The sequence below is a fragment of the Micromonospora sp. CNB394 genome, assembly GCF_000374985.1.
Lineage (GTDB): Bacteria > Actinomycetota > Actinomycetes > Mycobacteriales > Micromonosporaceae > Micromonospora > Micromonospora marina.
Genome location: NZ_KB895843.1, coordinates 1 through 115,343, shown reverse-complemented (window position 1 = coordinate 115,343; position 115,343 = coordinate 1). Strand labels below are relative to the sequence as shown.

Here is a 115,343-nt window from a genome sequence, read left to right as displayed (position 1 = left end):
GTCCACACCGGTGCGCTGCCCAGCCGTACCTCGGTCACGGTGAGCGGGACGCACGGGGTCGGCACCGAGGTCGACACCGAGTCGTCCGGGCCGGGCGACCCGGTCGGTGCCGGGTCCGGTGCGGCCGGGCGTCCGTCGCACGGCGGCGGATCGCCCTGGTCGAGTCGGGCGTACGCGTCGGCGGCGCTGACCAGCGGCACCCGCAGCGTGCCGTCGGGGAACCGGATCGTGCCGTCGGGCGGCACGTCTGCCGGCATCGGGATCTGGTCCCGGTACCAGCCGGCGCCGAACGCGGTCTTCGTCTCCGCGGTGAAGCCCGGGTCGCCGGTGAGCACAGTGGCGTCCTGGAGCGGCACGTACCCGTCGTGCCAGCCCGGTCCGGGCCGCCAGCCCGCCGCGACTTCCTCGGCCCGCTCGGTGAACACGGGCCGCTGGTCCGGGCCGGCAGGCGGTGTGCCCCCCGGGCCGGCACCGGGCGTGGCGCAGGCGGAGAGGGCCAGCAGGGGGATCCCGAGCAGGGCGAGCACGCGACGCATACGGCATTGGACGCGTACCCGTCCCGGCTGGTTCCCGGGCTCAGTCCTCGCCGCCGAGGTCGGTCTGATACGCCTCCCAGACCAGGTCGGCACCGTGACGCCGGTGCCGGTCGAGCGCCCGCAGCAGGTCGCGGGTGCGCGCCCGCACCTCGGCGGCGGACACCCCTGGCAGGCGCACGGCGTGCTGGAGCGCTGCGAGCGCCGCGCTGATCTCGGCGTGCTCGCCGACGAGCAGACGTACGCCCCGGTCCAGCCGGGGCGCGGCGCGCACCAGGTCGGCGTAGTGCCCACCCGCGCCCTCGGTGACGCGGACGTGTTCGGTGAAGCCCCGCCGGACGGGGTCCAGGTCGGTGAGAAGTCGCTGCCGCCAGCGCGGCCCGGCGGCGGCCAGCGCCCGCCCGAGGGCGCGCAGATCACCGGGGGCGCTCGGGAGCACGGCGGCCGGCTGCTGGAGAGGACTGGTGGCCATGGGACACCTCCCGCTGCTGGGTGCGAACCCGTATGGCGATGGTGGACCCGGTTCGAGGGCCTGTCCAGCGGTCGGCGCCGCCTCATCTGTCCCGTCCGTGTCAGCGGCCCCACGAGATGACACGGACCCCGGAGACGACTGTGCGCCCCGGTCCGGGTGGACCGGGGCGCACAGGCCGTGTCGTGGAGGTGCCGGGAATCGAACCCGGGTCCTTCGCCGGTTTGTCAGGGCTTCTCCGAGCGCAGCTCGCTATGCCTCTACTCGGCCCCACCGCTCACGCGAGCAAGTTGGTGTGACGGGCCCAGTCGCTGATTGATCTCGCCGCACGGACCCCGCGACCGGGTCCGGTTGGCCAGCCTTCTAGCTGATGCCGGCAAACTGGGTCGAAGGCACTCCCAGGCCGACAGACTTGCTACTCGCCTCAGGCGGCGAGAGCGAAGTCAGCGCGATTGTTCTTGGCGCTTATTGGTTTCCGACGACCGATTCTCGAGACGACGTCGGCTTCCTCGGCTCGCTTCCCCTGTCGCTGCGTACGAAGTCGAAACCAGTCACCCCCTCGTGGCGCTGCCCCTGTCGGCAGCACACCAAGCCTAACGCCTGGCGCAACCGGATTCATCCCGAGGCCCGCCCGACGCGGGCCACCGGACGAACCGGACGTATCACTCAGCCATGCCCTTGCCGCGCCGGCCCACCGCCCGGGCGATCTCCCGGTCGGCGTCCCGCTTGGCCAGGTCCTGGCGCTTGTCGTACGACTTCTTGCCCCGGGCCAGGCCGATCTCCACCTTGGCCCAGCCGTCGGAGAAGTAGACCTGCAGCGGCACCAGCGTCAGGCCGCTCTCCTTGAGCTTGCCCAGCAGCCGGTCGATCTCCAGCCGGTTGAGCAGCAGCTTGCGGGTGCGCCGGGGCTCGTGGTTGGTCCAGGTGCCCTGGGCGTACTCCGGGATGTGCATGGCGTGCAGGTAGATCTCGCCGTCGCGCTCCTGGGCGAACGCGTCCACGAGCGACGCCCGCCCGGCCCGCAGCGACTTGACCTCGGTGCCGGTGAGCGCCATACCCGCCTCGTACGTGTCGAGGATGGCGTAGTCGTGGCGCGCCTTCTTGTTGGAGGCGACCACCTTGCGACCTTTTTCCCGTGGCATCGGCGCCACCCCCTTCCTGATCGACTCGCCGGCCACCGACCGGCGAGCGGAGATCATGCTACCGGAACCACAAGGACCCTCCCGCGCCGTTTGTTCCGGCGCGGGAGGGCCCTCGGTGAGCCGTAGGAGGTGACTAGACCCGCAGGTAGAAGCGGAGCGTGACCCAGGCGGTGACCGCGCTGACCACGCCACCGACGGCGGCCATCAGCGGGAAGGTCAGGAAGATGTCGGTCCAGGAGATCGGGGTGATCAGACCCTCCAGGGCAGCCATCGAACTGCCGGCCGCGAGCACCTTCACCGCGACCAACGCGAGCAGGCCCAGGATGGAGCCGAACAGACCGGCCACCACCGCCTCCAGCACGAACGGCGCCTGGATGAACCAGTTCGACGCGCCGACGAGCTTCATGACCGCCACCTCACGCCGCTTGCTGTACGCGGCGACCTGGATGGTGTTCGCGACGAGCAGCAGGGCGGCGACGGCCATCACGATCGCGATCGCGAGTGCGCCGTTCTGGAAGCCGCTGAGCACCCCGAAGACCTTGTCGAGCAGCTTGCTCTGGTCGACGATCGTGTCGATGCCCTCGGTGGCCTTGTACTTGTCGTAGATGGCCTTGTACTGCTCCGGGTCGTTCAGCTTGACCCGGTACGACTCGGGAAGCTGGTCCGGCTTGACGGCGCTGACCAGGTCCGGGGCGTCGGCGTACATCTGCTGGAAGCGCTCGTACGCCTGCTCCTTGTTGACGTACGTCGAGTCCCTGACCAGCGGGTCCTGCTCGAGCTGCTGGCCCAGCGCGTCGACCTGCTCCTCGGTGGCATCGGTCTTGAGGAAGATCGAGACCTCGACGTTCTCGTAGTAGAGGTCCTTCATGTCGCCGACCTTCTGGTAGAGAAGGCCGCTGCCGCCCAGCATGAACAGCGACACCGCCATTGTGATGATCATGGCGATGGTCATGGTGACGTTGCGCCACAGCCCGACCAGTACTTCGGACAGGACGTACTTCATCCGCATCGGGATATTCCTCCGGCTCTCCGGCGTGAGGTTTCGTCGTCAGGGTCTACGGAACGTCGTCCGGCTCAGCCGTAGACGCCGCGGGCCTGGTCGCGCACGATGCGGCCGCTCTCGATCTCGATGACCCGGCGCCGCATCTGGTTCACGATGTTGGAGTCGTGCGTGACCATCACGACGGTCGTACCGGTGCGGTTGATCCGGTCCAGCAGGCGCATGATCTCGATCGAGGTGTCCGGGTCCAGGTTTCCGGTCGGCTCGTCGGCCAGCAGAATCAGCGGCCGGTTGACGAACGCCCGGGCCACCGCGACACGCTGCTGCTCACCACCGGAGAGCTCGTGCGGGTAGCGGTGCTCCTTGCCGCCGAGACCGACCAGCTCCAGCACCTCCGGCACGACCCGGCGGGCGACCGCCTTCGTCTTGCCGATCACCTCAAGTGCGAACGCCACGTTCTCGTACGCGGTGCGGTTCGGCAGCAACCGGAAGTCCTGGAAGACGCAGCCGATGGAACGCCGGAAGTGGGGCCGCTTCCAGGAACGCATCGAGGTGACGTCCTTGCCGTTGACGACGACCCGGCCCTTGTTGGGCGTGACCTCGTGCAGCAGCAACTTGATGATGGTGGACTTGCCGGAGCCGGATGGACCGATGAAGAAGACGAACTCGCCCTTCTCGATCGAGACGGACACGTTGTCGAGCGAAGGCCGGGACGCCTTCGGGTACGTCTTCGTCACTTGCTCAAGCTGAATCACGGGTCGGTAGTCTACGCGGTGTAACTGCTGAGCCAAGCCCCACGCCCCGCCCAAGCGGTGCGCGTCATCGATTTACCCGGTCAACACGAGATCGATGACGCGTTGCGTCCGGCCGTGATCACGCACCGTCAGCGGTGAGCTGCTGCTGCTGCTTCCGCCAGCGGATTCCCGCCTCGATGAAGCTGTCCAGTTCGCCGTCGAAGACCGAGGACGGATTGCCCGTCTCCTGTTCGGTACGCAGATCCTTCACCATCTGATACGGGTGCAGGACGTACGAGCGCATCTGGTCGCCCCACGAGCCGGCGGCGTCGGTCTTCAGGCCCGCCATCTTGGCCTGCTCCTCCTGCCGCTTACGCTCCAGCAGCCGGGCCTGGAGCACCCGCAGCGCGGACGCCTTGTTCTGCAGCTGGGACTTCTCGTTCTGGCAGGTCACCACGATGCCGGTGGGGATGTGGGTGATCCGGACCGCCGAGTCGGTCGTGTTGACGCTCTGCCCGCCCGGGCCGGAGGACCGGTAGACGTCGATCCGCATCTCGTTCTCGGGGATGTCGATGTGGTCGGTCTGCTCCACCACCGGCAGCACCTCGACGCCGGCGAAGCTGGTCTGCCGGCGGCCCTGGTTGTCGAACGGGCTGATCCGCACCAGCCGGTGCGTGCCGGACTCCACGCTGAGCGTGCCGTAGGCGTAGGGCACCTTCACCGTGAAGGTGGCCGACTTCAGGCCCGCCTCCTCGGCGTACGAGGTCTCGTAGACCTCGGTCGGGTAGCCGTGCCGCTCGGCCCAGCGCAGGTACATCCGCAGCAGCATCTCGGCGAAGTCGGCGGCGTCGACGCCACCGGCGCCGGCCCGGATCGCGACGAGTGCCTCCCGCGAGTCGTACTCGCCGGAGAGCAGCGTGCGGACCTCCATCTCCTGGATGGCCTTGGTCAGCCCGGTGATCTCGGTCTCGACCTCGGTCAGCGCGCCCGGGTCGTCCTCGGCCTGGGCCAGCTCCAGCAGCACGCCGGCGTCGTCGAGCCGGGAGCGCAGGTCACCGAGCTTGGTGATCTCGCCGTTGACGTACGACAGCTGCGACGTCACCTGCTGCGCCTTGGCCTGGTCGTCCCAGAGGTCGGGCGCGGAGGCCTCCTGCTCCAGCCGGGCCTTCTGCTCGCGCAGCTTGTCGAGGTCGAGCACAGCCTCGATGTTGCGCAGCGTGGCGTCGAGGTCCTTGAGCTGTTCGGCGTAATCGGCAGCGGTCACGACAGACAAGACTACCGGCGCGTGCGAGGAGTGAGCTTGCGAGCCCCGCAGTCACGCGCGAAAAGACTGCTGCCTGGGTCCGTCAACCTGTTGCAGGTGGTCAGCCGACGGGCGCGGTCTTGAGCCAGGACAGCGCCGCCTTGTGGTAGGCGACGGCGAACTCCAGCGCGCTGGCGTCGTAGCTGTCGCCCTCCTTCTTGGCGTTCTTGACCTGCTCCCGCACCGCCGCCAGCGCCTCGGTGTGGTACTCGTTCGCCGAGGCGTACAGGTTCTTGAGCTGGCTCGCCGAGTGCAGGTTGCCGAACGCGATCCGTAGCGCTATCGGGTTACGGATGGTGTCCTTGCCGGGATTCTCCGCCAGCCAGCGGGAGAATGTCCGTTTCCCGGCCGCCGTCAGCGCGTACGGCTGGCTCATCCGCGGCCCGGGCTTGCCGAGTCGCACCAGACCCTTCTCGGCCAGGACCGGCAGCTCCCGGTAGACCTGACTGCGGGTCATCGACCAGTACGGCGCCAGCCGGCGCTCGGCGGCGGCCATCAACTGGCCGCCAGTCATCGGGCCGTCGTGCAGCAGGCCGAGCAGAGCTGCTGCCGTCGGGTTGACTCCGGAATCCGCCATGCCCTCTAAGCTGCCACTTTGTCGGCTCTGGCGTCCAGGATTTGCTCATTTCGGCACCCGATGACCGGTCCGATGTGCACTGTCGGGTGAGGAAGAGGGCCCGCCCCGGCCGGGACGGGCCCTCGTGGAGCGCTCAACCCATGTGCGGGTAGGTGTGATCGGTCGGCGGGACGAAGGTCTCCTTGATCGTCCGCGGCGACATCCAGCGGACCAGGTTGTGCCAGGAGCCCGCCTTGTCGTTGGTGCCGCTGGCCCGGGCGCCGCCGAACGGCTGCTGCCCGACCACCGCGCCGGTCGGCTTGTCGTTGATGTAGAAGTTGCCGGCGGCGTACCGCATCTTCTCCGCCACCTGGTCGACCACCCGGCGGTCGGTCGCGAAGATCGACCCGGTCAGCGCGTACGGCGCGATCGACTCGGCCTGGGCGACCACCTCGTCGAAGCGGGCGTCGTCGAAGACGTGCACGCCGAGGATCGGCCCGAAGTACTCGGTGGTGAACGTCTCGTGCGCGGCGTCGGAGCACTCGAACAGCGTCGGCCGGACGAAGTAGCCGACCGAGTCGTCGGCGGTGCCGCCGGCCAGGATCCGGCAGGAGTCGTCGCCCTTGATCAGCTCCAGCGCGGCGGTGTGCCGGCCGAACGCCTTGTCGTCGATCACCGCGCCGCCGAAGTTGCCGAAGTCGGTCACGTCGCCGTAGGTCAGCGAGTCCGCGGTGGCGGCGAGCCGGTCGCGCAGCCCACCCTCCCAGATCGACCGCGGGACGTACGCCCGGGAGGCGGCCGAGCACTTCTGGCCCTGGTACTCGTAGGCGCCCCGGATCAGCGCGGTGTGCAGCGCGTCCACGTCGGCGCTGGAGTGGGCGACCACGAAGTCCTTGCCGCCGGTCTCGCCGACCAGGCGGGGGTAACCCCGGTAGCGGGCGATGTTGTCGCCGACGGTCTTCCACAGGTGCTGGAACACCTTGGTCGAGCCGGTGAAGTGGATGCCGGCCAGGTCCGGGTCGGCCAGCACCACCTCGGAGACCTCCTCGCCGCGGCCGGTGACCATGTTGATCACACCGGGCGGCAGGCCGGCGGCCTCGAACAGGCGCATGGTGAAGTGCGCCGCGAACTGCTGCGTCGGGGACGGCTTCCAGACCACCGTGTTGCCGAGCAGGGCCGGCGCCGACGGGAGGTTGCCGGCGATCGCGGTGAAGTTGAACGGGGTGATCGCGTAGACGAACCCCTCCAGCGGCCGGTGGTCGAGGCGGTTCCAGACCCCGGGCGAGGACAGCGGCTGCTCGGCCAGGAGCCGCCGGGCGAAGTGCACGTTGAACCGGAGGAAGTCGATCAGCTCGCACGCCGAGTCGATCTCGGCCTGGACGGCGGTCTTGGACTGGCCGAGCATGGTGGCCGCGTTGAGCGTGTCCCGCCAGGGGCCGGCGAGCAGGTCGGCGGCGCGCAGGAAGATCGCGGCCCGCTCCTCGAACGGCAGCGCCCGCCACATCGGGGCGGCATCAGTGGCGGCCCGGACCGCGGCGCGGGCGTCGTCGTGGGTGGCGTGCCCCGTCACGCCGAGGACGTGCGCGTGCTTGTGCGGCTGCACCGCGTCGATCGACGCGCCGCCGGCCATCCGGCGCTCACCGGCGATCGTCATCGGCAGCTCGATCCGCTCGGCGGCCAGTTCGGCCAGCCGCCGCTGGAGCCGTTCCCGGTCGGCGCTGCCGGGCTGGTAGGTGCGTACCGGCTCGTTGAGCGGCTCGGGTACGGAGAACACGGCGTCCATCACAGGCTCCTGGCGATCTCGGCGGCGACGGCGAAACCGGACCCGCGGGCGCCGGCCGGGCGGCCGGACGCCGGACGCCGCGGGGTGCAGCGGCGGCGGGACCTGGCCCGATTCTGTCACGACAACCCCGCTCCGGAAGCGCCTCCCTGGCACACCGGACGGCCAGGCCAACTCCGGACCATCGGCCCAACCGACCCGATTCCGACGAAACATCGGACCACGACTCCGTTTCTCGTCGATTCGTCGGAGCGCCGGTGGACCGGCGCGCCGGGTGTCGGCCATTGATCCACTTCATCCCGGGGAGGTGGCGGTGTCCGAACTCTCGGGATGCCACCACATCGGCGAACCGCAGTCGATCAAGGCGCAGACGGCACACGGCCCGCCCGAGGAGCGGCAGCGCGCCGCGTACGCTGGATGAGCGGTGACCTGCCCGGCCCGGCGCGGGGAGATCCGGCGACCGTCGAAGGGAAGACGATGAGCAACCAGCCCGGCAGCTCCACGGCCGCGGAGACGGACCAGCCCGAGGCCGTCGAGCCGACCACGGGCGAGCCCACGGCTGCCGAGGCGCCGGCCGGATCCGACCACGGGCCGTCCGGCGAGGCGGGCACGGACGACGCGGCAGCCGGGCACGAGGCAGTCGCCGACGAGGTCGTGGCCACCGGCGGGCGGCCGGAGTTCGCGCCGGGCGCGCTCGCGCTCGGCCTGCTCTCGATCGGCTGGCTGGCCGCCATGCTCTGGTCCACCCACGAGGCGATCCATTCGACGGCGGCCGGCGTCACCGCGATCAGCCTCTCCGCCTACGCGCTGCCCGGCGTCATCACCGCGGCGCTGGTCACCGGCGCCACTGTCGCCCTGCTCGCGACCAACCGGCTGGGCCGCGCCACGCTGCGCTTCCTGGCCGCCGTCGGCACCGGCCTGCTGGTCGGGCTCGTCACCGCGGTGGCGATCAACCTGACGTACGCGGACAACGCCACCACGAACACGATCGCCGGCACCGCGGCGGCGGCCGCGATCATCGGCGGGGCGATGGCCGGCGCGCGCCAGGCCCGGGTTGTCGGGGCGATCACGCTCGCGACGCTCACCGCGCAGATCTTCGTGGTGCTGTTCAGCCGCGCCCGGGATCCGCTGTCCGAGCTGTTCGGCGCCGGGGAGACCCAGCAGTCGGTGCTCGACGCCGCCAAGTGGGTATCGCGTACCGAGTCGCTGCTCGCCGGCCTGCTCGCCGGCCTGGCCGCGTACCTCTATCTGACCTGGTCACGGCGTCGGGCGGAGCGCCGCGACGGCGCGGCGTCGCCGCTGCGCTGGCCGGCGTACCTGGTGGCCGGGGCGGGCGCGGGCCTGCTCCTGCTGCTCACCGAAGTGATCATCCGGATCGGCGGACGCGGTCTGCTCGACCTGGCCGCCGCGCTCAGCGAGGCCGACGAGGTGGCGCAGACCGCGCTGGGCACCTCACGGGTGGACAACGGGATCTGGGTGCTCTTCGTGGGCGCGCTGACCACGCTCATCGTCTTCGGGCGCACGCTGGGCCCGCGCCCGGTGGACGACGACGAGGACGAGCCGGCGGCCTGAGCCGCCGTCAGCCGGCTTCGCGCAGCAGTAGGTCCAGCTCGGTCACGTCGTACCACTCCAGTTCGTGGTCCTCGGCGCCGTCGACTGTGAACTGGGCGTCCGGGTCGCCCGCCTGGGCCTCCGCCACCACGTCGACGGCGGCTGCCACGTCCTCGACCGCGTCCGCGCCGTCCACGTGCAGCGCGGCGACCGACTTCACCGGCACCGGCCCGGCCGGCCGGACCACGCTCGATCCCAGCTCGCCGCCGACCCGGCCGACCGCACGGGCCGGCAGGTCGGCCGAGACCACCACCCGTCGCCGGGGCGCGGCGGGGTCGTGCCGGAGCAGGAGCAGCGCGTCCTGGGCGGCCCGGGTGAAGGCCACGTACTCCAGTTCCTCCTCGTCGCCCTCGGCGTACCACTCGCGCAGCTCGGGGGTCACGGCGTGCGCCGCCTCGGCTCCCAGCCCCTCCTCGCGCAGCCGGGCGAGCATGGGAACGGTCGCCGGCAGGTACACCCGGACAAGCTCGTCGGTCACGGGTCACTCCCACACTCAGGCCGATCGTCGGCGGTCGCCGACTCCGGGCGCCGATCATGCCGTACGCCGAGACCGTCATACACCCGGCACCCGCCCGGGTGAAGCCTCCCGCCGGTGTGTCTCCCTAACGGGCGCGCGGCGATGTCAGCAGTTGATGGCAAACTGAAGCAAACGAAGCCAACGCCGGGAGTCACACCGTGGAGTCGAGGTTCCTGCTGCTGTCCGACGTCGCCGCCGAGCTGAACGTCTCGGACTCGCAGGTCTACCACATGGTCCGCAGCGGCGAGCTGCCCGCGATCAAGATCGGTGGCCGGGGTCAGTGGCGGGTCGAACGCGCCCGGCTGGAGGAATACATCGAACGCAAGTACGCCGAGACCGCCGAGTGGGTACGCGGCAACCCGCTCGGCGAGCGCGACGAGGAGTGACCGCCCGGGGACCGTGAGCCATTGACGACGGTCGTGGACATCCGGAAAGATGAGGGGCTGTCGGAGGCAAACGAAGGCAAACGCAAGGATTAGAGATGGTCGACACCCGCCGTCCCCGCGCACCCCGCCCGCCGGTCCGTCTCCGGCCCGCCCCGCCGCTCGACCCGCCGTGCACCGACGAGGAGCCACTCTGGAGTCCCGTCGGGCAGCTCACGCTCGACCTGGCCGACCCGCGCCGCCGTACCGCCGCGCGCCCCGCCGACCGGGCCCCGGACCCGGTGCCCGCCTGGCCACGCTGGTCCGGCCCGCAGGCGTCGGCCCTCGCCTCCGCCACACCCGAGGGAGCGCGGGCGGCGCACCGGTTCGTGCGCACCTTCCTGGAGATCGTCAACGGCTTCCGCCCGCCCGGTCAGCTCCGGCCGCTCTGCCTGCCCGAGTCGGCCGGCCCGGTGGCGGCCGAGCTGACCCGCGCGGCCCGCCGGGTGACGCCGGTCCGCCGCCGAACCGCCCGGCCGGCGCTCCTGCTGCGGCGCCTGCGGGTGTGCGAGCCGCGCCCGGGGGCGGTCGAGGCCACCGCCGTGTTCGCCGGCGCCGCAGGCGCGAGCTGGGCGGTGGCGGTACGCCTGGAACGCCGCCGGGGCACCTGGCTGTGTCTCGTCCTCGACGTCCTCTGAACCCGGCCATCGCCCCCCACTCCCGGCGAGATCCTGGTCCGAAACGGCCCGCGTAGAGGCCCATGCCTACCAAGATCTTCACCGCTCCCACCAGCGGAACGCCGATCTCGCTCGACGGGAGGCTCACGCCGGAACAACCAGCCGGACGGGGACGGGCCCCGGCCGTGTGGCCGGGGCCCGTCGGGGCGCTCGCTCGGGGTCAGTTGCCGCCGTTGGGCGAGCCGTGGCAGCGCTTGTACTTGCGGCCCGAGCCACACGGGCAGGGCGCGTTACGGGACGGCCCCTCACCCCCGTCGACCTGGCCCGGCGCGGCCCGCCGGGCGGTGCTGGCGGCGACCGCCTGGCCGCTCGCGCCGGCCGGCGCACGGCGCGGCGTGGAGGCGGCCGGGCGCTCCGAGGACTGCTGCCCGATGCCGAGCGCTGGCGCCTGCTGCTCGGGCCGCTCGATCACCGGAGCGCCCCGACCGGCCTCGCCGTCCACGGCGGGCGCGGAGTATTGCAGACCCTGCTGCTGCGGCGCGCGGTTGAGACCCTTGGCCCGGATCTCCACCGGCTTGTCCAGCAGCTGCACCTCCTCGGCCTCCGGCTCCGCCTCCTCGACCTGCACGTCCAGGTTGTAGAGGAAGCCGACCGTCTCCTCCTTGATGCCGTCCATCATGGAGGCGAACATGTCGAAGCCCTCGCGCTGGTACTCGATGACCGGGTCGCGCTGGGCGTACGCCCGCAGGCTGATGCCCTCCTGGAGGTAGTCCATCTCGTAGAGGTGCTCACGCCACTTACGGTCGATCACCTGGAGCAGGACCATGCGCTCGAGCTGGCGCACCGCCTCCTCGCCGAGGTTCTCCTCACGCCTGTCGTACGCGGCGTGCGCGTCCTCCTTCAGGCGGGCGAGCAGGAAGTCCTGGTCGATACCGGAGCGGGAGCCGACCTCCTCCTCCAGCTCCTCGACTGTGACGCCGACCGGGTAGAGCTGCTTCAGGCTCGACCAGAGCTGGTCGAGGTCCCAGTCCTCGGCGTAGCCGTCGCTCGTCGCGCCGACCACGTACGCGGTCACCACGTCGTCGATCATGTTGCGGACCTGGTCGGACAGGTCCTCGCCGTTGAGCACCCGGAGACGCTCGGCGTAGATCACCTGGCGCTGCTTGTTCAGCACCTCGTCGTACTTGAGGACGTTCTTGCGGATCTCGGCGTTCTGGCCCTCGATCTGGGCCTGGGCGCTCCTGATCTGGCGGGTGACCATCTTCGACTCGATGGGCACGTCCTCCGGGATGTTGAAGCGGTCCATCACCGCCTCGACCGCGCCGGCCCGGAAGCGCTTCATCAGCTCGTCCTGCAGCGACAGGTAGAAGCGGGACTCGCCCGGGTCACCCTGCCGGCCGGCGCGACCGCGCAGCTGGTTGTCGATCCGGCGGGACTCGTGCCGCTCGGTGCCCAGCACGTAGAGCCCTCCGGCGGCGGCCACCTCCTCCGCCTCGACGTCGCACGCCTGCTTCCAGGTCGGCAGGATCTCCTCCAGCGCCTTGGCGTACTCCTCCGGCTGCTCGACCGGGTCGAGCCCGCGCTGGCGCAGCTCGTTCGCGGCGAGGAACTCGGGGTTGCCGCCGAGCAGGATGTCCGTGCCGCGGCCCGCCATGTTGGTCGCGACGGTGACCGCGCCCTTGCGCCCGGCCTGCGCGACGATCTCCGCCTCCTTGGCGTGGAACTTCGCGTTCAGCACCGAGTGCGGGATGCCCCGGCGGCGCAGCATGTGCGACAGGATCTCGGAGTTCTCCACCGAGACGGTGCCGACCAGCACCGGCTGGCCCTGCTCGTGCCGCTCGGCGATGTCCTCGACGACGGCGTTGAACTTGGCCTTCTCGGTCTTGTAGATGACGTCGGGCCGGTCGAGCCGGACCATCGGCCGGTGCGTCGGGATGGTCACGACGCCGACCTTGTAGACCTTGTTGAACTCGCCCGCCTCGGTCTGGGCGGTACCGGTCATGCCGGAGAGCTTCTCGTAGAGGCGGAAGTAGTTCTGGAGGGTGATGGTGGCCAGGGTCTGGTTCTCCTGCTTGATCTCCACCCCCTCCTTGGCCTCGATCGCCTGGTGCATGCCCTCGTTGTAGCGGCGGCCGTGCAGGATGCGGCCGGTGAACTCGTCGACGATCAGGACCTCACCGTCGTTGACGATGTAGTCCTTGTCGCGCTTGTACAGCTCCTTGGCCTTGATCGCGTTGTTCAGGTAGCCGACCAGCGGGGTGTTCACCGACTCGTAGAGGTTGTCGATGCCCAGGCGGTCCTCCACCTTGGCCACACCGCGTTCGGTGATCGCGATGGTGCGCTTGGCGTAGTCGACCTCGTAGTCGCCCTCGCCGTCGGTGCCGGGCTGGAGCCGGGCCACCACTGTGGCGAACTCCTGGTACCACCGGGCGGAGTGCTCGGCCGGACCGGAGATGATCAGCGGGGTACGCGCCTCGTCGATCAGGATCGAGTCGACCTCGTCGACCACGGCGAAGAAGTGGCCGCGCTGGACCAGCTCGTCCTTCGACCAGGCCATGTTGTCGCGCAGGTAGTCGAAGCCGAACTCGTTGTTGGTGCCGTACGTGACGTCGCACTCGTAGGCCGCGCGGTGCTCGGTGGCGGGCCGGTTCGGCAGCACCACGCCGACGCGCAGGCCGAGGAACTCGTGGACGCGGCCCATCCAGGCGGCGTCGCGCTCGGCCAGGTAGTCGTTCACCGTGATCACGTGCACGCCCTTACCGGCGAGCGCGTTCAGGTAGACCGGCATGACCGAGGTGAGCGTCTTGCCCTCACCGGTCTTCATCTCGGCGATGTTGCCGAAGTGCAGCGCCGCGCCACCCATCACCTGGACGTCGTAGGGGCGCTGGCCGAGCACCCGCGAGGCGGCCTCGCGGCACACCGCGAACGCCTCGGGCAGCAGGTCGTCGAGGGTCTCGCCATCCGCGAGCCGCTCCTTGAACTGGACGGTCATGCCGCTCAGCTCGTCGTCGCTGAGGTCGACGTAGTCGTCCTCGATCGAGTTGACGGCGGCAGCGATGGCCTTCAGCCGACGCACCATGCGGCCCTCGCCGGCGCGAAGGAACTTTTCCAGAATCGACACGGATCAACGCTCCCCTAGACGGTCTCGAACCATCGTAGGCGCTCCGGGGCGACGATGGTCACTGGTGGCGGCGGTCCGGGCTCCGGAACCCGACATAACGCCGCGACCGTGCGTCACCGGCCGCCAGCCGGGTTACGCCGTGCGCGAACGATCCGGCACGATGGCTCGAATGGAGCCTGTCGAGATCATCGAGGACGGCCTGCTGCTGCGCCCGTGGCGCGCGGAGGACGCCGACGCGGTGCACCGCGCCTGCCAGGATCCGGACATCCAGCGCTGGACCACCGTACCTCGCCCGTACCTGCCGGAGCACGCGACCGGGTTCGTCACCACGATCAGCGCCACCGGCTGGGCCGGTGGCACCGCAGCGCACTTCGCGGTCTGCGACGCCGGCACCGGTGAGCTGCTCGCCTCGGTCGGCCTGGTCTCGGTCGACCGCGCGCGGGACTCGGCCGAGGTGGGCTACTGGACCGCGCCGTGGGCCCGGGGCCGGGGCGTCGCGGTCCGCGCCACCCGCGCCCTCGCCCGCTGGGCGTTCGACACGCTCGAACTGCTCCGGCTCACCTGGCAGGCCGAGATCGGCAACCACGCCTCCCGGCTGGTCGCGCTGCGGGCCGGCTTCCGGATCGACGGTGAGCTGCGGCTGGCCCACCCCAGCCCCGGCGGCCGGCCCGAGGGCTGGATCGGCTCGCTGCTCCCCGGCGAGGTCGCCGCCGCCGGCGACCCGGTCCCCTACGGCCCGGGCACGCTCCAGGCCCGCCGGGCGGCGGTCTTCGGCCGGCCGCAGCCGGTCCTGTTCGCCACCGCCGGGGACACCGAACTGCGGCTGCGCGCGCTGGAGGAACGCGACCTGGCCGCGGTGACCCGCACCTGCCAGGACGAGCAGACGATCCGCTGGACCACGGTGCCGCACCCGTACCGGCCGGAGCACGCCGAGGGCTTCCTGCGCGACCTGGTGCGCCCGGCCTGGGCGCGGGGCACCGCCGCGACGTTCGCCGTGGCCGACCCGGACGACCGCTACGTAGCCTCGGTCGACCTGCGTCTGCTGCCCGGCGACCCGCTGGTGGCCGACGTGGGCTACCTGACCGCGCCGCACGCCCGCGGCCGGGGTTACCTGCCGGCCGCGCTCGCCGCGGTCTGTGCCTGGGGCTTCACCACGCTCGGCCTGGCCCGGATCGAGTGGCGGGCGAACGTGGGCAACACCGCCTCGCGGCGGGCCGCCGAGAAGGCCGGCTTCACCGTCGAGGGCACGCTGCGCGGCGGCGTCCAGCACCGCGGCCAGCGGCAGGACGTGTGGATCGGCGGCCTGCTGCCGGGTGCCCTGGCGTGACCCCGGAGACGATCGAGGGGTACGGCGTACGGCTGCGGCCGTGCCACCTCGCGGACGTGCCCGAGATGGTGGCCGGGTGTGCCGACCCGGAGACCCGCCGGTTCATGCCCCTGCTGCCCGACCTGTACGACTCCGACGCCGCCCGGTGGTGGATCACCGAGGGCGCGCCCGCGGCGTGGGCAGCGGGCGGAGCCGCGTACACGATCGCCGACCCGGCGACCGACCTGCTGCTCGGCAGCATCGGGCTGACCCGGCTCAGCGCGGAGCGGGCCACGTACGAGATCGGTTACTGGGTCGGACCGGCGGCGCGCGGCCGGGGCGTGGCGAGCGCCGCCACCCGGCTGCTGACCGAGCGGGCGATCGCCGCCGGAGCGGCCCGGCTGGAGTTGCTCACCCGGACGGAGAACGTGGCGAGCCAGCGCATCGCGCTCGCCTGCGGTTACCGGCACGAGGGCGTACGCCGGGCGGCGGGCGCGGACGGCGACGGCGTACGCCAGGATCTGATCGCCTGGGTGCGGCTGGCCGACGACCCGCCCGGGCCGATCGCCCGCCTGCTGCCGGACCTGCCGGACGGCCGGCTGACCGACGGCGTGGTGATGCTGCGCCCGGTGGAGCCGGCGGACACGGACGTGCTGTACCGGCTGCACTCGCTGCCGGAGGTGGTGGCGAACCGGGTGCCGGCGGTGGTGCCGCAGCGGACGGCGCTCGCGCGCCGCTGCCGGCTGGCGGCGAGCCGCTGGCTCGCCGGCGAGGCCGCCGACCTGGCGATCCTCGACGCGGCCACCGGCGCTGTCGTGGGCGGCTGCGCGCTGTTCTACGACGAGCCGGCCACCGGGCAGGCGATGATCGGCTACAGCCTGCTGCCCGAGGCGCGCGGGCGCGGGCTGGCGGCCCGGACGGTCCGGCTGGTCACCGGGTGGGCGTTCGGAATCGGGGTGGCGCGGGTATGGGCCGGCACCCGGCCGGACAACGTCGCCTCGCAGCGGGTGCTGGAACGCGCCGGCTTCCGGCGGGAGGGGCTGTTGCGGGGCCGGCTGCCCGGCCCGGACGGCGCCCGTGTCGACTCCGTGGTCTACGGCCGGCTGGCCACCGACGAGAGCTGAGGACGGGCCCCACGCGAGGGCCCGTCCTCACCGGTCAAGGGGTCACGCGTCGAGCTGGATGATCCCGTAGTCGTACGCGTGCCGCCGGTAGACCACGCTCGGGCGGCCGGACTCCTTGTCCTGGAACAGGTAGAAGTCGTGACCGACCAGTTCCATCTGGAACAGCGCGTCGTCGACGGTCATCGGTTCGGCGGGGTGGACCTTCGCGCGGGCGATGTGCCACGGCTGGTCGTCGGGTTCGCCGTAGCCGCTCTCGTCGGGGCGTTCGGCGACCGCTGTGGCGGTGCCGTGGCCGTCGAGCGCCGCCAGTCCGGGCCCGTCGAGGTCGGCCACCGGCAGGCCGGCGGTCGCGGCGGCCACGGAGATCGGCGCGTGCCGTCCACGGTGTACCCGGCGACGGTCCGCCGCGCGGCGGAACCGCGTGTCCAGCTTGGCGATGGCGGCGTCGAGCGCGCTGTAGAAGTCGTTCGTGCAGGCCTCGGCCCGGATGACCGGGCCGCGCGTCACGCACGTGATCTCCACCCGCTGGCAGGTGTCCGCCTGGCGTGGATTGCGCTCGTGGAACAACTCGACGTCCACGCGAATGAGCTTCTGGTCGTAGCGTTCGATCTTCGCGAGCTTCTCGGCTACGTGCACCCGGTAATGGTCCGGCACTTCGACGTTACGGCCCTTGACCACGATGTCCACGTGACCTCCCTTGTTCGGACGGTCGTTCGGTCCGGATCATCCGGCCGACGCACCCGGGAGGGCCCCGCTCGGCGTCGACCGGTGTTGTTCGGCTACGCCTCCTTCCAGTGCCGGGGGAAGGTTTGAAACCTCACTACCCCCGACACCGAAACGCTAACTCCTGTACGGCCACCCGTCACCCCCGGTTGCCGAAGGCGGTCGCGAAATTTAACAGCTCATACACCAAGGGGTGAAACGGATACACGAAGCGTCACCGACGGTGCCGCTTTTGCGTTGCGGCGAGCACCGCCGCGGCCTTTGGCGTCATTCCCGCGCGGTGCAACATCCGGCTCACCGCCGCCAGGGTCGCGCCGGTGGTGACGATGTCGTCGAGCAGCACGACCCGCTCCCCCGGCCGGTGGCCGGTCGGCGGGCGGCGCAACCGGAACGCCTCCCCGGCCGCCGCCGCCCGCCCGGCGCTGTCCAGCGCCACCGAGTCGGGCCGGGGCAGCGCCCGCAGCGGGCGCAGCACGCGTACCGGCCAGCCGGCCGCGCGCAACCGGGCCGCCGCCGGCCGGACCAGCCGGTCCAGGTGGTCGCCGTACCGGGCCCGGGCCGCGGCAGCGGTGTCGGGCACCGCCACGAGCGCCACCGGGCCGGGCGGCCCCGCCGCCACCGCGACCACCTCGGCGAGCAGCGCGCCCAACGGCCGGGCCAGCCCGTGCCGGCCCCGTTCCTTGTACGCCAGCAGCCCTTCGCGCAGCGCGCCGCCGTACGGACCGAGCGCGACACAGGGCGGCAGGCCGGGCGGAGCCGGATCGGGCCGGGCGGGTGCGGGACGCAGCGACTCCAGTTCCCGCACGCAGCCGGGGCAGAAGCCCTGCCGCAGCCGTACCGCCCCCGCGCCACAGCCCGCGCACCCGGCGGGCAGCACCAGGTCGGTCAGGTCCGACCAGAGCCCGCCCAGGTCCCGCACGGGCAGCTCAGTAGAGGAAGAACGGTGCGGTCGGATTGGTCGCCCGGCTGCCCTGCGGGACGTCGAGCACCTGCTCCCGCTTGACGTAGTCGAACGGGTTGTTCCGCCAGGCCGCGCCGTCCGTCTCGAACATGAACGAGAACGCGGCCAGGCCACGGTCACCGCCGCCCGGATACCCGGCGAGCTGGGTCACCGGGGCACCGATCTCCACCGCCAGCGCGGTCTCCCAGGCACCGTCGACGGTGAGCTGGTGGATCGCCGAACGCCGGTCCGCCTCGTTGCCGGCCAGCGCCAGCTCGTTCTCCGCCACCCAGTCCACCACAGTCACGCCGGTGAGCAGCGTGGTCAACCGGCGGGGCTGCCCGAGGCTGACCACGCCACCGTCGACGCTCACCGCGGCGACGAAGACCGCGCCGCCGGACGCCAGCGCGATCCGGTGGCCGTCGAGGGAACCGGCCACGGCGGTCACCGGCCCGGGAACGGACAGCGGGATCTCGCTCATCCGGCCCGCGCCGTCGAACCGGTAGAGCCGGCCGTCGGCGGCCACCACACCGGCCGGGCGGGCCTCGTCCAGTGACCGCAGCCAGGTGGGACGGCTCATCGCCCGGAACGTCCGGTCGCCGGGGCTGAGCATCGCGACCGGCTCCGGACCGATGCCCACCTTGAGCCGCCTGCGATTGTCCGACCCGGTCACCACGAGCGCGGCGAGCACCTGGTCGTCGGCGCGCGCGAGCGACGCGGAGACCACGTTGCGGTTCTCCGCCGGTGGCAGCGGCACGGCGGCCCGCGACTCGTTGCCGAACGCCAGGGGACGGACGGCGCCGTCGTAGACGGCGAACCGCACCGGATCCCCGCCGCGTGGATAGGCGGCGGTGGAGACGCGCTCGCGCCGCAGGTCGACGGTGAGCCGCTTCTGGTTCTGGATCTTCAGGTCGACCTGGCCCTCCAGGTCCGACAGGGACCACGCCAGCTGGGTGCCGAGCCGGGTCAGCCGCTGCTCGTTGGCGCCCGGCATGTTGAGGTTGATCTCCCAGTGGCCGTCCGCGCCGGTCGCGTTGTTGATCAGCTGGGTGCCGTCGGGCAGCCCGGTCACCCCGGGGGCCAGCCAGTCCGACGGGCGGTCGGCCAGCCACTTCATCACCTCGGTGATCCGGCGCTCGGTCGGCGCCGACGAGGGCAGATAACGCTGGTCCGGCACCAGCCGGGTCAGGTCGGTGTTCCAGAAGTAGACGGTGCGCGGCCGGAAATACTCGCGCACCGCCGAGTCGCTGGCCAGCAGCACGTTCGGCAGCTCGGTGATCAACAGGCCGGTGCCGGTCGGCTCGGCCCGGCGCAGCTCGAAGACGTACTGCGTCTCGCTCGCCACCGGCGGTCCGAGCGTGCCGTCGGCCCGCAGCACACCCACCTGCTGCACCTTGAGCGTCACCGTGCTGGTGCCCTGGTTGTTGGGCGGCGTGCTCTCCGGCTTCTCCCGCAACCGCACCACCGTCAGCTCGATCTCGCTGGTCTGCGGCTTGCCCGGAAGCAGGTCGCGGGCCTCCGCGGCGAGGAACTTCCGGGCCCGGTCGTACGCCTGGTCGCGTTCCCCGGCCGCGGCGGCCCGCAGGTAGTTCTCGATGAACGGCACCGGCTCGCTGCTGTCGTCCGGCTCGGGCGGCCGGGCCGGACTGCCGTTGAGCGCCCCGGACTCGGCGGCCGGCACCGAGCCGTCCACCTGCACGTCGGTCTCCGCCGGGATGCCGCATCCGGCGAGCACGCCCGGCAGCAGCACGCCGGTCAGCAGCACGGCCAGGACGCGGCGGTTCACGGCCGGGCCTCCGCGTGCTCGGCACTGCCGGCACTGTCGGCCGGGGCGGCGGTCAGCGCCGCGACGCCACCGGCGGGACCGATGGCGGGCAGCCCGCCGTTGCGGGGGCCGCCGAACGGCACCGTGGCGTCGGCCGGCACCAGCCGCAGCGGAGAGGTGGTGAGCCGGTCCCCGGCCCGGGCCGGCAGGGTGAGCCGGAACTGGGCGCCCTGGCCCGGCGCGCCCCACGCCTCCAACCAGCCGCCGTGCAGGCGGGCGTCCTCCAGGCTGATCGACAGGCCCAGCCCGGTGCCACCGGTCTGCCGCGCGCGCGACGGGTCGGCCCGCCAGAAGCGGTTGAACACCAGCTTCTCCTCCCCCGGCTTGAGGCCGACGCCGTGGTCCCGCACGGTGATCGCCACCGCGCTCTGGTCCTGGCCCAGGGTGATCCGTACCGGCTTGGCCTCGCCGTGCTCGACCGCGTTGCCGACCAGGTTGCGCAGCACCCGCTCGACGCGGCGCGGGTCGACCTCGGCGATCACCGGAGTGGCCGGCACGTCCAGCTCGATGGTCACCCCCACCCGCTCCGCCAGCCCGGCCAGCCGCTCGGTCACCCGGTGCACCACCGGCACCAGGTCGGTCGGCTCGCTGTCCAGCACCGCGAAGCCGGCGTCGAACCGGCTGATCTCCAGCAGGTCGGTGAGCAGCTCCTCGAACCGGTCCAGCTCGGCCTGGAGCAGCTCGGCACTCCTGGCCACCGCGGGATCGAACTCGTCGCGCTCGGCGAAAATGAGGTCCGCGGCCATCCGTACCGTGGTCAGCGGTGTCCGCAGCTCGTGCGAGACGTCGGAGGTGAACCGGCGTTGCAGCCGGGACATCTCCTCCAGCCGGAGGATCTGCCGTTGCAGGTTCGTCGCCATCTGGTTGAACGAGGCGGCCAGCAGGGCCAGGTCGTCCTCGCCGGAGACCACCATGCGCTGGTCGAGCAGGCCGGCGGAGAGCCGCTGCGCGGTGCGCGCGGCCACCCGTACCGGCGTCACCACCAGGCGGGTGACCAGTGCGGCCAGCAGGCCGAGCAGCAGCACCAGCGCGACGCCGGTGGCGACCACCGTGGCCCGGGCGTCGGCCGCCGTCGCGTCCTGCCGGGCCAGGGGTACGAGGTAGTAGAGCTCGACCTGCCCGAACTTGGTGGGCACCGGGGAACCGTAGACCAGGTATTTCGTCCGTTCGCCGCCGAGCGAGCCGGTGCGGATCTGGTGCGCGACCTTGCCGGAGGCGACGGCGGCCCGCAGCTCGTCGCCGATCACCGCGCCCACCGGCACGTCGGGCGTGGTACGCGGCTCGATGAACTCGGCGAAGTTGTCGGCGGTGATCGCCACCACCACGCCGCTGGTCTGGGTGGGGTCTCCGCCGGCCAGGTAGTTCACAGTGCCGTCGATGGTGTTCTGGAGCTGCGCCTCCTGCGGCTGGCTGTAGAGGTTGAACTGCTTGGCCGCGTACTCGCTGCCGTTGCTCAGGCGCAGCCGCACGTCGGTCTCGGCGTTCTCCAGCAGGATGCTCGTGATCTTGTCAGCGATCAGGTATGCGAAACCGCCCACCAGCAGGCTCGACGCCACCAGCGTGATGGTGACCACACGGACCTGGAGTGACCGCCGCCACGCCTGGTGCACCGCGGCCACCAGCCGGGCGATCCGGCCGGTCAGGGCGAGCCAGAGCGCCCGCACGGCGTGGAGCCGGCGGGGCGCGGCGGTCGGCGGGTCGGGCAGCGGGGTGGTCACCACAGTGCTGACCAGGCTATCCGGTCCCCGCCTTGTAGCCCACGCCCCGCACGGTGAGGATGATTTCGGGTCGCTCCGGATCCGGCTCGATCTTGGCGCGCAGCCGCTGCACGTGCACGTTGACCAGGCGGGTGTCCGCCGCGTGGCGGTAGCCCCAGACCTGCTCCAGCAGCACCTCGCGGGTGAAGACCTGACGCGGCTTGCGGGCGAGCGCGACCAGCAGGTCGAACTCCAGCGGCGTCAGCTTCACCTCCTCGCCGTCGCGGCTGACCGTGTGGGCCGGCACGTCGATGGTGATCTGGTTGCCGGGCGGGCCGATGGTCAGCATCTCCGGCGCCACGTCCTCACCCCGGCGCAGCCGGGCCCGCATCCGGGCCACCAGCTCCTTGGGCTTGAACGGCTTGACCACGTAGTCGTCGGCGCCGGACTCCAGCCCGAGCACCACGTCGACGGTGTCGCTCTTGGCGGTCAGCATCACGATCGGCACGCCTGACTCGCCCCGGATGGCGCGGGCCACGTCGATGCCGCTCATGCCCGGCAGCATCAGGTCGAGCAGGACGATGTCGGGTCGGTTGTCGCGGAACGCGGCCAGCGCCCGTTCGCCGTCCGCGACGAAGGACGGCACGAAGCCCTCGCTGCGCAGCACGATGCCGAGCATCTCGGCGAGGGCGGGGTCGTCGTCGACCACGAGTACCCGGGCTCTCATGGGGTTTATCGTTCCATCCCCGTTCGTCTGGAGTGTTCGGCGTCTCCACGGCACCGTAGCGCCGAGCGGCCCCGTGCACCACAGCAGTCGGCGTGGCCGCCCAGCGTGGCGCGCCGGGACGGGTCCACCGGATGCGGACCCGCCGTGCAACCATGATCCCCCGGGCGCCGCCCCGCCCGCCACCTCCGCTCGCCCCGCCCAGGAGTACGCGTGCCCGACGCCGGCCCGACCGCGGTGCTGCCGCGCCGTCCGCTGACCGTCGGCGAGCTGCTCGACGCGGCCGTGCTGCTGCTGCGCGACCAGGCTCGGGTGCTCGTCCCGCTCGCCCTGCTGCTGGCCCTCGCCGAGCAGGCGGTGCTCCACCCGCTGCGCACGCTCGCCGGGGCCGGGCCGCTGGCCTGGTGGCCGGCGGAGTTCGGCGACACCCTGCCCGAGTACTGGCTGCTGCTGGCCGCCGGCGCGGGCACCGAGGCCGCGATCATCGCGCTGCTCGGCGCCCCGGCCGCGCGCGGTGCCGGAGCGGCGCTGCTGGGGCGCCGCCCCGCACCGTCGGAGCTGCTGCGCGGCGCCCGGCTCGGCGTGGCACTGCCGGCTGCCGTGCTGGTCGGGCTGACCGTCACCGCCGCCGGGCTGACCGGGCCGGGCTGGTTCCCGGCGTACGCGCTGCTCGGCCTGGTGGTCCCGGTGCTCGTGCTGGACGGGGTGCCCGCGCACCTGGCGCCCGGGCGGGCGGTACGCCTGGCCGGCCGGCTCAGCGCGCGGGCCGCCGCGATCCGCCTGCTGGGCTACCTGGGCTGGTGGCTGATCCGGCTCGGCATCGGGCTGGGTGCCTACCACGGCCTCACCATGCTGGGCCTGTTCGACGTCTCCGCCTGGGCGCTGCCGGTGACGACCGTCGCGTTCACCGCGGTGAACGCGCTGGCGTACCCGGCGCTCGCCTGCCTGGACGCGGTGCTGCACCTGGAGGCCCGGATCCGCACCGAAGGGCTGGACATCCGGCTCTCCCGCGCGCCGGCCGGTGTGCCCGAGCCGGCCCTGCTGGCGGCGCACCGGTGAGCCGGTGGTGGACCGAGACGGTCGCGGCCCTCGGTGACGTGGTGCCGCTGCCGCTGGCCGCGCTGATCCTGCTGGCGGTCGCGCTGCTGGTGGCACTGGGCTGGTATTTCTTCCCCGCCTGGATACCCCGCCGGTTGCCCCGGCTCGGTCTTCCCCGGTGGCGGCGCCCCCGGCTGCCCCGGTTCCGGCTGCCCCGGCTCCGGCGGCGTGCCCGTCGGCCGCGCACCGATCCGCCGCCCGTGCGCCTGCCCGCGCCCCGGCTACCGGAACCGGCGGCGGCCGGGCTCGGGCCGGCCGACCGGCTGGCGGCCGAGGGCCGGTACGCCGAGGCGGTCCGGGAACGGCTGCGCGACATGGTCCGGCTCCTGGTCGTCCGGCACGTCGTGGAGCCCCGCCCCGGGCTCACCGTCGTCGAGCTGACCGAGGCGGCGGCCCGCACCCGGCCGCAGGTCCGGCCGACGCTGCACGCGGCCGGGGCGATCTTCTCCGACCTCTGGTACGCGCAGCGCCCCGCGACCGCCGAGCACGACCGGCGGATGCGTGAACTCGCCACCGACCTGAGTCGCGAGCTGACCGGGGAGGAGCCGCGGTGACCGCCACCGTCGTACCGGAGACCGCGACGTCGGCCACGTCGGCGCCGCGCCGGCGACGGTACCGGCTGCTCGTCCCGCTCGGGCTTGCCGTGCTGCTGCTCGTGACCACGTTCGTGCTGCGCGCGGTCGACCGGCCCGACGCGGACGAGCCCGGGTTCCTGTCCCCGGTCGCCACCGACGACGACGGCGCGAGCCGGCTCGCCGACGCCCTGCGGACGCAGGGCGTCCCGCTGCGCCGGGAGACGGCGTTCGAGGCGGCGCTGCGTACCGCCCGGGCGGAGCCGAGCACGCTGTTCGTGCCCGCGCCCGCTCTGGTGCACCCGGACCTGCTCGACGACCTCACCACCCTGCCGCCGGGAAGCCGGTTGGTACTGGTCGAGCCGTCCCGGCGGGTGCTCGCCGAACTGGATGCCCCGGTCGAACCGGCCGGCGGACGCTGGGCCGCCCGCGCGGTGCCCCCTGACGCCGGCGGCACGCCGTGCCGGCTGCCCGAGGCGGTCCGGGCCGGCCCGGCCGCGATCGACCTCCAGCGGTACGCCGGACCGGCCGAGGTGGACAGCTGCTACGGCGGCGCGCTGCTGCGCGTCCCCGGCCGGGTCGAGGTGGTGCTGGCCGGCGCCAGCGACCCGTTCCGCAACGACCGGATCGGCGAGTGGGGCAACGAGGCGCTCGCGACCGGCCTGCTCGGCGGCGAGCGCCCGCTGGTCTGGCTCGACCTGCCCGAGCCGGCGCCGGCCCCGACCGGGCCGAGCTGGTCCCCGGAACCGGTCACCGGAGAACCCGCCCCGGCCGGGAGCGGCAGGGCGGATCGGCCCGACCCGCCCGAGGCCGCCGACCCGCCGCGGGAGAACCCGCTCTGGGGTGCCTTCCCGCAGTGGTTCTGGGCCCTTCTGGTGCAGCTCGCCCTGGCCGGCCTGCTCGTGGTGCTGTGGCGGGCGCGCCGGCTCGGGCCGCCGGTGTCGGAGCCGCTGCCGGTGACCGTCCGGTCGGCCGAGACGGTGCGCGGCCGGGCGCGGCTCTACCGCCGGGCGGGCGCCCGGGACACCGTGGCCGGGACGCTGCGCGCCGCCGCGCTGGACCGGCTGACGACCCGGCTCAACCTGCCCCCTGACACGCCCGACGACGAGGTGGCCGCCCGGGTCGCCGAGCGCGCCGGCACCGACCCGGACCGGGTGGCCGACCTGCTCTACGGCCCCGCCCCGGAGAAGGACCGCGAGCTGCTGGAGCTGGCCCGCGAACTGGACGCCCTGACCCGTACCCTGGCCCCGCATCCGAGCGAAGGAGACCTCCGGTGACCGGACCCGTCACGACCACCGCCCCGTCCGGCGCCCGCGCCGCCCTGCACCGGCTGCGCGCCGAGGTGGCAAAGGCCGTCGTCGGGCAGGACGCCGTGGTCACCGGCCTGGTGATCGCGTTGCTCTGCCGGGGGCACGTGCTGCTGGAGGGCGTACCGGGGGTGGCCAAGACGCTGCTGGTCCGGACGCTTGCCGCCGCGCTCGACCTGGACGCCAAGCGGGTGCAGTTCACCCCCGACCTGATGCCCGGCGACGTCACCGGCTCGCTGATCTTCGACCAGCGCACCGCCGCGTTCACCTTCCGGGAGGGGCCGGTCTTCACCAACCTGCTGCTCGCCGACGAGATCAACCGCACCCCGCCCAAGACGCAGTCGGCGCTGCTGGAGGTGATGGAGGAGCGGCAGGTCTCCGTCGACGGCGAGCGCCGCCCGCTGCCCGATCCGTTCATCGTCGTGGCCACCCAGAATCCGGTCGAGTACGAGGGCACCTACCCGCTGCCCGAGGCGCAGCTCGACCGCTTCCTGCTCAAGCTGACCGTGCCGCTGCCGGAGCGCGAGGCGGAGCTGGGCGTCCTGCGCGCGCACCACGCCGGCTTCGACCCGCGCGACCTGCGTGCCGCGGGCGTACGCCCGGTGGCCGACGCGTCGGACCTGGCGGCCGCCCGGGCCGAGGTGCGGATGGTGCACGTGGCCGAGCCGGTGCTCGGCTACATCGTGGACCTGTGCCGGGGCACCCGGTCCGCCCCGGCGCTGGAGCTGGGCGCGTCCCCCCGGGGCGCCACCGCGCTGCTGAACGCCGCCAAGGCGTGGTCCTGGCTGGCCGGTCGCGACCACGTCACCCCGGACGACGTCAAGGCGGTCGCCCGGCCCACGCTGCGGCACCGGCTGCGCCCGCGTCCGGAGGCGGAGCTGGAGGGCGTGACTGCCGACGCCGTGCTGGACTCGGTGCTGGCCACCGTGCCGACGCCGCGATGACCTGGCGGGCGGGTCTGCTGCTCGGCGCGGGCGCGCTGACCCTGCCGGCCTGGCCGGCGCCGTTCCTCGGCGTCGCCGTGCTGACCGCGGCGGTGCTGCTGCTGGTGCTGCTCGACCGGACGATGGCGGTCCCGCCGGACGCGCTCACGGTGACCCGGTCCGGGGAGCGGACGGTCCGCCTCGGCGGCACCGCCACCGTCACGCTGCACCTGGCCAACCCCACCGATCGCACGCTCCGCGCCCAGGTACGCGACGCCTGGGTGCCATCGGCTGGGGCGCACCCCGACGTGCCGCCGGACCGCCTGCTCACCGTGCCGCCCGGTGGCACCGCCACACTGCCGGTCCGGCTCACCCCGACCCGGCGCGGCGACCGGCCGGCGGTGGAGCTGACCGTACGCTCGCTGGGGCCGATGCGCCTGGGCGCCCGGCAACGCGCCGGAGCACCCGCCACGCCACGGTGGACGCTGCGTGTGCTGCCGCGCTTCGACTCCCGCCGACACCTACCGGAGAAGCTGGCCCGGCTGCGGGTCATCGACGGCGTCCAGGTGACCCGGGGGCGCGGTCACGGTACCGAGTTCGACACGCTGCGCGAGTACGCGGTGGGCGACGACGTCCGTTCGATCGACTGGCGGGGCAGCGCCCGCCGCGCCGACGTGCTGGTGCGCACCTGGCGCCCGGAGCGGGACCGGCGGCTGGTCTGTGTCCTGGACACCGGCCGCACGTCCGCGGTGCGCCTCGGCGACGAGCCCCGGCTGGACACCGCCATCGACGCGGCGCTGCTGCTCACCGCGCTCGCCGCCCGTGCCGGTGACCGGGTGGACCTGCTTGCGGCGGACACCGAGATCCGGGCCCGGGTGACCGGCAGTGGTCGTCCGGCGCTGCTCGCCCGGCTGGTCGACGCGGTGGCGCCGTTGCAGCCCGCGCTGGCCGAGACCGACTTCGAGCTGATCGCCGCCGAGGTGCTGCGCCGGGAGCGGCAGCGCAGCCTGGTGGTGCTGTTCACCGCTCTGGAGGCGGGCGCGATCGGCGACGGGCTGCTGCCGGTGCTGCCCCGGCTGGCGACCCGGCACCGGGTGGTGCTGGCCGCGGCCGGCGACCCGGTGCTGAACCGGCTCGCCACCGCCACCCCGGCCGGCCCGGACGACCCGTACGCGGCCGCGTCGGCGTGGCGGGCGCTGGCCGAGCGGGACCGGGTACGCGCCGCGCTGTCGCGCTACGGCGTGACAGTGGTGGACGTTCCGGGGCACCGGCTGGCCCCGGCCGTGGCCGACACCTATCTGCGGCTCAAGTCCCTCGGTCGGCTCTGACCGCTCGCCGGCCCAGCACCAGCGCGTACGCCAGGAACGCCAGCCACACCGCGGCGCCGGCGGCCACCCGCAGCGGGACCGGCACGGGCGCCGGGGTCACGAACGCCTCGATCAGCGCGGAGACCGCGAAGATGCCGACCAGACCGGCCGCGACCACGACGGCGAGCCGTCCCGCCTCGGCGAGCGCCCGGCCCCGCCCGAGGTGCGCGGGCGGGGCGATCCAGGCCCAGGCGGTCCGCAGTCCGACCCCGGCGGCGACGAAGATGCCGGTCAGCTCCAGCAGCCCGTGCGGCGTGATCAGGCCGAAGAAGACGTCCGCCCGGCCGTAGGAGATCATCACGCCGCCGACCACGCCGATGTTGAGCGCGTTCTGCCACAGCAGCCAGAGCACCGGCACCACGAGCACGCCGGCGGCCAGGCACTGGGCGGCCAGCCAGGCGTTGTGCGTCCACAGGTGGAAGGCGAACGTGGGCGCGGCGAACTCGGTGTAGTAGCCGGCGAAACCGGAGTCCACGAGTTGCCGCGCCGCCTCGGGGCCGACGAACGCGGCGGCGGTGTCCGGGTTGCCGGCGACGAACCAGATGAGGAAGGCGGTCAGGCCGCTGAACGTCGTGGCCACGCCGCACCACCAGGGCCAGGCCCGGTAGAGGGCGGCGGGCAGGTCGGCGGCCAGGAACCGGCCCACCGCCGCCCAGGACGGCCGGGGGCGGCCGGTGACCCGGGCGCGGGCCGCGAGGACCAGGTGGGACAGGCGGTTCACCAGCGCCGGCTCGGGTGCCCGGGCGCGCAGCGCGGAGAGATGCGTGGCGCTGCGCTGGTAGAGCGCCACCAGTTCGTCGACCTCGGCCGCGTCGAGGCGACGCCGGCCGGTCAGGTGTTCCAGCCGCCGCCATTCGGCGCCGTGCTCGGCCACGTACGCGTCGAGATCCACTCATCCTCCCCCGTTCGGCGTCCATGGTGTTCACTGTCGGGGTGCGCGCGCAACCTACCCCACCGCCCCGTTGGGCCGACGCCGGTCTGGTCAGCGGCGAGGCGGTGGAGCTGGACGTCCGGGTGGCCCGGCTGGGCTCCCGGGTGCTCGCCCTGCTGATCGACGCGGTGATCCAGCTCGTGCTGTTCCTGCTGCTCGGCGCGGTCCTGGCGATGGTGGCGCTCGCCCTGCTGGGCGACGTCCTCGACGCCGCGCTGGCCCGCGCGCTCCAGATCGTGCTGCTGGTGCTGGTCCTGCTCGGTTATCCGGTGGCGATGGAACGCTTCGCCGGTGGCCGGACGGTGGGCAAACTGGTCGTGGGGCTGCGGGTGGTGCGGGCCGACGGCGGGCCGGTGGGTGTCGGCCAGTCGCTGACCCGGGCGCTCGTGGGTGTCGCGGTGGAGTGGCCCGGGCTGGTGCTGCCGCTGCTGAGCTGGTTCGCGAGCGTCACGGTGATGCTCACCGATCCGCGTGGCCGGCGCCTGGGCGATCTGGTCGCCGGCACGCTCGTGGTGCACAGCCGCGGCGCCGCGCTGTGGCGGCCGCTGCCGCCGGCTCCGCTGCCGCTGCTGGCCTGGGCGGCCACGCTCGACCTGACCCGGTTCGACGACGGGCTGGCGCTGGCCGCCCGCCAGTACCTGGATCGGCTGCCCCAGCTCGCCGAGCCGGACCGTTCCCGGCTGGGCCGGGCGTTGTGGGTGGAGGTCGCGGCGGTCACCTCGCCGCCTCCACCGTGGTCCGCGCCGGACTGGGTCTACCTGTCCGCCGTGCTGGCCGAGCGGGGGCGCCGGGCCGCGCGCCGGCTGGGCCGCGCCCGGGCGGTCACCGCCGCGCTCTGGCCGGAGCTGGTCCCGCCCCCGGCCGCCGTGCCGCACGCCGCCGCGCCGGCCACCCTTCGTCCCGCCGCACCGGCCACCGGCCGGTTGCGGTCCGCCGTGCCGGACCCGGGCGCCGATCCGGTACGCCGCTGAGCCGGGCTCAGCCGAACAGCCCCCGCCCCCACCAGTGCGCGGCGGCGCGTACGCGAAAAGGGACCGGGGACGGCCGCGCGGCGGCCGACCCCGGTCCCTTCCGGAAGCGTGGGACTCAGTAGCGGTAGTGGTCCGACTTGAACGGGCCCTCCGGGGAAACGCCCAGGTAGGCAGCCTGCTCCTTGGTCAGCGTGGTCAGCTTCGCGCCGAGCGCGTCCAGGTGCAGCCGGGCGACCTTCTCGTCCAGGTGCTTGGGCAGCACGTAGACGCCGATCGGGTACTCGTCGGTCTTGGTGAACAGCTCGATCTGGGCGATCGTCTGGTTGGCGAACGAGTTCGACATCACGAAGCTCGGGTGGCCGGTGGCGTTGCCCAGGTTCAGCAGGCGGCCCTCGGAGAGCACGATGATCGCGTGGCCGTCGTCGAAGCGCCACACGTCGACCTGCGGCTTGATGTTCTCCCGGGTCACGTCGCTGCGCTTGGCCAGGCCGGCCATGTCGATCTCGTTGTCGAAGTGGCCGATGTTGCCCACGATGGCCTGGTGCTTCATCCGGGCCATGTGCTCGTTGGTGATGACGTCGAAGCAGCCGGTCGCGGTGATGAAGATGTCGGCCTGCTCCACCACGTCGTCGAGCGTGGCGACCTGGTAGCCGTCCATCGCCGCCTGGAGCGCGCAGATCGGGTCGACCTCGGTCACCACGACCCGGGCACCCTGGCCGCGCAGCGACTCGGCACAGCCCTTGCCCACGTCGCCGTAGCCCATGACCACGGCCATCTTGCCGCCGATCAGCACGTCGGTGGCGCGGTTGATGCCGTCGATGAGCGAGTGGCGGCAGCCGTACTTGTTGTCGAACTTGCTCTTGGTCACCGAGTCGTTGACGTTGATGGCCGGGAAGAGCAGCGTGCCGGCGCGGTGCATCTCGTAGAGCCGGTGCACACCGGTGGTGGTCTCCTCGGTCACACCCTTGATCCCGGCGGCGATCCGGGTCCACCGCTGACCGTCGGAGGCCAGCGAACGGTGCAGCAGTTCGAGGATGACCGCGTACTCCTCGGAGTCGGCCGACTCGACCGGCGGCACGACGCCGGCCTTCTCGAACTCGGCGCCCTTGTGGACGAGCAGGGTGGCGTCGCCGCCGTCGTCGAGGATCATGTTCGGGCCACCGCCGGCTCCGCCGGCCTCGCCAGTTGAGCCGTCGGGCCACGTCAGAGCCATTTCGGTGCACCACCAGTATTCCGGCAGGGTCTCGCCCTTCCAGGCGTAGACCGGCACGCCGGCCGGCGCCTCCGGGGTGCCCTCGGGGCCGACCACGATCGCCGCGGCGGCGTGGTCCTGGGTGGAGAAGATGTTGCAGGACGCCCACCGGACCTGCGCGCCGAGCGCGACCAGGGTCTCGATCAGGACGGCGGTCTGGACGGTCATGTGCAGCGAACCGGTGATGCGGGCGCCGGCCAGCGGCTGGGCCTCGGCGAACTCACGCCGGATCGCCATCAGGCCGGGCATCTCGTGCTCGGCGAGCCGGATCTCCTTGCGCCCGAACGCGGCGAGCGACAGATCCGCCACCTTGTAGTCGCCCTCGGCGAGGGTGCTCGGCCGGGCCTGCGACGACGCGCCGCTGGAGGCCGCCGGGAGGGTGCTGGTCATGGAAGCTCCTGTCGAACGATGGTGGTGCGCAGCCTTCCACCTTACGCTCGCGGGCCACTCGACCCGTGCCCGGTTGGCCGACCGCGCAATCGGCCGGTCGGCGGACAGCGCACGGGGCGGTCGGTGGTGAGCGGACTTTCCACTCACGGCCCGGCCGCCCCGCGCATCCCCCCGGTTTGGTTCCCCCGCACGTCACCGGACCTTCGTCGCGACAACGTTGCGTACCTAGAGAGTCACACCACCCAGCGTGACCGTCAAGCTATTTCGGGAAAGTCGGACTTGCGCGGATCAGTGCATGCCGCAAGTGGCGACGAACGCCTCGCCCGCCCCGGCCACCGTCAACGGGCCACCGGCCGCCGCACCGATCGCGGCCTGACCCGCGTCCAGCGTCACCACGCCCACACCGTCGTCCACTGACAGCTTCCCGGACCGGCACAGCACCACCCGCGGCCCGGGCAGCGTCAGCCGCACCCCGGGCGACCCGGCGGCCACCTCGACCCGGTGCAGTGCGAAGTCCTCCACCGGCACCGGCCAGGTCAGCACACCCGGCTCCACCTGCTCCGGCCCCAGCACCGGCTCGGTCAGCACCTCGAACCGGAGCACCCGCAGCAGCTCGTCCACGTCGATCCGCTTCGCGGTGAGCCCGCCGCGCAGCACGTTGTCACTGGCCGCCATGATCTCGACGCCGGTGCCACGCAGGTAGGCGTGCAGGTTCCCGGCCGGCATCCAGATACCCTCGCCGGGCGCCAGCCGGACGTGGTGCAGCAGCAACGCCACCACCACGCCCGGGTCGTCCGGGTAGCCGGCCGCCAGCGTGCGGACCAGCCCGGCGTCCGCCGAGTCCGGCCCGGCCTCCGCCGCCGCCAGCACGGCCGCCACCAGCCCGGCCCGCTCCGCCCGGGGCCAGCTCAGCAGCAGGCGTACCGCCTCCCGCAGCCCCGCCGGCCCGTCGCGCAACGCCGCCACCACAGGCTCCAGCGCGGGTACGCCGAACGCGGCGATCGCCGCCGCCGACTCCCCCGGGTCGCGGAAGCCGCACAGCGCCTCGAACTCCGAAAGCGCCACCAGCAGCTCCGGCTTGTGGTACGGGTCGACGTAGTTGACCCGTCCGACGTCGGCGGCGTGCCCGGCGCGGGCCTGCTCGGCGTCCGGATGCGCCTGGAGGCTCAGCGGTGTGTCGGCGGCGAGCACCTTCAGCAGGAACGGCAGCCGGGCGCCGAACCGGCCGACCAGCCGCTCACCCAACCAGTGGCCCGGCTCGGCCACCAGCAGCTCGGTGAGACTGACCGGCCGGCCGTCGCGCTGCACGGTGGCCGGGGCGCCCGGGTGGGCGCCCAGCCACAGCTCCGCCTCCGGCCCGTCGCTCGGCACCGGCCGCCCCTGCAACTCGGCGATCGCGGTACGCGAGCCCCAGGCGTAGTCCCGGATCCGGCCCTGCAACAACTCCATCAGTCAGCTCCCGGGTCGCCCGGCCACCTCGCCGGCCGGATGCGCCTCGCCGGTGGTCGCGGCCTCCCGCACGGCGGTGTCCGCCGCCTGCCCGGTGCCCGCCCGCTCCGCCTCCGCCGAGTAGATGTCCGGCTCCAGATAGATCACCCGGGCGCTGGGGACCTCGCGGCGGATCCGCGCCTCGACCGCGTTGATGTCGCGGGCCAGATCCTGGGCGGTCTCCCAGGCCGGCACCGCGATCTTCGCGGCCACCATCAGCTCCTCCGGGCCGAGGTAGAGCGTCTTCATGTGGATGATCCGCTCCACCTCGGGGCCGCTCGTCACGGCCTGCTCGATCTTGGTCAGCTCGCCCTGCTCGGCACCCTCACCGAGCAACAGGCTCTTGGTCTCGATCGCCAGCGTGATCGCGATGACCACGAGCAGGACGCCGATCATCGCGGTGCCCGCCGCGTCCCACAGGCCGTTGCCGGTGATCAGTGTCATGCCGACGCCGAACAACGCGAAGACCAGACCTACGAGCGCGCCCAGGTCCTCCAGCAGCACCACCGGCAGTTCCGGGGCCTTGGCCCGGCGGATGAACCGCACCCAGGTCTGGTTGCCCCGGACCAGGTTGGACTCCTTGATCGCGGTACGGAAGGAGAAGCTCTCCATCACGATCGCCGCGACCAGCACCGCCACCGGCACCCACTGCCAGCTCTCGATCGGGTGCGGGTCGGACGCCTTGTGGTACGCCTCGTAGAGCGCGAACAGGCCACCGAGGCTGAACAGCACGATCGCCACGATGAACGCGTAGATGTAGCGCTCCCGGCCGTACCCGAACGGGTGCTGCGGCGTGGCCTGCCGCTTGGCCCGCCGGCCGCCGAGCAGCAGCAGGCCCTGGTTGCCCGAGTCGGCCACCGAGTGGATCGACTCGGCGAGCATCGACGACGAGCCGGTGAGGGCGAACGCGATGAACTTGGTGACGGCGATGCCGAGGTTCGCCGCCAGCGCGGCGACGATCGCCTTCGTGCCCCCGTTCGCGCTCATTCCCCGCCTCGCTCGATGCCCCGTGCGCTCACTGGTTCGCCAGCTCCTTCATCTCCGTGATGGCCGGTACCGCCATCGGATCCAGCCCGTGTGCCAGGGCCAGGTAGATCGAGGCGAAGTCGGGGACCGCGACCAGCGACGCGAGCCGCTCCAGCGCGGAGCCGCCCTCGGCGGTCACCACGTCGCAGCGCACCCCCCGCCGCTCGGCGAGCGTCTGCACCGCGTCCGCGCGGCGCTCCTCGACCGCCAGCGGCTCGTCGGTGTCGTCGTCGGCGTTGAGCCCGCCGTCGCGCAGCAGCACCAGCCGCAGCCGGGTGCCGTCGGACTCGTCGTCGCCCGGGTCGGCGAAGATGTCCCGCTGGCCCTCGGCCAGGCCACCGAACACCCCGTCGAGCAGCCCGACGCGGCCCCGACCCGCCTCGCCCAGCGCACCGGCGACCACCGGGTAGCGGGCGTTGGCGGACAGCGTGTCGCCGAACCGCCGGGCGGCCACGGTGGCCAGCGGGGACGAGCCCCACACGATCGGGATCGAACCGGCCAGGCCCAGGGCCAGCGACTTCGCCGGGTTGACGAAGGACTCGGCGGTCGGCCGGCATCGATCGGCGTCGGCGTCCAGCCGGGCCGCCGTCTCCGCCAGATCCGCCTCGTTGACCTTCACGAGCCCGAGGGCACGGGCGGCCAGCAGAACCGGCACGGTGAGCGCCCAGAGGCTGGCCCGGGCCGGCGCGCGCCGGGGTACCGGGATGAACGGCGCGCGGGCCCGCTCGGCCACCGACTGGAGCTGCGAGTCGGGCGCGCCGACCGCGACCAGCCGGGCACCGCGCCGGTGCGCCGCCTCGGCCGCGCCCAGCGCCTCCGGGCTGCGGCCGGACGCGCTCACCGCGATGACCACGTCCGCCGCGCCCACCCAGCCCGGCACGCCGGCGCTGCGGTGCGGGATGACCGGCACCGGGCAGCGCGGCCCGGCGACTGTCGCCAGCACGTCACCGGTACGCCCGGCGGTGCCGATGCCGGCGATGACCACTGCGCGGGGTCGCCCGTCGTCGGCGAGCACCGACAGGTTCGCCTCGGCGGTCAGCGCCGCCGACTCGCGCACCTGGGCGCCCGCGGACGCGGTGAACCGGAGCATGCCGCCCGGATCCCGCTCGGAGAGCTGCGCCGCGTCGTCCAGCAGAGCCTCGTCGGCGTGCCGGTGGCCGCTGACCCCGGCCGTACCCTCCATCACCGCGACGACCCGCCCCGCGCCTCGTCGGCGGCGGGTCCACCGCGCGCCTCGTCCAGCAGGAGCACCGGAACGTCGTCCCGGACCTCGAAGATGCGACCGCACTCGGCGCAGGTGAGCGTCTGCGCCTGCGCGTCGTAGTCGAGCGGGGCGTGGTGCGTGTCCGGGCAGGCGAGGATGTCGAGCAACTGCGGGTCCAGGGCCACGGCGCGGCTCCTTCCACGTATGCGGTCTCACCGGCCGGCGGTGCCGGTCGGCGCACGCGATCTTATCGGCCGGGCGGCCCCGGCACCGGGCCCCGTTCGGCCCCGGTGTTCCGTCCTCCGCCCGGACGGGTGACAACCGTCGGGCAACGGTGCGAACACCCACCGTCACGGTAACCCCGGGAGCGGGTCGGGTTCCGGCTCAGTCCGGCAAGCGGGGCAACACGCTCGTCGCGTCCCCACCCGCCGGGGGCGGTGACGCCGGGGCGGGCGCGGGCGCGCCGTACACGTTGCCGGGCGGGCGGGGCGGCGTCGCGCCCCCGTACACCGTGGGGGCCGGTCCGGGCGTGCCGGAGCGGTAGGTGGTGGTGCTGCGCGGCAGCGGGACCGGCGGGGGGCCGGCGTCCGGGCCGTCGCCGGTGCGGTCGGCGCGGTTGCGGCGCAGCAGCAGGACGATGAGAGCGGCGCCGGCGAGCACCAGTCCGATACCGAACCACATGATCATGGAACCTCCGAACGACGAGTCGTCGGCCGCGGCGGTGGGCGGGGCGACGGCGGCGGCCACCGGCGACGTGTCGGTCGCCTCGGCCGCCGTGGTCTCGCTCGCGCTGGGCGTCGGCGAGGGCTTGCGGGACGGGCTGGGACTCGGGGTGCGCGGGGCGCCCACCAGCCGGGCCGACCCACCGGCCCGGCCGAGCACCTCCCCGTTCGCCGCGCTCGCCTCACCGGCCAGCTCCAGCTTCCCGCCGACGGTGCCGGCCAGGAAGGTCACCTGGTAGCGCACGGTGACGCCCTTGCCCTTGCACAGCGGCCGGTCGACCGGCGCGACCGTGGCGGTGGCGACGGCGCCGCCGTCGCCGGAGACCTGCACCGGAACCCATCGGCCCCCGGATGCCACCTGCACCCGCACCTGATCCGCCCGCAGGCCCTCCAACCGGAGCCCGACAGCGGTACGCAACTGCACGCAGCCGTCCGTGCGCTTGCGCACCTCGACCGCCACCGTGCCCGGCGGACCGCCGGCGGTGAAGCTGTTCGCCGACCGCAGTCCCACCCGGTCGTCCCGCGCCGACGCCGGTGCCGCCGGGACGGCGATCAGGCCACCCAGCAACGCGCCGACCATGGCCCACCGCGCCGCGTGCCGCCTCAACGACATCTCCACCTCACCATTGCGTCCGGACCGGATCCGCCGGTCAGGTTACTACCGGCCCCTCGGGGCACCCGCGCATCGAGCACGCCACATGTGCGCCGTGCCACGCGATCACCGCCCGCCCAGGTAACCGCCCGATGCGCCTGCCTCGGCGAGGGCCCGCCGGCAGAGCCGGTCAGCCGTCCGGGTGGTCTCCGGCAGCCGGTACCGGGGCGTCAGTGCCAGTACCCGGTCCACCGCGTCGCCCAACCCCATCCGGTGCCCGACGCTCACGAAGACCGGCCGGACACCGTCCTGGGTCCGCAGCACCCGCCCGACCAGCTCGCCCCTGTCACGCAGGTCGGCGCTGTCACCCCGGGCCGGGCCGGGCCCGGTCCACGTGCCGACGAGCGGCGTCTTGCCCACCCCGATCGTGGGCAGCCCGGTCACCAGGCCCAGGTGACAGGCCAGCCCGAACCGGCGCGGATGCGCCAGCCCGTGCCCGTCGCAGACCAGCAGCTCAGGACGGGTGGTGAGCCGGTCCAGCGCCGCCAGCAACGCCGGCATCTCGCGGAACGCGAACAGCCCCGGCACGTACGGGAAGGCGGGCCGCCCCACGCACACCGCCTCGTCGACCACGTCGAGGGTGGCCGCGTCCAGGACCGTGACGGCCGCCGCGAGCAGGTCACCGTCCTGCCCGTACGCCACGTCCAGCCCGGCCACCGCCGCGGGCGCGGCGGGACCGGGCCCGACCAGGTCCACCCGGGACCGCAACTCCTCCTGTACGCGTCGCGCCTCCGCCACGTCCGCGGGCGGCACATAGGGCACGGGTGAGTCTTGCGGGGAGGGCATGACGGTCCGGGCGCTTCTCAGGAGGCGATGGTGGGGTCGGCTGCGGGGTCGCCGGCCTGCTGGAGCTGCTCCTCGAACATCACGAAGGTCCGCCGCCGGACACCCCGGATCAAGGCCTGCTCCTCGGGCGTCGGGTATCGACGATCCGCTCGGAGGGTGTCCTCGATCGCACGGACGGTTTCGTAAAGAGCGAAGATCGGCCCGTCGCCGCTCAGGTACCGACCTCGCTCATGCTCAGTGAGTTGAACGAATTCAGCTGGCGAAATCTCGTTGATCTCGTCACCGCCGACGAAGAGCACCTTGTCGACGAGATTGTTGGCCTCGTGCCACCCTCCCGTGTCCTTGGAGAGCCTCCAGCCTGCGACGCCACCCTCAGCCGTGGCGACGAGCTTCAGAGGCGAGTGGTAATAATCGAAGAACTTCGGCAGTCTCAAGCCCTCCTCCGGCCTCATCGCGGTGGCCCCTCTCCCAGGATTTCTTGTACTTTGCTCCAGTAGGCGCTCTGCGCCCTCCGAAGGAGTCCGTCCTGTATGGCGCGTTCGCTCCAGGTCAACGGCCTGCCTTCGATCTCAGACACCGCTTCCAGATCGCGTCGCACCTCGTACAACGCATGCTCCCACTCTGCGATGTCATCTAGCGACGCCAGTTGTAGTCGAAGCTCTGCCACGTGACCGTTTGACATCCGGAGGTTCAGCAAAATGTCCCGATAACCGCTCGCTTGCGGCGCGAGGAAACGGTCCTTGATGTGCAGAATCACGACCTCTGGAGCCGCTGCTAGACGGCCGAGTGCCTGGTAGATCGCATCGAGACTGTCGAACTGCACCTTGGCTCCGGCCAAGTCCTTGAGTTCGGAGGCGTCGTTCCCGTACTCGCCCTCGAGCTTGTCGAGGACACGGTCTCGACTCTTCGGCTCGGTTCTCCAGCCGGGAATGCCGTCGCGGCCGGCCAGCTTGACGGCAAGCGCGTTCAACTCCTGTTGGGCGACCGCCGCATCCACATACAACCGGTCAACGTATGCGAGACGGTATATATCGTCATGGCGGCGCCTCTCGTCGAATCCAGGCTGCAGTCTCGACTGACTGCGGGACGCCACCAACTCTACGAGTCGACGCTGCTCGTGAGTGATGGGCGTCGGTTGAGGCGCCAATGGTTCATGCGACAAGGCCGCACCGACCCCGCGGACGGCTATTTCGGTCATGTCGCCGAGTACGTCGATGGCCTGCTGGTGGCTGGCCAGGTGGTGCAGGGTCAGCGGTCGGGCGGTCAGCGAGTTGGCGAGTTCCGGCGTCGCCAGGATCATCCGGACCAGGTCGGGCCGCTCCGCGAGCTGCCGCACCAACGTCTCGGCCAGCAACTCCTCCCGTCGCGGCGGAGCCTCCCAGCTCTGGTCGAGCATCCGCTGGACGCGCGGATCGGCGAACAACCGGTTGAGGTCGGCGGCGGAACTCTCGTCCAGCCCGGGCACGAGCCGCCGCAGCGTCGGCACGTCGGCGTGCTGCGCCAACTCGACCGGCGTCACGCCGGCGGCGAAGGCGTCGTCGAAGTTCCCGCTCTGCGCGAGCGCGTCGCGCACGTAGAGACCGGCGGCGATCCGGTCGGCGTGCGCCTGCCGGTGTTCCTCGCGTACTCGGGCCGGTTCCGGCTCGCCCGGCGGCGCGCTGCCCGGCATCGGTCCGTCGGCGTGGCGGTGGAAGGTGGTGGACTCGCCGAGCAGGTGGACGTGGTTGAAGTCCGGGACGTGGCCGTCGGCGATCGGCGGCGGCGCCGGCGGCCGTGGCGGCGCCGGACGGGGTAGCGGCTCGGGCAGGACGTTGTAGGTGCCGGGCGGGCGGCCGGTGAGCGGCATCGGCCGGCCGTCGGGGCCGAGCACCAGAGCGTCGACGCCGACCACGTTGCTGCGGGCTGGACGGCCGCTGTGGTGGTAGATCGGCCGGTCCGCCACGTCGCCCGTCTGCGGGTCGACGAAAAGGATCGTGCCGTCCTGGTTCAGCGCCACCCACGCGTGCGAGCCGCCGCCCTCGAAGCTGGTGATGAGGAACGCGTAGCTGCCGTGGCCGCCCGACGCGAGCTGCGCGTACAGGTCTCGGTAACCGCCGTCCACCAGCAGCTGCCGGTCCCGGCCGGTGACACCGGGCCGGTCCGGCCGGCAGAGGTTCTGGAACCGGCCGCCGGTCGTCTGCTCGACCCGCAGCGGCCCGTCCGCCTCGCCACCCACCGGCCGGTTCACGTCGCCGTGCAGGTAACCGTCGAACGTACGCGGCGCAGCGACGCGCGGCCGCCCGTGCACCCAGGTTTCGAACAGCGACAGCGTGCAGTCGAGGCAGTTGATTCCCCGGGTGGCGTCGGCCGCCGGTCCGCCGTCGTTCGCGAGACGGAACCAGCCGCCGCGCCGGGGATCGGCGGTACGCGTCACGCTGCCGTCAGGGTTGCGGGGCATCTGCCGTTCGAGGTCGGTCTGGTGCAGCGCGAGCGGAGGCCGGAGTCCTCCCCGGCGGCCGTAGGGCCGGGACCTGTCGATCGGCTCGGGGTGGCCGTGGCCGGTGAGCGCGGAGTGGTCGGCCGTCTCCACCGCTCCGACGGCCAGGTCCGCCACGTCGTCGTTGATGCGATAGAAGTCGAGGTCGTCCTCGACCATCACCTCGCGCGGCAGACGCTGGCCGGCACGGACTGCCTCCACCTCGTCGACGGCTCGATAGTGCAGGCGCTCTCGCCGCCGCCCCTCCCACACGTGCCGGTCAGCGAGGTCGTGTCGCCCGGTTCGGCGCAGCTCGTGTGCCTGCGTGAGGAGCCATCGCGCCGCCTCGTAATGCTGTTCGGCGAGATCACGTAGCTCCTTGATCTGCGCCTGTCGCCTGTTCTCCTCGTGCAGGGCACGTTGAGACTGGAGGTAGCCCTGGTAGCGCCGCCGATCGAGGCCCTCCCGATCGGCTTTCAGCCGCGCGGCACGCTGCTCGGCGGTCTCACGGGGCCGTGACTGGACATCGAACGGACCAGGCTGGGGCCCCGGGGAGTCGGTGGGATCGCGAAGCGGAGCCAAGGACTCCAGCAGCGGAAAACGGGGACTCGGCCCCGGTCGGGGCTCGGGTCCGACGGCCGGCGCTCCCGGATGCGGCCCCGACTGAGGGCTGACCGGTGCGACCGGAGGCGGCCCTGCCTGACCTCCATTGCTGATGGGGGCGGCGCGGTCCGTCGTGGGTGGCGTCGCGACCTGCGGGTGGTCGGCAGACGGTGCAGGCAATGTCGTCGGTGCGGCTGCGGCCTGGATCGGATTGTTTACGGACGGCGCAGGGTGATCGATCGACGTCGCTACCGAACCTGCGCCGTTGTGGACTCCGGGCGCGATCGACGGGGACGTCGCGACGGGCGCGTCCGTGATCACCGAGGACAACGTGGGGCTCGTGGTGACTGTCGGGCGCGCCGTGTCGTGCGGGACGGCATCGCCGATCGGCGGCGTCGGCTCCGGCGCCTGGTGAGGCAGGTCCACGGCGAGCGGGTGCGGGCTCGCGGCCTGGGGCGTGACGTGCGGAGGTGGCGTGGAAACGGCCCCCGCCGTCGAGTCACCGCCATTGTGAACGATCGGCTCGGCGGCCCGCTGGGCCGGGATCGGCCCGACGGGATCGGTGGCGACCGGCACATCCAGGCCGACCGGCGACACCGTCAGTCCGCTCAGTTGCCCGTCGAGGCGGCGTTGCAGCGCCGAGTCCGCCTGATTGGTGGCGGAGCCGGTCGCACCGGATGCCGCCGCGCGCGCCAGGTCCTCCAGTGACGGACCCTGGCCGGTCGCCAGACCCGCCGCGGTCTCGGCGAGAGTCTCCCCGGCCATCTCCCGCCCGAACCGCTCGCCGACCTCCGCGAACCGGCCGTTGGCGTGCCGGCCCAGCCCGGCGAGCGGTGCGACCGCGCCGCCGGCGAATCCGCCGAGCGCCGACGTGCTCACGTCGGTCAGGTCGAGGCCGTCCCGCCGGCCGGTGGAGTTCTGGTACGCCTGCGTACCGAGGCTGGTGCCCGCCTCCTGGCCGGCCTCCAACAGGCCACCGATCGCGGCCCGTCGAGCGAGCGTGCGGGCACCGGACTTGGCCACCTCCTTGGCGGCCCGTTCGCCCGTCTCCTTGAGGCCCTGCTTGGCCGCCTTGCGGGCGAGTTGGGCCACCAGCCGCTTGAAGATCTGCTGCACCACGACCCGCGTGGCGGTGATCGCGGCGGCCGCCGCCGGCGAGGCGGCACCCAGGGTGAGCACCGTGACGACCGCCAGGGACAGCAACTCGATGACCAGGATGCCCAGCTCGATCCAGGCTTCGATCTTCGCGCCCTCGATGTCGCAGCCGCAGGAGTCGACCAGGCGTGCCAGCTCGTCGGTGGCCGCGACCAGGACGTGCAGCGGCGCGTCCTCGCCTTCGGCGAGCTTGTGCCAGGCCGTGTCGAACGCACCGGCGACCAGGCCGACTCCCCCGTACCCGCTCTTGACCTCGCCGGCGGCGGTGACCGCGTCGTCGCGCGGACGGGTCAGGACACCGGCCACGCCGTACCACTGGTCGGCCAGGTCCCAGACGGCACGCTCGTTGCCCTCCGGCCATTCGACGCCGACCACCCAGTCGAGCGCCTCGTAGATCCAGCCGGGCAGATCCCACGGGCAGAAGTCGAGCGGATGCGGGATCGGGCTGGGCAGGATGCTCACGCGCGGGTCCTCCGGTGGTCAGCGCCGGGGCCGATGGGGGTCGTGCCCTTGCTGCGGGATCTTCCCGAGGTCACGGGCGCTGCTCAGGTCCGTCTCCACGGTGGCCGTGACCGAGCGGACGACGTCCGACCCGAGCCCCTCCAGCGACCGGCCGAGAAGCTCCCACGCGCGCAGCAGCGTCTCGGCGTAGCCCTGGTAGTGCTTGTCGAACGCGGCGCCGATGTCGTCCCGGCCCCAGGGCCGCTGGGCGCTCGCGGCGGCGATCGGCTCGCCCGTCTCCCGCCGGGCCGCGCTCACCGCCCGCCCCGACAGCGCGAGGTCGGCGCCGCCGCGGCGGGCCCGGTCCGGGTCCAGCCATATCTCTCCCCCGGCCACCTGTCACTCGCCGCGGGCCAGCACGGAGTCGGATCGGCCGAGCAGCGCGCCGAAGTCATGGGTACGCAGGAACTCGACCGATGGGGAGCCCGGCGGCAGATAGTCGGAGACCAGCTCGCGAGTGGCGGTGGTCGCCGCAGTGGAGGCGCGCAGCACGGTCTCGGTGATCTTCCGGCTCAACGCCCGGGCGTCCCGGTCGTGGAATGCCGCCGGGCTCACCTCGACGCTGATCAGCTCGCCTCGCGCGCCGACGACGGCGGTCACCTGACCGTCGTCGGAGCGTTCGGTGACCCGCAACTTCGCCAGCTTGGTCTGGAGGTCGTCCAGGCCGGACCGCAAGCGCTGGTATTGACCGTACACCTCGTCGAATCGCGCACGTAGTGCACGGTTCGCATCCCGGTCCGCACTCTCGGCCACCGTCGCTCCCCTTCCGTCACCGTGGGTAGGCCCGACCATACCGGGTGCCACGAAATCCGTGGGGTCCGGTAATTTCAGGTGGTGATCGAGCGACAGCAGGCCGAGCAGATCGCCTCGGTGTGGGCCCGGCGCGACTCCGACCGCCTCGGTTTTCCGTGCACGCCCGAGGTCGAGGAGTTCGACCTGGGCTACGTGGTGCAGTCCACCGTGTCCACCGAAGCGCGGGCGCTACCCGGCGATCTGCCGACCACTGTGATCGACAAGGAGACCGGCGAGGTGTCCACCTGGCCCCGAGTGCCGGCTGCGGCGGTCGAGCGGATGTACCGGCAGCGGCGTCCGGCCGAGCCGCGCGCTCCGCGTACCGTCGATCCGGCCGCCCAGTTGCTGCGTGAGCTGACCCGCCTGCCCACGCCCGGCGCGGCGGCGCACCTCGCGCTCGACGGCCGGCAGCACGTCGCGCAGGGCGCGAAGGGCGACATCGAGGTGCGCCACCACCCGCTGGTGCACTCCTACCTGGATGACCTACCCGCGGGCCATCTCGTACGCGGCGGGGAGCGGCACGCCGAGATGATCGTCGTTTCCGACGCGCTGTACGAGCACGACCACCGCCGCGCCGCCGAGGGTCTGCCACCGCTGTCCATGGAGCACGTACGCGACCTGCTCGGCACCGGCCGGATCGAGGTGTATCGCAGTCGCGAGCCGGGCGATCCGCTGGGCGGGCAGGCAGATCTTCCCTGCGACTCATGTGTCCGGTTCCTGGTGCGGTTCGCGGTGCTGCCGTGGTCCGACCTGGCCTTCGTCGAGGAATGGCGACCGGAGCCGCGCGAGGTCGTCGAACCTGGGCGTTTCCCGGACGAGGTCGCCCACGCCCTCATCGACGGCGGCTGGCAGATCAGCATGTTCAACGAAGCGCTCGCGATGGGTGCGATGACCGAGACGAAGGAGATCGCGGGGCAGCATCACCGGCATGAGCCCTTCCCTGCCGCCGAGGCGGCGCTCACCGCGTTCCCGGCCGTGCTGAGTCGACGGCGCGGGCCCGGGGAGCAGGTCTGGATCAGCCGGTTCACCACCAATCCGCTGCGGGCCGCGCACACCGCCGACTCGCTCGCCGACTTCGCCGCCGTCCTGGGCGCCCGCCTGTTCCCGCTCGGCAGCGAACGTCAGGAGAGCATCCTCGCCGTCGACGAGCACGGCCGGATCTTCGCCCTCGACCAGGCCGGCGAGTGGTTCCTCGGCGCCGACATCGACGCCGCCCTCACCACCCTGCTGCTCGGCCGCGCTCCCGCCCGGGTGCGCGACGACGGCACCTGGTGAGCGGCGGGCGAGCGCTCAGAGGGCCACGCCGGTCAGCACCGTGACCCGCGGCTCGGTGTAGTCGTCCATGGCGCTGCGTAGCCCTTCCCGCCCGACTCCGGAGCCCTTCGTGCCGCCGTACGGCATCTGGTCGGCCCGGTAGGACGGCACGTCCCCGACGATGACGCCGCCGACCTCCAGCGTCCCGGCGGCGTCGAACGCCACGTCGAGCCGGTGGGTGAAGACGCCGGCCTGGAGCCCGTACGCGGAGTCGTTGACGGCGGCGAACGCGGCCCGGTCGCCCGCGACCGGGGCGACCACCAGCACCGGCCCGAACACCTCCTCGGCGCACACCTTCGCGTCGGCGGGCACGCCGCTGAGCACAGTGGGCGGGTAGGTGGCGCCGTCGCGCCGCCCGCCGGCCTCGATGGTGGCACCGGCGGCGACCGCCTCGTCGACCCAGGTCTCGACGCGCTGCGCCGCCTCGACCGACACCAGCGGGCCGACGTCGGTCAGTTCGGATCGCGGGTCGCCGGTGCGCAGCGCCTGCACCGCCGCGACGAGCCGGGGCAGGAAACCGTCGTAGAGCCATTCGTGCACGTAGACCCGCTGCACCGCGATGCACGACTGCCCGGCCTGGTAGTTGGAGAACGTGGCGATGCGGTGCGCGGCGAAGGTCAGGTCCTCGTCCGCCGCCCAGTCCTCGCAGATCACCACCGCGGCGTTGCCGCCGAGTTCCAGCGTGACGTGCTTGTCCGGCGCGGCCCGGCGGATGGCCGCGCCGACCGGTCCGGAGCCGGTGAACGACACCACCGGCAGCCTGGGGTCGGTGACCAGTTCGGCGGCGCGTTCGTTCGGCAGCGGCAGCACCGAGAACATGCCCTCGGGCAGGTCGGTCTCGGCCAGGATCTCGCCGAGCAGCAGCGCGGTCAGCGGGGTCGCCGGTGCCGGCTTGACCACGATCGGGGTGCCGACGGCGAGCGCCGGGGCGACCTTGTGAGCGACCAGGTTGAGCGGGAAGTTGAACGGGGTGATGCCGAGCACCGGGCCGCGCGGCACGCGCCGGACCAGGGCGATCCGCCCGGTGGCGGCCGGGTCGGTGTCGAGCCGTTGCAGCTCGCCGGAGAAGCGGCGGGCCTCCTCGGCCGCCCAGCGGAAGGTGGAGATCGCGCGCCCCACCTCGGCCTTGGCCCACTTGACCGGCTTGCCGTTCTCGGCGGTGATCAGCGCGGCGACCTCGTCGGCCCGCTCGGCGAGCCGGCGGGAGACGTGGTCCAGGGCGGCCGCGCGGGCGTGTGCGGGCAGGGCCGCGGCCTCCGCCGTCACCCGGGCGGCGCCCGCGACTGCGGCTTCGACCTGGCCGGGCGTGGCGAGCGTGGTACGCCCCACCGCCTGACCGTCGTACGGGTGGGTGACTGTCAGCTCGTCCTCGCCGTGGGCGGGGCGACCGGCGACGTAGAAGGCTCTCGGCTCCACGACCGGCAGCCTAGACCACTGGCGCCCACGCGGAAACAGTTGCTCAAACCCTTGTCTGCCTCGGATTTAGTAGCCAAGATGGCAGTCAGATTGCGATAACCTCCGCTGACCCTCTCCCCGGCCACCCTCTCGGAGACTTCTGATGAGCGACCAGCAGCAGCTGCGCAACTTCGTCGACGGCGAGTACGTCGACCCGGTGGACGGCGGCTACGCCGACCTGATCGACCCGTGCACCGGCGAGGTCTTCGCCCAGGCCCCGGTCTCCGGAGCGGCGGACGTGGACGCGGCGATGAAGGCCGCCTCCGCCGCGTTCGAGACCTGGCGGGACACCACGCCGGCCGAGCGGCAGCGGGCGCTGCTGAAGTTCGCCGACGCGGTGGAGTCGCGGGCCGCCGAGCTGGTCGACGCGGAGGTCCGCAACACGGGCAAGCCCCGGCAGCTCACCACCGACGAGGAGCTGCCGCCCGCGGTGGACGAGTTGCGCTTCTTCGCCGGGGCGGCCCGCCTCCTCGAGGGGCGCTCGGCCGGCGAGTACATGGCCGGGCACACCTCGTACGTGCGGCGCGAGCCGATCGGCGTCTGCGCCCAGGTGACGCCCTGGAACTACCCGCTGATGATGGCGGTCTGGAAGATCGCCCCCGCGCTGGCGGCCGGCAACGCGGTGGTGCTGAAGCCGTCGGACACCACACCGGTGTCGACGCTGCTGCTGGCCGAGATCGCCGCCGAGCACCTGCCCCCGGGTGTGTTCAACGTGGTCTGCGGCGACCGCGACACCGGCCGTACGCTGGTCTCCCACCCGACGCCGCAGCTCGTGTCGATCACCGGCTCGACCCGGGCGGGCATGGAGGTCGCCGCCGCGGCGGCGCCGGACCTGAAGCGGACCCACCTGGAGCTGGGCGGCAAGGCCCCGGTGGTGATCTTCGACGACGCCGACGTGACGGCGGCGGCCGAGGCGATCGCGGTGGGCGGCTACTTCAACGCCGGCCAGGACTGCACGGCGGCGACCCGGGTGCTCACCGGTCCGGGCATCCACGAGGACTTCGTGGCCGCGCTGACCGAGCAGGCCCGCAACACCCGCACCGGCGCGCCGGACGACGCCGACGTGCTCTACGGCCCGCTGAACAACGCCAACCAGCTCGCCCGGGTGAGCGGCTTCGTGGACCGCCTGCCGGACCACGCGGACGTCACCACCGGCGGTGCCCGGGTCGGCGGGCGCGGCTTCTTCTACGCCCCGACTGTGGTCTCCGGCGTACGCCAGACCGACGAGATCATCCAGGACGAGGTGTTCGGGCCGGTCATCACCGTGCAGCGGTTCTCCGACGAGGACGAGGCGGTGCGCTGGGCGAACGGTGTGGACTACGGCCTGTCCGCGTCGGTGTGGACACGCGACCACGGCCGGGCCATGCGGATGACGCGACGGCTGGACTTCGGCTGTGTCTGGGTGAACACGCACATCCCGTTCGTCTCGGAGATGCCGCACGGCGGCTTCAAGCACTCCGGCCACGGCAAGGACCTGTCGGTCTACAGCCTGGAGGACTACACCCGGGTCAAGCACGTCATGCACAACATCGAGGGCTGATCCCCGTGGCGACAAGCGAGGAGCTGCACAAGCGCCGGGTCGGGGCGGTGGCGCGGGGCGTGGGCAGCACGATCCCCGCGTACGTGGACCGGGCGGGCGGCGGCACGATCACCGACGTGGACGGCCGGGAGTGGATCGACTTCGCGGCCGGCATCGCCGTCACCAACGTGGGCAACTCCGCGCCGCGCGTGGTCGAGGCGGTACGCGCCCAGGTCGAACGGTTCACCCACACCTGCTTCATGGTCGCGCCGTACGAGTCGTACGTGGCGGTCTGCGAGCAGCTCAACGCGCTGACCCCGGGCGGGTTCGAGAAGCGCTCGGCGTTGTTCAACTCCGGTGCCGAGGCGGTGGAGAACGCGGTGAAGATCGCCCGGCACGCGACCGGGCGGCCCGCGGTGGTGGTGTTCGACCACGCGTACCACGGCCGGACCAACCTGACCATGGCGCTGACCGCGAAGAACATGCCGTACAAGCACCGGTTCGGGCCGTTCGCCGGTGAGGTCTACCGGGTGCCGATGTCGTACCCGCTGCGCGACGGCGGACTGGACGGCGCCACCGCGGCGGCCCGGTCGATCGAGATGATCGAGAAGCAGGTGGGCGCGGAGAACGTGGCCGCGCTGCTGATCGAGCCGATTCAGGGCGAGGGCGGTTTCGTCGTACCCGCGCCGGGTTTCCTGCCGGCGCTGCGCGAGTGGGCGACGGCGGCCGGGGTGGTGTTCGTCGCCGACGAGATCCAGACGGGTTTCTGCCGCACCGGTGACTGGTTCGCCTGTGCGCACGAGGGCGTGCAGCCGGACCTGGTGACGCTGGCGAAGGGCATCGCGGGCGGGTTGCCGCTGGCGGCGGTGACCGGCCGTGCCGACCTGATGGACGCGGTGCACGTCGGCGGCCTCGGTGGCACGTACGGCGGCAGCCCGATCGCCTGCGCCGCCGCGCTCGCGGCGATGGAGACGATGCGGGAGCTGGACCTGACCGCCGCCGCGCGCCGGATCGGCGCGGTGATGGGCGAGCGGCTGGACGCGATCGCCGCCGGCGACCCGCGGGTGGCCGAGGTACGCGGCCGGGGGGCGATGCTGGCCGTGGAGATCGTGCGGCCCGGCACGCTGACCCCGGACCCGGCCGCCACGGCGGCGATCTCGGCGGCCTGCCACGCGGCCGGGCTGCTCACGCTGACCTGCGGTACCTACGGCAACGTACTGCGGTTCCTGCCTCCGCTCGTCATCTCCGACGACGAGCTGGGCCGGGGCCTGGACATCCTGGCGGCCACCTTCGGCTGACCCCGGACGTGGAGCACCATGGGCCCGATCTCCCCCAGGACCGGCCCATGGTGTTCCACCCGGGAGATCAGCGGATCAGCTCGACGGTGTTGCGCCGGACCAGGTTCTTGCCGGGCTCGCGGATGGCGTCCATTGCCGCCGTGTTCAGCAGCACGCAACTACCAGACGGTCCGGTGACGGTCACCGTCACGGTCTTGCTGTTGTCCAGGTTCGTCACCCGCAGCCGGGTGCCGGGCGGGAACTGGCCGCTGGTGGCGGCCGGTGCTCCGCCCCCGGCGAAGAACGTGAGCGCGCCGGAGCAGACGCTGCCACCGATCGGCTGCGCCGCGCCCGGGCGGGTCTCACCCGGTTGCGCGCCCGGTGCCGGGGCGCCGCCGCCGTCGAGGCGTTCCACCACGTTGCGGCGGATGACGTTCTTGCCCGGCTCGCGTACCAGGTCCATGGCGGCGGCGTTGAGCAGCACGCAGCTCCCGGACGGCCCGGTCACGGTCACCGTGGCCACCTTGCGGTTGTCCAGGTTCGTCACCCGCAACCGGGTGCCCGCCGGGAACCGGTCGCTGGTCGCGGCCGGTGGGCCGCCCTCGGCCGAGAAGGTCACCGACCCGGTGCAGACCGACCGCGCGGCCGGCGCGGTGTCCGCGAAACCGAGTCCGGTGCCCACCGAGACCGCCACCGTGGCGGTCACCGCCACAGTGGCCGCCAGCACGTGCTTACGCTGCACCATCACGTTCTCTCCCGTCGTCGCCGTCGTTCGACGCGTGGTACGGACGGGAGAGCCGGACCGTTCACCCGGATTCGCGGACGACAACGGAACGTAGCGCGAGCGTGGCACTCCGGAACGGACGCCACTGCCCGCCGCCGCGCATTGGCGATCAGTGGTGAGCTGGGTCACCATGGGCGCGAGGAGGTCGCCGATGGCTGACCCGTGGCTCGCCCTCGAGTTCGGCGCGGATCCGGCGGAGCGGATCGCGCAGGTCGGTGCCGCCCACGAGGCGTTCCTCACCGCCGGCACCACCTCCGGCCGGGTCCGGGAGGTGGTGGCCCGCTCCTGGGAGCGGTCCGCGCTGCTCGACCCGGAGGCCACCGCTCCGGTCGACCTCACCGACGACGCGCTGGAGAGTTACCGCGCCACCCACCCGCTGGCCCGGGTGATGCCGCTGTTCCGCGACCTGCTCGGCGGCATCGCGCAGGACGGCGCGCACCTGATGGCGGTCTGTGACGCCGCCGGGCGGCTGCTCTGGGTGGAGGGCCACCCCGGGGTGCTGCGGCACGCCGAGCGGATGAACTTCGTACCGGGCGCCCGCTGGGACGAGGCGCACGCCGGCACGAACGCCCCCGGCACGGCCCTCGCCGTCGACCACGGTGTGCAGATCTTCGCCACCGAGCACTTCGTCCGGCCGGTGCAGCGCTGGACCTGCGCCGCCGCGCCGATCCACGACCCCGCCACCGGTGCCCTGCTGGGTGCCGTCGACATCACCGGCGGGGACCATCTGGCCAACCCGCAGAGCCTCGCTCTGGTCCGGGCCACCGCCCGGGCCGCCGAGGCGTTCCTGGCCGGCGCCGCGCCCGCCGCGCCGGGCGTGGCGTACGTGTCGACGCTCGGCCGCGACGAGGCGGAGCTGCGCGTCGGGGGCCGGCGCATCCGGCTCGGCCGCCGGCACAGCGAGTTGCTGGTGCTGCTGGTCGGCCATCCCGAGGGGCGCACCGGGGAACAGCTCGGCCTCGACCTGTACGACGACGACAGGCGGCCGCCGGTCACGCTGCGCGCCGAACTGTCCCGGCTGCGCCGCGTGCTCGGCGAGGAACTGCTCGATTCCCGCCCGTACCGGCTGCGGCCGGCCGTGCGCGCCGACTTCCGTACCGTCACCGAACTGCTGGAACGTGGCGATCCCGCGGCGGCGCTGCGCGCGTACCCCGGGCCCCTGCTGCCCCGGTCGGACGCGCCGGGAGTCGCGCGACTGCGCCGCCTGGTCGACGGCCAGCTGCGCGCCGCGGTGCTGGCCGGTGCCGACCCGGGGCTGCTCGCGGCCTGGACCGCGACGGCAGCCGGTGCCGACGACCTGGCCGCCTGGCAGGCCCTGGCCCGCTCGCTGCCGCCGGGCGCGCCCCGCCGGCCGCTCGCTGTGGCGCGGGCCCGCCAGCTCGCCGAGGAGTACGCGCTGCCGCGCGCAACGTTCCTGCAACGTCCCGGCAACTAGCCTGCCCGCCATCCACCCAGACGGACGGCGGAGGTACCCGTGACGCGCTACGACGCCCCCACCCACTGGCAGTCCCGCTACGACCACTACATCGGCGGCGAGTACGTGAAGCCGCACGGTGGCAGGTACTTTGAGAACCCGACCCCGGTGACCGGGCAGACCTTCTGCGAGGTGGCCCGGGGGACCGCCGAGGACGTGGAGAAGGCGCTCGACGCGGCACACGGCGCGGCTGACGCGTGGGGCCGCACGTCGGTCGCCGAAAGGTCGCTGATCCTCAACCGGATCGCCGACCGGATGCAGGACAACCTGGAGTCCCTCGCGATCGCCGAGACATGGGAGAACGGCAAGCCGGTACGGGAGACGCTCGCCGCCGACATCCCGCTCGCGATCGACCACTTCCGCTACTTCGCCGGGGCGATCCGGGCGCAGGAGGGCTCGCTCGGCGAACTCGACGACGACACCGTGGCCTACCACTTCCACGAGCCGCTGGGCGTGGTCGGGCAGATCATCCCGTGGAACTTCCCGATCCTCATGGCGGTGTGGAAGCTCGCCCCGGCGCTGGCCGCCGGCAACGCGGTGGTGCTCAAGCCGGCCGAGCAGACGCCCGCCTCGATCCACTACCTGCTCTCGCTGATCGGCGACCTGCTGCCGCCGGGCGTGGTGAACGTGGTGAACGGCTTCGGCGTCGAGGCGGGCAAGCCGCTGGCGTCCTCGTCGCGCGTGGCGAAGGTGGCGTTCACCGGCGAGACCACCACCGGGCGGCTGATCATGCAGTACGCCAGTGAGAACATCAAGCCGGTCACGCTGGAGCTGGGCGGCAAGAGCCCGAACATCTTCTTCGACGACGTCAGCGCCGCCTCCGACGACTTCCTGGACAAGGCGCTGGAAGGCTTCACCATGTTCGCGCTCAACCAGGGCGAGGTGTGTACCTGCCCGTCCCGGGCGCTCATCCAGCAGGGCCACTACTCCGACTTCCTGGCCGCCGCCGTCGAGCGGACGAAGGCGGTCAAGCAGGGGCACCCGCTGGACACCGACACGATGGTCGGCGCGCAGGCGTCGAACGACCAGCTGGAGAAGATCCTGTCCTACCTGGACATCGGGCGGCAGGAGGGCGCTCGCGTCCGCACCGGCGGGGAGCGGGCGGACCTCGGCGGCGAGTTGTCCGGCGGCTACTACGTCGAGCCGACCGTCTTCGAGGGCGACAACTCGATGCGGATCTTCCAGGAGGAGATCTTCGGCCCGGTCGTGTCGGTGACCTCCTTCGCCGACCTGGACGACGCCGTGAAGATCGCCAACGACACCCTGTACGGGCTCGGTGCGGGTGTGTGGACCCGGGACCTCAACACCGCGTACCGGGCGGGGCGGGCCATCCAGGCCGGCCGGGTGTGGACGAACTGCTACCACGCCTACCCGGCGCACGCGGCGTTCGGCGGCTACAAGCAGTCAGGCATCGGCCGGGAGAATCACAAGATGATGCTGGAGCACTACCAGCAGACCAAGAACCTGCTGGTCAGCTACTCGCCGAAGAAGCTGGGCTTCTTCTGATGGGCGAGCCGGTGACGGTGACCCCCGCGGCGGCCGACCTGATCCGGTCGCTGCGGGGGCAGCACGGTCCGCTGATGTTCCACCAGTCCGGCGGCTGCTGCGACGGCAGCGCGCCGATGTGCTACCCGGCCGGTGAGTTCCGCACCGGCGGTTCGGACGTGCTGCTCGCCTCGCTCGCCGTCGACGGGGTGCCCGAGCCGGTGGAGTTCTGGATGTCGAAGGCCCAGTGGGAGCTGTGGCAGCACACCCGGCTCACCGTCGACGTGGTGCCCGGCCGGGGCAGCGGCTTCTCCCTGGAGGCGCCGGAGGGCGTCCGCTTCCTCATCCGCTCCCACCTGAACCGCTGATCTGTCCGAGATCTTGCAGCTCGCGGGCATCGCGGCGGTGGGATGCTGACGCCGTCCACTTCGGAGTCCGCGTCCCACCACCGCTCAAGTCGCTACCGGGTCGCGTTCCACCACCGCCCGACAGGAGACCGCGCATGAACCCGGTCCGACAACCAGTGCTCGCCGCCGGCCTCACCGCCCTGGCCACCGCCGCCACGCTCGGGCTCGCGCCGGACGCCGCCGTCGCGGCCCCGGCGGCCTCCCCCCGTATCTCCGTCAACTGGTTCGGCACGGCCGACGTGCGCGCGCACACCGCCACCGTCGGCGGCCGGTTCGACTGCGGCGCCGAGCGCGGCCTCGCGTACATCGAGGTGCACCTCGACCAGCGGGTACGGCGAGGGTCGGTCACCGGCTTCGGGTTCGGCGTGATCGGCGCGTGCACCGACGAACGCACCGCCGGCACCTGGACCGCGACCATCCCCGCCGACCAGGGCACCTTCCGCCCCGGCCCCGCCACCACCATCGCGCGCCTGGTGGTCGAGCCCAACTCGATCACCGAGACCACCGAACGCGTACGCCTACGCCCCCGCTGCCCCCACCCCTGACCGGGTCGACGGCCTCCGGTCAGGCGATCTGCCGGAGGTCGTCGCCGTAGTCGAAGATGATCCGTAGCCGGGCACCGAGCGCGTTGGCGTATCGGCTCAGCGTGGCCACCTCGTTGACGTCGAGGTCGCCGTTCTCGATCTGGCTGACCCGGCCCGGCGTGACCCCCATGATCTCGGCGACCTGCCGCTGGGTGAGCCCCAGCCGCTTGCGCTCCTCGGCCAGGTGGAACGCACTCACCCACGCGTCGGTCCGGGCGCGCTCCGCCTCGTATGCCTCGTCGTCACCGCCGAGTTCGGCGCGGACCTCGTCCCAGTGATAGAACTCCGTCACGACTCCCCCCTTCGCTCGCGCTCGCTGTCGAGCCAAGCCTTGTAGGCAACCTCCGCCGCCGGGATGTGCTGCCGGTACCAGCGGGTCCAGTTGCCCGCCTTGTTGCCGGCGACCAGGAGGACCGCCTGCGACCCGGCCAGCTTGTCCACCGCGCGGACGCTCTCGTACGACGCCGGATCGTGGTCCCGCAGGTCGCGCAGCCAGTGCCGGACCTCTCCGGTCACCCGGACCGACCAGCGCTTCCCGTCCACACCCATGGCCCGACTATAGCCCGAGCTAAACATGTCGGGGTAGCTGTCATCGGTCGTCCAGGAGCGGCTGGGTGGGGTTTCACGGGGTTCCGGTTTCGGCGTCGCGACGGCGGCGGGCTATCGCGGACAGCGCCTCCAGCACCACCCGGTTGCCCAGGTACGCGGTGATGTCGGCGTGGTCGTACGGCGGGGCGACCTCCACCACGTCCAGCCCGACCACCGGCAGTTCGTAACAGACGCGGCGGACCGCGTCGAGCAGTTGCCGGGAGGTGAACCCGCCCGGCTCCGGTGTGCCGGTAGACGCACAGGTCCTTCAGCGCGTCCACACGCAGCGCCAGCGACGGGCGGGAGCCGTCGTGCGGCAGGTAGCAGGCCTGCCGGATGGCGGACGGCCCGAACCGGGTGCCCGGCCGGTGCGAGGTGCCGCCGTCGAACGGCGCCCCGATGATCACCACGTCCGCGTCGGCGTACGTGACCGGTTCCTCGACCGTGCACGGCGGCACGCCGAGGAACGTGACGTCGGGACCGTACATCGGGCCGTACCGGGTCATCGTTCCTCCATCCCCCACGGCGAACCGTAGCCGGTGAGCAGGTCGAGGAAGGGGGTCGGCGGGAACGCCTCCGGGCCGAGCACGCCGGTGCCGGACCAGGCGCCGGTGGCGAGCAGTTCCAGCGCGACGACCGGGTTGACGGCGGTCTGCCAGACCACCGCCTGGTGGCCGTACTCGGCCATCGACCACTCGTTGTCCACCACGTGGTACAGGTAGACCCGGCGCGGCCGACCGTCCGGTCCGGTCCCGGTGACGTACGTGCCGGCGCACGTCCTGCCGCTCATCCGGTCGCCGAGCGTGGCCGGGTCGGGCAGCGCGGCGGCCACCAGGTCGCGCGGCGACACGTCGACCCCGCGTACCCGCACCGGCTGGGTCGAGTCCAGCCCCAGCTTGTGCAGCGTGCGCAGCACCTCGATGAACTCGGCGCCGAGGCCGTACTTGAAGGTGACCCGCTTCGCCGGCACCCAACGGGGGATGAGCAGCACCTCCTCGTGCTCGACGTTGACGCACTCGACCGGGCCGATCCCGGCCGGGAAGTCGAACACCTCCGGTTCGCTGAACGGTTCGGTGGTGAACCAGCCGCGCCCGGCCTCCCAGATCACCGGCGGGTTGAGGCACTCCTCGATGGTGGTCCAGATGGAGAACGACGGCGCGAACTCGTACCCGGCGACGGTGAGGTTCGCGCCGTCGCGTACCCCGATCTCGTCGATCTCGGTGAACAGTTCGTCGGCGGCGTAGCGGGCGAAGACGTCGGACAGGCCCGGTTCGACGCCGATGCCGCACAGCGCCAGCCGCCCGGCGGCGGCCCACCGCTGCGCGACGGCGAACTGCTCGTCGCCGAGCTTGACCCCGGTCTCGGCGTAGGGACGCTCGGGGTGCGGCCGGGACAACGACATCGCCATGTCCAGGTAGTCGGCCCCGGCGGTGAACGCGCCGTCGAAGATCGGCATGACGAAGCGCGGGTCGACGGCGTTGAGCACGTGCGTGATCCGGTGTTCCCGGCACAACGCGGCCACCGCGTCGGCGCAGGACGCGTCCACAGTGGCGGCGACGAACCGGTCGCCGTGCCCGGCGACGGCCCGCGCCGCCCGCACCGGGTCGTGGTCGGCGACCACCATGGTCTCGAAGAAGGAACGGCGGGCGGCGACGGAAACGGCGGCGGAGCCGACGCCACCGGCGCCGACGAGGAGGATACGCATCAGGAGTCGAACCCCAGTCCAAGACGGTCGAGAGTACGGAGCCAGAGGTTGCGCCGCCCATCGCGCGCGTCGGCGCGGGCGAGCGACCAGCGGGTCAGGTTGATGCCCACGGACCGGGCCGGTTCCGGTGGGATCGGCAGCGGCTTGCGGCGCACCAGGTCGAGCCGGGTCAGCGGGGTGTCAGTGCCGGAGAGCAGGTCGAGCGTGACGCGGGCGCCGAACCGGGTCGCGCCGACGCCGAGCCCGGTGAACCCGGCCGCGTAGGCCAGGCGGCCTTCGTAGGCGGTGCCGAAGAACGCGCAGAACCGGGTGCAGGTGTCGATGACGCCGCCCCAGCGGTGGCTGAACCGCAGCCCGTCGAGTTGCGGGAACGTCGTGAAGAAGTGCGAGGCGAGCGTGGTGAAGGTGGCCTCGCGCTGCTCCAGCGCGGGCGCCACCCGGTTGCCGTAGTGGTAGATCGCGTCGTAGCCGCCGAACAGGATCCGGTTGTCGGCGGTGAGCCGGTAGTAGTGGAACTGGTTGCCGGTGTCGGCGAGCCCCTGCCGGTTCCGCCAGCCGATCGCGTCGCGCTGCGCCGCGGTCAGCGGCTCGGTCATCAGCGCGTAGTCGTAGACCGGCACCAGCCAGGAGCGCAGCCGGCGCAGCAGCGGCGGGAACGCGTTCGTGGCCAGCACCACCTGCCGCGCCCGGACCGCGCCGGACGCCGCGTCCGCGCCGCCCGCCGTGGTGGCGCGCAGCCCGGCTCCGTCGCGGGCCAGGCCGGTGACACGGGTGTGCTCGTGTACGCGTACGCCCAGGTCGAGCGCCGCCCGGCGCAGCCCCCAGGCGAGCTTCGCCGGGTCGAGCAGGGCCACCCGGTCGGCGTCCCACATCCCGCCCAGGTACGTCGGCGACGCCACCTCGGCGCGTACCTCGTCGCGGTCGAGCAGCCGCACGTCGTGGCCGTACCGGCGGGCCAGTTCGGCGTCGGCGGCGAGCCCGTCGAGCTGGTACGGCTCGACCGCGACCGCCAGTTCGCCGGTGCGCTCGAAGTCGCAGGCGATGTCGTACTTCGCCACGGCTGCGGCGATCGCGTCCAGGTTCTCCCGGCCCAGCCGTTCCAGCTCGTCGATCTCGCCGGGGAACCGCTCGACGCCGTTGGCGAGCCCGTGGGTCAGCGACGCGGCGCAGAACCCGCCGTTGCGCCCGGACGCCGCCCAGCCGCACGTGCCCGCGTCGACCAGCAGCACGTCGCGGTCCGGGTCGGCCTCCTTCGCCAGCAGCGCGGTCCACAGCCCGGCGTACCCGCCGCCGACCACGAGCAGGTCGGCGGCGTGCGACCCGGACAGCGGCGGCAGCGGGTCGGGGCGCTCCGGCCGGTCCAGCCAGTACGGCACGGGCGCGGCGTCGGCCAGCGCCCGGCCGGTATGCGGGAGTGTCATGGCTTGCCCGCAGGTGTGGCGATCATCGCGAGGGCGGCCCGTCGCGCCCGCCGCCCGCGCAGCGAGCTGGCCCCGACCAGCAGCAACGCGATCACGAACATGGCCGTCCCGATCACGTTGACCTGCGGTGGGATGCCCCGCTGCGAGGCGCCCCAGACGTACATCGGGAACGTGACGGTGGTGCCGGCGTTGAAGTTCGTGATGATGAAGTCGTCGAAGCTGAGCGAGAACGCCAGCAGCGCGGCGGCCACGATGCCGGGTAGCACGAGCGGCAGCGTGATCCGGCGGAACGTCTGCCACTCGCTGGCGTACAGGTCCATCGCGGCCTCCTCCAGCCGCCGGTCCATGCCGGCGAGCCGGGCCTTCACTGTGACCACGACGAACGACACGCAGAACATGACGTGCGCGATGACGATCGTCCAGAAGCCCTGCGGCACCCCGGCGGCGACGAAGAGGGCGAGCAGCGAGGTGCCCATCACCAGTTCCGGGGTGGCCATCGGCAGGAAGATGAGCCCGTTGAGCCCGGACCGGCCGCGGAAGCTGTGCCGGACCAGCGCGAACGCCATCAGCGTGCCGAGCACTGTGGAGGCGGCGGTGGCGATCAGGCCGATCTGCATGCTGCGCACCACCGCGTCGCACATGTCAGCTGTCGCGCAGGGCTGCTTCCAGTTGTCGAGCGTGAACTCGTTGAAGTCGTAGGAGAGCCGGCTGGAGGGCCGGTTGAGGGACAGACCGGCCACCACCATGATCGGCAGCGTCAGGTAGCCGAGGACGAGCAGAGCCACGCCCATCACCCACCGGTCGGCGAGCCAGCGCCGCATCAGAGCCTGCCTCCATTCGCGACTGCGGGGCTCCACTTCGCTGCGCTCCTCGCGCTCATCACAGCACCTCCTCCGTGCCGGCCTTTCGCAGATAGACGAAGACGATCGCCAGGATCGCGGCCATCAGCAGGAACGACAGCGCCGCGCCCTGCGGATAGTCCAACCGGACCAGGAACGCCGAGTCGATGACGTTGCCGATCATGTACTCGTTCGGCGTGCCGAGCAGCTCGGCGTTGATGTAGTCGCCGGTGGCCGGGATGAAGAACAGCAGCGTGCCGGCGATCAGGCCGGGCATCGACAGCGGCAGCGTGACCTTCGCGAACGCGCGCAGCGGACTCGCGTACAGGTCGCTCGCCGCCTCCAGCAGCCGGGGATCGAGCCGCTCCAGGCTCGCGTACAGCGGCAGCACCAGGAACGGCAGGAAGTTGTACGTCAGCCCGAGCACCACCGCGATCGGGGTGGCCAGCAGCCGGCCGTCCGGGCCGAGCAGGTGCACGTCGCGCAGCAGCCCGACGAGCGCGCCGTTGTCCGACAGGATGGTCTTCCAGGCCAGCGTGCGCACCAGGAAGCTGGTGAACATCGGCGCGACCACCGCCACCAGCAGCAGGTACTTCCACCGGCCGGCCTTCTGCGCGATCGCGTACGCCAGCGGATAACCCATCAGCAGCGCGAGCACCAGCGCGATCGCCGAGTAGAGGAAGGACCGGGAGAACTGCGGCCAGTACGCCTGCAACGCGTCCGGGTAGTTGCCGAACGCCCAGGTCATCGCGTACCCGGTGGTGAGCGAGCCGGACGGGTCGTAGAGGCTGGCGGAGGCGAGCTGCACCAGCGGGAGCGCGAAGAAGACGAGCAGCCAGGCCGCGCCGGGCAGCAGCAGCAGGTACGGCAGGAGGCGGCTGCGCCCGCGCCGCACCGGCGGCGGCGCCGGTTTCCCGGCGGAGGCCGGTACGTGGGCCAGCGCGCTCATGCCGCCACTCCGCTTCGCTCACTGCGCTCGCTCATGGCAGCGCACCCACCGGCGGCCCGTCGAGCAGCGGCGCGGTCTGGTCGTCCGCACCGGCGGCCCGAGGCAGCAGGAAAGCGTGGCGCGGATCCCAGTGTGCGGTCACCGCCGTACCGACGGCGAGCCGCCCGCCCAGCCCGCTGTTAGCGGCGAACGCGGACAGTTCGCTGCCCCACGCGGTGCGCACCAGGTACTGGGTGCTCACTCCGACGTAGGAGGTGTCGGTGACGACGCCGCCGACGTGCTGGTGCCCGGCCGGCACGCGGTCCGGGCCGTCGGCCAGGTGCAGCTTCTCCGGACGTACGCCGAGGAAGGCCGGACCGTCGGTGAGCCGGGCCCGGCCGGCGGGCACGGAGTAACGCGCGCCGTGCGCCGTGACCAGCACGTCGTCGGCGGCGCGACCGCCGGCGTCGGCGGCGAGCAGGTTGGACTGACCGAGGAAGTTCGCCACGAACGCGGTGGCCGGGTACTCGTAGATGTCGGCGGGTGCGCCGAGTTGCTCGATCCGGCCGGCGTTCATCACCGCGACCGTGTCGGCCATCGTCATGGCCTCCTCCTGGTCGTGGGTGACGTGCACGAACGTGATGCCCACCTCGGTCTGGATCCGTTTCAGCTCGATCTGCATCTGCCGGCGCAGCTTGAGGTCGAGCGCGCCGAGCGGTTCGTCGAGCAGCAGCACCTGTGGGTGGTTGATGAGCGCCCGGGCCAGCGCGACGCGCTGCTGCTGCCCGCCGGAGAGCTGGGCCGGGCGGCGCCGGCCGTACCCTTCGAGCTGGACCAGCGCGAGCATCCGCTCGACCTGGTCGCCCACCTTGCGGATGCCGCGGCGGCGCAGCCCGAACGCCACGTTCTCGTGGATGTCCAGGTGCGGGAAGAGGGCGTAGCTCTGGAACACGGTGTTGACCGGCCGCCTGTACGGTCGCAGCCCGGCGATGTCCTGCTCGCCGAGCAGCACCTTCCCGCTGGTGGGCTGTTCCAGCCCGGCGATCATCCGCAGCGTGGTGGTCTTGCCGCAGCCGGACGCGCCGAGCAGGGCGAAGAACGAGCCCTGCGGGACGGCGAGGGTGAGGCCGTCGACGGCGGTGAAGACGCCGAACCGCTTGGTCAGGTCGATCAGTCGCAGGTCACCGGCCGGGGGCTGCTGCCCCTTCACGCGCCGATCACCTGCTGGAACTTGGTCTCGTACTCCTTCTCCTGCGCTTCGTCGAGCGCCATGAAGACCTTCGCCTTCGACAGCATCGCGTCGTCCGGGAAGATGAGCGGGTTGGTGGCCAGATCCGGGTCGATCTTCTCCATCTCGGCCTGCGCGCCCTGCACCGGGCAGATGTAGTTGACGTACGCGGCCAGCTTCGCCGCCACCGCCGGGTCGTAGTAGTGGTTCATCAACGCCTCGGCGTTGGCCTTGTGGGTGGCCTTGTTCGGCACCAGCATGTTGTCCGACCAGAGCATCACGCCGGACTCGGGCACCACGAACTTGATCTTTTCGTCCTCGAAGCCGAGCTGGACCACGTCGCCGGACCAGCCGATGCACGCGGCGATGTCGCCCTTGGCCAGGTCGGGCGCGTAGTCGTTGCCGGTGAACCGCCGGATCTGCTTGCTGTCCACCGCCTTCTTGAGCTTGTTCAGCGCGTCGTCGAACTGGGCGGCGGTGAACTCGGCCGGGTCGTGGCCGAGGGACTGGAGCAGCAGGCCGATGGTGTCGCGCATCTCCGACAGCACCGTCACCTTGCCCTTGAGGTCGGGGCGGGTGAGCAGCTCGTCGACGGTGCGGATCTCTTTGGTGACGTTGGCGTTGTACGCGAGCCCGGCCAGCCCGGACTGCCACGGGACGGCGAGCTGGGTCTCGGCGTCGAAGGAGCGCCCGCGCAGCGACTGCAGTAGGTTCGCCTCGACGTTCGGCATCTTCGACTTGTCCAGCTTCTGCACCCAGCCGAGGCGGATCATCCGGGCGGCCATCCAGTCGGTGAGCACCATGATGTCCCGGCCGGTGCTCTGACACCCGGCGAGCTGGTTGCGCACCTTGCCGAAGAACTCGTTGTTGTCGTTGACGTCCTCGGTGTACGTCACCTGGATGCCCGAGGCGGCGACGAACGCGTCGAGCGTGGGGCGCTTGGACTCGTCCTTCTCGTCGGTGTCCATGTACTGCGGCCAGTTCGAGAAGGCGACCTTCTTCTCGGTGGCGGACAGATCCTCGCTCTTGCAGCCGGCTTCGGTCTGCTGGGCGCCCTTGGTCCCGCAGCCGGCCAGGGTACCCGCGGTGGCGAGCAGCGCGGCCGAGCCGACGGTCCCGGTGAGCAGACCACGCCGGGTGAGGGTCCGGAGGGGACTACGCATGTGACGACTCCTTGGGGGGGCATCGTCGGCGGCGGGACGGGGGCGGCGCGCCGGCGGGAGGGTCAGTGGCGATGGACGACTGATCCTGACATGAGAAAACCTCTCTCACAAGGGATTCCGTTGCCGGAATAGCCAGTCGCCACGAAATACGCCAGACTGCGCGGGGCACTACGCTCAACACGGAGAATCGGACACGAGGAGCGTCGATGGTCAACCGGCACCAGGAGATCGGGAACGGCAACCGCCGGGTCACCGTGCGTGAAGGGGCCAACCACGCTCTGCTCGACGACGTGGCCAAGCAGATCATCGAGCAGCTCCAGGAGGACGGGCGCCGCCCGTACGCGAGCATCGGCAAGGCGGTGGGCCTCTCCGAGGCGGCGGTACGCCAGCGCGTGCAGCGGCTGCTCGACGCGGGCGTCATGCAGATCGTCGCGGTCACCGATCCGCTCCAGCTCGGCTTCCCCCGCCAGGCCATGATCGGGCTGCGCACCGACGGCGACCTGGAACCCGTCGCGGACCGGCTGGCCGAGTTCGAGGAGATCGACTACGTCGTGATCACCGCCGGCTCGTTCGACCTGCTGGCCGAAGTGGTCTGCCGCAACGACGCGCACCTGCTGGAGATCCTGCAGAAGCTGCGCGGCGTGCCCGGGGTGCTCTCCACCGAGGCGTTCGTCTACCTGAAGCTGCGCAAGCAGACCTACAGCTGGGGTACCGCCTGATGCGGATTCCGTTGACACGGAAGTGATATGGCGCTGAATCCGTCGCGATGACGCCGACTCGCTTGCCTTATCGGCATCGCCTGTGGGATAACCGTGGGCAGAGCGGCCGGTGTCACCCCTGACCGGCCCGAGACCCGATGGGGCTGACATGGCCAACGCCACCGACCACCTGTGGATGCACTTCACCCGCATGGCGAGCTACCCCGCCGGCGAGGTTCCAACGATCGTCCGGGGCGAGGGCGCGTACGTCTGGGACGCGCAGGGCCGCCGCTACCTGGACGGGCTGGCCGGGCTGTTCGTCGTCAACGCCGGCCACGGCCGCACCGAGCTGGCCGAGGCCGCCGCCAAGCAGGCCGGCGAGCTGGCCTACTTCCCGCTCTGGTCGTACGCCCACCCGAAGGCGGTCGAACTGGCCGAGAAGATCGCCACGCTCACCCCCGGTGACCTGAACCGGGTCTTCTTCACCACCGGCGGTTCCGAGGCCGTCGAGGCGGCGTGGAAGCTGGCCCGGGCCTACTTCAAGCGCACCGGCAAGCCCACCAAGCACAAGGTCGTCAGCCGGTATATCGCCTACCACGGCACCTCGATGGGCGCGCTGTCGATCACCGGCCTGCCCGGCATCAAGACCGACTTCGAGCCGCTGGTGCCCGGCGGCATCAAGGTGCCGAACACCAACTTCTACCGGGCTCCGGAGCACGGCGACGACGCCGAGGCGTTCGGCCGCTGGGCCGCCGAGGAGATCGGCCGGGCGATCGAGCGGGAGGGGCCGGAGACGGTCGCCGCCGTCTTCCTGGAGCCGGTGCAGAACTCCGGCGGCTGCTTCCCGCCGCCGCCCGGCTACTTCGAGCGGGTACGCGAGATCTGCGACGCGTACGACGTGCTGCTGGTCAGCGACGAGGTGATCTGCTCCTGGGGCCGGCTCGGCGAGTACTTCGGCGCCGTGCGGTACGGCTACCAGCCGGACGTCATCACCACCGCCAAGGGCATCACCTCCGGCTACGCCCCGCTCGGCGCGATGATCGCCAGCGAGCGGCTGATGGAGCCGTTCCTCATCGAGACCGGCATGTTCGCGCACGGCGTGACGTTCGGCGGCCACCCGGTCTCCTGCGCGGTGGCGCTGGCCAACCTGGAGGTGTTCGCCCGGGAGGACCTGATCGGGCACGTCCGGGCCAACGAGGGCGCGTTCCGGTCCACTCTGGAGAGGCTGCACGACCTGCCGATCGTCGGCGACGTCCGGGGCGACGGCTACTTCTACGGCATCGAGCTGGTCAAGGACAAGACGACCCGGGAGACGTTCGACGAGGCCGAGTCCGAGCGGCTGCTGCGCGGCTTCCTGTCCACCGCGCTGTTCGACGCCGGGCTCTACTGCCGCGCCGACGACCGGGGCGACCCGGTGGTGCAGCTCGCCCCGCCGCTGATCGCCGACCAGCAGCACTTCGACGAGATCGAGCAGATCCTGCGCGCGGTGCTGACCGAGGCGTGGTCGCGGCTCTGACGCCGATGACCGACTACCGGCACCTGTCTGTACCGGCTGTCCGGCCTGGACGAACGGCTGACCCCGCGAGCCGGGTTGCCCGGCGACACGGACGCCACGTGGCGATCCTGGGCGCCGGGTAGACCGGGCTGTGGACGGGCGCGGATCGACGCCAGTTCGGGGTGGTGGCGGGGTCCAGGCGGGTGGGATGGCCCCACCTCCCCGTGCTGGTGTTGACCTTGACCTGGCTGGCACGTGGCCGACCAGCGCGACCTTCACGGTCGACCGATGGCGCGGGTCGGTGGTGGGTGGGTCAGTGGTGCGGCGGCGGGATCACCCGGAGGTGGCCTCGGCGGCCCTGCTGGGGGCTCTGGTGGGGCTTGGTGGTGGGCTCGTCCTCCGGGGGACGGGGCGGAGCCGGGCGGGCGGCCTCGCGTACCGCCTCGGCCAGCGCCACCAGGTCGTCGGTGGTGGGCGGCGGCGGCTCGAACTCGCCCTCGTGCCGCACCACGTCCCAGCCGCGCGGGGCGGTCAGACTGCGGGCGTGCGGCTCACACAGGTCGTACGTGTGCGGTTCGGCGAACGCCGCGAGCGGCCCCACCACCGCCGTCGACTCGTTGTAGACATAGGTCAATGTGGCGACCGCTTGCCGGGGGCAGCCGTTACGGGAGCAGCGCCGTGGTGACCTCACGGCGGCAGGGTATCCCCATTACCGGGTCCGGCGCACCGCTTCGCGTTACGACACGCCCGTCATGGTGATCACAATTCTTTCGTTCGGCGCACCGGCACGCCGGACGGCCGCGCGACGGCGGGTGGACCGCCGGCCCGGGCTACCCTGTGCGTCATGACGAGCCCCCAGAACCGCCGCCCCGGCTCCGGCCGGCGCACCCACCGTGACCGGCACGGTCGCGGGCTGCGCGGGCGACTGGTGCCCGCCACGGTGCCCCTGGCGCGGACGAAGGCCGAGGTCTTCGACGATCTGGTGCTCGACACGGTGGAGACGCTCGAACGCCGGTTCGCCAAGGAGTTGGCCGGGGTGGAGTTCGCGGTCGAGGACGTCCCGCCGGATCTGAACGTCTACGACTCGGACGTGCTGGAGGACGGCGAGGTGCCACTCGCCCGGCTGCTGCCCGGGCGGCCCGGCCGCCAGGAGGTGCCGCCGCGGATCGTGCTCTACCGGCGGCCGCTGGAGTTCCGCGCGATGGACCGCGAGGACCTCGCCGACCTGGTGCACGACGTGATCATCGAGCAGGTGGCGAATCTGCTCGGGGTCGACCCGGACGAGCTGGCCTGACGACGGGGCGCCGCCCTCCGGCCGGACGCGCCGGCCGGACGGCGACCCGGGTCCGGGCGGCCCCCACCGCCCGTGGACCCGTACGTGGATCAGGCGGCGACCCGCCGCTTGAGCTTGCGCCGCTCCCGCTCGGAGAGGCCACCCCAGATTCCGAACCGCTCGTCGTGGCCGAGCGCGTACTCCAGGCATTCCGTCTTCACTTCGCACCGCGAGCAGATGCGCTTCGCCTCGCGGGTCGAGCCGCCCTTCTCGGGAAAGAACGCCTCCGGGTCGGTCTGCGAGCAGAGCGCTCGCTCCTGCCACTCCGGCGCGTTCCCGAGCAGGTCGGCCACCTCGAGCTGGCCGTCCATCGATTGCCTCCTTGTCGCGCACCGGCGTCATTCGCCGCTGCAACCCCCCACGCGAAAGGCGTGCCTGTCCGTACGGTCACTATTTGTTGCGTTCCGTGCGAACAACCCCATTCAAATTACACGCGTGTAATGCGTGCGCCGTCAAGCCAAACTTGATAATGGAGTCGCCCTCCCGACACGTCCGGGACGACCGCCGCGGCCGCCCGTAGCCTCGCAACCTGCCCTATCGATTCAGACCCCGGACGAGTAACGCCCTCCCCGGCGAGTTGCCGGAAGTTTCTGCCGTGGCGTATCGCCGACAGGCCGGCCGGACGCCCCCGCCGGCCGCTCGTACCAAGATCAGAATTGGTGGGGCACAGGGTAACCCGCTTCCCGCGGCACCGCCCGTCGGGCCGTCCAACGCCGACCGCGTCCCGTCCATCATGTGGACGGGACGCGGGTTCGGCGCGACTGACGACTCAGTCCACGCGGGCCGGCGAGCTGGTGGGCCAGACGAATTCGGCGACGGACCCGCCGGTGACCGAGACCGCGCCGGCGGACGTACTCTCGTCCCACCAGACGGTATAAACACCCGCCTCCAGATCCGGGTAGACGGCACTGTGGAACACCCCGTCCCGGACGTGCCGCTCGCGTACGGCAGAGTGGGTCCGCGGGCCGTCGAGGCCCACGCGGCTGATTTCGATCTCCCGGCCGCGCAGGTCCCGCCCGGTGTGGATGATCAGGGCGCCCCGGTCGCCGCCCAGGTCGAGCACGACGCTGCCGACCTCCGACGGGCCGAGATCGTGGTGGTGTGACATCAGCCGCTCCCGTCAGGACTTCTTCGCCTGCGGGTTGCCGAATCCGTCGTACGGCGTCCCGAGGAACGGGAAGTCGGCCAGGAACGGCGCGGTGACGTCGGCCGCGCTCAGGCCCGGCGTCACCGCCGCCGCGGCGGCGTCCGGCCGGAACGTCTTGTCGACCAGCGGCACGGTCAGCCCGGCGATGGCGCGCAGCGCGATCGTCACGACGTCGTCGGCGGGTCGGCGGCCGTTGGGGAAGCCGGCCAGGTCGCCGCCGAGCACCCCGAACCGGTCCGGCCTGCGGCTGGGTCGGATCGCCGTGTTCAGCCGCAGCATGTCCGCCTGCACGTCGCCTGTGGTGTTGGCGAAGCCGTCGATCAGTCCGGCCGGGACGCCGGTCAGCAGGATCGCCACCAGGTCGGCGCGCGGCTTCTCGGACTTGTTCAGCGCCTCCAGGTTGGGGAACACACCCGGGTAGAGGGCGGGCAGCAGCGCGGCCAGCTCGGGCCGCTCGACGAATCCGGCGAACCGCTTGTCCTCCGACGGCGGCAGCGTGTTCCACACGTCCTTCCTGGACATCGGCACGATGACCTCGTTGAACAACGGGTTACCGAGCCGCGACACCTGTGTGAAGGGGCCGGCGGCGGTGTCGGCGGCGACCCGGTCACCCAGCACCCGCACCTGCTGCCGGGAGGCGCTGGTCCAGACCCCGATCGTCGAGGCGCGGTCGGCGGAGCCGTAACGGGCCGCCTTGCGGCGCACCCGGCCCAGCGGCACCTGAACGGCGAGACTGTGCACGTTGAGCCGGTCCAGCGCGTTCACCGGCTCGCCCTCGGTCCGGAACAGCTTCTTGCCGGCGACGTGCAACTGCTGGAACGGCCGCAGCGTACCCAGGTCGAACACCGCGCCCAGGTCGACGAAGAAGCCGTCGGCGCGCTGGCCGGCGAAGACCTTCTCGCCGGTGGACAGCTTGAACGTCGCCTGCCGGACCAGGTTCTGGTAGTTCGGCGTGGACAGCGGTCCGACGTTGCACGGCGGGCAGGGCAGCTTGTGCGCCAGCACACGCGCCCGGCCGTCCGCGATCCGGGTCAGCCGGTAGAACTGCCGCCGGTTCCAGTTCCTGCTCTCCAGCGACTCGATCGGCCCGGTGTTGTAGAGAAAACTGTTCTGGTTCGTGATCTCGGTAATGAATTCGAAACGATAGGTGACGTCCGGATAACCGTCCCCGTCGTTGTCGATGTGAATCTCGTACCGGACGTCGTCGCCGAACTCGAAGAAGTTCGGGCCGCCGGAGGGAAGCTGCAGCGGCACGTAGTTGGCGATCAACGTGACCGTGTCCGGCTGGCTCGGCGTGACGAACGCGTACAGGTCGGAACTGTCGGCGACCGGATCCTTGGCGATCTCCGGGGCCTCGCGGTGAGAGGACATGGCGGACGCACCTTCGTCGGGGAACGGAAAGCGGAACCGGCGCCGGGAGCCCGCGCCGGCGGAGGGTGGGATCAGCGCCGGCCGGCGGCGCGCACCAGACGGTCGGCCAGGCCGCGATCGCGTACCTCGACCCGGTCGGTGCCGACGAAGACGTCCATGACGCCGGCTGCGGCGTCACGGAGATGGACCACTATCGGCTCGTCGCCCCGGCTCGCCGTAGGGGCGTTCTGCGCGGCGGACAGGCCCGGCACGGTGAGGGCGGCGGCGCCCAGTGTCGCGCTCGCCGCGGCGGTGAGCGTCTGCCTGCGGGTCAACCGCTTCCAGGTCCGCCGCTTCGGCGCGTCGGTGGTGTCGTCAGTGCTCATCGGCAGCCTCTCCGGACCGGCGCCGCAGCGCCGCAGCGGGCCGGGCACCCGGACACCGCCGGGCCCCGGTTCGGGGTCACCGGCGGCGGTCCTCGCCGAAACCGCCGCCGGCATCCACAGGTACGGCGGGCGGCGGGGAAAGGTTCGACCTCAGGCGCGGGCGTGACCGTACGCGGTCGTCCGCTTGCGGAACGGCCGGCCGGCGGCGGTGGCGACGGCCCGCAACTGCTCCTCGGTACGCGCCGAACCGTTGCCCGAGCCGGCCATCCGGGAGATCGTCTCCTCCATCAGCGTGCCGCCCAGGTCGTTGCAGCCGCCGCGCAGCATCTCCACCGTGCCCGCGTCGCCGAGCTTCACCCAGGAGCACTGGATGTTGTCGATCCGGCCGTGCAGCAGCAGCCGGGCCATCGCGTGCACCGCCCGGTTCTCCCGCCAGGTCGGACCCGGGCGGGCGAGGCCGGCCAGGTAGATCGGCGCGTTGGTGTGCACGAACGGCAGCGCCACGAACTCGGTGAACCCGCCGGTACGGTCCTGCACCCCGGCCAGCACCCGGAAATGGGCCAGCCACTGGGTCGGGTGGTCCACGTGGCCGTACATCATCGTGGAGCTGGACCGGATGCCCAGCTCGTGCGCCGTGCTCACCACGTCGACCCAGGCGGAGGCCGGCAGTTTGCCCTTGGTGAGCACCCAGCGCACGTCGTCGTCGAGGATCTCGGCGGCGGTCCCCGGGATGGTGTCCAGCCCGGCCTCGCGGAGCTGGAGCAGCCACTCCCGCACCGGCACCCCGGCCTTCGCGGCGGCGGTGGCGATCTCCATCGGGGAGAACGCGTGCACGTGCATGTCCGGCACCCGCGCCTTGATCGCCCGCACGATGTCGGCGTAGCCGGTCACCGGCATCTTCGGGTCGATGCCGCCCTGCAGGCAGACTTCGGTCGCGCCGGCCGTCCACGCCTCCTCGGCCCGGTCGGCGACCTGTTCCAGGGAGAGCCGGAACGCGTCGGCGTCGCTCTCCCGCTGGGCGAACGCGCAGAACCGGCAGCCCACGTAGCAGACGTTCGTGAAATTGATGTTGCGGTTGACCACGTAGGTCACGTCGTCGCCGACCGCGTCCCGGCGCGCGTCGTCGGCCAGCCGGCACAGCTCGTCGAGTGCCGGGCCGTCCGCGCCGAACAGCGCCAGCGCCTTGGCCTCGTGCGCCGGCGTCAGCAGCGCGGCCGGGTCGTCCGCTGCGAGCCGCAGGCCCGCGCGCAGGTCGGCGTCCGCGCCACCACCCACTGGTACGCCCGCGCGTGCCTCCGGCGCCACCTTGCCGGCCACCTCGGCCCAGTCGCCGTACACGCTGTCGAAGTCGCCCCGCCGGTCGTCGGTCCGGCCGGAGACGTCGATGGTGACGTGCAGGTCGGTGCGGCCACCGTAGCCCGACTCCGGCTCCTGCCAGGGCCGTCCCACCGGGCGGGCGGCCTCGACCGCGAGCCCGGTGGCCGGGTCGGCGAGCGCGCTGACGTGCGGCAGCACGCGCGGGTCCAGCCACGGCTCGCCCGCCCGGACGTACTCCGGGTAGACGGTCAGCCGCTCCCGCAGCGTGAACCCGGCACCCGCGGTGCGCGCCGCCAGCTCGTCCAGGTGCGGCCAGGGCCGCTCGGGGTTGACGTGGTCCGGCGTGACCGGGGAGACGCCGCCCCAGTCGTCGATGCCCGCGCGCAGCAGCAGGTCGTACTCGCCCGCGATGAGGTTCGGCGGCGCCTGGATCCGGGCCTTCGGGCCGAGCAGCACCCGGGCCACCGCCACCGTGGCGGCCAGGTCGTGCAGCTCCGCGTCGGGCATGCCGCGCATCGCGGTGTCCGGCTTGGCGCGGAAGTTCTGCACGATCACCTCCTGGAGGTGGCCGTACTCCCGCATCGCCCGGCGGATCGCGAAGATCGCGTCGACCCGCTCGGCCCGGTTCTCGCCGATGCCGATCAGGATGCCGGTGGTGAACGGCACCCCGACCCGGCCGGCGTCGTCGAGCACCCGCAGGCGTACCGCCGGTTCCTTGTCCGGCGAACCGTGATGCGGGCCGCCCGGTTCGGACCAGAGCCGGGTGGCGGTGGTCTCCAGCATCATGCCCATGCTGGGCGCGACCGGCTTGAGCCGCTGCAACTCCGACCAGGTGAGCACGCCCGGGTTGAGGTGGGGCAGCAGGCCGGTCTCCTCCAGCACCGCCACCGCGCAGGCGCGCAGGTAGTCCAGCGTCGAGTCGTACCCCCGCTCGTCCAGCCACCGGCGGGCCGCCGGCCACCGCTCCTCGGGCCGGTCGCCGAGCGTGAACAGCGCCTCCTTGCAGCCCTGCGCGGCGCCCTCGCGGGCGATCGCCAGCACCTCTTCGCGTTCCAGGTAGGCGGCGGGCAGCCGGTGCGGCACGGTGGCGAACGTGCAGTAGTGGCAGCGGTCCCGGCAGAGCCGGGTCAGCGGGATGAAGACCTTCTTCGAGTACGTCACCACGCCCGGCCGCCCGGCGTCGCGCAGCCCCGCGTCGCGGATGTCGGAAGCGATCCGGAGCAGTTCGTCGAGCATCGGCCCGCGAGCGGCGATCAGCGCGCCCGCCTCGCCGGCGTCGAGCGCCCGGCCGGTGGCGGCCCGCCCGAGTGCCCGCCGGATGCTCGCCTCGGTCGGTTCGGGGTCGCTGCGATCAACCATCCGCCCAGCCTAAGCGCTGCCGGACGGCCGGATGCCCGCCCCCGGGCCCGGTCCGGGCAGCGGGACGGGCCGGGTGAGCCGCCGCACGGCGGCGGACGACAGTGGCGGACCGAGGTCGCGGCGGGCGACCACGTCCGTCGCCCGCCGCGCGGAACTCATCGGGGCCGGTTCGGGTCCTCGCGGTCGAACCGCTGGGTCCGCTCGTCGTCGGCGGCCGGTGACGGCGCTCCCGGCTCGGCGGACTGGCGCGGGATCGCCTGCGTCGGGTCCGCCGACGGCGGCTGGCCGAACGGCGGCGCGGGCTGCGGCGAGCCGTACTGCGGCGCCTGCTGCGGCCCGGGGAACGGCGGGCCGGACTGCGGCGCCGACTGCGGGGCGCCAGACGGCGGGCCGGACTGCGGCGGGCCGGACTGCGGGGCGTGCGGCGGGGCCGTGTTGAACGGCGGCGCCGACTGGGGCTGGCCGTACGGGCCGGGCTGCTGCGGCCAGCCGGGCGACGGCGAGCCGGCCTGCGGGTAGCCCTGGCCGGGCTGCTGCGGGTAGCCGCCCGGACCGGGGTAGCCCTGGCCCGGCTGCTGCGGCCAGCCGGGCTGGGCCTGGCCGTACACACCCGGCTGCGGCTTGGGCTTCGGCACGTAGTAGAGCGTGCGCCAGATCTTGAACACCACGAACGCGGCGACCCCGAAGATCGCCAGCCACGCCACGCGGGTGAGCAGACCGAGGAAGGCGTCCAGCACCTCGCCGTCGGCGAGCCGGCCGACCAGCCAGATCAGGAACGTCAGCGCGCCGAACACGGCCGACACCGCGTACTCGACGAGCGCCACCTGCGTGATCAGCTTGGCCTTGGGCACGACCGGGAGGATCACGGTGGCGATCAGGACGGCGAGCACCGGCAGGACGGTCGCCTCCAAGCCGATGAAGGCGAAGTACGTGCTCCCGGCCCGGCTGGTGACCGTGCTGTAGTCGACCGGCACCAGCAGGCGCAGCAGGCCGACGAAGAGAAGCACGGCGTTGGCGCCGAGAAGGACGAGCGCTGCGAGTTCGCGCAACGGCTTGATCAACTGGCTGGCCTGCGCGGCGTCGCCGGACGCGGGCTCGGCGGGGCTGCTCACGGACTCCCCCAGGGGACGAAAACGGACAGTTGCCGAAGTGAGCGTAGTCTCTCCGGCCACCGGACGATCGACGGCGGCGCGTGCGGAAGGATGGACGCCATGCGCATCGTGGTACTGACCGGCGGCATCGGGGGTGCCCGCTTCCTGCTCGGCGTGCGGGCGTACGCCCGCCAGGTGGGCGCCGACGTGACCGCAGTGGTGAACGTCGGCGACGATCTGCTGCTGCACGGGCTGAAGGTCTGCCCCGATTTGGACAGCGTGCTCTACACGCTCGGCGGCGGCGCCGACCCGGAACGGGGCTGGGGCCGGGCGGGCGAGACGTGGACGGTGAAGGACGAACTGGCCGCGTACGGCGCGGAGCCGAGCTGGTTCGGCCTGGGCGACAAGGACGTCGCCACCCACCTGGTACGCACCCAGATGCTCAACGCCGGTTACCCGCTGTCCCAGGTCACCGAGGCGCTGGCGGCCCGCTGGCAGCCGGGCGTACGGCTGCTGCCCGCCACCGACGACCGCCTGGAGACCCATGCCGTCGTCATCGACGAGCAGGGCCGCCGGGCGATCCACTTCCAGGAGTGGTGGGTACGGTATCGGGCCGGCGTACCGACCGACCGGTTCGTCTTCGTCGGCGCCGACACGGCGAAGCCCGCGCCCGGCGTGGTCGAGGCCGTCGCCGCCGCGGACGTGGTGCTGATCGCGCCGAGCAACCCGGTGGTGAGCATCGCCCCGGTGCTGGCGGTGCCCGGGCTGCGCGAAGCGGTGGCCGGCGGACCGGCCCCGGTCGTCGGCGTGTCGCCGATCATCGGCGGCGCGCCGGTACGCGGCATGGCGGACCGCTGCCTCGCAGTGCTCGGGGTGGAGTGCAGCGCGGCGGGCGTGGGCGGCCTCTACGGCGCCCGGTCGGCGGGCGGGCTGCTCGACGGGTGGCTCGTCGCGCCGGAGGACGAGGGCACGGTGGTGCCGGACGTGACCGTCCGCGCGGCGCCGCTGCGGATGACCGACGAGGCGACGACCGTCGCGATGGTGCGCGCCGCGCTGGAGTTGATGTGAGGCTGGAGATCCTGCCGGTGCCCGGCATCGGTGACGTGACCGAGGGCGACGACCTGGCGGCGCTGATCACCGGCGCGGCGCCCTGGCTGCGCGACCACGACGTGCTCGTGGTCACCAGCAAGATCGTGTCCAAGGCGGAGGGCCGGCTGGTCGACGTGCCGGCCGACGGCCCGGAACGGCTCGCCGAGCGGGACCGGATCCTGGCCGGGGAGACCGCCCGGGTGGTGGCGGCCCGGGGCGCGACCCGGATCGTGCAGACCCACCACGGGTTCGTGATGGCCTCTGCCGGCATCGACGCCTCGAACGTGGACAAGACCCGGCTGGTGCTGCTGCCGGTCGACCCGGACGCGTCCGCCCGGGCCCTGCGGGTCGCGTTGCGCGACCGGCACGGCCTCGACGTCGCCGTCGTCGTCAGCGACACGATGGGACGCCCGTGGCGCAACGGGCTCACCGACGTGGCACTCGGGGTGGCCGGCATGCCGGCGATCCGCGACCACCGGGGCGAGGTCGACCCGTACGGCAACGAGCTGTTCGTCACCCAGATGGCGGTGGTCGACGAACTGGCCGCCGCCGGTGAGCTGATCAAGGGCAAGTGCGATCAGGTGCCGGTCGCGGTGGTCAGGGGGTACCTCGCCGCGACCCGGGACGACGACGAAGGCGCCCGCGCGCTCGTCCGCGACGCCTCGATGGACCTGTTCTCCCTCGGTACGGCCGAGGCGCGCGCCGCCGGCCTGCGGGCGGCGGCGACGCTGCCGGACCGGACCGGACCCGAGCCCGCCGACCCGGCCGCGGTGCGGCGGGCGATCGACGCGGTCGCCGACGCGGTCGCCGCGGGCACGGTGTTCACCCACGTCACCGACGACGAGGTGCGCGCCGGGCTCGCCGACACGGTGCCCGGCTGGCCCGCCTCGGCCACCGGTCTGCTGCTCGGCGCGGCGCCAGCTCCGGTCGACCCGGCGGACCTGGTCCGGTTCGGCGCGGACCTGCAACGCCTGCGCGCCGCGCTGGCCGCCGAGGGGATCGACTCGACGTTGCTCCCGCCCCCGTCCGGCAGCACCGCGAGCGCCACACTGGCGCTCTGACTCCGACGGGCCGGGTCAGGCGTCGAGGACGGCCCGGCCCAGCGGCGTGAGCGTGTGCAGGACGGTGTTTCGGTCACGCTGGCTGACCAGCAGCCCCGCATTGCGCAGCACAGTGGTGTGCTGGCTGGCCGCGGCGGCGGAGATGCGCAGCCGGCGTGCCATCTCGCCGGTGGTGCAGCCCTCGTCGGCGGCCTGGAGCACCCGGGAGCGGGTACGGCCGATCAGGGCGGCGAGCGCCTCGCCCTGCGGCGACGCGGCGGGGCCGGACGCGGGCGTCAGGCCGGCGAGCCGGTCGACCGGGTAGACCAGCACCGGTGGCAGCGTCGGGTCGACCAGCGCCACCGGGGTACGCGAGCAGAAGAACGACGGCACGAGCAGCAGTCCCCGGCCGTCCAGGTGCAGTTCCCGGGTGTCCGGGTAGTCGAGCACCTCCAGCACCCCGGAGACCCAGCGCATGTTCGGCCGCAGGCTGGCCAGCAGCCCTTCGGCGCCGCCGTCGAGCATGGCACGGGCCCGCCGGGCCCGGTCCGCCTCGACCGCCGCCTGCACCCGGGACCAGTACGGCTTGACCGCGAGCGACTGGTATCGCGCCATGGCGTCGGTAAGGTGGTGCAGCGTCTCCGGTTCGCCACGGGCGAGCGCGGTGGCCGAGGACGGGAGCGGGGTCTCCCCGGCGAGCAGCGTCAGGTCCCGGCGCAGCATGTCCACAGAGGTGCCCCGGACCGCGTCCAGCCCCGCCTCGAAGCCCTCCCGGCTGGCGAACGGGGTGAGGAAGTCGGGGAAGTAGCCGCGTGGCGGGTTGAGCGCGAACAGCAGACGGTACTGCTCGGCGTCGGTGTCGGTCCGCAGTCCGTGCGCCACGGCGCGCCGCCACGTGGTCATCATCGGGTCCCGGCTGCGCCCCTGGAGCAGGTGCAGGCTGAGGACCAGCTCCCAGAGCGGGTCCGCGGCCGGCGCGACCCGGGTCCGCAGGACGTCCTCGTCCGAGAAAATGATCTTCAACATGGATCGCTCCCGTGCGGACGGCGGGGGTGCCCGCCACACTTCGCACTGTACCCGCCGGTACTAACCTCCATCTTTAAGCGTCAGGTGAAAGACCTCGACGCTGGGCGGGCCGGTTCGGCAAACTCTCTGTTGCCTGCCGACGCCGGGACGCAACGTCGACCCGGCCGACGGGCGTGGCCGGGTGGCACCACGAGGGTCTGCGGCATCAGCCGCAGGGGTGCCGCCCGGCCCTCGCTCATCCGATCCAGAGCGCCACCCGATGGTGATGGTCCTCGTCGGTGACGTATTGACATCCTCTCCGCCCTGAAGGACGGAGATTCCGCGGCGCGCGCCGTGCGCCCGCAGCAGCGCGGCCGACCGCACCGGCAGGAGGTCGCTCGCCTCGTTACCGGCCACCAAGAACTCGACGAGTCGCAGGGCCGCCGCGCCAGGGTACGGAGGCCGCGCTCGTAGAGTGTCCGGGTGCCCGATCCCAATCCGTACACCGAGTTGCACGCCGACGCCGTCGCGACGCTGAGCCGCTGGACGGCGACCAGCCCCGCCGCCGGTGCCGCCCGGGACCGGACCCTGGCGCTGCTGGCCGACGGACCGGTCGCGATGAGCCGGACGCACCGGGCCGGACACGTCACGGCGAGCGCACTGGTGCTCGACCCGGACGGCCGGGTGCTGCTCTGCCTGCACGGCAAGATCCGCAGGTGGATGCAGCTCGGCGGGCACTGCGAACCAGCCGACCGGACGCTCGTGGCCGCCGCGCTGCGCGAGGCCACCGAGGAGTCCGGCATCACCGGCCTGACCGTCGAGCCGGAACCGATCGACGTGGACATCCACCAGGTCGCCTGCCAGGGCGGGTCGTTCCACTACGACGTCCGGTACGCCGCCCTGGCCCCGGCCGGGGCGGTCGAGCGGGTCAGCACGGAGTCCGAGGCGCTCGGCTGGTTCCCGCCGGACCGCCTGCCCGAGCCGCTCGCCCACGCCACCGCCCAGCTCGTGCCGCCGGCGCTCGCGGTGCTGGCCCGCCACGCCGGCGGCTGAGCGGCGGCGGATCAGACCAGGCCCTCCTCGCCGCGTTCCTTCAGCTCGTCCACGATCTTCTTCACGTCCTGCGCGCGGTCGCGCGGGCAGACCAGCAGCGCGTCCGGGGTGTCCACGACGATCAGGTCGTGCACCCCGACGGCGGCCACGAGCCGGCCCGAGTGCGGCACCACCACCGTGCCGGTGGTGTCGTGCAGCAGCACGCCCGGCTTCGCGTCCCCGCCCAGCACCACGTTGCCGGCGCCGTCGGCGGGCAGCACCTCGCCGAGCGTGTGGAAGTCACCCACGTCGTTCCAGCCGAAGTCGCCGGGCACCGTACCCACCCGGCCGGCCGTCGCCGCGCCCTCCATCACCGCGTAGTCGACCGAGATCCGGGGCAGCGTCGGCCAGACCCGGCCGAGCACGTCGTCCTGCTCCGGGGTGCCCCAGGCCGCCGCGATGGCGGTGATCCCGGCGTGCAGCTCCGGCTGCTGGCGGGCCAGCTCGGCCAGGAAGACGTCCACCCGCCAGACGAACATGCTGGCGTTCCAGAGGTGCCGGCCGGAGCGGACGTACACCTCGGCCACCTCGGCGGCCGGCTTCTCCTTGAACTCGCGTACCGGGCGCAGCGGGCCGTCCCCGGCCGGCTCGCCGGTCTCCAGGTAGCCGTAGCCGGTCTCCGGACGCGTCGGGGTGATGCCCACCGTCATCAGCAGCCCCTGCTCCGCGCCACGGACGGCCTGCCGCACGACCTCGGCCAGCCGGGCCGGGTCGCCGATCAGGTGGTCGGCGGCGAACGAGCCCATCACCGCGTCCGGGGTCCGGGTGGCGATCACCGCAGCGGCCAGCGCGATCGCCGCGCAGGAGTCGCGCGGCGACGGCTCGACCAGGATGTTCTCCTCCGGCAGGCCGGCCAGTTGCCGAGCCACCGCCGCGGCGTGCGCGGCCCCGGTGACCACGAGCGTGTGCTCCGGCGTGGTCAACGGCGACAACCGGTCGACGGTGGCCTGCAACAGCGAGGCGGGGGTGCCGGTCAGCGGGTGGAGGAACTTGGGATGGCCGGCACGGGACAACGGCCACAACCTCGTGCCGCTGCCGCCCGCCGGGATGACGGCGTAGAACATCAACACATCATGCCCGAAGCGGGCGAGCCGTCACGGTCGGTCGCCCGGGACCGGCAGCCGGCGCTCAGGACCGGGCCCGTCGCCACGCCGCGATGTGGACCTCCGCGCTGGACTCCCAGGTGAACTCCTTGGCCCGGTCGAAGCCGGCCTTCGCGAGTGAGACCCGACGCTGCTCGTCGTCAAGCAGGGCGCCGAGGTCGGTGGCGATCTGGTCCGGGTCCTCGCTGGTGTAGGCCACCGCGTCGCCGCCCACCTCGGGCAGGGACAGGCGCGGCGTGGTGAGCACCGGAGCGGCGCACGCCATCGCCTCCAGGATCGGCAGGCCGAAGCCCTCACCGTAGGAGGGGTAGGCCGCCACCAGCGCGCCGCCGAGGAAACCGGGCAGGTCGGCGTAGCGCAGGTAGCCCGGGCGCAGCAGCCGCAGGTGCGACGGGACCTCGGCCACCGCGCGGTCGATGTCGTCGTCGTGGCCCTGGCCGCCGGCCACCACCAGCGCGGGCGGGTTCGGCCGGTCGGCCACCGCCCGGGCCCAGCCGCGGATCAGGTTGGGTACGTTCTTGCGCGGCTCCTTGGCCCCGAGGAACGCGATGTAGCTGCTGTCGCCCAGCCCCAGGCGAGCCCGGACGCGTGCCTTCTCCTCGTCGCCCGGCGCGTGGAACGCGTCCTGGTCGACGCCGTGGTAGGCGACGTCGATCCGGGTCGGGTCGGCGTCCAGCAGCCGGATCAGCTCGTCGCGGGTCGCCTTGCTCGGCACGATGACCCGGCCGGCCCGCCGCAGCGACGTCTTGATCGCGCTGCGGAAGAACGTCCGGCGCGACTTGTCGTAGTGCTCCGGCTCGGTGAAGAACGTCGCGTCGTGCACGGTGACCGTCACCGGGCATCCGGCCCGCAGCGGGCAGGTGTAGAACGGCGAGTGCAGCACCTCGGCGCCGACCTGCTGGGCCAGCAGCGGCAGGCCGGTCTGCTCCCAGGCCAGCCGCGCCGGCCGGTGCGCCACCGCCGCCGGGGCGGGGATCACCTCGGCGCCCGGCAGCATCCGGCGGTAGCGCTCCAGGTCGGTGCGGAGACTCACCACGGCCAGGTCGACGCCGGTGCCGCAGACCCGGCCCAGCGCGCCGAGCAGTCCGTCGACGTATCTACCGACGCCACCACGGTCGACGGGGACACTCGTGGCGTCGATGAGAACGCGGGGCGGGCGACCGGCGGTCACGGGGCGACTCCTCAGATGGCGCGGTTGTGGGGAAGAACACTGTCGGCAAGCGTACGCCGGGCCGGGCGCAAGCCGCTGACCGCGACCCGACGGTACGCCGACTTGTCGTTGTCATCGAGTACGCAAGCGCGGCGCGTATCGTTCGCGTCGATGGCCGACAACATTGCCCGGGTGTTCGCCGACGCGATCGCGACCGACCCCACCCGACCACTGCTGACCTGGTACGACGACGCCACCGGCGAGCGCACCGAACTCTCCGGGGCGACGCTCGCGAACTGGGTGGCGAAGACCGCGAACCTGCTCACCGACGAGGTGGGCGCCGCGCCCGGCGACGCGGCCGGGGTGCTGCTGCCGCCGCACTGGCAGACCGCAGCCGTGCTGCTCGGCTGCTGGTCGGCGAAGCTGACAGTGACCGGCGCACCGGGCCCGGTGGAGGTGCTGTTCGTGGCCGCCGACCGGGTGGACGAGGCGGCCGCCTGGCCGGCCGGCGAGCGGTACGCGCTGGCCCTCGACCCGTTCGCGCTGCCGATGCGGCAGGCACCTCCGGGCTGCACCGATTTCGTCGCCGCGGTACGCGGACACGGGGACCACTTCACGCCGTACCCCGCAGCCGGCGAGGGGGACGCGGCGCTGCTGGCCCGCGCGCAGGCCCGCGCCGCGGAACTGGGCCTCACCTCCGGCGACCGGCTCCTGGTCGACGTGACCCGGCACCCCGACCCGGTCGACTGGCTGCTCACCCCGCTCACGGCAGGCGCCAGCGTGGTGGCCTGCGCCCACCCCGACCCGGCCCGCCTTGAAGCGCGCTCCACAGCCGAGAAGACCACGCACAGCCTGGCCTGAGCCCGCCACCTCTCCCGTCGATCTTGCACTTCCGGTCCTCGGCGCGGGGGCATTCACCCTTCTCGTCGGGACGTCGGGGCGTCGGGGCGAAGGTGCAAGGTCAGCGCGGGGAGACAGGGCTGTCGGTGGTGGCGCGGCGCTGGGCCAGGGCGGCGAACGCCGTCAGGGACTCCGGGTTGGCCAGAGCGCCCTTGGCCGCCGCGCTGTCGACCGGGGTGCCCGTCAGGATCTTCTTGACCGGGACCTCCAGCTTCTTCGCGCTCAGCGTGCGAGGCACGGCCCGGACCTGGTGGATCTCGTCCGGCACGTGCCGCGGCGACAGCGCGGTACGCAGCTCCCGGCAGATCTTGCGCCGCATCTCGTCGTCGAGCTCCAGGCCCTCGGCGAGCACCACGAACAGCAGCAACTCGCCCGCGCCGCCCTCGTCGTCCTCCAGGTGCACGACCACCGAGTCGACCACCTCGTCCAACCCCTCCACCACGGAGTAGAACTCGGCGGTGCCGAGGCGCACCCCGCCCCGGTTGAGCGTGGCGTCGGACCGGCCCGTGATCACGCAACCGCCGCGCTCGTTCACGGTGATCCAGTCCCCGTGGCGCCACACGCCGGGGTAGACCTCGAAGTACGCCTCCCGGTAGCGGGCGCCGTCCGGGTCGTTCCAGAACCCGACCGGCATGCTCGGCATCGGCTCGGTGATCACCAACTCGCCGAGCTGCCCGATCACCGCGCCGCCGTCGGCCGACCGGGCCTCCACCTTCGCGCCGAGCGCCCGGCAGGCGATCTCCCCGGCGTACACCGGCAGCAGCGGCACGCCGCCGACGAAGCCGGTGCACACGTCAGTGCCGCCGGACAGCGACTGGAGCTGGAGGCGGTCGCCGACGTTCTCGTACACCCAGGTGAACCCCTCGGCCGGCAGCGGCGCGCCGGTCGAGCCGAGGCCGCGCACCGCGGACAGGTCGGCGATCTCGCGCGGCACCAGCCCGGCCTTGCGGCAGGCCAGCAGGAACGGCGCCGACGTGCCGAAGTACGTGGTGCCGGTGTCGGCGGCCAGCCGCCACAGCGCACCCAGGTCGGGGTGGCCCGGGTTGCCGTCGAACAGCACGATCGCCGCGCCCACCGCCGGACCGGAGACCAGGAAGTTCCACATCATCCAGCCGGTCGTGGTGAACCACAGGAACCGGTCGGACGGACCCAGGTCGTGGTGCAGCGCCAGCATCTTGAGGTGTTCCAGCAGGATGCCGCCGTGACCGTGCACGATCGGCTTGGGCAGGCCGGTGGTGCCGGAGGAGTAGAGCACGTAGAGCGGGTGGTCGAACGCCACCGGGGTGAACGTCAACGGCTCGTCCGTCGGCGCCGCCAGCTCCGCCCACGGCAGTGCGCCGTCGGGAGCCGGGCCGTCCGGATCGAGGTACGCGACGGCGACGGTGTGCCGCAGCGACGACAGCGCGGCCCGGATCGCGGCCACCTCGGCGCGCCTGTCGACCGGCTTGTCGCCGTACCGGTAGCCGTCGACGGCGACCAGCACCGTGGGCTCGATCTGCTGCCAGCGGTCGGTGACGCTGCGGGTGCCGAACTCGGGCGCGCAGGACGAGAAGATCGCGCCGACGCTGGCGGTGGCGAGCAGCAGGACGTACGTCTCGGGGATGTTCGGCGCGTACGCGGCCACCCGGTCGCCCGGCCCGACGCCGAGGCGGCGCAGCCCGGCGGCCACCCGGCGGACCCGCTCACGCAGCTCGGCCGCGGTGAGCGTCTCCGGCGCGCGGGTCTGCCCGTGCGCGATCACCGCCGGGTCGTCGTCGCCCAGCCCCGGCATGCGCAGCACGTTCTCGGCGTAGTTGAGCGTCGCGCCGGGGAACCAGCGGGTGCCCGGCATGGCCCGGCCGGTGAGGGTGGCGCTCGGCGGGGTGTGCGCGACGACGTCGAACCAGTCCCAGATCGAGCGCCAGAACCCGTCCAGGTCGGTCACCGACCACTGCCACAGCGCGTCGTAGTCGGCGAACTCCAGCCCGCGGTGCTCGGCCAGCCAGCGCAGGTAGTCACCGATCCGGGACCGCTCCCGCACGTCCGCCGGCGGCGTCCACAGCACGTCAGCCACTGTTCCACCCTCCCTGGGCCCGCCACGACGGTGTGCCGGGGCCGTGGCGCCATCTTGCCCTACCTCGTGCCGCCATTGTCCGCGCCGGGCGCGCCGTACGGGGCGTGCCCCGCCCACACCCCACACCCCCACCCCATGTGGCCCAGCTGTAAGGAAGGGCCCCCTATTAACGCCTCGTGCATGTGAAGGGCCCCTTGTTAACACCTCACCCTCCGGCGGGCGGTCCGCCGTCCGCGGAGGCGGGCGCGCGTCGGCGGGGGGGTTAACAAGGGGCCCCTCCTCTACCGCAGGCGTTAAGAGGGGGCCCTTCCTTGCACCCTCAGCCGGCGCGGTGGGCCTGGATCGCGCGGCGCCGGGCGAGCCGGTGCGCGCGCCGGATCTCGGCCTCCCGGAAGCGGCGCTCGTCCTCCGGCGTCTCGGGCAGCACCGGCCGGACCGGACGGGGCGAGCCACCCACGTCGACGCCCACGAAAACCAGGTACGCGGTGGCGACCCGCACCGGCTCCTCCTCGGCCGAGTCCCAGCGCTCGCCGACCACCCTCACCCCGACCTCCATCGAGGTCTGGCCGGTCCAGTTGACCTGCGCGTGCGCGTGCACGAGATCACCCACCCGGACCGGCTCGGAGAAGACGATCTCGTCGATGGAGGCGGTGACCGCGGTGCCGCCGCTGTGCCGTGCCGCCGCCGCACCCGCGACGTCGTCCACGAACTTCATGAGTACCCCACCGTGCACGGTCCCGTACAGATTGACATCGACCGCGGTCATGATGCGACTGAGCGTGACGCGGGAGTACGACGTGGGTTTACCCGACGGGACCGCGGGATGATCTGTCATGCCGGAAACGGTACGGTGCGCGGATGCGACATCTCTGGAGCTTCCTCGCCGGGTTGGCGGTGGCGCCGGTCACCTGGGTGCTCGTCACCCTCGGTCAGGACGGATCTGAGCGGACCGTCGACCGCTGGGTGGAGATCGGGACGTACAGCACACCGAACCTGATCGAGCCGGCCGTCTATCTGGGCGTCGCCGGCATCCTGCTCGGCCTGCTCGGCACGTTGCGCTTCTCGCCGTTCGGCCCGCTGGTGGCCGGCCTGCTGCTCGCGGTTCCGTACCTCGGGCTGTTCGTCGCGCCGTTCAGCGTGCGGGACCGGTTGCCGGACGACCTGAGGCTGCTCGGTGACCCGCTGCCGCTGCGCGACCCGCTGGACGACGGCACGCTGTTCCTCGTCGGCGTGCTGCTGCTGATGGCCGTGTTCAGCACGAGCCGCTGGCGGCGTCCCGCCACGCCCCCGACGGCCGGGGCGGAGCTGACCCCGGCCGTCACACCGGCGGAGCACAAGCCGGCGCTCACCGACTGGCCCCCGGCGCCGGCGAAGGACCCGGACACGCCGCCGCTCACGCTGGCGTACCCCGAGACCCCCACCGAGCCCCTGCCCCGTCGCGCCGGCAGCGAGTCGCCGTGGTCCGCGCCGCCGCGCGGAGCGGGCCGGCCGGAGGGCACCGAGAGCCCTTGAACGAATGCGGGCGGGCCGGTACGCGACCGGCCCGCCCGCCCGAACGTCCTGCGGTCAGCCCTTGAGCAGCTGACGGGCCATGACGATGCGCTGGACCTGGTTGGTGCCCTCGTAGATCTGGGTGATCTTGGCGTCCCGCATCATCCGCTCGACCGGGTAGTCGCGGGTGTAGCCGTAGCCGCCGAGCAGCTGGACCGCGTCCGTGGTGATCTCCATGGCGGCGTCCGACGCGAAGCACTTCGCGGCCGCGCCGAAGTAGGTCAGGTCCGCGTCGCCGCGCTCGGACTTGCCGGCCGCGGCGTACGTGAGCTGCCGCGCCGCCTCCAGCTTCATGCCCATGTCGGCGAGCATGAACTGGATGCCCTGGAAGTCGGCGACCGGCTTGCCGAACTGCTTGCGCTCCTGCACGTAGCCCTTGGCGTAGTCCAGCGCGCCCTGGGCGATGCCGACGGCCTGGGCGGCGATGGTGACCCGGGTGTGGTCCAGCGTCTTCATCGCGGTGGCGAAGCCGGTGCCCTCGGCGCCGATCATGCGGTCGGCCGGAATCCGCACGTTGTCGAAGTAGACCTCGCGGGTGGGCGAGCCCTTGATGCCGAGCTTCTTCTCGGGCGCGCCGAAGCTGACGCCCGGGTCGGACTTCTCCACCACGAAGGCGGAGATGCCCTTCGAGCGGGCTGTGGGATCGGTCACGGCGAACACGGTGTAGTACTCCGACACGCCCGCGTTGGTGATCCACCGCTTCACGCCGTTGAGCACCCAGTGGTCTCCGTCACGTACCGCCTTGGTGGTCATCGAGGCGGCGTCGCTGCCCGCCTCCGGCTCGGAGAGGCAGTAGGAGAACATGCCCTCCCCGGCCGCGACCGGCGTGAGGTACCTGCGCTTCAGCTCCTCGGAACCGGCCAGCAGCAGCGGCATGGTGCCCAGCTTGTTGACCGCCGGGATCAGCGAGGACGACGCGCAGGCCCGGGCCACCTCCTCGATCACGATGGCCGTGGCCAGCGCATCCGCGCCGGCGCCGCCGTACTCGACCGGGATGTGCGGGGCGTGGAAGTCGGCCGCGCGCAGGGCCTCGTGGGACGCCTTGGGGAACTCACCTGCCTCATCCGCCTCGGCCGCGTGCGGAGCCACCTTGGCCGCACAGACCTCACGGACCGCCTCCCGGATCGCCTCGTGCTCCTCCGGCAACCGGTAGACGTCGAACGACTGCTCTGCGGCCATGTCGGCCCTCCCCTTTCACCGCTATCATGCGCAGTCTGTGCCGCCCGGGGGCCGACGACTGCCGCAGACTGAAGGATAGCCACCGGGCCCGGCCGAACCTTACCGGCGGGTAGGCTCGCGCCCGAGCCTCGCCCGTCCCAGCCCATTACCCTCACAGCAGACATCCCCTCGGTGCCCGGCCTCGGCGCCCCAGCAGAATGCGACGCGTGGAAGCGCCGCCAGTGCGAGCGGAGAAGACAGGCGTGACCATCCCGTACCCGAACACCCAGCCGATGCCCGCCATCGCCGCGGTGACCCCGCCGTCCGGCGCCGCCCGCCCGCGGGTGACGTTCCTCGGCACCGGCTATCTCGGTGCGACCTACGCCATCTGCTACGCGGAGCTGGGCTACGAGGTGCTCGGCTTCGACGTCGACGCGGACAAGATCGCCAAGCTGAACGCCGGCGAGGTGCCGATCCACGAGCCCGGTCTCGACGAGCTGCTGCGGCGCAACCTGGCCGCCGGCCGCCTGCGGTTCAGCACCGACATCCAGGAGACCGCCGACTTCGGCGACGTCCACTTCATCTGCGTCGGTACCCCGCAGCGGGCCGACGGGATGGGCGCCGACCTGTCGTACGTCGAGGCGTCGGTGACCGGCCTCGCCCAGCACCTGACCCGCAAGGCGCTGATCGTCGGCAAGTCCACCGTGCCGGTGGGCACCGCCGAGTGGGTGGAGCAGCTCGTCGGCAAGCACACCCCGGCCGACCTCGGCGTCGAGGTGGCCTGGAGCCCCGAGTTCCTCCAGGAGGGCTTCGCCGTCGACGACGTGCTGCGTCCGAACCGGATCGTGGTCGGCGTCAAGAGCGAGTGGGCCAACGGCATGCTCTTCGCCGCCCACAAGGGCGTCTTCGATCTCGCCGCCACCGAGGACCGCGAGGTGCCGTTGGTGGTCACCGACTTCGCCACCGCCGAGCTGGTCAAGGTCGCCGCGAACGCGTTCCTCGCCACCAAGATCTCCTTCATCAACGCGATGGCCGAGGTCTGCGAGGCGGCCGGCGGCGACGTCACCCAGCTCGCCCGCTCGATCGGCTACGACCCCCGCATCGGCAACCGCTTCCTGCAGGCCGGGCTCGGCTTCGGCGGCGCCTGCCTGCCCAAGGACATCCGCGCCTTCCAGGCCCGCGCGCAGGAGCTGGGCGCCGGTGAGGCGCTGCGCTTCCTGCACGAGGTCGACCTGATCAACCAGCGCCGTCGCAGCCGCGTCGTGCAGCTCGCCGCCGAACTGCTCGGCCGCCGTTCCGGCCCGGCCGGGCCGGACCTGTCCGGCACCCGGGTCGCGGTGCTGGGCGCCACGTTCAAACCCAACACCGACGACGTACGCGACGCGCCGGCGCTCGCGGTCGCCTCGCTGCTCGGCAAGGCCGGCGCCGACGTGCACGTGTTCGACCCCCAGGGGATCGAGAACGCGCGCCGGGCGGTGCCCGAGCTGACGTACGAGGAGACGATGAACGACGCCGTCCGCGGGGCCGACCTGGTGTGCGTACTCACCGAGTGGGCCGAGTTCCGCAACGCCGACCCGGTGGCGCTGGGCGAGCTGGCGAACGGCCGTAAGGTGGTCGACGGGCGCAACTGCCTCGACTCGACACTGTGGACGCAGGCCGGCTGGGAGTACCGCGGTATGGGCCGCCCCTGACCCGCTGACCGTGCGGACCGGCCGCCGGGGGAACGTCTCCCCGGCGGCCGGTCCGTTTTTGTTCTCCGGAACGCGGTGGCAAGTGTCGAAATCCCGGCCCACTCAAGGCATGCTGCCTCTGGGAGGTCCACAGTGCGGGGGCACGGGCGGACGGGAGACTGTCGTGGAGAGCTTCAGGTGCGCCTCGTGCGGGCAGGACATCAAGCCCGCCGTCGTCTGCCCGCACTGCGGCGCGCACCAGACCCAGTGGGCCGAGCACCTGGCCGGCATCGAGCGCTCGATCGCCGAGATGAAGGCCCGCGACGCCGAGATCGCCCGGGAACAGCGGCAGATCGCCGCCAAGATGCAGGCCGCCCTCTTCCAGCGGGACATCCTGGCGCACGCCGGTGAGGAACGGATCCGGCAGGCCACCCGGCCGCGCCGGGTCCTGCGCCGCCGGCCCGGCCGCCGCCCGCCCACCGCCGCCACCGGCGCGCCGCCCCGGGTGCCCCGCCAGGGCACCGCGCCGCCCGGCCCTCCGGAGGACCTGCCCCCGTCGCCGCCGCGCGGTCGCCCGCGCTGGCTCGACGCGGACGATCCGGAGCACCCGCCCGAGGCGTCCTCGCGCGAGGTGCAGAACATCCCGCTCGGGCTGGGCGCGCTCCTGCTCGGCGTGGCCGCCGTGGTCTTCGCCGCGGTCGCCACCAGTTCGATGGACGCGCTGGCCCGCCTGGGCGTGCTGCTGGTGGCGACGGCGCTGATGCTGCTCGCCCCGCCGGTGCTGGCCCGGCGCGGGCTCACCTCCACCGCCGAGACCATCGCCGCGGTCGGGTTGCTGCTGGTGCCGCTGGCCGGGTACGCGCTGTGGGCCGTCGACCGGATCGGCGGCGACGGATCGGGGGCCGCGTTCGCCGGGACGATCTTCCTGGTCACCACGCTCGTCGCCCTCGGGTACGCGTACGGGACGGGTCTGCGCGCGCCACGTTTCGCCACCGTGCTGGCCGCCCAGCCGGTGCTGCCCCTGCTGGCGTACGAGCGGATCACCGGGCTGGCCGGCTGGGCGCTGGTGCTGACCGTGGTGGCGGTGCTCGATCTGGCGCTCGCGCGTTCGGCTGTGGTACGCGAGCGGCCCGTGCGGCGTGACCTGTCCGCCACCGGGCCGGTGCCGCCCGCCCCGCCCCGGCAGCGCGCCGACGACGACCGCCCGGAGTCGGCGCCGGAGGAGTCCGCCGAGGTGCTGGGGGGCGAGACACCGCCGGGTCCGGCCGCGACCGCCAGCGTCCGCCCGGTGCCCTGGCTGCCCGAGCTGACCTGGCTGCTGTACGGCGTGGCGGTCGTCGTCGCGCTGGCGTACGCGGTCGCCGGTCTGCTGCGCGCCGCCACCGTGCCGCCGGCCGCCGCCGCGGGCACGGTACTGCTGCTCGCCGCCCTGGTCGCGCTGGCCGGGACGCTCGTGCTGCGCCGGCCGCCGCTTCCGGACATCGGCGCCGGCCTCCTCACGCTCGCGGTCATCGGCGCGCTCGGCCGGGTCGCCTCGGTGGCCCTGCCCGGCCGGTCCCTGCTGCTCGTCTCCGCCGTCATCGCGCTGACCGGGCTCGCCGTCCGGGCCGTACCGGAGACGGCCCGGCGTGGTCCGCAGATCGCCTCCGCGGTGGCGCTCACGGTCAGCGGCCTGGTGGTGGCCGGTGGCGCGCTGCGCGCCGGGCTGGCCCCGGTCCGGGCCGCGTTGCCCGCCTGGTCGGCGGATCTGGCCGGATGGCACGCCGAGCTGGCCCGGGCGGTCGGCCCGACCGGCTGGCAGCTCGCGGCCAGCGCGTTGCTGCTCACCGTCGCCGCCGTGATCGCGCTGCCGCCCGAGATCCGGCGCGAGTTCGCGGTGGTCGGCGCGGCGCTCACCGCGCTCGCGGTACCCGCCTCGCTCGGTCTGGGCTGGGCGGCGGCCTGCTGGCCGATGCTGCTCACCGCGGTAGCGGTCGGCGTGCTCGGACTGACCGCCCGTACCGAACGGGCCGCTGTGGCGCACGCGGTGACAGCGGCCGGGCTGGGCCTGATCGGCGCGGGCGCTTCGCTCGCCCGCCCGGCGCTCACCGCCGCCGCGCTCACCGTGCTGTTCCTGGCCGGGGCGCTGGTGTCCCTCGCCCCGCGGGTCCGGCTCGCCGCCGCCGCGACGGAGACGGTCTGCTCCTGGGCCGCTGGTGGCGCGGCGTTCGCCCTGCCCGGTGCCGTCGCCGCGTTCGTGGCGGCCACGGTGCCGACGCCGCCGGTCGCCACACCGGCGAACCTGCGCGAGATCACCGTGCCGATCCTCGCGGCGAGCTTCCTCGCCGTCTGCGTCACGCTCGGGTACGCCGCCCTGGTGCAGGTGGCGCAGCGGCACCTGAGCATGCCGCACGCGCTCGGCACGGTCCTCGGCACGGTGGCGGTCGCCGCCGCCGCGTTCGGCGCGCCCGGCGCGACCTCGGCCGACGCGTGGGTGGGCAGCCTTCTCCTGGTCGCGGCCGCGCTGCTGGCGCTCGCCCCGCGCATCGACGCCGGGCGTCGCGCCGACATGTCCCTCGACGGGTCCGACCTGGCGCTGGCCGCCACCACCGTGGCTCTCGTCGCCACGCTGGCCCGGATCGCCACGGTGCTCGCCCCCGGCGGCCAGCTCGTGGTGGCCTCCGCGCTGGTGCTGCTGGTCGCGGTCGCCGCCCGGGCGCTGCCCGAGGAGTGGCGGCGCGGCCCGATCCTCGGCATCGCCGCCGGTGGCACGCTGATCGGCCTGATCGCGGCCTGGAGCGCGTTGCGCGGCGGGCTCGGCGTGCTGGCCACCCCCGGCCCGATCTGGGCCGGTGACCTGACCGGCTGGCCGGCCGCGCCGACCGGCGGGTCGGCCTGGCAGGCTCCGGTCGCGCTGGCGCTGCTGGCGGTGACCGCGGCCATCCTGTTGCCGCCACCGTGGAAGTACGACGTGTCCGGCCTGGCCGCCGTGCTCGCCACCGTCGGCGCCCCCGCCGCGTTCGGCCTGCCCTGGTGGTCTCCGGTGCTGGTCGGCTGCATGGTGGCCACCGTCTACGGTATGGCCGCGGCGGCCGCTGTCGATCCGCGGGCGGCGTTGTCCCGGGCCACGGTAGCCGGGGTGGTGGCGCTGCACGCGGCCGGGGCCGGGCTGGTACGGCCGTGGACGACAGCGCTGGCGCTGGGCAGCATCGCGCTGATCGGCGCGACGGTGGCGGCCGTGGCGCGCACGCTCGCGCCGTCCCTCGTCGACGACGTCCGCGCCGAGGGCATGCCGCCGCATCTGGTGCAGGTGGGCGGCGCGGGCGCCGGAGCCGCACTGCTCGCGCTGCCCGGCGCGGTGGCCGCGCTGGCAGTCGAGTACGGCCGCCCGCCCCAGGTGGTGCTCACCGCCGCGCTCGCCGCCGCCAGCATCGGGCTGGCCGCGATCGCCGCGGTACGCCGGCAGGTGCCGCAGTACCTGCCGTACGCGAGCGTCGCGGTGGTCGGAGCGGCCACCGTCACCGCCGCGGCGGCGCTCGCTGTCGGCCTGCCGGCGGGCGTGTTCGCCGCCGCCGCCGCGCTGCTCGGTGTGCTCGCCGAGCTGGTGCGGGCCGCCACCGTCCCGCCCGCCGGTTCCGGCCGGCCGGTACGCCGCTGGACCGTGCTGCTCAACGGGGCGCTGCGGCGTGACCCGGACGATCCGGAGCTGCGCTGGCGGGTCAGTCCGGCCGCCGGTGCGCTCGCTGCCGCGGCGCTGCCCACCGCGCTGGCGCTGGCCACCCTGGCGCCCTCGCTCGTGGTGGCGCTGTTCGCCCCGTTCGCGGTGCTGAGCCGGGTATGGCAGGGGCCACCACCGGAGTTGCTGACTCCCCCGCCGGAGGCGGTCGATCCCACGAACGTGCTCACCGCGCTGCTGCTGACGGTGACCGCGGCGCTCGCCGCCACCGGCTTCAGCGGCGGCCGCCGGTCCCGGGCGGTGCCGGTGATCCTGCCCGGCGCGGCGATCACGCTGCTGATCGCTCCGGTGGCGCTGGGGCGGGGCTGGCCGGTGACCGCGCTGGCCGCGCTGGCGGTGTTCACCATCTCGATGCTCGGGCTGGCGTTGACCCCGCCGCCGGCGATCGCCGAGCCGGGCCGCTCGATCCGGGTGGCCCGGGTGCTGGTCTTCGCGCTGGGGCTGGCCGCCGGCGGCGCCGGGCTCGCCGGCAGCCTCGCCACGAGCGACCTGACGGTGTTGACGCTCGGCGGGGCGGTCGGTGTGGGCGCCGTCGCCGCACTGTTCGGCACCACCCAGCGGGCCCGCATCCTGGGCTGGTTGTTCGGCTCGGTGATGGCACAGCTGTTCGTGCTCACGATCGGCCTGAAGTCCGGTCTGGCGGCCGTCTGGTCCGCGTTCGGGGTGCTCGCGGTCGGCGCCGCGTTGCAGGTGTTCGCCGCCACGCTGCCCCGACTGCGCCGTCCCGAGGCGTACCGGGAGGCGGCCACCGTCGAGTGGAGCGGTTACGGGGCGGCGCTCATCGCGCTGGCGCTGGCGTACGACTCCCCCCGGCACATCGCCGCGCTGCTGGCCGCCTGGGGCGCGGTCCTCGGGGTGGCGGCCAGCCGTCCGGGACGCCGGCCGATGGAACGCAACCTGCTGTTCTGGGCGGTGGTGGTCTGTGAGATCAGCGCCTGGTGGATCCTGATGCGGGTGGCCGACGTGGCACTGCCGGAGGCGTACACGCTGCCGTTCGCCGCGCTCGCCCTGCTGGTCGGCGTCCTGCAACTGCGGCACCGGCCCGATCTGTCGAGCTGGGTGGCGTACGGGCCGGCGTTGGTCACCGCGTTCCTGCCCACGCTGGCGATCGTGATCGCGACCGAGTCCAGCATGCTGCGTCAGGTGCTGCTGCTGCTCGGTGCCGTCGCGGTGCTGATCTTCGGCTCGACCAGCCGGCAGCAGGCCCCGGTGATCGTCGGGGCGACGGTGACCGCGATCGCGGCCGTGCACGCGCTGTTCAGCCTCGGCCCGTGGCTGGTCCTGATCCCGGTCGGCATCGTGCTGCTGGTGCTCGGCGCGAGCAACGAACGCCGCCGTCGCGCCCAGGAGCGCCTCCAGACCGCACTTCGCGGTATGCGGTGAGCCGGTCGGCGGGACGGTGAGCACGCCGCCGTGCCGCCCGAATCGTCCGACGGTGCGCCCCGCTACGCGGTGATCGGCTCACGCGCGCACAGAGCGGCCACTCTCCGTGTCGGTAGGCCGCAGCGGAGATGGTGACCCACTCCGCCTTTGCTCTGCACCCACGAAAGCGACAGTCACCCAACGTGATGGGAGACCTCGCCGAGCCATCGGTGAGAACACGCCCGCTCGCCCAGTCACACACAGCAACCAGCCGCGTCAGACACGCACAGTGACGGGTGATCAGGTCAGGGAGGCGCGCAGCGCGGCTTCCTTCCCGGCGACCAGCTCCTCCAGGCTCGCCTGGTAGGCGGCCATCTTGTCGCGCAGCACCGGATCGGCCGCACCCAGGATGCGTACCGCCAGCAGACCGGCGTTGCGGGCGTTGCCGATCGACACGGTGGCGACCGGCACGCCGGCCGGCATCTGCACGATGGACAACAGCGAGTCCATCCCGTCCAGGTACTTCAGCGGCACCGGGACGCCGATCACCGGCAGCGGGGTCACCGAGGCGACCATGCCGGGCAGGTGGGCCGCTCCGCCCGCGCCCGCGATGATCACCTGGACACCACGGCCGGCGGCGGCGCGGCCGTACTCGATCATCTTGACCGGGGTGCGGTGCGCCGACACCACGCCCACCTCGTACGGCACGCCGAACTCGTCGAGCGCCTCGGCGGCAGCCTTCATGACCGGCCAGTCCGAGTCGCTACCCATGATCAGTCCGACGGTGCTCATCACTGCCCCTCCTGGAGCCAGCGGGCGGCACGCGCGGCCCGGGCCCGTACGTCGTCCAGGTCGTTGCCGAGCACGGTGACGTGCCCGATCTTGCGGCCCGGACGGACCTGCTTGCCGTACAGGTGGACCTTGGCCCCGGGTTCGGCGGCGAACAGGTGGTGCAGCCGCTCGTCGATGGAGATGCCGCCCGGCTCGCCGCCGAGCACGTTCGCCATCACCACGACCGGCGCGGTCAGCGAGGTGTCCCCCATCGGGTAGTCCAGCACCGCCCGCAGGTGCTGCTCGAACTGCGAGGTCCGGGCCCCCTCGATGGTCCAGTGCCCGGAGTTGTGCGGCCGCATCGCCAGCTCGTTGACGACCAGCCCGGACGGCGTGTCGAACAGCTCCACCGCGAGCAGGCCGACCACACCGAGCGCGGTGGCCAGGTCGATGGCGAGCTGCTGCGCGGCCACGGCCTGCTCCTCGGGCAGGCCGGGCGCGGGCGCGAGCACCTCGACGCAGATGCCGTCGCGCTGCACCGTCTCCACCACCGGATACGCAGCGACCTGCCCGAACGGTGACCGGGCCACCTGCACGGCCAACTCCCGGCGCAGCGCCACCCGCTCCTCCACCAGCAGCGGGGTGCCACCGGCGAGCAGCGTGGCAGCCAACTCGGCGGCCTGGCCGGCGTCGTCGACCATCCAGACCCCGCGCCCGTCGTAGCCGCCGCGGGCGGCCTTGAGCACCACCGGCCAGCCGATCTCCTCGCCGAAGGCGATCAGGTCGGCCGGGGACTCCACCGGACGCCAGGCCGGGTTCGGCGCGCCCAGCTCACCGAGCCGTTCCCGCATCACCCGCTTGTCCTGCGCGTGCACCAGCGCCTCGGCGGGCGGAAACAGCTTCACGCCCTCATCGGTCAGGGCGCGGATGTGCTCGTTGGGGACGTGCTCGTGGTCGAACGTGACCACGTCGCAGCCCTTGGCGAACGTACGCAGCGCGGCCAGGTCGGTGTGGTCGCCGTACTGGACCTCGGCGGCGACCAGCGCGGCGCCGTCGTCCGGGGCTTGCGCCAGCACGCGAAGCGACTGGCCGAGAGCGATGGCGGCCTGGTGGGTCATCCGGGCGAGCTGGCCGCCACCCACCATGCCCACGACGGGGAGACCGGTACGGGAGTCCATAGCGCCGCCAGCCTATAAGGGCCGGTGCCGGGCCGGACCGCGAGGGCGGCCCGGCTCACTCCGCTCAGCCGAGCTGCGCGATCAGCTCCTCGACGCCGGTCACCGGCCGCTGGCAGACGAAGCCCCGGCAGACGTACGCGGCGGGCCGCCCGTCGACGAACGGCCGCCCGGCCAGCAGCGGCACACCGGGCTGATCCGGGGCTCCGGCCACCACCACCGCGCCGGGCGGGGCGTGACGCCGAGCGGCGGCCACCAGCGGGTCGCCCGCCGGGTCGCCGGTCGCCACCGCGATCTCGTACGGCCCGGACAGCAGCGCCTCACCGACGGTGGCCGCGTACCCGGTGAACCGGGCGTGCCGGTCGACGATCGGCGCGACAGTGGTCAGCGTCTTCTCGGCCGCCTCCCGGTAGCGGGTCTCCCCGGTCAGCGCCGCGTACGCCACGAGCGCCGCCACGATCGCCGACCGGCCCGACGGCGTCGCGTTGTCGGTCGGGTCGGCGGGCCGGGTGACCAGGCGCTCGGCGTCGTCGGCGGTGTCGTAGAAGGCGCCGTTCGGGCCGGCGAACCGGGCCAGCGCCACGTCGAGCAGCTCACCGGCCAGCGTCAGCCACCGCCCCTCGCCGGTGAGCTGGTGCATCGCGCAGAACGCCTCGGCGACGCAGCCGTAGTCCTCCAGCACCCCGGCCGGCTCACCCACCATCCTGTCCCGGGAGACCCGCCGCAGCCGGCCGTCCACGAGGTGCACGGCGGCCAGGTGCTCGGCGGCGTCCCGCATCGCGCCGTCGGAGACGATCAGCACGCCGTCCATCAGGTTCGCGTCCTCGTCGTCGGGCGACACGAGCAGGGCGGCGACCTGCTGGAACTCCGCGATGGCGGTGACCGCGAGCCCGTTCCAGGCGGCCACCACCTTGTCGTCGCGGGCCGGCTGGGGACGGGTGTCGCGAGCGGCCAGCAGCCGGCCCACCACGTCCTGCCAGCGGGCCCGCACCTGCGGGTCGGCGTCGTCGACGTCGCGGGCCAGCCGCAGCACGCTGGTGCCGTGCTCGAACGTGCCGTCGGCGGTGACGTCGAACAGGTCCGCGGCGAACCGGCCGTCGTCCTCCCCCAGCACCTCGACGAGCTGGCCGGGCGTCCAGACGTAGGTGAGCCCCTCGACGCCCTCGGTGTCCGCGTCCAGCGCCGAGGCGAAGCCCTCACCGGCGCGGTGCAGCTCGTCGGCGAGGAACCGGGCGGTGTCGCGGGCCACCCGGCGGGCCAGCCGGTCGCCGGTGAGCCGCCAGAGCTGGGTGTAGACCCGCAGCAGCAGCGCGTTGTCGTAGAGCATCTTCTCGAAGTGCGGCACGGTCCAGTGGCCGTCCACCGAGTAGCGGGCGAAGCCACCGGCGAGCTGGTCGTTGAGTCCGCCGCGGGCCATCGCCTCGCAGGTGTGCCGGACGATCTCCAGGCTGCGCGCCGAGCCGGTGCGCTGGTGGTGCCGGAGCAGGAACAGCAGGTTCATGTGCGGCGGGAACTTCGGCGCGCCGCCGAAACCGCCGTTCGTCTCGTCGTACTCCCGGGCGAGCTGACCGGCGGCGGCGTCGAGCAGGTCGGCGGTGAGCGGTGCGGTGACGCCGCCGACGGCCTGCGCGCCGCCGATCGCCTCGACCACGGCGGCGCCCTGCCGCTGCACCGCCTCGCGCTGGTCGCGCCAGGCGGTGGCGACGGAGCCGAGCAGGCGGATGAAGTTGGCGCGGGGGAAGTACGTGCCGCAGAAGAACGGGGTGCCGTCCGGCGTGGCGAACACAGTCATCGGCCAGCCGCCCTGCCCGGTCATCGCCTGGGTGGCGGTCATGTAGACCGCGTCGACGTCGGGGCGTTCCTCGCGGTCGACCTTGACGCAGACGAAGTCGTCGTTCATCAGCCGGGCCACTGCCTCGTTCTCGAACGACTCGTGGGCCATCACGTGGCACCAGTGGCAGGCCGCGTAGCCGACCGAGATCAGCACCGGGACGTCGCGCCGCTTCGCCTCGGCGAACGCCTCGTCGCACCAGGGCCACCAGTCGACCGGGTTGTCGGCGTGCTGGAGCAGATAGGGCGAGGTGGCCTGGGCGAGTCGATTCACCACCCGACCCTATTCCACCATCGCCTTCCGACGCCGCCGGTGCGGCAGGGGTCAGGAGGCGCCGTCGGCGCGCAGCGGGAAGACGTTGCCGCGGGCCGCGTCGCGCAGCGACCCCAGCACCGCGGCGATCTTGTCGGCCGGCATCGGCTTGAAGAAGTGGTAGCCCTGAGCGGCGGTGCAGCCCAGCTCGGCCAGCGCGGTGCGCTGCTCGGCGGTCTCGACGCCCTCGGCCACCACCCGCAGGCCCAGCTCGTGGGCCAGCCCGACGGTGGTCCGGACGATCGCCGCCGCCTCCGGTGAGTCGGCCATCCGCAGCACGAACGAGCGGTCCACCTTCAACTCGTCGACGGCGATCCGGGTGAGGAACGTCAGCGACGAGAAGCCGGTGCCGAAGTCGTCCACGGCGAGCTGCACGCCCATGGCGCGCAGCGTGGCCAGCACCTCGTCGATGACCTCCAGCTCGCTCATCACCACCGTCTCGGTGATCTCCAGGACGAGCCGGTGCGGCGGCACCTGGTGGCGGCGCAGCGCCTCCTCGATCTCGGCGGGCAGCCGGGGGTCGAGCAGGCTGCGTGCGGACAGGTTCACCGAGATCGGGACGTCGAGCCCGTCCCGCGCCCAGCCGGAGGCCACCGCCAGCGCCTTGTCCAGCACGTACCGGGTGAAGCTGCCGAGCTGCTCGCTGTTCTCCACCGGGCGGATGAAGTCGGCCGGGCCGAGCCAGCCCCGGCGCGGATGCCGCCACCGGATCAGCGCCTCCACCCCGGTCGGCGCGCCGGTCGCCAGGTCAACCGCCGGCTGCAACGCCAGCACCAGCTGGTCGTCGGCCGCCAGCGCCTCCCGCATCTCCGCGAGCAACGCCAGGTGGTCGGTGCTCGCCGCGTCGCGGGAGCTGTCGTACGCGGCGACGCTGCCGCCGCCCTCCTTCGCCTGGTACATGGCGATGTCGGCACGCCGCAGCAGCTCGGTCAGGTCGGCCGCGCCCGCGTCGGCGACCACCACGCCCACCGCCACCTCGACGGACATCCGCACCCCGGCCACCTCGGTCGGTGCGGCGAGGCGCTCGGCGACCTCCCGGGCCTGCCGCAGCGCGTACGCCAGCGGAGCCGTCCGGTCCTCGACCAGCGGCACCGAGGTCAGCAGCAGGGCGAACTCGTCGCCGCCGAGGCGCCCGAGCAGGTCACCCGGCCGGGTCAGCGCGGCGAGGCGGTTGGAGGTCAGCCGCAGCAACTGGTCGCCCGCCGAGTGCCCGAGCGTGTCGTTGACCTCCTTGAACTGGTTCACGTCGAGCAGCAGGAGGGCCACCGGGTGGTCGTGTGCGCGCTGCCGCAGCGCCTGATCCCCCTTGGCGAGCAGCGCCGCCCGGTTGAGCAGTCCGGTGAGCTGGTCGTGCACCGCGTCGTACAACGAGCGGGCGGTGACCAGCCGTAGCTCCCGATGCGTGGCGGCATCGTGCAGGGCGGCGGCCAGCGCGTCGCCGAACGCCGCCACACCGTCGCGTTCCCGGGCGCTCGGCGGGGCGGACCGGGCGAACCGCACCCGCAGGCGGCCGACCTCTGTGGATCCCACGGCGAGGCGGCGCACCAGTTCGTGCTCCCCCGCGTCGGCGCCGGCGGACGGCTCCACCTCCCGGTCGCGTACCTGCCCGCCGCGGTCGGCCCGGTAGCGGCGCCAGCGTCCCTCGCCCCGGGCCACGTCGACCTCGGCGAGTTCCGCGCCGAACAGGGTGAGCGCGCCGGTCACCGCGGCGGTCGCCACGCCGCGCTCGTCGAGCTGGTTGAGCGCGGCGGTGGCCTCGGCGAACGCCCGCCAGGTGCGCCGTTCCTGATCGGCCCGCAGCCGGTGGCGGTAGGTCTGCTGGAGCAGCCAGAGCGGCGGCGGCAGGAGCAGCAGCCAGCGCACGTCGAGTTCGAGCAGCGCGACGACCACCAGGCCGACCGCCACGTTGCCGACGAACATGAGCAGCTTGCCGCGCAGCGCGGCGAGCAGCGGCGGCCCGATCGCGATGCCGTGCCGCAGGGCGAGCGTGACGGCGCCCAGGAAGGCGGTGGTCAGCAGGTAGGTGACCGCGGCGGCGGTGAGCGTGAGCGCCAGCTCCGGGGTGGGCGCGGCGAGCAGCGGCGGGCCGAGAGCGGTGGCCACGGTCGCGGCGAGCGCGGTGGCGGCGGTGAGCGAACCGGCGATGCCGACCAGTTCCAGCGCCGGCCGGCGGTCGGCGACCAGTGACATCACGGTCCAGGCGGCGCCCACACCCAAGAGGGCGGCGGCCGGGAGCCAACCGGCCGGCACCAGCCAGAGGCAGACCACGAGTGCGGCCTCGCCCCAGGTGATGCTCACCATGCCCGAGGCGCTGCGGAAGCGCAGCCGGGCGAGCTGCGCCACCGCGAACGCGACGGTGGCGATGCCGAAGCGGGCCGGGCCGGGCAGGGGGTGGTCGACCGGCAGGTGCGACGGGACGGTGAGGCCGAGCGCGGCGGCGAGCAGACCGGTGAGCGCGACCGCGACGGTGAGCAGGACGACGCCCACCGGCGTCCCGTGCAGGCCGATCCGGTCCGGGGAACGGTCGGCCGGCTCGGTGGTCACGGGGCCGCCCCGTCGACGGGTCGGGCGGGGGCATGGTCGGGGGCCGGTGCTGACTTCGACATCGGCGTCCCCCTTCCGCGCAGGGTCCGGGGCCTGACGGTCCCCCCGGCGGAAGGCTAAGCCAAAGCCGGTGGTCGCAACAGGGGGCGACGACCGGCTTGGGCGTGATTCACGCGGTGTTCAGCTGTTCCGGTGCTGCTGGGAGCCGTTGGGCGCATTCGTCGGTGAATCCTGCCCGACGAGCCCGTCTGTCGGATCGGCGACTGCGGAATCGGCCCGGCCGGGGGTGCCCTGCTGCGGGAAGCGGTCGGGCAGCCGGCGCAGCCGGCCGTTCATGTTGCGGATCAGCAGGACGGTGACGGTGCCCAGCGCGACGATGAGGAAGAGGCCCATCGGACCGGCCAGACCACCCGTACGGGTGTCACCGAAGTTGTTCTGCGCGAGCACCTCGACGGTGGTCAGCATGGTGTTCCTCCGATGTGCGACTGAGCACCAGGGTAGCCCCCGGCCTGGTCAGTGGGCACGGCACGCCTCACGTACGCCCGCGAACAGGTCGGACTCGGGCAGCGGGCTGTCGACCATCGACCGGGCGAGTTGGAAGTCCTCCGTCGGCCAGGCGTGCTTCTGCAGCTCCATCGGCACCTGGAACCAGAAGCCGTCGGGGTCGATCTGGGTGGCGTGCGCGCGCAGCGCGTCGTCGCGGACCGGGAAGTAGTCGGCGCACTCGACCCGGGTGGTGATCCGGGCGCCCTTGTCGGGGCGCTCGTCCCAGCGCTTCATCCACTCGCCGTACGGCGATTCGAGACCGGCGGCGAGCACCGCCTCGTGCAGGCTCATGATCTTGGCGCGGGAGAAGCCCACGTCGTAGTAGAGCTTCAGCGGCTGCCACGGCTCGCCCAGCCCGGGGTGGCGCTCCGGGTCACCGGCCGCGTCGAACGCCGCCACGGTGATCTTGTGGGTCATGATGTGGTCGGGGTGCGGGTAGCCGCCCTCCTCGTCGTACGTGGTGACGACGTGCGGGCGGAACTGCCGCATCAGGCGCACCAGCGGCGCGGCGGCGACGTCCACGTCCTGGAGGGCGAAGCAGCCCTCCGGCAGCGGCGGAAGCGGGTCGCCCTCGGGCAGCCCGGAATCGACGAAGCCGAGCCACGCCTGCTCGACGCCGAGGATGGCCCGGGCGGCGTCCATCTCGGCCCGCCGGATGTCTCCGATGTTCGCCCACACGTCGGGGCGGTCCATCTTGGGGTTGAGCACACTGCCCCGCTCACCACCGGTGGCGGTGACGACCAGGACGTCCACCCCCTCGGCGACGTATTTCGCCATGGTGGCGGCGCCCTTGCTCGACTCGTCGTCGGGATGGGCGTGCACCGCCATGAGACGCAGCTGTTCTGCCACCTTCGGCGCTCCTCGTCTGTGCCCGCCGGTCGGCCCCGGGCCGACCGGCTGACCTGCCGGAATCTCCCCCCGCGCCCGCGAAAGCCCCCGCGACGGCCGGCCGGGCCCCGCCACCGGAGTGGCCAGGGCCACGCCCGCCGGTCCAGGCCGACCTGCCATCCTTGACTCAGCGCCGGGCTGGGAAGATGGACCTAGCCATTCTTGCCGATGCCGCCGACAACAACGCCAGGAGATACCCGCCGGTGAGCGAGACGCACGCCACAGTCGCCGCGGAGGCGCCGGTCTTCCCGCCGGGCCGCTACGGACGCCGCCGGGAGCCGGGACGCCGCCGGCCACTCCTGCTCGCCCTCACGGTGACGGTCGTGCTGGCCGTCCTCGGGCTGGGCGCGACGAAGCTCTACTACCAGTACGGTGACCCGGAATACCGGGGCGAGATGATCAGCTACACCGACATCACCGACTCCCGGGTGGTGGTCGACTTCCGGGTCACCGTGCCGCCGGGCGGCTCCGCCACCTGCCTGCTACGGGCCCGCTCCCACGACGGGGCCCAGGTGGGCACCGCCGAGGCCACCGTGACCGCGGAGCCCGGTCAGCGCCACATCCGGGCCCGGCAGGAGGTGCCCACGAGCACCCGGCCGTTCATCGGCGAGGTCCTGCGCTGCCGGCCCGCCGGCTGAGCCGGCCCGCCGGCGAGTCGCCGGCCACCGCACCCCGGTCCCGTCACCGGCACCCGGGGTGATCGATCACACCTCGACGTGACCCGCACTGGTAGCCTTGCAAGTTCACCTGTCAGCCAGTCCGCACCAATCGAGGAGAACGCCTGTGTCCACAAATGGAAACGAGGCGCCCGCCACCTGGCTGTCCCAGGACGCCTACGACCGTCTGCAGGCCGAGCTCGACGAGCTGATCGCCAACCGGCCGGTCATCGCCGCCGAGATCAACGCCCGGCGCGAGGAGGGCGACCTGCGGGAGAACGGTGGCTACCACGCCGCCCGTGAGGAGCAGGGCAAGGCCGAGGGCCGCATCCTCTACCTCAAGGAGCTGCTGCGCACCGCCAAGGTCGGTGAGGCGCCGGATGCCGACGCGGTCTCGCCGGGCATGGTCGTGAAGATCTACTTCGACGACGACGCCGACGACAGCGAGACCTTCCTCCTCGGCTCCCGGGAGATCGCCTCCACCACCGACCTCACGGTCTACAGCCCCGAGTCCGCGCTCGGAAAGGCGATCCTCGGCGGCAAGGCAGGGCAGACCTGCACCTACACGGCGCCCAGCGGCGCCGATATCAAGGTGACCATCGTCTCCTTCGAGCCGTACAGCGGCTGACCCCTCCGGACCCGCGCCGGATGGCTCGGGTCCCGAACCCGACCGAGGCTGACAGGCCCTCCTCGGACCCGAGCCGCACACCCGAACGCCCCGACCGGATCATCCGGCCGGGGCGTTCGCGTTCCACCGCGGCGTCCGCGCACCGGCCGGGGCTCAGCCCTCGCCGGTGAAGACCACCTGGTAGCCGCTGGCCCGCAGCGCACTGATCAGCGTGTCCGAGTGCTCCACCCCGCGGGTCTCCACCGACAGGGCCACCTCCACCTCGCCGAGGCGCAGGTGCGGGTTGGCGCGCTGGTGCACCACGTCCACCACGTTGGCCCGGTGCTCGGCGATCTCGCCCAGCAGGGAGGCGAGCTGCCCGGGCCGGTCCGTGCAGCGCACCGTGATCCGCAGGAACCGGCCGGCCGCCGCCAGGCCGTGCTCGATCACCCGGAGCATGAGCAGCGGGTCGATGTTGCCGCCGGAGAGCACCGCGACGACCGGCTCGGTCACCTCCACCGCGCCGGCCAGCAGCGCCGCCACGCCGACCGCGCCGGCCGGCTCGACAACCTGCTTGCCGCGTTCCAGCAACATCAGCAGCGCCCGGGAGATGTCCTCCTCGGAGACCGTGACGACGTCGTCGACGAGCTTGCGGACATGGGTGAAGGTCAGCTCGCCCGGACGGCCGACGGCGATACCGTCGGCGATCGTCGCGAACGAGGGCAGCCGCAGCGGCTCGCCGGCCCGCAGCGAGGGCGGGAAGGCGGCGGCGCTCGCCGCCTGGACCCCGATCACGCGTACGTCGGGACGCAGCGCCTTGGCCGCCACCGCCATGCCCGAGGCGAGGCCGCCGCCGCCCACCCCGGTCACGATGGTGCGCACGTCCGGGCACTGTTCGAGGATCTCCAGCGCCACGGTGCCCTGCCCGGCGATCACGTCCGGGTGGTCGAACGGGTGGATGAACACCGCCCCGGTCCGCTCGGCGAAGGTCTGCGCCGCGACGAGCGACTCGTCCACCGTGTTGCCCACCAGCTCGATCTGCGCGCCGTACCCCTTCGTGGCGGCGACCTTCGGCAGCGGCGCGTTCACCGGCATGAAGACGGTGGCGTGCGCGCCGACCAGCCCGGCGGCCAGCGCCACCCCCTGCGCGTGGTTGCCGGCGCTCGCCGCGACCACGCCGCGGGACCGCTCCTCGGCCGAGAGCCGGGAGATCCGCACGTACGCGCCGCGCACCTTGTACGACCCGGCGCGCTGGAGGTTCTCGCACTTGAGCCAGACCGGCCCGCCGAGCGCGGCGCTGAGCGGCCGGGACGGCTCCAGCGGGGTGGTACGGGTGACACCGGCGAGCAGTTCCCGCGCGGCCTGTACGTCGGCGAGGCCGACCAGTTCCGTCATGCCCCGATCGTGCCACCCGGTCCCGGTGGGATCTGCGCCGACGTGGCCGGCGACCCCGTTCCGACGCGGGGATAGCCGGGGGCGTGCCGGGCCCACGGCGCCTGCATCTCGAACTGGCCCGCCACCCCGAGCAGCAGCAGCTCGGAGCCGGGCGGGCCGACGAACTGCACGCCGACGGGCAGCCCGTCCGGGCGGCGGCCGACCGGCACCACGATCGACGGCAACCCGGCGATGTTCCACGGCGCCGCGTACGGGGCGTACCTGATGTTCGTCGACATGTTCGCGAGCCAGGAGCGGCCGGACCACCCGGCGGCCTCCGGCGGCGGCCCGGCCAGCGCCGGGGTGAGCAGCAGGTCGACCGAGTTGTCGGCGAAGAACTGCACCGACCGTTCGCGCCAGGCGGCCCGGTCGGCCTCCCGCACGTACCCCCGGCGCTGCGCCCACTCGCCGAGCGTGACGTGCCGGCGGCTGCGTCGCTGGAGTTGACGCGGCGCCACCCCGGCGGCGCGCACGTCGGCGGCGGCCGACGCGAACCAGGTGGCGATGCCCTGGAGGCCGAGCCGGGTCGGGTAGACCGGGTCGGCGGGCACGGTGTCGTGACCGGCGGCGGCCAGCAGCCGGCCGGCGGCGGCGACCGCGTCCCGGCTCGGTGCGTCCGGCGAGACGCCGCGCACCGGCGAGCGCAGCGAGACGCCCACCCGCAGCCGCTCCGGCGGGACCAGCTTGTCCGGCCGGCGTCCGGCCAGCACCGAGAAGCCGACCACCGCGTCGGCGACGGTGCTGGTCAGCATGCCGTGCTCGGTGAGGCCGAACCAGTCGTCCGCGCCGAGCTGGCAGGGCACCACGCCCCGGCCGGGCTTGAGCCCGACCAGACCGCAGCAGGCCGCCGGAATGCGGATCGACCCGAGACCGTCGTTGCCGTGGGCCATCGGCACCAGCCCGGCGGCCACCGCGGCGGCCGCACCGCCGGACGAGCCGCCCGGGGTACGCGCCGGGTCCCACGGGTTGCGGGTGACGGCGGTGTCGTCGTCGGTGAGGGCCCACAGGCCCAGCTCCGGCATCCGGGTCACGCCGAGGATGACAGCGCCCGCGCCGCGCAGCCGCCGGACCACCTCGTGGTCGGCCTCCGCCACCTCGGTACGCATCGCGGCCGACCCGTTCCAGGTGGGCAGGCCGGCCACCGGCGTGTTCTCCTTGACCGCCACCGGCACCCCGGCCAGCGGCAGGTTCGCCAGTTCCTCCTGCTCGTCGACCTTCTCCGCCTCGGTGATCGCCTCGCCGGCGCGTACCGCGCGGAACGCGCCCAGCTCGGCGTCGACCCGGGCGACGTGGTCCAGGTGGTCGGCGACGACCTGGGTGGCGGAGACGTCGCCACGGCGTACCGCCCGGGCGATCTGTTTCGCGGTCGTCCCGACCCAGGTCGTCGGCAAGATGTCCGGCACTGCCACCCTCCCCAGCCAGCGGTCAGCCCAGGGCCTGCTCCAGATCGGCGAGCAGGTCGTCGACCGTCTCGATGCCGACAGACAGTCGCACGAGATCGCCGGGAACTTCAAGCGGCGAGCCCGCGGCGCTCGCGTGTGTCATCCGGCCCGGGTGCTCGATCAGGGACTCCACGCCGCCCAGCGACTCCGCGAGCACGAACAGCCGGGCCCGGTTGCAGATCTGGACGGCGTGCTCCTCGCCGCCCGCGGCGCGGAACGAGATCATGCCGCCGAACCGGCGCATCTGCTTGGCGGCCACCTCGTGGCCCGGGTGCGAGGGCAGGCCCGGGTAGACGACCTGGGCGACCTTCGCGTGTCCGTCCAGGTAGGCCGCGATCCGCTCGGCGTTGTCGCAGTGCCGGTCCATCCGTACCCCGAGGGTCTTGATGCCGCGCAGGGTGAGCCAGGCGTCGAACGGGCCGTTGACCGCGCCCATCGCGTTCTGGTGGTAGCGCAGCTCCTCACCGAGCGTGCGGTCCGCCGCGACGAGCGCGCCGCCGACCACGTCGGAGTGCCCGCCGACGTACTTGGTGGTGGAGTGCACCACCACGTCCGCGCCGAACCCGATCGGCTGCTGGAGGTACGGCGAGGCGAAGGTGTTGTCGACCACCAGCAGCGCGCCGGCGTCGTGCGCCACCGCTGCGAGCGCCGCGATGTCGGCGATGCCGAGCAGCGGGTTGGTCGGCGTCTCCACCCACACGATCCGGGTGGTGCCCGGGCGGATCGCGGCGCGCACGGCGTCCGGGTCGGAGACCTTCGCCGGGGTGTACGCCAGGCCCCAGCGCTCGGCCACCTTGGCGAACAGCCGGTACGTGCCGCCGTACGCGTCGTCCGGGATCACCACGTGGTCGCCCGGCTTGCAGACGGTCCGCAGCAGCGTGTCCTCGGCGGCCAGGCCGCTGGCGAAGGCGAGCGCCACCGGGCCGCCCTCCAGCGCCGCCAGGCACTCCTGCAGCGCGTCCCGGGTCGGGTTGCCGGAGCGGCTGTACTCGTAGCCCTCGCGCGGCGCGCCGACGGCGTCCTGCGCGTACGTGCTGGTCTGGTAGATCGGCGGGATCACCGCGCCGGTGCGGGCCTCCGGGGCCTGACCGGCGTGGATGGCGAGTGTCTCGAAGCCGTGGCTCATGCCGCAGACGTTAGCCCGCCGCCCGGCCGTGCTCCCGGCAACCCGGCGCGAGTCACAACCGCGAAGGTGTCGGGGTGGTCGGCCATACTGGTCCGGTGAGTACGACCGAGGCGCTCCCCTCCCGCCTGCACGGCGTCGCCGACCGGATTCCCACGTGCCTGGGCGACCTCAAGGGGCCCGAGCACGGCCGGGTCACCCTGCCGATCCGCCTCGCGTGGTCCGGTCTCACCGAGTTCGACGTCGACGACAGCGGGCAGCGGCTCACGCTCTACCGCACGCTGATGGACTGCGGGCAGCGCGAGGACATCGTCCGGTACGTCAATCCGACGCTTCTCCGGCAGGACTGGTCCCGCATCCGCAAGCTGACCGCGCGCCGGGTGATCCGCCTCTGGGAGAGCAGGATGCCGGGCCTGGTGGCCTAGCCGTGGACGAGTTGCACACACGCCTGCTGCACGTCGGATTTCGCGCCGGTGACGACCTCGGTCTGGTGCTCGCCGGTGGGTACGCACTCGCCGCGCACGATCTCGTGAGCCGGCCGTCCCGCGACATCGACTTCGCCACCGCAACCGCGCTGCCGCTGCCTCTGGTGGCGGCGCGGCTGGCCGAGGCGTACCGAGCCGCAGGGTTCGGCTGCCGGGTCGTCGAGGCGATGCCGCGGATGGCCCGGTTGCTGGTCGAAGGGCCCGGCTTCGCCTGCGAGGTCGACCTCTTGAAAGAGGCCATCGGACCGCCCGCGAGGATGCAGATCGGGCCGGTGCTCGCGCTGGAGGACGCCATCGGCCTCAAGGTCAGGGCGTTTCACGACCGCGCCGCGCATCGCGACTACATCGACGTACGCGCCGCCAGCCGGATCGTGGAGTGCAGGGGACTCGAATCCTTGGGAGCCCGGCACACCGTCGCGTTCTCGCTTCACGAGCTGGCCGACCGACTCGGCGGGGTCGACGAGCTCGAGGTGGAGACATTCGCCTCCTACGGGCTCGGCGAGGTCGACATCGGCGGACTCAGGCGCTGGGCCCGTCGGTGGGAGGCGGACATCCGGGCTCGCCTCGCCAATGGCGAGATTGGCCCGATCGGTGTCCCCGACGACGACTGGGACGCCTACCTCGACCGCGCCTGACCCGGCCGCTTCTCGCTGATCATGAGGTTGACGGTGCCGGCGGTCCCATTTGTCGCCGCCAACCTCATGATCGCAATCGGCCGGAGGTGGGGTGGCCGGGTGGGGCCTAGGGTGGGGGCGTGAGCGGGTGTGTGTTCTGCGGGATCGTGGCGGGCGAGGTGCCGGCCTTCCGGGTGATCGACGAGCCGGACGGGGTCGCGTTCCTCGACACCCGGCCGGTGTTCAAGGGACACGTGCTCGTGGTGCCCCGCACCCACCTGGTCACCCTGTCCGACCTGCCGGCCGACGCGCTGCCCGGCTACTTCCGGCTGGTGCAGCGGATCGCCGTCGCCGTGGAGACCGGTCTGGGCTCCGGTGGGACGTTCGTGGCGATGAACAACCGGGTGTCCCAGTCCGTAGCGCACCTGCACACCCACGTCGTGCCCCGCACCAAGGGCGACGGGCTGCGCGGTTTCTTCTGGCCACGTACCCGGTACGCGGACGACGCCGAGGCGACGGAGTTCGCCGGGCGGATCTCGGCGGCGCTGGCCTGACGCCGGCGTGGGCGGGTAAGGAACCGGGGGCCGATGCTGTTGCACGCGCTGGGAAAGCCAAGAGAGGAGTCCCACCGTGTTCCTCCGCCGCATGAAGGCCGAGATGATCTCTCCTGACCAGGCCCTGCCGGGCCGCCCGATCGCGATGCCGATCGCCGACCGGCACGAGGTGCTGCCGTCGACGCTGAAGGGCCCGTTCCCCGAGGGCGCGCAGGTCGCCGTCTTCGGCATGGGCTGCTTCTGGGGCGCCGAGCGGCTGTTCTGGACCCTCCCCGGCGTGATCACCACGTCCGCCGGTTACGCGGGCGGGTACACCACCAACCCGACGTACGAGGAGGTCTGCTCGGGCATGACCGGGCACGCCGAGGTGGTCCAGGTGGTCTACGACCCGTCGAAGATCGCCTACGAGGACCTGCTCAAGGTCTTCTGGGAGAACCACGACCCGACCCAGGGCATGCGCCAGGGCAACGACGTGGGCACCCAGTACCGCTCGGCGATCTACACCACGACCGACGAGCAGCTCGCCGCCGCCAAGGCATCGCGGGACGCGTTCGCGCCGATCGTGGAGCGGGCCGGCAAGGGTGAGATCACCACCGAGATCGCGCCGCTCGGCGACTACTACTTCGCCGAGGACTACCACCAGCAGTATTTGGCGCCGACGAAGAACCCGAACGGCTACTGCAACCACGGCCCGAACGGGCTGAGCTGCCCGGTCGGGGTGGCCCGCACCGCCTGACCCGGTCGGCGGCTACCGTCTCCTGGCGGTAGCCGCCACCTTGCCATGCGATCTTGCAGCTTGAGCCCGCAGACTGTCGGGTTCACGAGGATTGCGGGGCACCCAATCGCGAGATCGGCCGAAGCCGAAGACGCCGGGCGCGCTAGGCGGTCTGTGCGGTGTTACTCACACCGGAACGGGGCCGGGTTTCCGGCATCCGGGCGTGGAGGGCAGGAACCGAAGGCATGACAGGCAGCCACCCTGCGTGACGGCGCATGGTAGCAAGCTGTCACACGTTCGTCATCGTCTCAACAGGCGAACTGCAACAAGTTCTGGCAGCATTGGCTCGTATGTGCGGACTTGCGGGAGAGTTCCGCCGTGACGGTTCACGCGCCGACGTCTCGGCCGTGGAGCGGATGGCGGCCACGATGAGTGACCGAGGGCCCGACGACAGCGGCGTCTGGTCGCAGGGCCCGACCGCGCTGGGACACCGGCGCCTGAAGATCATCGACCTGTCCGCGGCGAGCGGCCAACCCATCGTGGACGCCGCCGCCGGGCTCACCGGTGTCTTCAACGGCTGCATCTACAACTATCGGGAGCTGCGCGCCGAACTTCAGGCCAAGGGCCACCGGTTCTTCTCGTCCGGCGACAGCGAGGTCGTGATCAAGGCGTACGCCGAGTGGGGGCTCGACTTCGTCGACCACCTGATCGGCATGTTCGCGGTGGCGATCAGCGAGCGCGACACCGGCCGTCTGGTGCTGGCCCGGGACCGCCTCGGCATCAAGCCGCTCTACCTGGCCGAGAGCCCCGGTGTGGTGCGGTTCGCCTCGACCCTGCCGGCGCTGCTCGCCGGTGGCGGCATCGACACCACCATCGACCGGGTGGCGCTCGCCCACTACCTGAGCTTCCACAGCATCGTGCCGCCGCCGCGCACCATCCTGGCCGGCGTCACCAAGCTTCCGCCGGCCACGGTCCGGGTGTACGAGGCGGACGGCTCCACCCACGAACGGGTGTACTGGGATCCGTCCTTCGGCCGCGACGCCGAGCGGGCCGGCTGGTCCGAGCGGGACTGGCAGGACGCGCTGCTCGACTCGCTGACCACCGCCGTACGCCGCCGCATGGTGGCCGACGTGCCGGTGGGCGTGCTGCTCTCCGGCGGCCTCGACTCCAGCCTGGTGGTCGCGCTGCTCGCCGGTGAGGGGCAGGCCCGGTCCGGCCTGGCCACGTTCTCCATCGGCTTCGACGCGGTCGGCGGCCGGGAGGGCGACGAGTTCGTCTACTCCGACCTGGTGGCGAAGACGTTCGGCACCGACCACCACCAGATCCGGGTGCCCACCGGTGACCTGCTGCCGCCGCTGGAAGCCGCCGTCGCGGCCATGAGCGAGCCCATGGTCAGCCACGACTGCGTGGCGTTCTGGCTGCTCAGCCAGGAGGTCGCGCGGCACGTCAAGGTGGTGCAGTCGGGTCAGGGCGCGGACGAGATCCTGGGCGGCTACCACTGGTACCCGCCGCTCGCCGGGGTGGACCGGGAGCAGGCGCTCGAGACGTACGCGAAGGCGTTCTTCGACCGCGACGCGGCCGGACTGGCCCGGGTGCTCAACCCGGCGTGGCTGGCCGAGGGCGACCCGGCGCGGGAGTTCGTCGCCGCGCACCTGGGCCGCGCGGGGGCACAGACCGCAGTCGACGCGGGCCTGCGGATCGACACCCAGGTCATGCTGACCGACGACCCGGTGAAGCGGGTCGACAACATGACCATGGCGCACGGGCTGGAGGCCCGGGTGCCGTTCCTCGACCACGAGTTCGTCGAGCTGGCCGCGAGCTGCCCGCCGGAGCTGAAGCTGGCCCAGGGCGGCAAGGGCGTGCTCAAGGAGATCGGCCGCCGGGTCCTGCCGCACGAGGTCATCGACCGGCCCAAGGGCTACTTCCCCGTGCCCGGCCTCACCCACCTGGAGGGCAAGCTTCTCGACCGGGTACGCGACGCGCTCACCGCCCCGGAGGCGCGCCGTCGTGACCTGTTCCGCGCCGACTACGTCGACGCGCTGCTCGCCGACCCGAACGCCGAACTGACCCCGTTGAACGGAAACAAGCTGTGGCAACTGGGACTCCTGGAAATGTGGCTCCAGAGCCACGGAATCGACTGACCATGACGGACACCCTCGCCACCGGAACCGCGCGAACCGACCGGGAACGGGTGCTGGGCCGGCGCCGGGAACGCACCGGCCCGGGCGGCGACCCGATCGCACCGGGTACGCCGGAGCCGCGACAGCCGCAGACCCCGTCCACCGACGCCTCGGGCGTGGTGCTGGACTGCGGCTGGGGCCGGCTGGTGTTCGGGCAGACGTTCGACGACCAGGTGCACGTGGCCGACGTGCTGCGCTCCGAAGCGGTCGGCGCCCGGGACATCTGCATCTACCTGCGCGACCCGCACGTGCTGGTGTCCCGGCTGCCGGACGAGCTGTTCATCGACCCGTCGCTGACCTACCGGCTGCCGCTGGGCGAGAAGCGGCCCGCCGCCACCGAGGGCGGCGAGGTGCCCGGGCTGACCGTCCGGCCGCTGCGCGACGCCGCCGACGCCGAGGCGGTGAACCGGATCTACGCGCGCAACGGCATGGTCACCGCCCCCGTCGAGGTGCTGGTGGACAACGCCGGCACGAACCGGTTCCTGCACCTGGTGGCCGAGGACGCCACCGGTGAGGTGGTCGGCACCATCACCGGCGTGGACCACGTCGCGGTCTTCGACGACCCGGAGAAAGGCGCCAGCCTGTGGTGCCTGACCGTGGACTTCAACACCGCCCCGCCCGGCACCGGGCAGGCGCTGCTGACCGCGCTCGCCGACCGGCTCGACGGGCGCGGACGGGCGTTCGTGGACCTGTCCGTGCTGGCCGAGAACTCGGGCGCGATCCGGCTGTACGAGCGGCTCGGCTTCCACCGCACCGGCACGCTCTGCGTCAAGCGGAAGAACCCGATCAACGAGCGCCTGTTCCTGCCCGCCATGCCCGAGGGGTACGACGAGCTGAACCCGTACGCGAAGATCGTCGCGGACGAGGCGATGCGCCGCGGCATCCGGGTCGAGGTGACCGACCCGCACTGGGGTGAGCTGAAGCTGACCACCGGCGGCCGGACCATCCACACCCGCGAGTCGCTGTCGGAGCTGACCTCGGCGGTGGCGATGAGCCGCTGCGACGACAAGCGGGTGACCCGGCGCATCCTCACCGAGGCGGGGCTGTCGGTGCCGCGCGGCCGCACCGCCACCGGCGAGCCCGACGACGTCACGTTCCTGAACGACGTGGGGCCGGTGGTGGTCAAGCCGGCGCGGGGCGAGCAGGGCAACGGCATCACCGTCGGGGTGCGTACGCCGGAGGCTCTGACCGCCGCCGTCGAGCTGGCCCGCCGGTTCTGCCCGGACGTGCTGATCGAGGAGCTGCGCGCGGGCGACGACCTGCGGGTCGTGGTGATCGACCACGAGGTGGTGGCCGCCGCGGTACGCCGTCCGGCGCAGATCACCGGTGACGGCGTGCACGACATCACCGAGCTGATCGAGCGGCAGAGCCGGCGCCGGGCGGCAGCCACCGGTGGCGAGTCCCGCATCCCGATCGACGACATGACCCGCGAGGTGGTGGCGGAGGCCGGCTACCGGATGCACGACGTGCTCCCGGAGGGCGAGGTGCTGGCGGTCCGCCGGACGGCCAACCTGCACACCGGCGGCACGATCCACGACGTGACCGCCGAGCTGCACCCGGCCATCGCCGAGGCGTGCGTCACGGCGAGCCGGGCGCTGGACATCCCGGTCACCGGGCTGGACCTGCTGGTCCCCGCCCCGGACCGGCCGGAACACGTGTTCATCGAGGCGAACGAGCGTCCCGGACTGGCCAACCACGAGCCGCAGCCGACCGCCGAGCGCTTCGTCGACCTGCTCTTCCCGGGTACCCGGGCACCGCAGCGTCTCTGGTCGCCTGCCGGTGCGGCAGGCTCTGGGGCATGACCGCACGCAAAACCCAACCGCTCAAGCTCGACCTCGACTACCTCAGCCAGGTGCTGGTGGAGCTGCTGGAGATCCCCAGCCCGTCGGGACGCACCGACCACATCCAGCAGTACGTGGGTGAACGGCTCTCCGCGATCGGGATCAGCTCCACGCTGACCCGTCGCGGGGCGCTGAGCGCCTGCCTGCCCGGCCCCAGATCGACCGGCGCCGACCGGGCCGTGGTGGTGCACACCGACACCATCGGCGGCATGGTGAAGCGGCTCAAGGAGAACGGCCGGCTGGAGATCAACCCGATCGGTACGCACAGCGCCCGCTTCGCCGAGGGCGCACACGTGCGGATCTTCACCGACGACCTGGACCGGGTCGTCACCGGCCAGGTCCTGCCCCTGAAGGCCAGCGGCCACCGCTACAACGAGGCGGTCGACCTCCAGGGCGTCGGCTGGGAGCTGGTCGAGGTGCGGGTGGACGAGCCGGTGCACGACGAGGCCGGGCTGCGGGCGCTGGGCATCGACGCCGGGGACTTCGTCGCGTTCCTGCCCAACCCGGCCATCACCCCGAGCGGGTACGTCAAGTCCCGGCACCTGGACGACAAGGCGGGCGTGGCGGCGGTGCTGACCGCGTTCAAGGCGATGGTCGACGCCGGTGTCACCCCGGCGGTCACCGCGCACCTGCTGGTCACCGTCACCGAGGAGATCGGCCACGGCGCGAGCCACGGGCTGGACCCGGACGTCGCGGAGATCGTCTCGGTGGACGCGGCGGTGGTCGCGCCGGGCCAGCAGTCCCGGGAGACCGCGGCGACGCTGGCGATGGGCGACGGGGTCGGCCCGTTCGACTACCACCTGACCCGCAACCTGGCCGCGATCGCCAAGGAGCACGGCGTGGACCTGGTCCGGGACGTGTTCGACTACTACCGCTCGGACGTGGCCGCGGCGGTCGAGGCCGGGGCGCACGCCCGGGTGGCGTTGCTCGGATTCGGCGTGGACGCCACCCACGGCCACGAGCGCACCCACCTCGACGGCCTGCACCAGCTCACCCAGCTGCTCTGCCTCTACCTGCAGAGCCCGCTGGTCTTCCCCGAGTGGGACGCCGAGCCGGAGGGCGACCTGGCCGACTTCCCGTCACTGGCGGTGCAGCCGGCCCACGAGGAGGGCCCGCGCGAGGGCCCGATCGGCCTGGACTGACGCCTGTGATCGAAATCCGTTGCCGCGGCCGCCGCGAAGTGGATAGCGTGGCGGTACACGGGAAAGGAGGTGGTCCAGACTTGTATAGCAATCGGACTCGTGAGGTGGCTGTCCGCTAGCCGCTGTCCTCGACAGTGAAATCTCGTCCGCCGCGAGGCGGGCACCTGCAGGATCGTCGAGACCGTGTGGCAGCGGTGCGGCGAAACCACGACAGCCACCCGACCCCCGGGGTGCCGGCCCAGTCCAGCCGGCCCGCGCGCGAGCGCGGAAGCCCCGGGGGTCGCTTTTTTGCCCTCCGGAGGATGCCGTGTCCATGCGTGAGCTGGTGGTGCTCGGTACGGCCAGCCAGGCCCCGACCCGGCAGCGCAACCACAACGGCTACCTGCTGCGCTGGGACGACGAGGTGATCCTCTTCGACCCGGGCGAGGGCAGCCAGCGGCAGATGCTGCACACCGGGGTCACCGCCACCGACCTGACCCGGATCTGCGTCACCCACTTCCACGGCGATCACTGCCTCGGCCTGCCCGGCATGATCCAGCGGCTCTCACTGGACCGCGTACCGCGCCCGGTGGCGGTGCACTTCCCGGCCGGCGGCGCGGAGTACTTCGCCCGGCTGCGCCACGCGTCCAGCTTCTACGAGACCGCCGAGCTGGCAGTCGAACCGATCGACGCCGACGGGCAGCGGATCACGCTGGGCGTCGGCACGCTGGAGGCCCGCCGGCTGCGGCACCCGATCGAGACGTACGGCTACCGACTGGTCGAGCGGGACGGCTGCCGGATGCTTCCGGAGCGGCTGGCCGCGTACGGCATCGCCGGGCCGGACGTGGGACGGCTGCTGCGCGACGGCCACCTGGACCGCGACGGGCGTCGCGTCACCCGGGACGAGGTGAGCGTGACCCGGCCGGGCCAGCGGTTCGCCTTCGTGATGGACACCGGACTCTGCGACGGCGTGTACGCGCTGGCCGAGCACGCCGACCTGCTGGTGATCGAGTCGACGTTCCTGGAGTCGGAGGCGGCGCTCGCCGCCGAGGTCGGGCACCTCACCGCCGGCCAGGCCGCGCGGGTGGCGGCCGAGTCGGAGGTACGCACGCTCGTGCTCACCCACTTCTCCCAGCGGTACGCCGACCCGCGCCGGTTCCACGACGAGGCGCGCGAGCACTTCCCCGGTGACCTGGTGATCGCCGAGGATCTCCAGACGGTGCAGGTGCCGCCCCGGCGGGTACCGTCGCCCGGGTGACGATCTCCCTACGGTCCGCGACCGAGGCCGACCTGATGGCGGTCGGCGCCCTGCACCAGCGCTCCCGGGTGGCGGCGTACTCGTCGTTCCTGCCGGCCGAGGTGCTGGCCGACCCGACGCCCGAGGCGATGGGCCGCTACTGGGTGGAGCGGCTGACCTGGGAGGGCGCCGACCACCGGATGACCGTGGCCGAGCGGCACGGGCGACTGGCGGGGTTCAGCTACCTCGGACCGGACGACGAGGGCGACCCGGCGACCGGGCTGCTCAACGCGATCCACCTGGAGCCGTCCGAGCGGGGCCGGGGCACCGGGCGGGCGCTGATGGTGGACGCGCTGGACGCGATGCGGGCCCAGGGCTGGACCCGCGCGGCGCTGTGGGTGCTGCGGGACAACGCCCACGCACGCGGGTTCTACGAGCGCGGCGGCTGGGCCGCCACCGGTGAGCAGCGGGACGAGCACATCGGCCAGGCACTCGTCCCCCAGCTCCGCTACGCCCGCCGCTTGTAAGGAAGGGCCCCCTATTAACGCCTGCGGTAGAGGAAGGGCCCCTTGTTAACACGGCGGTGTTAACAAGGGGCCCTTCCTTGCATGCAGGTCAGCGGGCGCCGAGGTGGGCGAGCAGGTCCTGGCGGGTCAGCACGCCCTTGGGCTTGCCGTCGACCAGCACCAGCGCGGCGTCGGACTTCTCCAGCAGTCCGACCGCCTCGCTCACCGGCTGGCCGCCGCCGATCATCGGCAGCGGCTCGCCCATGTGCCGCTCGATCGTGTCGTGCAGGTGGGCCTGGCCGGTGAAGAGCGCGTCGAGCAGGTCCCTCTCGGCGATCGAGCCGGCCACCTCGCCGGTCACCACAGGCGGCTCGGCCTTGAGCACCGGAAGCTGGGAGACGCCGTACTCGCGCATGTAGTCGATCGCGTCGCGGACCGTCTCGGTCGGGTGCACGTGCACCAGCTCGGGCAGGCCACCGGGCTTGCCGGCGAGCGCGTCCGCGACAGTGGGCTCGGTGCCCGAGTCGTCGAGGAAGCCGTACCGGGCCATCCACCTGTCGTTGAAGATCTTCGACAGGTAGCCTCGCCCGCCGTCCGGCAGCAGCACCACGATCACGTCGTCCGGGCCGGCCTTGCGGGCCACCTCCAGCGCACCCACCACGGCCATGCCGCAGGAGCCGCCGACCAGCAGCCCCTCCTCGCGGGCGAGCCGGCGGGTCATCTCGAAGGACTCCTTGTCCGACACCTCGACGATCTCGTCGGCGATCTTCCGGTCGTACGTCTCCGGCCAGAAGTCCTCACCGACGCCCTCGACCAGGTACGGCCGGCCGGTGCCACCGGAGTAGACCGAACCCTCCGGGTCCGCGCCGATCACCTTGACCCGGCCCTCGGACGCCTCCTTGAGGTAGCGGCCGATGCCGGAGATGGTGCCGCCGGTCCCGACGCCCGCGACGAAGTGGGTGATCTTCCCCTCGGTCTGCCGCCACAGCTCCGGGCCGGTGGTCTCGTAGTGCGAGCGCGGGTTGGCCGGGTTGCTGTACTGGTTGGGCTTCCACGCGCCGGGGATCTCCCGGGCCAGCCGGTCGGAGACGTTGTAGTAGGAGCGCGGGTCCTCCGGCGCGACGGCGGTCGGGCAGACGACCACCTCGGCGCCGTACGCGCGCAGCACGTCCTGCTTGTCCTGGCTGACCTTGTCCGGGCAGACGAAGACGCAGTGGTAGCCCTTGAGCTGGGCCACCAGGGCCAGCCCGACACCTGTGTTGCCGCTGGTCGGCTCCACGATCGTGCCGCCCGGCCGCAGGATGCCCGCCTTCTCGGCGTCCTCCACCATGCGCAGCGCGATCCGGTCCTTGACCGAGCCGCCCGGGTTGACGTACTCCACCTTCGCCAGCACGGTGGCCTGGATGCCCTCGGTGACGTTGCGCAGGCGTACCAGCGGGGTGTTGCCGATCAGCTCGACGACGTTGTCGTAGTACTGCACCTCGTTGTGCCCTTCGTCGCGCCGCCGTCGTGGGGCGGTCGGTCAGTCGTCAGTTCGCCGATCAGCGTACGTGCCGTCAGGGCACCACATGCCCGGGGATGACGGAGCTGCGATGTGCCTCCCACTCCAGGAACCGCTCGGTCTCGGCGAGCACGCTGCCCGCCAGCCAGGTGACCATGACCGCGTCGTCGGCCAACCCGAAGATCGCCAGCGGGATCTCCGGCAGGAGGTCGATCGGGGAGACGATGTACGCCGTCGCCCCGGCCATCAGCGCGAGCCGCAGGCCGCCGTCGTACTCGCCCCGGGTGGTCGCGCGGATCATCCGCGGCAGCGCCGCCAGCCGGGCCCCGAGCGACGGCCCGCCCCGCGTGCCAGCCGCCAGCGCCCGGGCCAGTGCGACGAACGCGGCACTGCGCTTCAACGTCTTCCCCATGATTTCGCCCCTCTCCGCTCGACCATGGTGCGGCCCGGTGGCAAGCCCGCGTCCGCTGCCCCCATCGGTACCCAATCCGGGCAGCGCCCAGCCATCCGATCACGGACAGCAGTGGTCGTACCGGCGCGATACTGTCGGCTCATGGGGGACGCTGGTTCCGTCGCGCCGGTCCGCCGGCAGCGCGCCCGGCAGATCGCCCGCCTCGCGGCGATCGGCACGGGCGCCACGGTGGCGGCCACCGCCGCCACCGGCGGCGTGCTGCTCGGCCAGGCCCGGCAGGCCCGCCGCACCATCCCGATGGCCCAGGCGCCGCCGCCGCGCTGCGACGGTGTGTACGGCGCGAAGCTGCCCGGCCCGCCGGTCATCATGGTCGTCCTGGGCGACTCCTCGGCGGCCGGGTACGGCGTGCACAGGCGTCGGGAGACGCCGGGCTCGCTCCTGGCCACCGGGCTGTCCCGCCGCCTGCACCGGCCGGTCCGGCTGCACCGGTTCGCCGTTGTCGGCGCGCTGTCGTCCGGGCTGAAGCCGCAGGTCGAGTCCGCTCTCGAAGTGGGGCCGGACGTCGCAGTGATCCTGGTCGGCGGCAACGATGTCACCAACCGCACACCGTTCTCGGTGGCGGTGCGCTACCTGGTCGACGCGGTCCGCACGCTCCGGGCGGCTGGCTGCGAGGTGGTCGTCGGCACATGTCCCGACCTGGGCACGATCCGGCCGATCCAGCCGCCCCTGCGCTGGCTGGCCCGGCGCTGGAGCCGCCAGCTCGCGGCCTTGCAGACGGTGGCCGTGGTCGAGGCCGGCGGCCGTACCGTCTCGCTCGGCGACATGCTCGGGCCGCGGTTCGCCGCCGAGCCCGGCCGGATGTTCGCCTCGGACCGGTTCCACCCCTCCGCCGAGGGGTACGCGATAGCCGCGGCGGCGTTGCTGCCCACCGTGCTGTCCGCACTGGGCGCGGTCCCGGAACGCAGGCCTGTCCTGCCCGGCGTGGAAGGCGTACGGTCGCTCCCGGAGGCCGCCCACCAGGCGGCCCGGCACGCCGGCACGGAGGTCAGCGGCGCCCAGCTCCGGGGTCGCGACCGCGGGCCGGGCGGGCGGTGGGCGCAGCTTCGCCGGCGGGCCTTCTTCGGCGTCGGCGCGGTGCCCCCGACCGGCAGCGCCGCCGACTCGGCAACGCTGGAGGGAACGGCATGAGCGAGCGCAGCGAGCGAATCAGCCAGCTCAGCGCAGAGGTGCCTCATGACGGCACGGAGCGAAGCGGAGTGACGGCATGAGCGAGC

101 protein-coding genes, 1 other RNA gene and 1 pseudogene (1 of these 103 running past the window's edge) are annotated in these 115,343 nt (G+C 72.9%); 40 read left to right on the top strand and 63 right to left on the bottom strand.

Annotated features, from left to right (window positions below; genetic code table 11):
• The 9 genes from C569_RS0120285 to pruA form a co-directional block, all read right to left on the bottom strand.
• Positions 1-536, bottom strand: partial view of a hypothetical protein gene (locus tag C569_RS0120285; protein ID WP_018787604.1) — the 5' portion only. Its footprint begins 409 nt before the window's first position; the window shows 536 of its 945 coding nt (coding positions 1-536); the start codon lies at positions 534-536; its stop codon lies off the left edge, out of view.
• A 40-nt stretch (positions 537-576) separates the two neighbouring features.
• Complete coding sequence (locus tag C569_RS0120280) at positions 577-1,005, bottom strand: hypothetical protein (protein ID WP_018787603.1); 429 nt, start codon at positions 1,003-1,005, stop codon at positions 577-579.
• A 180-nt stretch (positions 1,006-1,185) separates the two neighbouring features.
• Positions 1,186-1,561, bottom strand: a transfer-messenger RNA (tmRNA) gene (gene ssrA, locus C569_RS32480).
• A 103-nt stretch (positions 1,562-1,664) separates the two neighbouring features.
• Positions 1,665-2,144: an SsrA-binding protein SmpB gene (gene smpB, locus C569_RS0120275; RefSeq protein WP_013284227.1), complete on the bottom strand. Its 480-nt coding sequence runs from the start codon at positions 2,142-2,144 to the stop codon at positions 1,665-1,667.
• Positions 2,145-2,277: 133 nt separating this feature from the next.
• Positions 2,278-3,153 carry a permease-like cell division protein FtsX gene (gene ftsX, locus C569_RS0120270; protein ID WP_018787601.1) on the bottom strand — a complete coding sequence of 292 codons (876 nt, stop codon included), beginning with the start codon at positions 3,151-3,153 and terminating at the stop codon, positions 2,278-2,280.
• 65 nt (positions 3,154-3,218) lie between these two features.
• Complete coding sequence (gene ftsE / locus C569_RS0120265; RefSeq protein WP_013284225.1) at positions 3,219-3,899, bottom strand: cell division ATP-binding protein FtsE; 681 nt, start codon at positions 3,897-3,899, stop codon at positions 3,219-3,221.
• Between the two features lie 118 nt (positions 3,900-4,017).
• Complete coding sequence (prfB, locus tag C569_RS0120260) at positions 4,018-5,142, bottom strand: peptide chain release factor 2 (protein WP_018787599.1); 1,125 nt, start codon at positions 5,140-5,142, stop codon at positions 4,018-4,020.
• A gap of 100 nt (positions 5,143-5,242) precedes the next feature.
• Complete coding sequence (locus C569_RS0120255; RefSeq protein ID WP_018787598.1) at positions 5,243-5,758, bottom strand: PadR family transcriptional regulator; 516 nt, start codon at positions 5,756-5,758, stop codon at positions 5,243-5,245.
• A 133-nt stretch (positions 5,759-5,891) separates the two neighbouring features.
• Entirely contained in the window at positions 5,892-7,520 is a 1,629-nt protein-coding gene (pruA, locus tag C569_RS0120250; RefSeq protein ID WP_018787597.1) for an L-glutamate gamma-semialdehyde dehydrogenase, read from the bottom strand.
• Positions 7,521-7,994: 474 nt separating this feature from the next.
• Between pruA and C569_RS0120245 the strand changes: the two genes are divergently transcribed.
• Positions 7,995-9,089, top strand: a complete 1,095-nt coding sequence (locus tag C569_RS0120245; protein ID WP_026268419.1) for a hypothetical protein — start codon at positions 7,995-7,997, stop codon at positions 9,087-9,089.
• Positions 9,090-9,096: 7 nt separating this feature from the next.
• Here the strand turns inward: C569_RS0120245 and C569_RS0120240 are convergent, their stop codons facing one another.
• Positions 9,097-9,606 (bottom strand): hypothetical protein, encoded by a 510-nt coding sequence (locus C569_RS0120240; RefSeq protein WP_018787595.1) that lies wholly within the window; start codon positions 9,604-9,606, stop codon positions 9,097-9,099.
• 197 nt (positions 9,607-9,803) lie between these two features.
• Between C569_RS0120240 and C569_RS0120235 the strand changes: the two genes are divergently transcribed.
• Complete coding sequence (locus tag C569_RS0120235) at positions 9,804-10,031, top strand: helix-turn-helix domain-containing protein (protein WP_013474124.1); 228 nt, start codon at positions 9,804-9,806, stop codon at positions 10,029-10,031.
• A gap of 95 nt (positions 10,032-10,126) precedes the next feature.
• Positions 10,127-10,705 (top strand): Rv3235 family protein, encoded by a 579-nt coding sequence (locus C569_RS0120230; protein ID WP_018787594.1) that lies wholly within the window; start codon positions 10,127-10,129, stop codon positions 10,703-10,705.
• A 199-nt stretch (positions 10,706-10,904) separates the two neighbouring features.
• On the opposite strand, the gene secA is transcribed toward C569_RS0120230, so the two are convergent.
• On the bottom strand, positions 10,905-13,805 hold the full coding sequence (secA, locus tag C569_RS0120225) for a preprotein translocase subunit SecA (protein WP_026268418.1): 2,901 nt from the start codon (positions 13,803-13,805) through the stop codon (positions 10,905-10,907).
• Positions 13,806-13,974: 169 nt separating this feature from the next.
• Between secA and C569_RS0120220 the strand changes: the two genes are divergently transcribed.
• Entirely contained in the window at positions 13,975-15,132 is a 1,158-nt protein-coding gene (locus C569_RS0120220) for a GNAT family N-acetyltransferase (protein ID WP_018787592.1), read from the top strand.
• Entirely contained in the window at positions 15,129-16,235 is a 1,107-nt protein-coding gene (locus C569_RS0120215; protein ID WP_018787591.1) for a GNAT family N-acetyltransferase, read from the top strand. Before C569_RS0120220 ends, C569_RS0120215 begins: the two co-directional genes overlap by 4 nt.
• Positions 16,236-16,277: 42 nt before the next feature.
• On the opposite strand, the gene hpf is transcribed toward C569_RS0120215, so the two are convergent.
• From hpf to mtrA, 5 genes are all read right to left on the bottom strand, one after another.
• Entirely contained in the window at positions 16,278-16,922 is a 645-nt protein-coding gene (hpf, locus tag C569_RS0120210) for a ribosome hibernation-promoting factor, HPF/YfiA family (RefSeq protein WP_018787590.1), read from the bottom strand.
• Between the two features lie 250 nt (positions 16,923-17,172).
• Positions 17,173-17,877 (bottom strand): ComF family protein, encoded by a 705-nt coding sequence (locus C569_RS0120205; protein ID WP_018787589.1) that lies wholly within the window; start codon positions 17,875-17,877, stop codon positions 17,173-17,175.
• A gap of 7 nt (positions 17,878-17,884) precedes the next feature.
• Positions 17,885-19,684 (bottom strand): LpqB family beta-propeller domain-containing protein, encoded by a 1,800-nt coding sequence (locus C569_RS0120200; RefSeq protein ID WP_018787588.1) that lies wholly within the window; start codon positions 19,682-19,684, stop codon positions 17,885-17,887.
• Positions 19,681-21,444, bottom strand: a complete 1,764-nt coding sequence (gene mtrB, locus C569_RS0120195; protein WP_167361547.1) for an MtrAB system histidine kinase MtrB — start codon at positions 21,442-21,444, stop codon at positions 19,681-19,683. Before mtrB ends, C569_RS0120200 begins: the two co-directional genes overlap by 4 nt.
• Positions 21,445-21,457: 13 nt before the next feature.
• Positions 21,458-22,147, bottom strand: a complete 690-nt coding sequence (mtrA, locus tag C569_RS0120190; protein ID WP_013284210.1) for an MtrAB system response regulator MtrA — start codon at positions 22,145-22,147, stop codon at positions 21,458-21,460.
• Between the two features lie 210 nt (positions 22,148-22,357).
• Between mtrA and C569_RS0120185 the strand changes: the two genes are divergently transcribed.
• From C569_RS0120185 to C569_RS0120165, 5 genes are read left to right on the top strand one after another with little or no spacing between them, the layout of a single operon-like run.
• Positions 22,358-23,203, top strand: a complete 846-nt coding sequence (locus C569_RS0120185; RefSeq protein ID WP_018787585.1) for a hypothetical protein — start codon at positions 22,358-22,360, stop codon at positions 23,201-23,203.
• Positions 23,200-23,796, top strand: coding sequence for a DUF4129 domain-containing protein (locus tag C569_RS0120180; RefSeq protein ID WP_018787584.1), 597 nt, complete (start codon positions 23,200-23,202; stop codon positions 23,794-23,796). The genes C569_RS0120185 and C569_RS0120180 overlap by 4 nt, the downstream gene beginning before the upstream one ends.
• Positions 23,793-25,091 (top strand): DUF4350 domain-containing protein, encoded by a 1,299-nt coding sequence (locus tag C569_RS0120175; RefSeq protein WP_018787583.1) that lies wholly within the window; start codon positions 23,793-23,795, stop codon positions 25,089-25,091. The genes C569_RS0120180 and C569_RS0120175 overlap by 4 nt, the downstream gene beginning before the upstream one ends.
• Entirely contained in the window at positions 25,088-26,065 is a 978-nt protein-coding gene (locus tag C569_RS0120170) for a MoxR family ATPase (RefSeq protein ID WP_018787582.1), read from the top strand. Before C569_RS0120175 ends, C569_RS0120170 begins: the two co-directional genes overlap by 4 nt.
• Entirely contained in the window at positions 26,062-27,372 is a 1,311-nt protein-coding gene (locus C569_RS0120165; RefSeq protein WP_018787581.1) for a DUF58 domain-containing protein, read from the top strand. Before C569_RS0120170 ends, C569_RS0120165 begins: the two co-directional genes overlap by 4 nt.
• On the opposite strand, the gene C569_RS0120160 is transcribed toward C569_RS0120165, so the two are convergent.
• A complete protein-coding gene (locus C569_RS0120160; protein WP_018787580.1) occupies positions 27,350-28,303 on the bottom strand; it encodes a stage II sporulation protein M in 954 nt (317 codons plus the stop codon). The two genes, C569_RS0120165 and C569_RS0120160, sit on opposite strands and share 23 nt — an antisense overlap.
• Positions 28,304-28,344: 41 nt before the next feature.
• Here C569_RS0120160 and C569_RS0120155 point away from each other — a divergent pair, with 41 nt between their 5' ends.
• Positions 28,345-29,313, top strand: coding sequence for an RDD family protein (locus C569_RS0120155; RefSeq protein WP_231394845.1), 969 nt, complete (start codon positions 28,345-28,347; stop codon positions 29,311-29,313).
• Between the two features lie 115 nt (positions 29,314-29,428).
• Here C569_RS0120155 and ahcY read toward each other — a convergent pair whose 3' ends face one another.
• The 11 genes from ahcY to C569_RS0120100 all read right to left on the bottom strand — a co-directional run bounded on the left by ahcY (position 29,429) and on the right by C569_RS0120100 (position 42,300).
• Positions 29,429-30,955 (bottom strand): adenosylhomocysteinase, encoded by a 1,527-nt coding sequence (ahcY, locus tag C569_RS0120150; RefSeq protein ID WP_018787578.1) that lies wholly within the window; start codon positions 30,953-30,955, stop codon positions 29,429-29,431.
• Positions 30,956-31,243: 288 nt separating this feature from the next.
• Positions 31,244-32,404 (bottom strand): mannose-6-phosphate isomerase, class I, encoded by a 1,161-nt coding sequence (manA, locus tag C569_RS0120145; RefSeq protein ID WP_018787577.1) that lies wholly within the window; start codon positions 32,402-32,404, stop codon positions 31,244-31,246.
• Positions 32,405-32,407: 3 nt separating this feature from the next.
• Positions 32,408-33,430, bottom strand: a complete 1,023-nt coding sequence (locus C569_RS0120140) for a cation diffusion facilitator family transporter (protein WP_018787576.1) — start codon at positions 33,428-33,430, stop codon at positions 32,408-32,410.
• A 28-nt stretch (positions 33,431-33,458) separates the two neighbouring features.
• On the bottom strand, positions 33,459-34,655 hold the full coding sequence (locus tag C569_RS0120135) for an SIS domain-containing protein (RefSeq protein WP_026268416.1): 1,197 nt from the start codon (positions 34,653-34,655) through the stop codon (positions 33,459-33,461).
• A complete protein-coding gene (locus C569_RS0120130; RefSeq protein WP_018787574.1) occupies positions 34,652-34,858 on the bottom strand; it encodes a Trm112 family protein in 207 nt (68 codons plus the stop codon). The genes C569_RS0120135 and C569_RS0120130 overlap by 4 nt, the downstream gene beginning before the upstream one ends.
• Before the next feature lie 199 nt (positions 34,859-35,057).
• Entirely contained in the window at positions 35,058-36,008 is a 951-nt protein-coding gene (locus tag C569_RS0120125) for a hypothetical protein (protein ID WP_026268415.1), read from the bottom strand.
• A 105-nt stretch (positions 36,009-36,113) separates the two neighbouring features.
• Positions 36,114-36,833 (bottom strand): deoxyribonuclease V, encoded by a 720-nt coding sequence (gene nfi, locus C569_RS0120120; RefSeq protein WP_026268414.1) that lies wholly within the window; start codon positions 36,831-36,833, stop codon positions 36,114-36,116.
• A 17-nt stretch (positions 36,834-36,850) separates the two neighbouring features.
• Positions 36,851-37,285: a hypothetical protein gene (locus C569_RS0120115; protein ID WP_018787571.1), complete on the bottom strand. Its 435-nt coding sequence runs from the start codon at positions 37,283-37,285 to the stop codon at positions 36,851-36,853.
• On the bottom strand, positions 37,282-41,352 hold the full coding sequence (locus tag C569_RS0120110; RefSeq protein ID WP_231394844.1) for a toxin glutamine deamidase domain-containing protein: 4,071 nt from the start codon (positions 41,350-41,352) through the stop codon (positions 37,282-37,284). Before C569_RS0120110 ends, C569_RS0120115 begins: the two co-directional genes overlap by 4 nt.
• Positions 41,353-41,526: 174 nt before the next feature.
• Positions 41,527-41,883: a hypothetical protein gene (locus tag C569_RS0120105; RefSeq protein WP_018787570.1), complete on the bottom strand. Its 357-nt coding sequence runs from the start codon at positions 41,881-41,883 to the stop codon at positions 41,527-41,529.
• Positions 41,884-41,886: 3 nt separating this feature from the next.
• Positions 41,887-42,300 (bottom strand): YbaB/EbfC family nucleoid-associated protein, encoded by a 414-nt coding sequence (locus tag C569_RS0120100; protein WP_026268412.1) that lies wholly within the window; start codon positions 42,298-42,300, stop codon positions 41,887-41,889.
• A gap of 78 nt (positions 42,301-42,378) precedes the next feature.
• Between C569_RS0120100 and C569_RS0120095 the strand changes: the two genes are divergently transcribed.
• On the top strand, positions 42,379-43,614 hold the full coding sequence (locus C569_RS0120095) for an SUKH-3 domain-containing protein (RefSeq protein ID WP_018787568.1): 1,236 nt from the start codon (positions 42,379-42,381) through the stop codon (positions 43,612-43,614).
• Positions 43,615-43,629: 15 nt separating this feature from the next.
• Here the strand turns inward: C569_RS0120095 and C569_RS0120090 are convergent, their stop codons facing one another.
• Positions 43,630-45,069: an aldehyde dehydrogenase family protein gene (locus tag C569_RS0120090; RefSeq protein ID WP_018787567.1), complete on the bottom strand. Its 1,440-nt coding sequence runs from the start codon at positions 45,067-45,069 to the stop codon at positions 43,630-43,632.
• A 142-nt stretch (positions 45,070-45,211) separates the two neighbouring features.
• Here C569_RS0120090 and C569_RS0120085 point away from each other — a divergent pair, with 142 nt between their 5' ends.
• Positions 45,212-46,648: a gamma-aminobutyraldehyde dehydrogenase gene (locus C569_RS0120085; RefSeq protein WP_018787566.1), complete on the top strand. Its 1,437-nt coding sequence runs from the start codon at positions 45,212-45,214 to the stop codon at positions 46,646-46,648.
• A gap of 5 nt (positions 46,649-46,653) precedes the next feature.
• Positions 46,654-47,925, top strand: coding sequence for a 4-aminobutyrate--2-oxoglutarate transaminase (gene gabT / locus C569_RS0120080; RefSeq protein WP_018787565.1), 1,272 nt, complete (start codon positions 46,654-46,656; stop codon positions 47,923-47,925).
• A gap of 67 nt (positions 47,926-47,992) precedes the next feature.
• On the opposite strand, the gene C569_RS0120075 is transcribed toward gabT, so the two are convergent.
• On the bottom strand, positions 47,993-48,649 hold the full coding sequence (locus C569_RS0120075; RefSeq protein ID WP_018787564.1) for a hypothetical protein: 657 nt from the start codon (positions 48,647-48,649) through the stop codon (positions 47,993-47,995).
• Between the two features lie 190 nt (positions 48,650-48,839).
• On the opposite strand from C569_RS0120075, the gene C569_RS0120070 reads away from it, so the two are divergent.
• The 4 genes from C569_RS0120070 (at position 48,840) to C569_RS0120055 (ending at position 52,599) form a co-directional block, all read left to right on the top strand.
• Positions 48,840-50,123, top strand: coding sequence for a hypothetical protein (locus tag C569_RS0120070; protein ID WP_018787563.1), 1,284 nt, complete (start codon positions 48,840-48,842; stop codon positions 50,121-50,123).
• Positions 50,124-50,162: 39 nt separating this feature from the next.
• Positions 50,163-51,668, top strand: coding sequence for an aldehyde dehydrogenase (gene adh, locus C569_RS0120065; protein WP_018787562.1), 1,506 nt, complete (start codon positions 50,163-50,165; stop codon positions 51,666-51,668).
• Positions 51,668-52,015: a DUF779 domain-containing protein gene (locus C569_RS0120060; protein ID WP_018787561.1), complete on the top strand. Its 348-nt coding sequence runs from the start codon at positions 51,668-51,670 to the stop codon at positions 52,013-52,015. The genes adh and C569_RS0120060 overlap by 1 nt, the downstream gene beginning before the upstream one ends.
• Positions 52,016-52,149: 134 nt before the next feature.
• Entirely contained in the window at positions 52,150-52,599 is a 450-nt protein-coding gene (locus C569_RS0120055; protein ID WP_026268410.1) for a hypothetical protein, read from the top strand.
• Positions 52,600-52,618: 19 nt separating this feature from the next.
• On the opposite strand, the gene C569_RS0120050 is transcribed toward C569_RS0120055, so the two are convergent.
• The 9 genes and pseudogenes from C569_RS0120050 to C569_RS0120010 all read right to left on the bottom strand — a co-directional run bounded on the left by C569_RS0120050 (position 52,619) and on the right by C569_RS0120010 (position 60,510).
• Positions 52,619-52,930: a helix-turn-helix domain-containing protein gene (locus C569_RS0120050; protein ID WP_013284175.1), complete on the bottom strand. Its 312-nt coding sequence runs from the start codon at positions 52,928-52,930 to the stop codon at positions 52,619-52,621.
• The gene (locus C569_RS0120045) at positions 52,927-53,187 is read right to left on the bottom strand and encodes a hypothetical protein (protein WP_018787559.1); all 261 of its coding nucleotides are present in this window, start codon (positions 53,185-53,187) and stop codon (positions 52,927-52,929) included. Before C569_RS0120045 ends, C569_RS0120050 begins: the two co-directional genes overlap by 4 nt.
• Before the next feature lie 73 nt (positions 53,188-53,260).
• Positions 53,261-53,732, bottom strand: a pseudogene (locus C569_RS35080) (arginase family protein).
• Complete coding sequence (locus tag C569_RS0120035) at positions 53,729-54,931, bottom strand: saccharopine dehydrogenase family protein (RefSeq protein ID WP_018787557.1); 1,203 nt, start codon at positions 54,929-54,931, stop codon at positions 53,729-53,731. The pseudogene C569_RS35080 and the gene C569_RS0120035 overlap by 4 nt, the downstream one beginning before the upstream one ends.
• Positions 54,931-56,352: an FAD-binding oxidoreductase gene (locus C569_RS0120030; protein ID WP_018787556.1), complete on the bottom strand. Its 1,422-nt coding sequence runs from the start codon at positions 56,350-56,352 to the stop codon at positions 54,931-54,933. Before C569_RS0120030 ends, C569_RS0120035 begins: the two co-directional genes overlap by 1 nt.
• Entirely contained in the window at positions 56,349-57,173 is an 825-nt protein-coding gene (locus tag C569_RS0120025) for an ABC transporter permease (RefSeq protein WP_018787555.1), read from the bottom strand. The genes C569_RS0120030 and C569_RS0120025 overlap by 4 nt, the downstream gene beginning before the upstream one ends.
• 58 nt (positions 57,174-57,231) lie before the next feature.
• Entirely contained in the window at positions 57,232-58,140 is a 909-nt protein-coding gene (locus C569_RS0120020) for an ABC transporter permease (protein WP_018787554.1), read from the bottom strand.
• A 31-nt stretch (positions 58,141-58,171) separates the two neighbouring features.
• Positions 58,172-59,329: an ABC transporter ATP-binding protein gene (locus tag C569_RS0120015; RefSeq protein ID WP_018787553.1), complete on the bottom strand. Its 1,158-nt coding sequence runs from the start codon at positions 59,327-59,329 to the stop codon at positions 58,172-58,174.
• Positions 59,326-60,510: a spermidine/putrescine ABC transporter substrate-binding protein gene (locus tag C569_RS0120010; protein ID WP_018787552.1), complete on the bottom strand. Its 1,185-nt coding sequence runs from the start codon at positions 60,508-60,510 to the stop codon at positions 59,326-59,328. The genes C569_RS0120015 and C569_RS0120010 overlap by 4 nt, the downstream gene beginning before the upstream one ends.
• 206 nt (positions 60,511-60,716) lie before the next feature.
• Between C569_RS0120010 and C569_RS0120005 the strand changes: the two genes are divergently transcribed.
• A complete protein-coding gene (locus C569_RS0120005; RefSeq protein WP_018787551.1) occupies positions 60,717-61,229 on the top strand; it encodes an Lrp/AsnC family transcriptional regulator in 513 nt (170 codons plus the stop codon).
• 148 nt (positions 61,230-61,377) lie between these two features.
• On the top strand, positions 61,378-62,724 hold the full coding sequence (locus C569_RS0120000; RefSeq protein ID WP_018787550.1) for an aspartate aminotransferase family protein: 1,347 nt from the start codon (positions 61,378-61,380) through the stop codon (positions 62,722-62,724).
• A 292-nt stretch (positions 62,725-63,016) separates the two neighbouring features.
• On the opposite strand, the gene C569_RS0119995 is transcribed toward C569_RS0120000, so the two are convergent.
• Positions 63,017-63,394 (bottom strand): DUF3499 domain-containing protein, encoded by a 378-nt coding sequence (locus tag C569_RS0119995; protein WP_026268408.1) that lies wholly within the window; start codon positions 63,392-63,394, stop codon positions 63,017-63,019.
• Between the two features lie 153 nt (positions 63,395-63,547).
• On the opposite strand from C569_RS0119995, the gene C569_RS0119990 reads away from it, so the two are divergent.
• Positions 63,548-63,997 (top strand): metallopeptidase family protein, encoded by a 450-nt coding sequence (locus tag C569_RS0119990; protein ID WP_018787548.1) that lies wholly within the window; start codon positions 63,548-63,550, stop codon positions 63,995-63,997.
• 89 nt (positions 63,998-64,086) lie between these two features.
• Here the strand turns inward: C569_RS0119990 and C569_RS0119985 are convergent, their stop codons facing one another.
• The 6 genes from C569_RS0119985 to C569_RS0119955 form a co-directional block, all read right to left on the bottom strand.
• On the bottom strand, positions 64,087-64,347 hold the full coding sequence (locus tag C569_RS0119985; protein WP_013284161.1) for a WhiB family transcriptional regulator: 261 nt from the start codon (positions 64,345-64,347) through the stop codon (positions 64,087-64,089).
• A gap of 458 nt (positions 64,348-64,805) precedes the next feature.
• Entirely contained in the window at positions 64,806-65,144 is a 339-nt protein-coding gene (locus C569_RS0119980; protein ID WP_018787547.1) for a hypothetical protein, read from the bottom strand.
• A gap of 12 nt (positions 65,145-65,156) precedes the next feature.
• Entirely contained in the window at positions 65,157-66,554 is a 1,398-nt protein-coding gene (locus C569_RS0119975) for a DUF4331 domain-containing protein (protein WP_018787546.1), read from the bottom strand.
• A gap of 71 nt (positions 66,555-66,625) precedes the next feature.
• The gene (locus C569_RS0119970) at positions 66,626-66,919 is read right to left on the bottom strand and encodes a hypothetical protein (RefSeq protein ID WP_026268407.1); all 294 of its coding nucleotides are present in this window, start codon (positions 66,917-66,919) and stop codon (positions 66,626-66,628) included.
• Between the two features lie 150 nt (positions 66,920-67,069).
• Positions 67,070-69,595, bottom strand: a complete 2,526-nt coding sequence (locus C569_RS0119965) for a bifunctional FO biosynthesis protein CofGH (protein WP_018787544.1) — start codon at positions 69,593-69,595, stop codon at positions 67,070-67,072.
• A 155-nt stretch (positions 69,596-69,750) separates the two neighbouring features.
• Positions 69,751-70,707, bottom strand: a complete 957-nt coding sequence (locus C569_RS0119955) for a hypothetical protein (RefSeq protein ID WP_018787542.1) — start codon at positions 70,705-70,707, stop codon at positions 69,751-69,753.
• A 99-nt stretch (positions 70,708-70,806) separates the two neighbouring features.
• Here C569_RS0119955 and cofD point away from each other — a divergent pair, with 99 nt between their 5' ends.
• Positions 70,807-71,754: a 2-phospho-L-lactate transferase gene (gene cofD, locus C569_RS0119950; RefSeq protein WP_026268406.1), complete on the top strand. Its 948-nt coding sequence runs from the start codon at positions 70,807-70,809 to the stop codon at positions 71,752-71,754.
• Positions 71,751-72,836, top strand: coding sequence for a coenzyme F420-0:L-glutamate ligase (locus C569_RS0119945; protein ID WP_018787540.1), 1,086 nt, complete (start codon positions 71,751-71,753; stop codon positions 72,834-72,836). Before cofD ends, C569_RS0119945 begins: the two co-directional genes overlap by 4 nt.
• A gap of 15 nt (positions 72,837-72,851) precedes the next feature.
• Here the strand turns inward: C569_RS0119945 and C569_RS0119940 are convergent, their stop codons facing one another.
• On the bottom strand, positions 72,852-73,841 hold the full coding sequence (locus C569_RS0119940; RefSeq protein ID WP_018787539.1) for a helix-turn-helix transcriptional regulator: 990 nt from the start codon (positions 73,839-73,841) through the stop codon (positions 72,852-72,854).
• Between the two features lie 462 nt (positions 73,842-74,303).
• Between C569_RS0119940 and C569_RS0119935 the strand changes: the two genes are divergently transcribed.
• On the top strand, positions 74,304-74,873 hold the full coding sequence (locus tag C569_RS0119935) for an NUDIX hydrolase (protein ID WP_018787538.1): 570 nt from the start codon (positions 74,304-74,306) through the stop codon (positions 74,871-74,873).
• A gap of 11 nt (positions 74,874-74,884) precedes the next feature.
• Here C569_RS0119935 and C569_RS0119930 read toward each other — a convergent pair whose 3' ends face one another.
• Positions 74,885-75,976: a mannose-1-phosphate guanylyltransferase gene (locus C569_RS0119930; protein WP_018787537.1), complete on the bottom strand. Its 1,092-nt coding sequence runs from the start codon at positions 75,974-75,976 to the stop codon at positions 74,885-74,887.
• 64 nt (positions 75,977-76,040) lie between these two features.
• Positions 76,041-77,186: a glycosyltransferase family 1 protein gene (locus C569_RS0119925; protein ID WP_018787536.1), complete on the bottom strand. Its 1,146-nt coding sequence runs from the start codon at positions 77,184-77,186 to the stop codon at positions 76,041-76,043.
• Between the two features lie 150 nt (positions 77,187-77,336).
• On the opposite strand from C569_RS0119925, the gene C569_RS0119920 reads away from it, so the two are divergent.
• The gene (locus C569_RS0119920) at positions 77,337-78,026 is read left to right on the top strand and encodes a TIGR03089 family protein (protein WP_018787535.1); all 690 of its coding nucleotides are present in this window, start codon (positions 77,337-77,339) and stop codon (positions 78,024-78,026) included.
• 100 nt (positions 78,027-78,126) lie between these two features.
• Here C569_RS0119920 and C569_RS0119915 read toward each other — a convergent pair whose 3' ends face one another.
• Both C569_RS0119915 and C569_RS0119910 read right to left on the bottom strand, forming a co-directional pair.
• Complete coding sequence (locus C569_RS0119915) at positions 78,127-80,118, bottom strand: acetoacetate--CoA ligase (RefSeq protein ID WP_026268405.1); 1,992 nt, start codon at positions 80,116-80,118, stop codon at positions 78,127-78,129.
• Between the two features lie 319 nt (positions 80,119-80,437).
• On the bottom strand, positions 80,438-80,953 hold the full coding sequence (locus C569_RS0119910) for an acyl-CoA thioesterase (RefSeq protein WP_026268404.1): 516 nt from the start codon (positions 80,951-80,953) through the stop codon (positions 80,438-80,440).
• A 23-nt stretch (positions 80,954-80,976) separates the two neighbouring features.
• Here C569_RS0119910 and C569_RS0119905 point away from each other — a divergent pair, with 23 nt between their 5' ends.
• Complete coding sequence (locus tag C569_RS0119905; protein WP_018787532.1) at positions 80,977-81,630, top strand: hypothetical protein; 654 nt, start codon at positions 80,977-80,979, stop codon at positions 81,628-81,630.
• A 54-nt stretch (positions 81,631-81,684) separates the two neighbouring features.
• Here the strand turns inward: C569_RS0119905 and C569_RS0119900 are convergent, their stop codons facing one another.
• The gene (locus tag C569_RS0119900; protein ID WP_018787531.1) at positions 81,685-82,848 is read right to left on the bottom strand and encodes an acyl-CoA dehydrogenase family protein; all 1,164 of its coding nucleotides are present in this window, start codon (positions 82,846-82,848) and stop codon (positions 81,685-81,687) included.
• A gap of 242 nt (positions 82,849-83,090) precedes the next feature.
• Here C569_RS0119900 and C569_RS0119895 point away from each other — a divergent pair, with 242 nt between their 5' ends.
• Both C569_RS0119895 and C569_RS0119890 read left to right on the top strand, forming a co-directional pair.
• Entirely contained in the window at positions 83,091-84,518 is a 1,428-nt protein-coding gene (locus tag C569_RS0119895) for a UDP-glucose/GDP-mannose dehydrogenase family protein (protein WP_018787530.1), read from the top strand.
• Between the two features lie 163 nt (positions 84,519-84,681).
• Complete coding sequence (locus C569_RS0119890) at positions 84,682-89,595, top strand: SCO7613 C-terminal domain-containing membrane protein (protein ID WP_018787529.1); 4,914 nt, start codon at positions 84,682-84,684, stop codon at positions 89,593-89,595.
• A gap of 279 nt (positions 89,596-89,874) precedes the next feature.
• On the opposite strand, the gene purE is transcribed toward C569_RS0119890, so the two are convergent.
• From purE to mca, 6 genes are all read right to left on the bottom strand, one after another.
• The gene (gene purE / locus C569_RS0119885) at positions 89,875-90,366 is read right to left on the bottom strand and encodes a 5-(carboxyamino)imidazole ribonucleotide mutase (protein ID WP_018787528.1); all 492 of its coding nucleotides are present in this window, start codon (positions 90,364-90,366) and stop codon (positions 89,875-89,877) included.
• Positions 90,366-91,523, bottom strand: coding sequence for a 5-(carboxyamino)imidazole ribonucleotide synthase (locus tag C569_RS0119880; protein WP_018787527.1), 1,158 nt, complete (start codon positions 91,521-91,523; stop codon positions 90,366-90,368). The genes purE and C569_RS0119880 overlap by 1 nt, the downstream gene beginning before the upstream one ends.
• Positions 91,524-91,587: 64 nt before the next feature.
• A complete protein-coding gene (locus C569_RS0119875; RefSeq protein ID WP_026268402.1) occupies positions 91,588-93,624 on the bottom strand; it encodes a thioredoxin domain-containing protein in 2,037 nt (678 codons plus the stop codon).
• Positions 93,625-93,675: 51 nt separating this feature from the next.
• Positions 93,676-96,207 (bottom strand): bifunctional diguanylate cyclase/phosphodiesterase, encoded by a 2,532-nt coding sequence (locus C569_RS0119870; protein WP_018787525.1) that lies wholly within the window; start codon positions 96,205-96,207, stop codon positions 93,676-93,678.
• A 180-nt stretch (positions 96,208-96,387) separates the two neighbouring features.
• Entirely contained in the window at positions 96,388-96,672 is a 285-nt protein-coding gene (locus C569_RS0119865) for a hypothetical protein (RefSeq protein ID WP_018787524.1), read from the bottom strand.
• A gap of 48 nt (positions 96,673-96,720) precedes the next feature.
• On the bottom strand, positions 96,721-97,602 hold the full coding sequence (gene mca / locus C569_RS0119860) for a mycothiol conjugate amidase Mca (RefSeq protein WP_036346356.1): 882 nt from the start codon (positions 97,600-97,602) through the stop codon (positions 96,721-96,723).
• Between the two features lie 242 nt (positions 97,603-97,844).
• On the opposite strand from mca, the gene C569_RS0119855 reads away from it, so the two are divergent.
• Both C569_RS0119855 and greA read left to right on the top strand, forming a co-directional pair.
• Entirely contained in the window at positions 97,845-98,279 is a 435-nt protein-coding gene (locus C569_RS0119855; RefSeq protein WP_018787522.1) for a DUF4307 domain-containing protein, read from the top strand.
• 145 nt (positions 98,280-98,424) lie between these two features.
• Complete coding sequence (greA, locus tag C569_RS0119850) at positions 98,425-98,925, top strand: transcription elongation factor GreA (RefSeq protein WP_018787521.1); 501 nt, start codon at positions 98,425-98,427, stop codon at positions 98,923-98,925.
• Positions 98,926-99,078: 153 nt separating this feature from the next.
• On the opposite strand, the gene ilvA is transcribed toward greA, so the two are convergent.
• The 3 genes from ilvA to C569_RS0119835 are packed head-to-tail and all read right to left on the bottom strand — an operon-like array spanning position 99,079 to position 102,906.
• Complete coding sequence (ilvA, locus tag C569_RS0119845) at positions 99,079-100,299, bottom strand: threonine ammonia-lyase (protein WP_018787520.1); 1,221 nt, start codon at positions 100,297-100,299, stop codon at positions 99,079-99,081.
• A complete protein-coding gene (locus tag C569_RS30605; RefSeq protein WP_051090507.1) occupies positions 100,296-101,747 on the bottom strand; it encodes an amidase in 1,452 nt (483 codons plus the stop codon). Before C569_RS30605 ends, ilvA begins: the two co-directional genes overlap by 4 nt.
• A 16-nt stretch (positions 101,748-101,763) precedes the next feature.
• Complete coding sequence (locus tag C569_RS0119835; protein ID WP_018787518.1) at positions 101,764-102,906, bottom strand: cystathionine gamma-synthase; 1,143 nt, start codon at positions 102,904-102,906, stop codon at positions 101,764-101,766.
• Between the two features lie 95 nt (positions 102,907-103,001).
• On the opposite strand from C569_RS0119835, the gene C569_RS0119830 reads away from it, so the two are divergent.
• The 9 genes from C569_RS0119830 (at position 103,002) to C569_RS0119790 (ending at position 112,177) form a co-directional block, all read left to right on the top strand.
• Positions 103,002-103,328, top strand: a complete 327-nt coding sequence (locus tag C569_RS0119830) for a hypothetical protein (RefSeq protein WP_018787517.1) — start codon at positions 103,002-103,004, stop codon at positions 103,326-103,328.
• A 2-nt stretch (positions 103,329-103,330) separates the two neighbouring features.
• Positions 103,331-104,023: a nucleotidyl transferase AbiEii/AbiGii toxin family protein gene (locus tag C569_RS0119825; RefSeq protein WP_018787516.1), complete on the top strand. Its 693-nt coding sequence runs from the start codon at positions 103,331-103,333 to the stop codon at positions 104,021-104,023.
• Between the two features lie 119 nt (positions 104,024-104,142).
• Complete coding sequence (locus tag C569_RS0119820; protein WP_036346352.1) at positions 104,143-104,556, top strand: HIT family protein; 414 nt, start codon at positions 104,143-104,145, stop codon at positions 104,554-104,556.
• Positions 104,557-104,632: 76 nt separating this feature from the next.
• Entirely contained in the window at positions 104,633-105,292 is a 660-nt protein-coding gene (gene msrA, locus C569_RS0119815) for a peptide-methionine (S)-S-oxide reductase MsrA (protein ID WP_018787514.1), read from the top strand.
• Positions 105,293-105,621: 329 nt separating this feature from the next.
• Positions 105,622-107,412, top strand: a complete 1,791-nt coding sequence (locus tag C569_RS0119810; protein WP_026268399.1) for an N-acetylglutaminylglutamine amidotransferase — start codon at positions 105,622-105,624, stop codon at positions 107,410-107,412.
• 2 nt (positions 107,413-107,414) lie between these two features.
• Positions 107,415-109,253: an N-acetylglutaminylglutamine synthetase gene (ngg, locus tag C569_RS0119805; RefSeq protein ID WP_018787512.1), complete on the top strand. Its 1,839-nt coding sequence runs from the start codon at positions 107,415-107,417 to the stop codon at positions 109,251-109,253.
• Positions 109,250-110,434, top strand: coding sequence for an osmoprotectant NAGGN system M42 family peptidase (locus tag C569_RS0119800; protein WP_018787511.1), 1,185 nt, complete (start codon positions 109,250-109,252; stop codon positions 110,432-110,434). The genes ngg and C569_RS0119800 overlap by 4 nt, the downstream gene beginning before the upstream one ends.
• A gap of 307 nt (positions 110,435-110,741) precedes the next feature.
• A complete protein-coding gene (locus C569_RS0119795; RefSeq protein ID WP_026268398.1) occupies positions 110,742-111,671 on the top strand; it encodes a ribonuclease Z in 930 nt (309 codons plus the stop codon).
• On the top strand, positions 111,668-112,177 hold the full coding sequence (locus C569_RS0119790) for a GNAT family N-acetyltransferase (RefSeq protein ID WP_018787509.1): 510 nt from the start codon (positions 111,668-111,670) through the stop codon (positions 112,175-112,177). Before C569_RS0119795 ends, C569_RS0119790 begins: the two co-directional genes overlap by 4 nt.
• Before the next feature lie 88 nt (positions 112,178-112,265).
• On the opposite strand, the gene C569_RS0119785 is transcribed toward C569_RS0119790, so the two are convergent.
• Both C569_RS0119785 and C569_RS0119780 read right to left on the bottom strand, forming a co-directional pair.
• Positions 112,266-113,636 (bottom strand): cystathionine beta-synthase, encoded by a 1,371-nt coding sequence (locus tag C569_RS0119785; protein ID WP_018787508.1) that lies wholly within the window; start codon positions 113,634-113,636, stop codon positions 112,266-112,268.
• A gap of 76 nt (positions 113,637-113,712) precedes the next feature.
• On the bottom strand, positions 113,713-114,069 hold the full coding sequence (locus tag C569_RS0119780) for a YkvA family protein (RefSeq protein ID WP_018787507.1): 357 nt from the start codon (positions 114,067-114,069) through the stop codon (positions 113,713-113,715).
• Between the two features lie 141 nt (positions 114,070-114,210).
• Between C569_RS0119780 and C569_RS0119775 the strand changes: the two genes are divergently transcribed.
• On the top strand, positions 114,211-115,257 hold the full coding sequence (locus C569_RS0119775) for a GDSL-type esterase/lipase family protein (protein ID WP_018787506.1): 1,047 nt from the start codon (positions 114,211-114,213) through the stop codon (positions 115,255-115,257).
• Positions 115,258-115,343: the final 86 nt, after the last annotated feature.

Excerpts from the sequence above, each read along its gene's own strand:
- C569_RS0120280 (WP_018787603.1), bottom strand. The coding sequence starts at position 1,005 with ATGGCCACCAGTCCTCTCCAGCAGCCGGCCGCCGTGCTCCCGAGCGCC.
- smpB (WP_013284227.1), bottom strand. The coding sequence starts at position 2,144 with ATGCCACGGGAAAAAGGTCGCAAGGTGGTCGCCTCCAACAAGAAGGCG.
- ftsX (WP_018787601.1), bottom strand. The coding sequence starts at position 3,153 with ATGCGGATGAAGTACGTCCTGTCCGAAGTACTGGTCGGGCTGTGGCGC.
- C569_RS0120255 (WP_018787598.1), bottom strand. The coding sequence starts at position 5,758 with ATGGCGGATTCCGGAGTCAACCCGACGGCAGCAGCTCTGCTCGGCCTG.
- pruA (WP_018787597.1), bottom strand. The coding sequence starts at position 7,520 with ATGGACGCCGTGTTCTCCGTACCCGAGCCGCTCAACGAGCCGGTACGC.
- C569_RS0120245 (WP_026268419.1), top strand. The coding sequence starts at position 7,995 with ATGAGCAACCAGCCCGGCAGCTCCACGGCCGCGGAGACGGACCAGCCC.
- C569_RS0120230 (WP_018787594.1), top strand. The coding sequence starts at position 10,127 with ATGGTCGACACCCGCCGTCCCCGCGCACCCCGCCCGCCGGTCCGTCTC.
- C569_RS0120220 (WP_018787592.1), top strand. The coding sequence starts at position 13,975 with ATGGAGCCTGTCGAGATCATCGAGGACGGCCTGCTGCTGCGCCCGTGG.
- mtrA (WP_013284210.1), bottom strand. The coding sequence starts at position 22,147 with ATGAGAGCCCGGGTACTCGTGGTCGACGACGACCCCGCCCTCGCCGAG.
- C569_RS0120165 (WP_018787581.1), top strand. The coding sequence starts at position 26,062 with ATGACCTGGCGGGCGGGTCTGCTGCTCGGCGCGGGCGCGCTGACCCTG.
- ahcY (WP_018787578.1), bottom strand. The coding sequence starts at position 30,955 with ATGACCAGCACCCTCCCGGCGGCCTCCAGCGGCGCGTCGTCGCAGGCC.
- manA (WP_018787577.1), bottom strand. The coding sequence starts at position 32,404 with ATGGAGTTGTTGCAGGGCCGGATCCGGGACTACGCCTGGGGCTCGCGT.
- C569_RS0120140 (WP_018787576.1), bottom strand. The coding sequence starts at position 33,430 with ATGAGCGCGAACGGGGGCACGAAGGCGATCGTCGCCGCGCTGGCGGCG.
- C569_RS0120125 (WP_026268415.1), bottom strand. The coding sequence starts at position 36,008 with ATGTCGTTGAGGCGGCACGCGGCGCGGTGGGCCATGGTCGGCGCGTTG.
- nfi (WP_026268414.1), bottom strand. The coding sequence starts at position 36,833 with ATGCCCTCCCCGCAAGACTCACCCGTGCCCTATGTGCCGCCCGCGGAC.
- C569_RS0120115 (WP_018787571.1), bottom strand. The coding sequence starts at position 37,285 with ATGAGGCCGGAGGAGGGCTTGAGACTGCCGAAGTTCTTCGATTATTAC.
- C569_RS0120085 (WP_018787566.1), top strand. The coding sequence starts at position 45,212 with ATGAGCGACCAGCAGCAGCTGCGCAACTTCGTCGACGGCGAGTACGTC.
- C569_RS0120075 (WP_018787564.1), bottom strand. The coding sequence starts at position 48,649 with ATGGTGCAGCGTAAGCACGTGCTGGCGGCCACTGTGGCGGTGACCGCC.
- C569_RS0120070 (WP_018787563.1), top strand. The coding sequence starts at position 48,840 with ATGGCTGACCCGTGGCTCGCCCTCGAGTTCGGCGCGGATCCGGCGGAG.
- C569_RS0120060 (WP_018787561.1), top strand. The coding sequence starts at position 51,668 with ATGGGCGAGCCGGTGACGGTGACCCCCGCGGCGGCCGACCTGATCCGG.
- C569_RS0120055 (WP_026268410.1), top strand. The coding sequence starts at position 52,150 with ATGAACCCGGTCCGACAACCAGTGCTCGCCGCCGGCCTCACCGCCCTG.
- C569_RS0120045 (WP_018787559.1), bottom strand. The coding sequence starts at position 53,187 with ATGGGTGTGGACGGGAAGCGCTGGTCGGTCCGGGTGACCGGAGAGGTC.
- C569_RS0120035 (WP_018787557.1), bottom strand. The coding sequence starts at position 54,931 with ATGCGTATCCTCCTCGTCGGCGCCGGTGGCGTCGGCTCCGCCGCCGTT.
- C569_RS0120030 (WP_018787556.1), bottom strand. The coding sequence starts at position 56,352 with ATGACACTCCCGCATACCGGCCGGGCGCTGGCCGACGCCGCGCCCGTG.
- C569_RS0120025 (WP_018787555.1), bottom strand. The coding sequence starts at position 57,173 with ATGCGGCGCTGGCTCGCCGACCGGTGGGTGATGGGCGTGGCTCTGCTC.
- C569_RS0120020 (WP_018787554.1), bottom strand. The coding sequence starts at position 58,140 with ATGAGCGCGCTGGCCCACGTACCGGCCTCCGCCGGGAAACCGGCGCCG.
- C569_RS0120010 (WP_018787552.1), bottom strand. The coding sequence starts at position 60,510 with ATGCGTAGTCCCCTCCGGACCCTCACCCGGCGTGGTCTGCTCACCGGG.
- C569_RS0120005 (WP_018787551.1), top strand. The coding sequence starts at position 60,717 with ATGGTCAACCGGCACCAGGAGATCGGGAACGGCAACCGCCGGGTCACC.
- C569_RS0120000 (WP_018787550.1), top strand. The coding sequence starts at position 61,378 with ATGGCCAACGCCACCGACCACCTGTGGATGCACTTCACCCGCATGGCG.
- C569_RS0119990 (WP_018787548.1), top strand. The coding sequence starts at position 63,548 with ATGACGAGCCCCCAGAACCGCCGCCCCGGCTCCGGCCGGCGCACCCAC.
- C569_RS0119985 (WP_013284161.1), bottom strand. The coding sequence starts at position 64,347 with ATGGACGGCCAGCTCGAGGTGGCCGACCTGCTCGGGAACGCGCCGGAG.
- C569_RS0119980 (WP_018787547.1), bottom strand. The coding sequence starts at position 65,144 with ATGTCACACCACCACGATCTCGGCCCGTCGGAGGTCGGCAGCGTCGTG.
- C569_RS0119975 (WP_018787546.1), bottom strand. The coding sequence starts at position 66,554 with ATGTCCTCTCACCGCGAGGCCCCGGAGATCGCCAAGGATCCGGTCGCC.
- C569_RS0119970 (WP_026268407.1), bottom strand. The coding sequence starts at position 66,919 with ATGAGCACTGACGACACCACCGACGCGCCGAAGCGGCGGACCTGGAAG.
- C569_RS0119965 (WP_018787544.1), bottom strand. The coding sequence starts at position 69,595 with ATGGTTGATCGCAGCGACCCCGAACCGACCGAGGCGAGCATCCGGCGG.
- cofD (WP_026268406.1), top strand. The coding sequence starts at position 70,807 with ATGCGCATCGTGGTACTGACCGGCGGCATCGGGGGTGCCCGCTTCCTG.
- C569_RS0119940 (WP_018787539.1), bottom strand. The coding sequence starts at position 73,841 with ATGTTGAAGATCATTTTCTCGGACGAGGACGTCCTGCGGACCCGGGTC.
- C569_RS0119930 (WP_018787537.1), bottom strand. The coding sequence starts at position 75,976 with ATGTTCTACGCCGTCATCCCGGCGGGCGGCAGCGGCACGAGGTTGTGG.
- C569_RS0119920 (WP_018787535.1), top strand. The coding sequence starts at position 77,337 with ATGGCCGACAACATTGCCCGGGTGTTCGCCGACGCGATCGCGACCGAC.
- C569_RS0119910 (WP_026268404.1), bottom strand. The coding sequence starts at position 80,953 with ATGACAGATCATCCCGCGGTCCCGTCGGGTAAACCCACGTCGTACTCC.
- C569_RS0119905 (WP_018787532.1), top strand. The coding sequence starts at position 80,977 with ATGCGACATCTCTGGAGCTTCCTCGCCGGGTTGGCGGTGGCGCCGGTC.
- C569_RS0119900 (WP_018787531.1), bottom strand. The coding sequence starts at position 82,848 with ATGGCCGCAGAGCAGTCGTTCGACGTCTACCGGTTGCCGGAGGAGCAC.
- purE (WP_018787528.1), bottom strand. The coding sequence starts at position 90,366 with ATGAGCACCGTCGGACTGATCATGGGTAGCGACTCGGACTGGCCGGTC.
- C569_RS0119880 (WP_018787527.1), bottom strand. The coding sequence starts at position 91,523 with ATGGACTCCCGTACCGGTCTCCCCGTCGTGGGCATGGTGGGTGGCGGC.
- C569_RS0119865 (WP_018787524.1), bottom strand. The coding sequence starts at position 96,672 with ATGCTGACCACCGTCGAGGTGCTCGCGCAGAACAACTTCGGTGACACC.
- ilvA (WP_018787520.1), bottom strand. The coding sequence starts at position 100,299 with ATGACGGAACTGGTCGGCCTCGCCGACGTACAGGCCGCGCGGGAACTG.
- C569_RS0119835 (WP_018787518.1), bottom strand. The coding sequence starts at position 102,906 with ATGAGCCACGGCTTCGAGACACTCGCCATCCACGCCGGTCAGGCCCCG.
- C569_RS0119810 (WP_026268399.1), top strand. The coding sequence starts at position 105,622 with ATGTGCGGACTTGCGGGAGAGTTCCGCCGTGACGGTTCACGCGCCGAC.
- ngg (WP_018787512.1), top strand. The coding sequence starts at position 107,415 with ATGACGGACACCCTCGCCACCGGAACCGCGCGAACCGACCGGGAACGG.
- C569_RS0119800 (WP_018787511.1), top strand. The coding sequence starts at position 109,250 with ATGACCGCACGCAAAACCCAACCGCTCAAGCTCGACCTCGACTACCTC.
- C569_RS0119780 (WP_018787507.1), bottom strand. The coding sequence starts at position 114,069 with ATGGGGAAGACGTTGAAGCGCAGTGCCGCGTTCGTCGCACTGGCCCGG.
- C569_RS0119775 (WP_018787506.1), top strand. The coding sequence starts at position 114,211 with ATGGGGGACGCTGGTTCCGTCGCGCCGGTCCGCCGGCAGCGCGCCCGG.